The organism is Arachnia propionica (genome assembly GCF_037055325.1).
In the GTDB taxonomy this organism is placed as follows: domain Bacteria; phylum Actinomycetota; class Actinomycetes; order Propionibacteriales; family Propionibacteriaceae; genus Arachnia.
Window position 1 is genome coordinate 803,842 of record NZ_CP146373.1, and the last position, 113,865, is coordinate 917,706.

The window sequence follows — 113,865 nt, forward strand, 5'->3', positions numbered from 1 at the left end:
CGGGACGGGGAGCCGACTGTTTAGGTGCGGTCGCGCCCGTGCGAGACGCCCCGGGTTTGGGGCTCGGACGACCCGGGGAAGGTTTGGGAACCGGACGTACGGACTCTGCCGGACTGGGCGGGGCAGTCGGGGTTGGAGCTCCGGGGGTCGCCACTGGCTTCGACGCGACCGGCTCCGATGGGGTCTTGTCCTTCCCGCCCGCGGGGCGCGGCGTAGGTTTCGTCGGGGAAGGTTTGGGTGCTGCCGGTTTAGCGACTGTGGTTTCGGCTTTCGGTGCGTATGCTTCGCGCACCCTGCGCACCACCGGCGCCTCCAGGGTGGATGAAGCACTGGAAACGTACTCGCCCATTTCGGTGAGCTTCTTCAAAAGCTCCTTGCTTGTGATCCCGATCTCTTTTGCGATCTCGTGGACGCGGGGCTTGGCCACTACTCTCCTTCGTAAGGGCCATGAACGCACGCGCACGCCACTGGCCCACTAGCTGGTTTGCTGGGTCATCTCATGTACTCATCGAGTGGTCATGAGCGTTAACTCACTTTCTGAGGGGACGCGACCTGAGGTCGCGCGTCAGGAACAGCCCCGTGAATGCACGAAGGCCACCGAGGATGTTACCGCGACCGTTGCGTCAGATGCCAACTGACAGGTTCTGCGACAATCGGGCGCGCAAAGATCCTGCCAGCAGAGCACCGGGCCCGAATGCGCGACGCAGCGCCTGACGTTTCTCCGCCACCCCGAGACATCCCACGTGCAGATAGGCACCGCGCCCAGGAAGGCGGGGTTTGGTCGCATCCACGATTTCATCGCCACTGCGCACCAGACGAATCATGCGGGACTGGAGATCACGGTTTCGACAGCCGATGCAAGTACGTTCCGGTTCCACACCCCCAGCTTGTCATACCATCTCCCATGGTACCCGCAGGTTCACCACAGTCTCCTGACAGCCGGCCTCCAGACCATTGATCGATGTGGCCGGAGGAGCCGGCCAAGAAAGGGAACCAACGATGAAGAAGTTTGTCATCGGAGGCGCTGCCGTCCTCACCACCGCGGGGATCGGCTTGGGTCTGACGCAGCTGGCTAACGCGGATCCGAGCTCCCCGAAACCGACCGAGAGCTCCAGTGTCTCCGTGGCATCGGAACAGGCGAGCACCCAACAGGGCGGCCCCACGGATGGGCAACACGGCGGCCCGGGCGGCGGCATGATGAGGCTGCGGGGCGTCGATACCGCGGCACTGGCCCAGAAACTCGGCGTCGAGGAGTCCAAGTTGAGAGAAGCTCTCCAGAGCATCCATCAGTCTCAGGAGTCCAGGGGGATGCCCAGCCAGGGCCAGTCGTCCGGCAACGGCTCCGAGCAGGCGACCGAGGGCGGCCAAGGTCAGCCCACTGTTGCCCCGCCCGGCGAACCGGGCTCGGGGGACAGGGATACGGAGATAGCGAAGGCCTTGGCCCAGGCGCTGGGCCTTGATGAATCGATGGTGACCACCGCCCTTCAGGAGGTCAGGACCGAGGCGAACAAGAAGGTCCTCGACCAAGCCGTCTCCGAGGGGAAGCTCACCCAGGCGGAGGCCGATGCGGTCGCGAAAGCCGCCGCCGTGGGAATCGTCGAGGTCCGCGGCGCGGGCGGTGATGGCCCGCGATGATCCTCGCGATCAGGATCCGGCGGATTCGACGTCGGGCTGGATGTCGATGCGCCAGCCCGTGAGTCGCGCGGCCAGCCGCGCGTTCTGCCCCTCGCGCCCGATTGCCAGCGAGAGCTGGTAGTCGGGCACGACGGCGCGGCACGCGTGGGCAGCTTCGTTGGTCACCGTAACGGACAGCACTTTGGCCGGCGAGAGCGCTGCTGCAACAAAATGCCGGGGATCCTCCGACCAATCAACGATGTCGATCTTCTCGTCGTTGAGTTCATTCGTGACAGCCCTGACCCGCTGCCCCATGGGCCCTATGCAGGCTCCCTTGGCAGAGACGTCGGGATTCTTGCTGGCCACCGCGATCTTGGACCGATGCCCGGCCTCGCGCGCCACCTCCTTGATCTCCACCACGCCTTGTGAGATCTCTGGCACTTCCAGGGCGAAAAGCTTGCGCACCAGGTTCGGGTGCGTACGCGATACGACCACCTGCGGGCCTCGCAGTTCGCGCCTAACAGAGACCACGTAGACCTTGATGCGCTTTCCGTGTAGGTATTCCTCCCCCGGCACCTGCTCCGCCTGCGGCATGATGGCCTCGAGGGAACCGAGATCGACCCGGACAGTACGGGAATCACGATCTGCCTGGATAACACCGGTCAGGATGTCTCCCTCCGTGCCGGAGAAGTGACCATACTTTTGATCATCCTCCGCCTCCCGGATGCGCTGGAAAATCACCTGGCGAGCCGTCGCCGCTGCCACACGTCCGAAATCAGCAGGGGTGTCATCATAGAAACCGATGACGTTGTCATCGTCGTCGAACTCAGGGGCCAGGACCGCTACCCGCCCTGTTTTGCGGTCGATCTCAACCTTCACTCCACGAAGAGGGTTGTCGGTCTTCTGATAGGCGTTCAGCAGCGCATCTTCAAGGGTCTTGATGAGATAGTCCATCGAGATTTCCTTGTCACGCTCGATGGTGCGCAGAGCAGCCAGATCGATATCCATGTCAGGCCTCCTCCTCATTCTCGGCCTCCTCGCCCGGCAGGGCGAATTCCTTCGGGGGGTTGAGTTCCACCTGCACCTGCGCCTTGCGCACCTGTTCGAACGGCACTTCACGTTCTGCGCCGTCAACGTCCAGTTCCACCCCGGTGTCGGTCACGCGCACAATACGTCCTGTGCACTCCCCCTCGACCAGAATGAGGTGAACAAGCCGACCACGATTACGGCGATAGTGCTTGGCCTCGGTCAGAGGTTTCCCCACACCTCGACTGGTGACCTCCAAGGTGTAAGGGGTATTGCCGACGGCGTTCGAGGCATCGAGTGCCGCCGATATTCGTGCCGACGCGGTAGAGATGTCATCCAGCAGCGGGCCACGCCCGTAGGGTCCATCGCCATCGACAGTGATGCGCAGCAGACGCCGCTTTCCGATTGGGATCACTTCGAGGCCGTCCAACTCCAGCCCAGTTTCTTCCAGGATGGGCTCGACGAGCACCACGAGCTGTTGTTCTTGCATGAAGGCTCCGATTCGGTTGTGAGCTCGGTTGTGAAAACAATCCTACGTGGCATGGAGGCTAGAATTCGGGCCATGCCGCTGACCCGCCGTCATCTGTTTGCAGGACTGGGAGCTTTGGCATTCACTGCCTGCGCTCCGGGACCGGTGGTGGATAACCTTCCCACCCTCTCCCCCAAACCGACCCAGAACCCGGGCGTGTCGACACTCTCCTCGGCCGTGACGGAACTGTCCAGGGCGGTCTCCCTGCAGTCCGATCCGTGGCGCGCCGCCGCCCTGACACAGACTTCCGCCTGGCAGGGACGCCTACTGGCAAGCGATCCTCTCGTCGGCGGTGAGCCCGTTTTCCCGGAAGCCTCTCCCTCTCCTTCCGCCTCGCAGAGCAGCGATCCGAGAGCCGATCTCGCAGCCGCTACTCAGCTGGTGATGGATGCCGCCACGAAAGCACTCGGAGAGGCACAGGGCCAGCCCATGAGGTTGTTTCATCTCTCGGTCCTCCTGGCGGCAAAAGGCCTGACGAATCCAGATGCACTTCCCGGCGAGACCACGAGCGAACCGTACCAGTACCAGGACATCCCGGATAAGACTGCGCTCGGTACCGCGCTCACCCATGTATGGGCGCTGTTGCAGGCACTCGAGAAGGGGCTGGGCATCACCTCGTCGAAAGATTCCCAGCATGATGTCCTGCTGGCACGGCACACCGAGCTGAAGGACCTCCGGGACCGGTTGATAGCGGCGCTGGGAACCGATCGCCCCCGCCAGGATGGCCACTACGAACTGCCTGCCATCACCGACGCTGCGTCTCTCCAGAATGCGCAGACGGAATTGGAACTGAAACTGCTGGATGGCCTCGCAGGAGCGGTGTCCGCGACCGGAGAGAAGGACTGGCTGAACGAGGCCCTGGCCCAGGTACCCCGCATCCAAGCATTGGGCGGAAAGCTTCCTGCCTGGCCTGGCTGGGTGAACTCTTGAGCCGGAGCGCGTTCAGCCTCCTACGAGCTCCCGAACCGTGGCGACAACGTCGGCCACCGGCACTTCGCGTTTCTCCCCGGTACGGCGGTTGCGGACCTCAACCAGCCCATTGGCCAGCCCCCTCCCGATCACGACGGCGACAGGCATTCCGAGCAGCTCCGCATCGGTGAATTTCACTCCCGGACTGGCCTTGCGGTCATCGTAGAGAACGTCGATTCCAAGCTCGGAGAGCGCCTCGGCGAGGTCCTCAGCGGCTTGGAACATTTCCTGGCCTTTACCGGTGACCATCACCTGAACCTGATAGGGAGCCAGCTCCACCGGCCACGCGAGGCCTTTGTCGTCGCACGTGGTCTCCGCAACAGCGGCGACAAGACGAGAGACCCCGATCCCATATGAACCCATGGTGACGGTGACGAGTTTGCCATTGCGGTCCAGGACCTTCAGACCCAGCGCCTCGGCGTACTTGCGCCCCAGCTGGAAGATGTGTCCCACCTCCATGCCGCGTTCCACGGTGAGGGGACCGGAGCCGTCGGGAGCAGGATCTCCCTCGCGCACCTCAGCCACGTCAATGACACCGTCGGGAGTGAAATCACGGCCCGCGACCAGGTGCATGACGTGGCGGTCTTGTTGATCGGCGCCCGTCACCCATTCGGTGCCGGTGACCACCCGGGGATCAACGAGGTATCTCACCTTGGAGGGCGACTTCTCCCCCAACGCACCAGGACCGATGTAGCCCTTGATCAGCGACGGGTGGGCGGCGAAGTCGGCCTCTTCGAAGGGGGCTGCCTCAGCGGGGGCCAGCGCCGCGGAGAGCCGTCTGGCATCGACCTCGCGGTTTCCCGGCAATCCGATCACCAAGGGCCAGGTGCTCCCATCAGGCTCGGTGACCTTGAGCACCACGTTCTTCAGAGTGTCGGCAGCTTCCCACTCCCGGTCTCCGCGAGGATGATTCGTGTTGAGCACCTCCACCAAGGATGCGATGGTCGGGGTTCCGGGAGTATCGACGACGACGGCACCGGGCACGTCTTCGAAGGCAACAGCAGGAGGGGGTGTGACCGTCACGGCCTCCACGTTTGCGGCATAACCTCCGGGAGAGCGCACGAAACTGTCCTCCCCGGCGGACAGCACGGCCTGGAACTCTTCGGATTCGGAACCTCCCATGGCCCCGGACGTAGCCTTCACGATCACGTACTCCAGGCCGAGACGGTCGAAGATACGGATGTAGGCGTCCCGGAAGATCTGATAGCTGGCCTTCAGACCCTCGTCGTCGACGTCGAAGGAGTAGGCGTCCTTCATGATGAACTCACGTCCCCGGAGCAGACCGGCGCGGGGACGGGCCTCATCACGGTATTTCGTCTGGATCTGGTACAACCTCAGGGGCAGGTCTTTGTAGGAGCTGTACAGGTCGCCCACTAGGAGGGTGAACATCTCCTCGTGGGTGGGGCCGAGCAGCATGTCGTTGCCCCGGCGGTCCTGCAGCCGAAACAGGTTCTCCCCGTACTCGGTCCAGCGGTTGGTGGCCTCGTAGGGGTCGCGGGGCAGCAGGGCGGGGAATCGCACCTCTTGGGCCCCGGCGGTCTCCATCTCCTCCCGGAAGATGGCCTCGACCTTCTGCATCACTTTCAGGCCGAGCGGCAGCCATGAGTACACCCCCGGTGCGACGCGACGGATGTAGCCCGCCCGGACCAGCCACCGATGGCTGGCGACCTCGGCATCTGCCGGGTCGTCACGCAGGGTCCGAACGAACAACTGACTGAGGCGCGTTATCACAGAGGTTCCTTCCTGTCCGGGACGGAAGAACTCTACCGCCCGGTTGCCCCCGAACCGGTCATGCACCAGGACAACGACCGCGACGTCACGTCAGTAGTGAACCGTCGACAACGACCCGACCTCCTGGAAACCCAATCGCTCGTAGAGCCGGATGGCGGGGGTATTGAAATCATTCACGTAGAGGCTGATGACCGGATGGTGTTCCTGGGCCTGGATGAGCATTCCGGACAGCAGCGCCGCCGACTGTCCTCTGCCCCGCAACGACGGATCCAGCCACACCCCTTGAAGCTGCGCATGATCCCCTACCCTGGGGCCCAGATCCGCCTTGAACACCACCCGGCCATTGTTGTCCACAACTCCCCACGCGTCCCTCGACTTAAGACGTTCCTTGACGTGTCCGTCGTATCCCGGCCCATGTTTGTAGGGAGAAGCCCCTATCTCGTCGGTGTACATCGCCACGGATGCCGCCAGATAGGAGTCGAAGTCCCGAGTGGTCAATTGCCGCACGCGCGGGTCGGGGACCACCAGCGGCGGGCCCGTGAGTGCCATTAAGGGCTGGCGCTGTCGCACGTTGACCACGTTCATCCAATCATCACGGAATCGGGTGGTCAGCCCCAGGTACAGGCCAAGCGCCATCATGCTCGGGCCGAGGATGGACGCACAGTGACGGCGTCTTTCCCCGACTGCGCTGACAAAAGCAGGAATGGCCTCCGGGTCAACACCGGCGGGGAACAACGTGCCGCCGTTCATGCAGACCGCGGTCAGCTGCCCATCCCGCTCGAATCCGTGGAAGAACCCGAGCATGCGTTCATCGACACCATACTGGTGCAATTTGTGCATCAAAAAGAGGTTCTCAACGGGGCGCTGCAGAAGAAATTCCTGAATGGCCCACAGGTCCTGTGGCCCAAGAGTTCGCAGCCTCGTCGCCATATCAGGAAACCGATACCCGGGGCTCGCCCATCTCGTCCATCTCGGCAGCCATCCGGTGAGCCTCGGCGAGGAGGGTTTCTACGATCTGATCCTCCGGGACGGTCTTGATGACCTCACCGCGTACGAAGATCTTGCCCTTCCCGTTGCCGGAAGCCACCCCCAGGTCGGCCTCGCGGGCTTCGCCGGGACCGTTCACCACGCATCCCATAACGGCCACTCGCAGCGGAGCCGTCATGCCCTCCAGGCCCTTCGTCACCTCTTCCGCGAGGGTGTACACGTCCACCTGCGCGCGACCGCACGACGGGCAGGAGACGATGTCCAGTTTCCGAGGCCGCAGGTTGAGGGCTTCCAGGATCTTGGTGCCAACCTTGACCTCCTCGGCCGGCGGAGCGGACAGGGAGACCCGGATGGTGTCACCGATGCCCTCGCTGAGTAGAGCACCGAAGGCCACCGACGACTTGATGGTGCCCTGAAAGGCCGGACCCGCCTCCGTCACACCGAGGTGCAGCGGATACTCGCAGGCCTCTGCCAGCAGTTCGTAAGCGCGCACCATCACAACGGGATCGTGGTGTTTCACGGAGATCTTGAAATCATAAAAACCCACCTGCTCGAACAGTGATGCCTCCCACATCGCTGATTCGACGAGCGCCTCGGGCGTGGGTGCCCCGTACTTGGCGAGCAGTCGCTTGTCGAGGGAGCCAGCGTTGACGCCGATCCGAAGTGAAACCCCGGATTCAGTAGCGGCCCTAGCAATCTCTGCCACCTTGTCGTCAAACTGTTTGATGTTGCCGGGGTTGACGCGCACCGCTGCGCAGCCTGCGTCGATGGCAGCGAAGACGTAGCGGGGTTGGAAATGGATGTCAGCGATCACGGGGATCTGCGACTTCATGGCGATGATCGGAAGCGCCTCCGCATCGTCGGCGCTGGGAACCGCCACCCTGACGATGTCGCAGCCAGCGGCGGTGAGTTCAGCAATCTGTTGCAGCGTACCGTTGATATCGGTGGTCTTGGTAGTGGTCATCGACTGCACGGAGATCGGAGCGTCGCCTCCCACGTGGATTGACCCAACCTTGATTTTGCGGGATTTCCTACGTGGCGCAAGCACCTTCGCGGGTGCTGCGGGCATGCCGAGACTCACAGTCATGGGGCCAGATTACTAACGACTGAACAATAGGGTTGAATGTCGACGTGAAGACCCTCATCCTTGGCGGCACCCGCGAGGGCCGCGACCTGGCCGATCTTCTCGTGACGGGTGGTCACGAGGTCATCACATCACTGGCTGGACGGGTTCGCCGACCGGCACACATAGTGGGCGAGGTACGGGTCGGCGGCTTCGGCGGCGCGGATGGATTGGCTGACTGGTTGCTGGACAACAGAATTGACCGCGTGGTCGATGCCACCCACCCCTTCGCCGAGCAGATCAGCACCAATGCGGCGATGGCCTGCCGAAAGACCGGTACACCGCTGCTACGGATCACCAGACCCAGCTGGGCCTCGCACCCGCTGGCCGCCACCTGGACCTGGGTGGATTCCCATGACGATGCTTCCAAGGAAGCCGCAGGATGCGGGAAGGTACTGCTGACGGTCGGCAAACAGTCGCTGGACCACTACCGGAACCTGCCGAACGTTGCGGCACGCATGGTGGAACTTCCGGAGGAGCCCCTTCCTGTTTCGTGGCAGCCGCTACTGGAACGAGGCCCGTTCACCATCGACTCCGAGAAAGAGCTGCTGCACAACCTGGGAATCGATGTACTGGTCACGAAGGACTCGGGCGGTTCCCTAACCGATGCGAAATTGACCGCCGCCGGTGATCTGGGCGTACGGGTGATCGTGGTGCGCCGCGCTCCGGTCCCGAAGGACGTTGCGCAGGTGGCGACCCCGCAGGAGGCCCTCGCATGGGTCAACAGGACTTCATGATCCCGGTTCGCATGAGGTCGATCAGCACAGGCATGGCGGATGACGGATTGGGCCCCACCCTTCCGACGGCCAAGTCGGGATCTGCTCTGCGAGTCCTCTCCACTGCCTGTGGGTGATTGTGGATCGGGAAACGCCGGTTGAGATGCTTGCCGGACATGATGTCTTCTTTCCTCACGCGCCTATCCAGTTCCCTGGTTCCTTCAACAGATGTCAGGTCGGTCACGTGCCACACCAGCCAGACCTCAAATTTGAGGTTGCTGACAAGAACCTTAATGCCGTCTCGCGACGCTTCTCTGAGACATTCATCGAGGTCAGTGTGCTGGTCCACGTCGAGCAGCAGGCAGCACCAGTCAAATGGTTCTGAGTTTCGCTTTGCCTGTTTCATCTCCTTGCGTGCACGACTGAGAACCCGCATGGGGGACTGCCCGACCCCAACCGTCTTCACACTGACCTGCCCGCCACGAAGAGGTGCCGTTTGAGCATATCGACATACTGGGGTTCCGTACAGGTTCCCTCGGTCACCACCAGTCCTCGCTTACGCAGTGCCCGCTTGGGACGCCGAGCAGCCATCAGCCCGCGTCCTGAACCGCGGATGGTTCCCCATCAAGGTCGAGCACCCGTCCCAAGAAACTGGGTGCCAGCGAGGGAACCCCACCATAGCGGCCGCTCAAGTAACGCTTCGCCACATTGGCTCCCTTGTGACGGGGGAAATCGGCAAGTGAGTACAGCTCGCTGGCCCCGTCGTTCCCCTTCTCCGTCAGCCAGATCTGCTCCGGCTCCAACTTCACGCTGCTCTGCGGGGAGAGCAGATAGGAGTCGTGTGTGGTACAGATCAGCTGAGACCCATGAGGGTTCTTCTGTTCATCCACGAAGAACCCGATCAACATCTCCACCAGATGGGGATGAAGACTTGAATCGATTTCATCGACAACCAGCACGCCTCCCTGCTGAAGGGTCACCATCGCTGGGATTACCAGCGTGAGCCAAGCCACAGTTCCTGCGCTCTGGCGTTCGAGAGACAACCTTCCCGGCCTCGACCCATCCCCCTGATGTTCGAACCATAGGTTTCTCACCACATCGTCCAAAAAACCTGGAAAGCTTTCTTCGCTCTTGACAAGGTCACTGGCACCAAACAGTTTCTGCTGCACCAAGTTCAGATGCCGCTTGACCTCCAATAGCTCGGGCGGAAGCACTTCTTCATCGAGACCGGCATCGACGATACCGATATCCGCCATCTGCAAGAGAGAAACAACATATTCCCTGGAAGATTCCCCGGCACCCTTAGGGCTCAACAGTATTTCTGCCAAGTTCTTGGCCGTGCTACGCCTGTGGTCTTCACCAAGCGGCAGCACCATGATGCCCCCCAAAAGCCCATCGGCGATCTTTTCCAACTCTCCCCACCCCAGTTGCAGAGCCCTGCTGAGTACGAGCTCACGCTTGGCGACCGGCCCAATCGACCCAAGACCCGGGTGCAATTTCACCGTTCCGGTGGAGTCTCGCAGCAACAGACGTCTGCGACGAGCACCAGGGAGATCGAACAGCGACTCACTCACCACTCCTTCGTCGTCAATCTCGAAGCGATACTGGTGGCGCACTCCGTCAAGTACGAAATCGAAAGCAAATTCGCTGCTGGCTGACATGCTGGAATCATCCAGCGCAAAGGCATCTCGCGGCATCGTTTTTTGATTCAGCCACCCCGAAGCTGACATCTTGATGGCAGACCTCGCGTACCACAGGGCATCGACGATCGCCGACTTTCCGGATGCATTCGCTCCCAGGATCGCCGCCACCGGGTAGGTCTGCTTCTGCCAGGTTTCCCCCTCTCTGGGACGGAGGGTGCGGAAGGACGGCCTGGTGAAATCCAGGACGGCTTCGTCGCGCAGGCTGCGATGGTTCCGCGCAGAGAAACTGAGTAGCAGCATAGCGACATCCTACGCCGGAATCAGCTGTTGAGCGTAAAATTTACGTAGAATGCCCCTTTCAGGCCGAGTTCAGATCCCGAGGCCCGCGACCTCCCCGATGATCGTGACGGCCGGGGGACGCATTCCCTCCGCTTTAGCGGCCTCCGAGATCTCACCGACAGTGGAACGCACCACCCGCATCTGGGGCAGGCCGGCGTTCTCCACCATGGCCGCCGGGGTCAGCGGATCCAGTCCGGCCGCGACCAGGCGTTTGGCGATCAGAGGTAGGTAGAGCACCCCCATCATGATCACGATGGTCAGACCGGATCCCGCCAGGCGGTCCCAGTCGATGTCGCAGCGCTCGTCGCCCGGGGGAACGTGCCCGCTAACCACGGTGTAGCCCTGTGTGACACCGCGATGGGTGATCGGGATCCCTGCCAGCCCGGCACCCGCGATGGATGAAGAGATGCCGGGCACGTAGCTGACGGGAACGCCAGCAGCGAGACAGGCCAGCCATTCCTCGTAGCCCCGCCCGAAGATGAACGGGTCGCCGCCTTTGAAACGCACCACGACCCTGCCTGCCAGGGCCTGCTCGATGAGGATTTCGTTGATCTTTTCCTGCGGAGTGAACTCACCGCGAGGGGTTTTCCCGACAGAAATGATCTCGGCAGTTTCCCCGGCCTCGGCCAGAAGGGCCTCCGGAACCAGACGGTCGGTGACGATCACATCGGCTTCGCGTAGGGCTTTCAACCCGGCAACCGTGATCAGGTCCGGATCGCCCGGACCAGCACCAACAAGAACGACACGACCGCTCATTCCATCTCCTTGCCCAGCGCGTCGACCAAACGGGTCCGAAGCCCGGGTTCAGGAACGCGCACCCTGAACCATTCAGAATCCAGCCCCGGGAAGGTATCACCTCGACGCACTCCAAGCCCACACGCCCTCAATTTCTCACGCAACCCAGCCGGTCCCCGGACCAGCAGGAACGGGGCATCGGAATCGACAACACGCAATCCCAGGGATCGCAGATCAGCGGTCAGAACGTCACGGTTGCCCCGGAGCTCCTCCTGCCAGCGTTGCGTCTCGGTACGCGCCCTCTCGGAACAGATCGCCCGGATGGCCGTCAGGGCAGGGGTTGACACCGCCCAGGGCGTTTGGATCCGGCGGAGAGCATCCACAAGGGTGGGATCGCCGAGAACGTAGCCGACCCGCAGCCCCGCCAGCCCCCAGGTCTTGGTGAGCGAGCGCAGCACGAGCACACCGGTCAGGTCGCCACGAAGCAACGATTGCGACTCCCCCGGCACCGCGTCCATGAATGCCTCATCGACCACGATCACTCGGCCTGGCCTGATCAGTCGCCTGATCTCATCGGCAGGATGCAGCACCCCGGTCGGGTTGGTCGGATTTCCGACGAACACCAGATCCGCCGCATCCGGAACCCGCCCCACATCCAACCGGAACCCTTCTTCCGGCCAGAGCAGCACCCGCTGCGGCAGCACACCCGCGGCTCGAAGCGCAGCCTCAGGTTCGGTGAACTGTGGATGGATCACAGTGGGATGCCGGTACCGCAACCCGCGGGCAACGAAGGTGAACGCCTCCGCCGCCCCGGCAACGGGCAGCACACAGTCCGGTTCGATCCCATGCCATGCAGCGAGCACGTCGATGGTCTCCCCCACCTTCGGGTAAGGAGCCAGTTCCACGTCACGAAGCTCTGCCAGCAGCCACTGCGGAGGGGACGTCAGACGGATGTTCACGGCCAGGTCCTCGATGCCATCCGCGAGCTCCGCATCGCCGTGGTGGTCCAGGTCGAAGTCCCCCAGGGAGGCCACGCCGCGCGGCACAATTCCTACACCTGCGACAGGTTCCGGTCGGTGGCCATGAACCGCCTCGGCAAATCTCTGGGCAAGCTGAGGATGCCCGGCCCAGTGAACGTGAAGATAGGAGGCGTGCACGTTGCCTCGTGCCCATCCGTCAGTCTTAGGACCTTCGGGTGTCTCCCATTCCCAACCAGGTTCGCTTCCGGGTGGGAACTGGGTCGTGGTGCGGTGGAATTCGTGTCCGGTGATTTCCTCCCCGACCCGGGCGTAGAAACCTTCCCGGGTCGTCGTGGCTCGCCGGTACCCGAGGGTTAGTCGCGGCCCCATGGCCGCCACCCCGGGAATCGCGCCGACCATGCCGGTGGCGTCGACACTGCCGGACAGGTACAGCATCCCGGCACACTCCGCCACCACTGGACCTCCGGAGGTCACGAAGTCCGCGATTTCCCGCCGCAGATCGGCACGTGAAGCCAGGGCTGCCGCGTGAACCTCGGGAAACCCTCCCCCCAGATAGATGCCCGCTGTGTTCTCCGGCAGATGCTCATCGGCGGCGGGATCGAAGACCTGCACCCGGCAGCCCGCGGCCTCGAGCAGTTCCACGGTCTCCGGGTAGCGGAAGGTAAAGGCTCTGCCGCCCGCGACCGCAACCACGGGCCGGCGTTCGCTCGGGGGCGTGACCTCCGCGGCTGGTTCCCAGGCGGTGACGTCCAGTTCCGGGGCGGATCGCGCCGCCGCGACCAGGGCATCCAGATCGATGTGCGCGCTGACTTGGGAGGCCAGCCGTTCCATGGTCGCGTTTGCATCGGCCCGTTCTTCCACAGGAACCAGACCGAGGTGCCGCGAGGGCGCTTCGATGGCGGCATCGCGTGGCAGCACCCCAAGAATCGGCAGTCCCATTCCCTCCAGGGCGGACAGCACCTCCTCGTGGTGCCTCGGTGAGGCGACCTTGTTGATGATCACCCCGGCGAAATTCAAGGTCGGGTCGTAGTGAGTCAGGCCGAGCGCGACCGCGGCGACGGAACGCGATGCGTGAGAGGCGTCCAGGCACAGCACGATCGGGGCACCGAGGAGGGCGGCAACATGCGCCGTCGATCCGAAACCGTGGGTACCGAGCTGCCCGTCGAACAGGCCCATCACTCCTTCTATCACGGAGAGCTCGGCTCCTCGGGCGCCGTGGGCCAGCAGGGGCGCCACCCGGTGCTCTCCCGCCAGAAAAGGATCCAGATTGCGCCCCACTCGTCCCGACGCGAGCGCGTGATAGCCGGGGTCGATGAAATCGGGGCCTATCTTGAAACCCTGAACCGCCATCCCGCGGGCGGCCAGCGCCGCGATGATGCCGGTCGTGATGGTGGTTTTGCCCTGCCCCGAGGCGGCGGCGGCCACGACGAAGCGGGGAATATTCACCACTCGATGCCCTTCTGGCCCTTCTGACCCTCGTCGAAGGGATGTTTGATCTTGGTCATGTTCGTGACCAGATTCGCCAGTTCCAGCACCGGTTCGGGGCAGCGGCGGCCAGTGATGACGACGTGCTGAAACCCAGGCCGGTTTGCCAAAGTCTCCACCACCTCGTCAACATCGATCCAGCCCCATTCCATCGGATAGGTGAACTCGTCGAGAACGTAGAGCCCATGGGTCTGATCTGCCAGCCGGCGTTTCACCTCGTCCCATCCGTCACGGGCAGCCCGGACAGGATCGTCCTCGGAGGTTTTTCGCGTCCAGGACCATCCGGAACCCATCTTGTGCCACTCAACGGACCCTCCCTGGCCGGTTTCCTCGTGCAACTTCCCCAGGGCCTCAAGGGCGGTCTGTTCACCAATCCGCCACTTCGCAGATTTCACGAACTGGAACACCCCGATGCTCCATCCCTGGTTCCAGCCGCGCAGCGCCAGGCCGAAGGCTGCCGTGGATTTTCCTTTCCCTTCCCCCTGGTTGACGATCACCATGGGGCGGTTTCGGCGCTGTTTCGTGGTCAGCCCGTCGTCGGGCACGGTTGCTGGGGTTCCCTGGGCCATCAGGCCACCTCCTTGGCTTGCAGGCTGCCGCGCACCACGTCGGTGATGGCAGCGGGGTCGAGTTCGGCCATGGGAATCAGCTCGGCGCCGAGGCGCACCGCCAGGTCCCGGGCCAGGCCGAGACGCATCGGCCCGGTCTCACAGTCGATGACCACGCAGTCGAAACCGCGCATGGCCAGCGCATCCGCAGCTGCCTTCGAACGGGCTAGGGCGCCCTTGCCAGCAGTGGCTCGGCCATCGCTGAGCAACACGAGGATCGGACGCCGGGTCGGGTCCTTGACGGCCTCGGTGGCGAGTACCTGGGCAGCGCATTCGAGGCCCTCCGCGAGCGGAGTTCGTCCACCGTGGGGAAGCTCGCTGAGACGCACGGCGGCTGCCTCGATGGAGCCGGTTGGCGGCAGCACCAGCTCGGCTGAGTCGCCGCGGAAGGTGACCATTCCCACCTTGTCGCGGCGCTGGTAGGCATCCAGCAGCAGCGACAGCACCGCTGTCTTGACCGTCTCCATCCTGCGCTTGGCGCCCATCGACCCGGATGCGTCCACGACGAACAACACCAGATTCGACTCGCGACCCTCGCGGCGCGCACGTCGCACATCATCTCCGGCGATCTTCAGCCGCTCACCGGGGGCGTGACCGCGTTCGGCCTGCCGGGGGGCCGCGGCCTTGATCGTCGCGGGAACATGCCAGGCTCCGGTCCGAGCCCTCGGGTCAACCCCGACCACACGACCGTGACTGGTCAGCGCTCGGCTGCGACGCCCCGGCGATCCCTCGCCCAATCCCTTGGCACGCAGCACCCGCGGCTTGTACGGCTCGCTCGCAGCACTCAACCCGACGGGTGCCCGTCCCTGCTCGGGGTTGGGCGGGGGTGCCTGTTCTCGATCCCTCGTGTCTCCGGATTCAGGCTGTTCAGGGGGTGATTCCTGCTGCGAGGGCGAAGGCTCGGGTGCGTTATTCGGGCCGGAGTCGTCCGGCCCCATCGTCTCGTTCTCGGTTTCCCGGTCGGGTTCGGGTTCCGGATCGGGGTCAGGTTCCGGCTCGTCGTCACCGAGGAGCTGATCAAGCAGTTCCTCGTCGAGGCCGGGCGCGTCAAAAGGTTTGCGGCGGCGACGATGCGGCAGAGCGAGCAGAGCAGCCACGCGAATGTCGGCCCGAGTAACACGGGAACGTCCCTCCCATGCGGCATTGGCTCGGGCAGCGCGGGCCGTGACGATGTCTGCGCGCATACCGTCGACGTCGAAACCAGCACACACCTCCGCGATTTTTCGCAGCATTGAGTCCGGCAACACAACGTCTTCGACTGTACGTTGAGCCGCTGCTATCCGGGTGGCCAATTCAGTCTGTTCGGTCTCGTGCCGGGCGCGGAACCCGGCCGGGTCGAAGTCGAAGGCCATGCGGCGTCGCACGATTTCCACGCGCACATCCGGGTCGCGAGGGGCGGTGACCTCGACGGTCAATCCGAAACGGTCCAGGAGTTGCGGACGCAGTTCTCCTTCCTCCGGGTTCATGGTGCCGACCAGCATCAGACGCGCAGCGTGTGCAACGGACACCCCGTCGCGTTCCACCGTGCTGCGTCCCATGGCCGCGGCGTCGAGGAGAAGATCCACCAGGTGGTCGTGGAGCAGGTTGACCTCGTCGACGTAGAGGATTCCCCGGTGCGCCGCGGCCAGCAGGCCGGGTTCGAAGGAAGTCTGTCCCTTGCCAAGAGCCGCCTGCAGGTCCAGCGATCCCGTGACACGATCCTCGGAGGCACCTACCGGTAGTTCGACCAACGGTACCTGCGCACGATGATGTTCCGGGGTCGGATGGGGGCCGTCGAGGCAGTCGGGATCCGGTCGGGCTGGGTCGCAGCGGAAACGACATCCATCGACGACCTCCTGGCGGGGTAGCACCTCGGTGAGGGCCCGGACCATGGTGGACTTCGCCGTGCCCTTCTCGCCCCGCACCAGGACACCACCAATCTCCGGTGAAATGCTGGCCAGGATCAGGGCTCGCGCCATGTCCCCGGCCCCGAGGACCGCGGTGAATGGAAATTTCATGAGATTCGGGTATGCCTTCCTGTGGGTCCGCGCCCACATCGCAGTTGGCTGGGTCGATGGCCTGGCTCACCCTACGGGTACACAGTGGCGGGACCGCTGCGGATTCGCACCGCATTCCGCGCCCAGCTGCTTCATTGTTCCACAATCCGGATAAGCTCTCTCCTCGTGATCGATGTCGTTGGCGTACCCGCGTCCGGGCTCGACGAGCTTCCAGCGCAACTTCGCGAGCTCGTGGACTCGGCACCGGTCGTTGTGGGTGGCGTCAGGCACCTGGGGATGCTTCCCGACCCCTCGCGTGGTGTGCCGTGGCCCACGCCGCTGCGCGCAGGTGTGGCCGGACTGTTCAAGGAACTCGGTGACGACGTGGTGGTGCTCGCCTCCGGCGATCCGCTCCTGTCCGGGGTCGCCACCACCCTCATGGAGGTGCTGGGTGCCGAACGCATCCGGGTGCACCCTGCTTTGTCTTCTGAAACCCTCGCACGCTCCCGGATGCTGTGGCCCGCGGAGACAACCAGCTGGGTTTCGCTGGTCGGGCGTGATCCCGGGCGCGTGTTGGGGCTGGCCGCTCCCGGCGAGAGGATCATAGCTCTGTCCTCGGATCAAACCACCCCGGGAAAGCTGGCCCGGATCCTGGTGACGGCGGGCTGGGAGACCTCGGCCATGACGGTGCTCGGCAACCTCGGCACGCCGCGGGAGACGCGGCAGGATTTCACAGCACAAACCCTTGCCACACACCAGGAAAAGCTGCCGCGCCTGAACGTGATTGCCATTGAATTCGGTGCCGGCAAGTATCCGGTGGGAGCCGGGCCGCTGCTGTCCGATGACTCTTTCACCAATGACGGACAGCTGACGAAGCAACCGATACGGCTATTCGCGTTGGCGGCGTTGGCTCCGGCACGTGGCCAGGTGCTGTGGGACATCGGAACGGGGTCTGGAAGCATAGGAATCTCTTGGTGCCGCAGCGCTCCCGGTACCCGCACCATCGCCTTTGAGAAACGCGGCGATCGTGCTGCCCGGGCCCGGGGCAATGCGGAGCGTTTGGGTGTGGCCGACCGCTTCGAGGTGCGGGTGGGGGACGCCTTGGCCCTGATGTCCGATCCGTCGTTGCCCGCCCCGGACGCCATTTTCTTCGGTGGGGGCGCCAACGCGAGCACCTGCGAGGTCGCGCTGGCCGCACTTCCTGTCGGAGGGCGACTGGTGATCCACTCCGTCACACTTGAGACTGAGGCCTTGCTTGCCGGCCTACAGACCCGGGTGGGCGGCGAGTTGACGAAGGTCTCGTTGGAGACCGCGATGCCTCTCGGGTCGTTCCGTGGGTGGAAACCAGCACGCGCCGTCACCTGCTATTCGTTGATAAAGGAGACCCCATGACCGTTCACTTCATCGGTGCCGGACCGGGTGCCGCCGACCTGCTGACCCTGCGTGGCGCCGAGCTGCTGCGCACGTCCCCGGTCTGTTTGTACGCAGGTACCTACATCGAGCAGGTGCTGACCCACTGCCCTGCAGACGGGGAGCGGATTGACACCCAGCACCTGAACCTGGACGCCATCACTGAGCATCTGGTTCGGGCGCACCGTGAAGGCAAGGATGTTGCCCGGCTGTGTTCCGGGGACCCCTCGATCTATTCGGCCATCGCGGAGCAAACCCGCCGTCTCGACGAGGCCGGTGTGCCGTGGGATGTCACGCCCGGGGTTCCCGCCTATGCAGCTGCCGCTTCGTTGATCGGCAAGGAGTTGACGACCCCAGAAGTGGCGCAGACGGTGATTCTGACGCGCGCCCAAAAGGAGTCGACCGCCATGCCGGAAACCGAACATCTGAAGTATCTGGCGGCTTCGAAAGCGACCTTGGCGATTCACCTGGCCATCCGCCACACCGCCCATCTGCAGGAGCAGCTGCTTCCCCATTACGGCGCCGACTGCCCAGTCGTGATTGTCGCTAAGGCCACTCAGCCGGATCAACAACTCATCCGCACCACTGTCGCGGGTATGCATGATGCCGCGGTCGCCTCGGGACTGCGCCAGGCAACGATCATTCTCGTTGGTGAGGCTCTGCGGGCCAAGGATTTCGCGGAGTCGCACCTCTACAGTTCCCGCTGCATTCCAGCGGACTGAGCCGGTTCTCCACACAATTTTTCCCGGCCCAAGCGCCGAGGCCACGCAGAGCCTAGGATCGTGTCATGAGGAGCGTTCGGAAATACGGCGAGCGCGGTGCCATAACGGTGTGGACAGCGGTCGTACTGATCGGTTTCATCGTGATCATCGGAATCGGAGTGGATTTCTCCGGTCACGCTAGAGCCACACAGGAGGCCCGTGGCATCGCAGCAGAAGCAGCCCGGGCAGGCCAGCAACACCTAAAACTGACGAGCGGAAACCTGAAACCCTCACCTGATATCGCGAAACAAGCAGCCGAGAAATACGTGGCGGCGTCCCGATTCCGCGGCACTGCCCAAATGATCGGCGGCACTGTCATCGAGGTCAAAGTGACGGGAGAATACACCTGTATGTTCCTGAACATCATCGGGATCAGAACCCTTCCGGTCAGGGCAGAAGGAACCTCCAAACTACATTCCTCCTAGAAAACCTGACACAACGGCCTACCGACTCACGCCCGCAACGGTCCGTACATGGCCGCCGTCCACGGATTCCTTCAACCACCTCTCACGTGGCAGGGTCAGCAGCCGTGTTTGTTGTGGTTGGTAGGACAGGGCGCTAGCGCGGTCGGGGTACCAGTCGGGTTCGGAGACGGCGACGGTGACGGCACACTGTGGCGCCTCCCGTTAGGAATGTTGACCGCGAACGCCTCGATCACACTCGTGTGCACCTGAGACGACAAATCCATCTCAATAGTTCCCTGCTGCCCCAAACCACTCCACACAATCACCCAATGCGCGGTCGCAGTGATCGTGTAATCCCCACGCTGATGATAGACATACCCACACGTCGGCGACGGCTTGTCGTCTTTCTGCCAGGCGAGGTGTTCCATTCCCTTGTCACACACCTTGGTATCCCCATTGCCCATCTCCCACGTCACCTTCGTCACCGCCGCAGTGGCCGTGATCGCATACCCTGCTTCGGTCACGGTCTTGGTGACCGGCCCCCACGTCGTGGGACCTGGATCCCTGATCCACATCCAGTTGTGCCACCCCACATAGTTATGCCCTGTAGGCAGCTTTTCCAACGGGTCAGGCCACAACCCAATCTCCGGAGCACGAAGATCCATCCGCTCCACCGCGACCTTCGCCAACACCACAGGCTCCGGCGCACCCGCAGGAACAGCGGGCTCATCGCTAGGAGGAGTGGGTAGACCGGGAAAATATCTGGCGCAGGTCCCGTCAGGCTTGTAGAGCCCGCACTGGTCCGAAGAACGGTGTTGACCGGTCGAACCCCGCCCAGACTTCCCAGGACGACCAGGTTTCCCGGGCTGCCCACCAGACCCCGGAACCCCGACCTCAAGCCGGCAAGATCCACTTTTCACATCTTCTCGGGCGCATCGGATAATGCCGTCGGCATGGGCCAGCTGTGGAGACAGACCGGCTTCTGCCAACAGACACACCACAACAACAGCGATGACCACGAGGCGTCTCATGCCGAACACCCCAACGCCCTATCGTTCGTGGCATCCCCGAACTTCCACCCCTCCTCGGTTTTGACCACAGTCACATTCCACCGCAGATACCGCGACCGCCCCGGCAGCTTCACGCTCTTCCCGGTCGCCGAATCAATCACATCGACCTTCCCGCCATCCGTGCACATCTGCACATCCACCGTCCGCACGCCATCAACCTCGACCGGCTCCGACGCACCCGTGATGTGAACGACCGTGGCCCCTGTTTGCACATGCCCTTGCCTGAGATAGTCGTTCAGATCTTCCATGTCCATTTCTTGACTCTGCCCCGTGGTGATGTCCTTCAAAGGCTGAGAATCACCATCAGGATTACCAAACACCTCGTCAGAGATACGGAAGTACTCGATGACGGTATTGGCTGCCTCCAGCTGCTCCGGGGTGAAGGTCTCCGACGGCTGCGGCCCCGACGGCGTCACCGACTTCGACGGCCGCGAAGACGAAACCTCAGAAGACGGCGATTCGGAAGACGGCGACAACGAGACAGGACTCCCTGACCCCGACACACCACCCCCCGGAGCAGACGACCCCCCGCTACACGACACCAGCACCGAGATCACCGCCGCAACCACACCGACACGACACGCCACCATCTGACTCATCACACAACACCTCCATTGGTGCCACAAATCCCGAACCGGCCCCTCCGCCCCGGGATTCCACCGACACTAGAACCACACACCACCACTTGGAGACAACAAAGGGAAACTCTGACCAAAAGTTAAGGTGGCGTCGCGGAGCGAGTCCCTGACCCGGGAATGAGGCAGCCCCGGAGCAGCAGCCCACCAAGTTTCGAAGGAGCAGCCCGCCGAACCCAATCACGAAGGCCTCCGCACCGCCATGGATTCAACCGCCCGAGAAATCAGGCAGGGGTTCCCGTGACAGGTTTTCTCAGGGCTGAACCGGGGCTGACCCCAATGGCGCTCTCACGGCAGCAGCGTGACACTGGAATACATGACCACGTCGAACATCAGTGACGCCACTCGAGAGAAAGCCATCGAAATCGTTCAGCGCGCCTACGCCGAAGGACGCATCAATGAGCCGGAACTGGAGCATCGGTTGGATCTGATTCTCGAGGCAGATTCACAACAGCAGCTCCGCCTGGCGGTCGCGGACCTGCCCGCCCCGCCACAGACACTGGCCCCGACGCAATCACACGCAGCCGTTTCTCGACCTGCCACGTCCTCCAGTGACATGGCGGCGTTGATTCACTTTTCCGGGCTGTTCTCTGGGCCAATCGGCCCAGGCCTGGCCTGGTTGGTGACCAAGAAGAATTCGACAGTCAATCGCGAAGCAGCGAAAGCGTTGAACTACCAGCTCCTGGCTGTCGCGGGCTTCGTGGCGGCCATGGTTCTGAGCATCATAGGCTTCGGAATTCCGGCTTTCCTGTGGTCAGTGGGGTGTCTGGCACTCACGATCATCAGCGCTGTCAAGGCGAGCCGAGGCGAAGACTGGGAGAATCCTCTGACCCAGATCACTGGTTTCCGACCCATCACGTATTGATCTCTTTCTTGAACACCAATTCGCCCGGACATCCTTTTCGCTCCAGGCGCCACGAACTCGGCGAACTTCCGACGTCAATCAGTACCGCATTCAGTCCCCAGATGCATCGGGAATCCAGAGCTCCGGAGCCCCAGCTCCGTCAAAGAGATGCCCCGGCAGCCACATGGGGTTTGCCAGATGTCCCCCGAGGCACTCATCGATCCGGCCAAGTTCAGGATCCACGTCACTTCGTTCCTCGACTGGGCGCCCTTCTCCTCTCAGGACCTTGAGCCTGGAGGTTTTCCGAGGAATTTCCAAGGACGTTAATTTGAACTCCTTCATTTTTCTCATGAGAACAACCATTTCTTGTGAAATTCTTTTGATTCGCATGTGGGAATCGCGAGCAGGTATCTCAGCGACCCCGTGAACCCGACAATGGGTTCGTTTCAGCCGGTGAACCAGCGCTGCCTGACGTGCTCAAGGCTGGTGGCGGGGATTTCCCACCCCAACGCCGCGGACAGCTGCAGCAGGATTGGTTGACGCAGGCGGGCGGTCGCCAGGAGTTCAGCGTCACTGAGCAGCTCCACGAGTCCGCCCTGCCGCAACCTCCCATCAGTCATCACAGCGGCGTGAGTGGCGAAAGCCAGGGCGTTGTCCACCTCGTGTGTCGAGAACACCAGCGTGGTGCCCCGCGCATTGATCTCCTCCAGCGTCTGCAACAGAGCCTCCACGCCTGCGGGATCCAGTCCCGCTGTCGGCTCGTCGAGCAGCAGCACGTCCACATTCATCGCCAACGCGCCGGCGATGACCACTCGTTTCCGTTCCCCGTAGCTGAGCTGATGGGTGGGACGGTCAGCCAGGTGCTCAATACCCATGGCGGATATCGCCGAATCCGTAGCCGCGGCCGCTTCAGCCTCGGACAGCCCGAGGTTCAGCGGACCGAAACTCACATCCTGCCGCACGTCCGCGGAGAACAATTGATAATCCGGATCCTGCAGCACCAACTGCACTCGACGACGATGTGCCCTGAGCCCTGCACGGTCGAAACGCACCGGCTCCCCGTCGAGAAAAACCTGGCCAGCCGATGGCCGGTGTGCTCCTGCGATGGTGCGCAGCAGAGTGGTCTTGCCCGAGCCGTTGGCGCCGAGCAACGCCATCCTGGCCCCTGCGGGAACCTCCACATCCAGGCCCCGCAGCACCTCGCGCCCATCGAAACCTGCGACAATCCCAGTCGCCGCCACTCTCATCGTGTCCACAGCGCCACTCCCCACACGAGGATCATCCCTGCCAGCACCCAGACCGGAAGATGCCGGTTTCCACGCCGGGATGGCAGGGTGGCCAAGGTTGATTCGTGTCCCCGAATGGCCAGACCATCGGTCAGGCGTGCAGATGCCAACCAGGTCCGTACAGCGACCGCACCAACCAGTTGCCCCGTCTCGGCGAACCGTCGCTTCATGGGCCCGGTACCGCCGAGTCGTTGCTGCTGTGCCTGGCGTACCAGAACCAGCGAGTTCCACGCAGTGAAGATCATCCGGTACATGAGAGAGGCAATCTCGATCAGGGTGGCCGGTACGTGCAGTTTCCTCAACCAGCTGAGCAGATCCACCATGGGGGTGGTCATGGCCAGCACCAGCACTCCCAGCGTCCCGGCCGTCGCCCGCAGCAGCAGACCGATTCCCAAGGCGATGTCGGCCTCCCGGATCCCCAGCCAACCCCAACGCCAGCCCGGTCCCTCAAAAGCGCCAATCGTCAACGTCGCCGAGACCGCTCCCAGAAGAATGAACACCGCGGGGGCGGTCATGGCGGCGACCACCATGCGGGCCGGAATCCTGGCGACGGCAAGGGCCGCGATGGCCAGCGCAGCGACGAGTACCGCGGTTGGCCAGGGATGAGCCAGCAGCGCCGTCAGCACGAGCAGCAGCGACAGTCCCACCTTCTGACCGACCGGAACGGCCCGCCAGGGACTACCCCAGGCGGCGTCGTCCAGGCCACTAATTCTCAACGGAAGCGGACCTCGCTGCTTCTTTCTCGGCCTTGCGCCTGCCGGACATGCGACCGAGGCAGTAGAACATGATCCCGGAGCCGAGAGCGGCCTGCATGGCGAACAGACCCGACTCGACCTCATCGCCCGCAGGTGGGGCGACAGGCTTGAACCAGGGCTCGGCGCCGTTCTCCTCCAGGATGTCGGTCACGGCCGAGTCGGTGCCACCAAACTCGGATTCGGCGGGAGCGGTGTAGAACGGGATGCAGAACAGCAGCACCAGGGCGATGAGGCCCGCGATGATTCCCCACTTGTTCAGTTTCATGACGCCACCTCCACATCTTTGCGGGAGAGCACACCGAGCTTCGACAACTCGGGCGATGCCACCTTGGCCAAGAAGGAGAATAGGAACACGCCGAGAACGCCCTCGGCAAGAGCCAGCGGAATCTGGGTCAGGGCGAAAATAGATATGAATTTCATCAGGGTGGCTCCGAAACTGCCTTCGGTGCCCGGGTACGCGATGGCCAGCTGGAAGCTCGTGACGACATAGGTGCTGAGGTCTGCGACGGCCATGGCGAGGAACACCGCCACCATCGTGTTGATCTTCCTGAACAGTACCCACATCAGATAGCCACACCACGGGCCCGCGATGGCCATGGAGAACACGTTCGCCCCGAGGGTCGTGACTCCTCCGTGCGCCAGCAGGATCGCCTGGAACAGCAGGACGATGGTGCCGAGGAAAGCCAGGACCGGAGGTTTGAACAGCACGGCTCCGGCTCCCGTCCCGGTCGGGTGCGAAGAGGAACCCGTGACCGAGGGCAGCTTCACCGCCGACAGCGCGAAGGTGAAGGCGCCGGCAGCTGCCAACAGGAGTTTGGAATCAGGATCCTTGCGCACCTGTCTCACGACGGCTCTGGCCCCGTGGACCACGAACGGCGCCGAGGCCACGAACCAGGCAGCAGCCTGCAGGGGAGGCAGGAAGCCCTCTGCGATATGCATGACGAAAACATCCCTTCTGCGGAATCTTGCGTTCCGCGACGGGGCGTGGGACGAGTTCCTGACTCACCTGGTTTGGCTCACAGTGGCGCGACCGTCCCGGAATTCCACCGGGTTCCTCGTGACTAACCCACGCTTCGGGCCTCACCCTACCGGAACGAAACGCGGTGTCCACACTCTGCCGGAAGCAGTTACCCGGGTCAGGGAGGACCCGATGATCACGAGAGTTTTCATGTCCACGTAATCCGGATCGAAATCACCCAGGGTGGTGACGGTGCACGACTCCTCCGCCCGCCCGACGTCGCGGGCCAGCACCACCACGGTCTTCGGGGAACGTTCCTCGAGCAGCACGGCCTTGGCGGCGTGGAGCTGGTCGGGACGGGCCACGGAACGTGGGTTGTAGATGGCCACCGCAACATCTGCCCTGCTCAGGTGTCGCAGCCGGTCCGCGACGACCTCCCAGGGCTTCAACCGATCCGACAGCGACAAACACGCGAAGTCACCGCCGAGTGGGGCCCCTGCCAGTGCGGCAGCCGCCTGGGCCGCGGTGATGCCGGGCACTACCCGGATCTCCACCTCGGCGTAGCACGGATCCTCGGCTGCCTCGAATGTGGCAGCGGCCATGGCGAACACACCCGCATCCCCACCCGAGACGATGGCGACGTCCTGACCCGTCAGAGCCAGGTCCAGTGCTTCCCGCGCCCGCTCCACCTCCACGGTGTTTCCCGAGGGGTGCAGGGTGAGCCCGGGCCTGGCGGGAACGCGTCTGACGTAGGGCGCGTAACCAAAGACGTGCTGCACTCCGCCCAGCACTTCACGGGCCTCGGGGCTGAGCCACTTCTCGGGTCCGGGCCCGAGCCCCACCACCGAAACAGTGGCTCGCCGCGGTCCGGTCACGGGCTGGTCCGGGACGTGTCGCCCCGCGTCATCAGCACGGCGATCCCGTCCTGGCACCACGACGATCGCGAAGTAGGGAACCGTCGCAGGATCGACATCGGCAACCGGCAACGCCCGCTGCTCCTCCCACGTGGCCCGCTCCACATAGATTGCTCGCTCCAGCAGTCCCGCGGAGATCAGTGCAGCACGCACCTTTGGAAAGTTACGTCCCAGCTTCATGACCACTGCCGCATCGGTCTGCGCGAGCCGCCAGGCCAGTTCCGGTTCACTCATCGTGCCCGCGAGAATCGTCACCACATCCTCGTGACGGCTGAGCGCAGTGGCCACGGTCGATGTCGCGCCCTGGATGGATGTGACTCCCGGCACGACCCTGCAGTCCATATCCTTCAACCGATCCAGCAGATACATGTTCGTGGAGAAGAACAGCGGATCTCCCTCGGCCAGAAGCACCACGTCACCGTTCTCGAGGAGTTCCCTCAGCCGCACAGCAGAGGCGTCGTAGAAATCGGCCATGGCCCCGTCATAACCCCGAATGTGGTCGGTGGTACCGGTGGTCACGGGGTACTCGAAGATATCCACAGGAGTTGTGTCGGCGATGTGTTCCCGTGCGATGCGTAGGGCAATCGACTCCTTCCCCGGCCCGGAGAAACACGCGACCGCACTGGCCTCTCGGATGAGACGGGCGGCCTTCACGGTGAGCAATTCGGGATCGCCGGGCCCCACGCCGACAGCCCACAGAATTCCGGTCACAGCTCGGACTCACTCGCCAGAGCATTGATCGCCGAAGCGGCCAGCGCCGATCCTCCACGATGTCCGTGAACCACGAGCCACGGCACCCCGACATCGGAATCCGCGAGGGCCTGTTTCGACTCCGCCGATCCGACGAACCCGACAGGTACGCCGATGATCGCCGCGGGACGCGGCCCGCCGTCGGCGATCAGCTCCAGAAGGTGGAACAGCGCAGTCGGGGCGTTTCCGATGGCGACCACCGCGCCCTCCAGGTCATCACCCCACAGCGACACCGCGGCTGCGGAGCGGGTGGTTCCCCACTCATCGGCCAGCACCGCTGCTTGCTGATCACGCAGAAGACAGCGCACCTCGTTGTCGGCGGGAAGGCGCCTACGGGTAATGCCGGAGTTGATCATGTTCGCATCGACGAAAATCGGTGCTCCTCCCCGCAGGGCCCCGCGTGCTGCGGACACCAGATCGGGATGGAAGACAATGTGTCTGGGCAGGTCGAGGTCACCGGCGGCATGGATCATGCGCACCACCACCCGGGCCTCGTCGAGGGTGAAGGCTGTCAGGTCCGTCCCTTCCCTGACGATACGAAATGACTCCGCGTAGATGGCGGGGCCATTGGTCTCATACGAGTAACGTCTCGCAGGTCGTTTCACCATTGTGCTCACCTACCAACCGCGGTCAGAACGGCCTCGACATTCGCTGGCGCAATGAGCCCCACGTGTTCTCCACCGGGCTCACCACAGACCCGATCGCAGCCAGAGATGTGCACGAGGTGATGGAACGGTGCGGGATGCGCGGTGGCCACCTCCTCCGCAATGGCTCGAGTATCGACCTGTGCGTTGTTGCATGGCTTGCCATAGCAGGCGGTGAGCGTCATCCACACAGATTCGGGGCACGTCATCAGGCCCACGGCCGCCAATTCTTCGAGACGATCCGCCGCTCCTGGGATAACGACTCCGCGCCACGGCGTGAACACGATCCGCCCCTTGCTGCAGTCGGCTGCGACGCGTTGCAGCGCCTCGGCCTGAGGCAGGGTCAGCAACCCCAAGGGAACGCCCACCACGGCTGCTCCCGCATGCGCCCCGTACCTGAGGGGGCGTTCTGCCGCGGGGCGCTGGAAGTCGATTTCTTCCCCGATGCCCTCGAGGAGGGCGGCGGGATTGGCCAGTTCACGCACATGCCAGGCAGGTTTGTCCCCGAACTCGGCAGCAGCCAGGAAGCGGTGCGCCAACTCGATCAGCGTCGAAACGGCCTCGGCAGCCGCGATTTCGCGCGCCTCGTCGCAGCCGCCGACGAAGACCACGCCCCGCCCGCCGGGAAGGGCCCGATAGCCCAGATCGAAGGCTTCACCCAGCACATCGTCGGAGCCGTCGTCGAAGACGAACAGGAAGCGCCCCGGCAGGTTCGGCAGTTCGGGATCGGCGATGATGGCGGCGTCGAGTTCACGCACGACCCCGGAGAGGTCGGCATTGACGGGGGCGATGGAGGTCAGGGGTGAGCACACCACGGTGCGGATGCGTTCATGTGCCGGGGACGGCATGAGCCCGGTGGCGAAAGCGTCACGCACGAAGTCAGCCGGGACCGGTTCGGGCAGGGCGCGCACCTGGAGGTTGTTTCGGCTGGTGATCTGGATCTCCGAGTTTGCGTAGCGAGCTGCCAGTTTCGCGACGGCAACGATCTGATCCGCATGGACGAAGCCACCGGGTAGCCGTAGGCGAACCATGTTTCCGTCCACGGTGCGGTAGGGACGGAGGAGGCCGGGGCAACGGTCACGTTCAACGGTTCGGATCATGCCCGCCATTGTGCCCGCCCGGTCCCAGGGTGTCATCTGGGACTACGATGTCCGCGATGTTGACCTTCGAGTACCGCGGCCTGGGGCCCGACCACTTCCGCAGCGACTACCAGGAATCCTGGGACTACCAACGCCGGGTGCACGCCGAGGTCGCGACTGGAAGACGACCTGGGCACGTAATACTGCTGGAACACGAACCGGTCTACACGGCGGGACGGGCCACACGACCCGAGGAACGTCCCTTCGACGGCACCCCTGTGGTGGACGTGGACCGAGGAGGCAAGATCACCTGGCACGGCCCCGGCCAACTCACCGGCTACCCGATCCTGCCCCTGCCCGCTGGCGTCGGGGTGGTGGATCCGATCCGGCGTTTCGAGGACGCAATCATCGACCTTTTAAGCAGCTACGGCCTGGAAGGACAGCGCATCACCGGCAGGACCGGGGTGTGGCTGCCCGCCTCCAGGAGCCGACAGGAACGCAAGATCTGCGCCATAGGAATCAGGGTTGCCAGACGGACCACCCTGCACGGTTTCGCCCTCAACGTGCTCCCGAACCAGGAAGCGTTCGGAAACATTGTTCCTTGCGGCATCAGCGATGCCGGAGTGACCTCACTGGCTGAGGAATTGCCGGGGACATGGAACGTCGCAGCGGTCGCCCACGACCTGGAACCCCATCTCCGCAGGTATTTGAAGACCTTCACTCACGACGCGAATTTCTCAGAGGCTCCTCTGGGGGCGTGACGGACCACACGGCCAGCGTCTCAGCAGGTATCATCCCCTGAGTGACTGCTGTACATCCGGATGGACGTCGCCTGCTCCGCATCGAGGCCAAGAACGCCGAGACCCCGATCGAACGCAAACCCGGCTGGATCCGCACCACCGCCCGCACAGGCCCGAATTATGAGGATCTGCAGCAGATCGTGCAGACAGCGGACCTGCACACCGTCTGCCGCGAGGCGAACTGTCCCAACATCTTCGAGTGTTGGGAGGATCGCGAATCCACCTTCCTGATCGGCGGTGACCAGTGCACCCGACGCTGCGATTTCTGTCAGATCACATCCGCGAAACCTGAGGGCTATGACCCGGCCGAGCCCATGCGTGTCGCCGCCTCGGTGAAGAAGATGGGGCTGCGTTACGCCACCGTCACCGGTGTTTGCCGCGACGACCTGCCCGACCAGGGCGCCTGGCTGTATGCCGAGACCATCCGCCAGATCCACGCAGTCAATCCCGGGGTCGGGGTGGAGATGCTGGCCCCCGACTTCTCCGCGAAACCGGACCTGGTGGGCCAGGTGCTGGAAACCCGGCCCGAGGTGTTCGCCCACAACGTGGAGACCGTGCCGCGGATCTTCAAACGCATCCGCCCGGCCTTCCGCTACGACCGCTCCCTCGACGTGCTGAGGATGAGCCGGGATGCGGGGCTGGTAACGAAATCGAATCTGATTCTGGGGATGGGTGAGACCCGTGAGGAAATCTCCCAAGCCTTGGTGGACCTGCACGAGGCGGGAACCGAGTTGATCACCATCACCCAGTACCTGCGCCCAAACGCAACGCTGCACCCGATCTCCCGCTGGGTGCCCCCCGAGGAATTTGACGAGCTCGCCGAGGAAGCGAAACAAATCGGTTATTCTGGCGTGCTGTCCGGACCCCTCGTACGCTCGTCCTATCGAGCGGGCAGGCTGTACAGAACTGCCATGGAGGAACGCAAGAAGGCCGCGCGGAAGGCGGGTGTCAAATGATGGCACGCAGCGAAAGGGCCCAAGAACTGGCCCAGCGACAGAAGGAACAGGCACGGAAACAGAAGGAGAAAGCGCGCGCAGAGAAATTGCGCCGCCGGAATTCTGACAATCCCGCCGACTGGGGGCAGATCCGTCAGATCACGGAGTCCTACAAACTTACGAAACAACAGGATCCCAAGCTGCCGTGGATCCTGCTCGCCGCTGGCCTCGGGCCGTTCGCTCTCATTCTGATCCTCGGTTTCGTTCTCCACTCCCCCATCATGTGGGGTGTGTTGGGTCTCGCCGTCGGCCTGCTGGTGGCGCTGCTCGTGTTCACGCGGCGTGTCAAGCGCGCAGCCTTCACCCGCTACGAGGGGCAGGCGGGCTCCGCCGAACTGGCGCTGAATATGCTCGGCAAGAAGTGGAAACACACCATAGCGGTAGCGGTCACCCGCAACCGCGACTCCGCGAACGTGGTGCATCGCGCCATCGGTCCCGGTGGTCTCGTGCTGATCGGCGAAGGAAACTCCAAGGGCCTCAAGACCCTGCTCGCCTCTGAGAAGAAGAAACACGAGCAGGTCGCCTACGGCGTGGAGGTAGTCACCTTCGTGGTCGGCAGGGGCGGCGGACAGGTGCCCCTCGACCAGCTGGCCGACGAGATCAAAAAACTCCCGAAGTCCTTGAACACCTCGAAGATCACAGAGGTTGAGGACCGACTCCGGGCACTCGACGCGATGCGTCCGAAGCTTCCCATGCCGAAGGGGCCCATGCCCACCGGCAAGGGAGGCATGAAGGGAGCCCGGCAGGCGATCCGGGGACGTTGACGCGCCCCGGGAGACGGCTCACCGGTCGCCTGCGAAAGCATCCGTTGAGGCGATCCCCCGGTCTTCACTGGTAGCTTTCCGAACGTGGCAAATCTGGTCAATCTGGAATCCGTCTCGCACGCCTTCGGCACTCGTGTGCTGCTGGATGGGGTGAGCCTCGGGATCGGGGCGGGCGAGGTGATCGGCGTCGTCGGTCGCAACGGGGATGGGAAAACCACCCTGCTGCGCATCCTGACAGGTGATCTGGTCCCCGATTCCGGGCGAGTGACGATCTCGAACTCCGCCTCCATCGGGGTGCTGAGCCAGCATCAAGCCGGATCCCCCGGCGAGACGATCCGGCAGGTGGTCCTGGACGGTGCGGCTGACCACACCTATGCGGCCCGGGCGGATCGGCGAGAGATCGTCGAGGCACTGCTGGCCGGTGTGGACCTGGAACGTCCCATCGAGACCCTGTCTGGTGGCGAACGGCGGCGGGTCGGACTGGTCGAGGTGCTGCTCGGCGACCACGACCTGATCGTTCTGGATGAGCCCACCAACCATCTCGACGTGGAGGCGATCGCCTTCCTCGCCGCCCACCTGCGCTCCCGCACCGCAGCGGGGCTAGCAATGCTAGTTGTTAGCCATGACCGCTGGTTCTTGGATGCGGTGTGCACCCGCATCTGGGAGGTTCACGACGGTGTGGTGGATGCCTATGACGGCGGTTACGCGGCGTATGTGCTGGCGCGGGTGGAACGGCAACGACAGGCCGCGGCCACGGAAGCACGCCGCAGGAACCTGGCGCGTAAAGAACTGGCGTGGTTGCGGCGAGGAGCCCCGGCTCGCACCTCGAAGCCGAAGTTCCGCATCGAGGCGGCCGAGGCCCTCATCGGCGACGTGCCCCCACCACGTGACCGGCTGGCCCTGGAGAAGTTCGCCACCTCACGGCTCGGCAAGGATGTCTTCGACCTGATCAACGTCGACTATGCCGTTGAGAACCGCACACTCTTGGACCGACTCACCTGGTCCATCGGGCCGGGCGACCGAATCGGGCTGGTGGGCGTCAATGGCGCGGGCAAGAGCACCCTGCTGGATCTGCTGGCAGGCCTGAGATCCCCTCAGGGCGGAAAGATCAAGCGCGGCATCACGCTCAGGGTCGGTTACCTGTCGCAGGGTGTCGGGGAACTGGACGATGAGGATCGCGTGCTTCAGTCCGTCACCCGCCTGAAACAGGCGACGAAGTTGGCGACCGGTCGGGAGGCATCGGCCAGCAACCTTCTCGAGGAGTTCGGTTTCACCGGTGACAAACTGGTCGCCCGCATCGGCGACCTGTCCGGCGGAGAACGCCGCCGCCTCCAGTTCCTCCGGCTGCTGCTCGAGGAACCGAACGTCCTGCTCCTCGACGAACCGACCAATGACCTCGACATCGACACCCTCACGGTGATCGAGGACTACCTGGACACCTGGCCGGGCACCCTGATAGTCGTCTCCCATGATCGCTACTTTCTGGAGCGCGTCACCGACGCTTCGTGGGCACTGCTGGGTGACGGCTCTTGCGTGTTGCTTCCCGGCGGGGTGGAGGAATACCTGGAGCGTCGTCGTGGGACGAGGAGCTCTTCCCCCGCGCCCGCTCCCCCGACCGGGGACAAGCCCCGATCCGATGCTGCACTCGAACGCGCCCGGAAGAAGGAGTTGGCACGCCTGGAGTCACAGCTTTCCAAGGTGGATTCCGAGATCAAGCGCATTCACGAAGCCATGACCACCGCGGCAACCGATTTCGAAAAGCTTGCTGCGCTGGATGCGGACCTGCGGACCGCCCGGGCTCGCAAGGACGAACTAGAAGAAGCCTGGCTGCTGGCGGCCGAGTGATTCACCTCCTATGAGGGCACCGGTCGATGTCGCATCCGCCCACCGCGCGGAGCAGCAATGATCGGCAACGGTTCGGTTCGCGGAATGGGATCGCTCGCTAGGCGTCCATAGGTCACGACATCGATTCGTTGCCCGTCGATCAGGAATTTCTCCCGTTCGACGCCTTCCTGAACGAATCCCGCAGCGAGCGCCACTCCCCGGGAAGCGGAGTTGTTGACCCGGTGTCCGAGCTCCAGACGATGCAGTCCGCCTGACGCCAGGGCCCAGTTCGCAACGGCAACCGCCGCGCGGCCCGTCCAGCCACGTCCCCGCGCCACGGAATGGGTCCAGTACCAGAACCACGCGTTGCGGTTCCTGGAATCGACGCTCAGGGCAACGAGCCCGAAAAGCAGATCATTGTCTCCCACCATTGCGAACGGCAGATGTTCACCATCGGGAGCGAGCAGCCTTGCGACATAGGTCTCCGCCTCCGACATGTCGCTGACTTGCCCCTGCCGAGCCATGTCGTCGGTTGATGTGAATGCATCCAGGACGCGGGACGTGTCACTGGCCTTTAGCAGACGAAGCCTCATTCCTATCCCTGGCCCTTCAAGTGATTCCGTATCACATCAGCGCAGCGCCCGGGCCATCGAGCCCGTCACACAATTCCGCCATCCGGTCGGCGGCGTCCTACAATCATTCGATCGGCGAGCTGACGCACGACCAGCTTCGCCCAGTCAGTCCTCGATGCTTTCTTACTGCTCACCAGACGAGCGTTGCCGAATGCAACGCAGCGCATGACATCGTAGCGCTGCTCCAGCTGCAGCAGGATCCCTCTAGAGCAGCTGCTCTGAACCGTTCCCTCCCCACCATGCGTTATCGCGACGTCCACCAGATCTCCCAGACGATGGGCCGGAATCCATCCGGTGACGTGCACTTTGCCCGGCAGCGTTTCACGATCCGCATCCGACAGGTACACCGCACTCGGGGAGATGATCTCGACGTCCGTACGTGAGGCACTGTGCGACGCGTCCAGCACGGGACGCCGATTCGCGGAACTACCCATCGCCACCAGGACAGCCAAACGACCACGTTCCCGGATGTTCCGGAGATCCTCCGCAACCGGTACCTGCAGCTGGGCATAGACCGGCCCCATTGCCACGTAATTTCTTCTCGGGCAGAGCGCACCAGGCCGGAATCAACTCGGACGGGGAGGCCAGCAGGTTGACATTGTCCTCGACGACATGGATCAGCGAGCGTGACACCTCACCCCCGCCCAGTCGACCGGAACCCCCTCGGCGTCGGCAACAGCCTCACCACAAGGTTCCGAAAAAACCGGACGGCGCTCTCGTCGATGAGCCGTTGCACCGTCGTTTCTCTGAGCAGGAATCCAGTGCGACGCATCTGGGCCATGTGCGGCATCAAGTAGGCGAAAGGCTTGACGCAGAACAACGACGCCTTCTCGACACGCGCGGATATCAACTGACTCGGCGTGGTGCCGATCACCACTGCATCGACCTTCTGCTTCTGGATCAGGGCCCGCGCGCTGACCACCCGTCGCCGGACCATCGGGACCATGAACGGATAGCGGAAACCACGCCCATGATCGAGATCCATTGCCATGCCAATCTCGGAATCGGTCATTTCAGGAGTCAAAGCCCGGTACTCGAACCCTGCTTTCTCGATCGGGGACGAGAAACGCTGCGAATATCCGCGAAGATGCACCGAACCCCGTGAAGCCAGCGGGCCACATCCATGCAGCGGGTGACCTCAGCAAAATTGAAGGTATCGGGCCCGAACAGCAGGGTCTTACTCAACGCAGCTCACTGTATTCGCCGAAAGGTTGAGGGCACTAGTATCGACACACCATCCCGAGCCGAGCCCACAAATGGCCGATATGCCCTAAAGTGGATCAGGATCAGAAAGGAGGACACACGATGAACCGGTCCACGTTCGGACCCGGTGTTGTCACCGGTTTCCTCCTGACCGTGCGTCTGCACCTGGATCTTCAGCGCACCGCCGCTATGACCTGTCGCTTCTAACGTTGTCTCGCCCTCGGTCGGTCTCGAGGATTTGAGGCCTTTTCCTTGATTCGCCGCCTTTTCAGGCGACCCCAGAACTTTTCCCGATTCAGGAATGAACATGTCTACACTCATCACCCATGGCTCCGGGTTACTCCTGGGAGCACTGCTGGGTTTCATTCTCCAACGCGGCCGTTTTTGCGTCACCGGCGCCTTCCGTGAGGTCTGGACCTCGGGTCGCACTCGCTGGCTCACCGCATATCTGATCGCCATCGCAGTGTCGTCTATCGGTTTCTTCACCCTGTTGCAGTTCAACCTGGTGAAGGACTCCGACACCCCGCTGACTCCCCTGGCAACCACGATCGGCTCCCTGATCTTCGGAGCTGGAATCATCCTCGCCGGTGGTTGCGCCACCGGAACCTACTATCGCGCCGGGGAAGGGTTGATCGGCTCCTGGCTGGCCCTGATCACCTACGCAGTCTCGGCTGCCATGATGAAAAAGGGTGTCCTGCGCCCCGTCAACGATGGGCTGCAGAACGCGAATAACACCGGCTTGACCACCCTGCACGGAGCCCTGGATGTGACTCCGTGGCTCTTCGTATTCGCCTTGACCGGAGGCGTCTCATGGCTCACATGGCGACATCTCCGCGCAGAGCGAAATCTGAAGGTCGCTTCCCTGCCCCCGCTACGAACCGGCCTGGCTCATCTGCTGTTCGAGAAGCCATGGCATCCATTCGTTTCGGCAATACTCATCGGAGTAATCGCAACTTTGGCGTACCCCTTGAGCTACTCGACTGGGCGAGAATCCGGTTTGGGGATCACCACTCCCTCAGCGAACCTTGCCCACGGACTCATCGCTGGAGACCTGTCCGAACTGACCAACTGGGGAACACTGCTGGTGGTGGGCATCATCATCGGTTCCTACATCGCCGCGAAAGCTTCCGGAGAGTTTCGGCTCCGCGTCCCGGATACCGGCACCCTGGTCAAGGCGCTGCTCGGCGGACTGGCTATGGGCATCGGAGCAAGCCTGGCGGGCGGGTGCACCATCGGAGGCTCCCTCGTTGGTTCAGCCGAGCTCAGTCTTAACGGTTTTCTCTCCTTCGCTGGATTCTTCGCCGGGGTCGGGGTAGCCGCGAAGCTGTTCCTCAGGCCACGCCAGAAAAGGCTGGCATCTGATATTTCCTCTCCCGCCGCTGCACCTACAACAATCTGACCACCCACCACAACACAAGGAGAATCATGTCCACCATTCATACGTTGGAGACCGCGGGCGAGGTCTGCCCGTTCCCCTTGGCAGAGGCCAAGATTGCCATCGAGAAAATCCCCAGCGGCGATCAGCTACGGATCAACTTCGACTGCACCCAGGCCACAGAGGCAATTCCGCGTTGGGCTGCCGAAAACGGCTATCCAGTGACGGCCTTCGAACGCGTTGGTGAGGCGGGATGGACCATCACAGTCACCAAACCCTGACCTCACAGGAGCCGGCCCACCTCGCTGTTGGCCGGCTCCTGCATCTCTCAATTCCACATGCGCCTAGCCAGGCTTCCGCATTCCCTGCAGGGAAGTCCGTGATGAGGCTCTCGTCACCAGAAACAGGGGGAATCGCTTGACGCTTCGTGGTGTCGTCCCGAACCGGTGACGCGTCTGCGGTCATGACTCAGTCATCATCTTCGGTCTTCGGGCCCCTTTCAGCATTGACTGATTTCCCGGAATCAAAATATTTGTCACGCAGGTATGTTCCGATTCCAACTGCCAGTGCGATGGGAATCGGGTCAATCATGATCCGCCACCACGGTAGCGCGAAATCCTGTCTCAGTAACGTTGAGCTCCACAGGTAAAGCCCGATGATCAGCGCTGTGAAGACACCAAGACCTGCCGGACTAACGATGAAACGTCTCATTGCGATCACGTGCAGGCGTTGTCGAAGTCCGGCAGATTTCCGATCTCGTGAAACACACCGCTGCACACGACTCCCGTGATAACGCCGCCGGGGCCGGAAACGACTCCAGCAGCACCTGCGGCACCAACACAGAGGAGGTTCGTTCCAGCCCACCAGGCCCAGAAGGCCACACGCGCTTGCCAGCACCTGCAGCAGGACTCCGCGTTGGATTCGCTCCTGGGTGCGCCGTCAACCAGCGCCACCGAGGGTTGTCCGTCATCCTGGGTGCCGATAACCTCGAAGTGCTTGCCGGCGGTGACCTCGACAAACCGCTGCGCCTGGTCGCGGGTCATGACGGATGCGAAGGTCTCAAGCCACTGAGTGGTGACCTCTTCGCTGGGAGCATTCTCGAAGGTCGCCATCAGGGCATCGCTCTTCTGTAGGGTGTTAGCGATCTCCGCGATCTGCGCAGGGTCCTTCACCAGCGTGCTGGATACCGAGACAGGCGTAGGCGTGCTGCTGTCAGAATCCGCATGAGCAGGAAGCACCACCATCACCACTGAGACGAGCCTGAGGAATACGGGGGAATCGACTTCATTTTCGACCTCCGGTCTGCAAGGTTACGAATGGGCTCATCGATTATGAAGCGCCCAGTTCGCACCACACTACGTCGCCGTCTCGACGTCGGTCAAGAGACGCCGACAGGGTCCTCCCCACACATCTTTTATTGAATAATTCAGCACCACTAAGCCAGCTCAGTTTCCCCGAAATACTTAGACAGGAACGACCGGAAGCAATCGCGACCGGGAAACTCATCCACAAGCACGTCATCGGCCAACACAATGCCCCATCAGAGCACAAAGGTAGAGAGCGGCTAAGCCGGGTTACTCACTGCGCAAGCTGGCCGCGTCGAAACCACAGTAACCGCATCCCGGGACTCGTATGACCGAGGTCGGTTGAGCGTCACCGTCACCAACCACCGGCCCCGGCCCCGGCCCACCAATCCTGCACAGGTCGGCGGATCGCTTCTCGCACCCATCGCCCATCCGGACCGACGCATGTATGATTCATCAAATGATGAACTCATCATTTGATGAATCAGCAGTATCCGCGTCCGGCCTCGTCGTCAGGCGCGGCCGCAACGAGATCCTCCACGAGGTCTCCTTCTCCCTGCCCCGCGGCTCCGTCACGGGGTTGCTGGGTCCCTCGGGCTGCGGGAAAACCACCCTGATGCGCACCCTCATGGGAGTACAGCGCATCACCGCGGGCTCGGCAACGTTGCTGGGCCTGCCGGCCGGGCATCCGAGGTTGCGTCACCGGGTGGCATACACCTCACAGGCCGTGAGCATCTACACCGATGCTTCCCTGCTGGCCAACACCACGTATTTCGCACGCCTGCTGGCAGCCGGACGCGACTCGGCGCGCCGAGCTATCGAAAGGGCGCAGCTGGACGGCCTGGAGCACCGCCGCATTGATCAGCTGTCCGGGGGTCAGGCGAGCAGGGCTTCCCTGGCCTGCGCACTAGTGGGCGATCCGGAGGTGTTGATCCTCGACGAACCGACGGTGGGCCTGGATCCCCTGACCAGGCAGGCCTTGTGGGAATTGTTCCGCGACCTTGCCAGCCAGGGAACCACGCTGCTGGTGTCCAGCCACGTCATGGACGAGGCAACTCGCTGTGATTCCGTGTTGTTCATGCGGGACGGATGGTTCCTGGCCCACGAACCTGTGGCAGTTCTCCAGCGTAGAACGAAAACTAGTACTCCCGAGGATGCTTTCGTGGCCCTGATCGAGGAGGCGGCATGATGACCACCCATGCCATCGCACGATCGGTACCGTTCGCCACGGTGGCCCGGATCGCGGCGCAGCTGAAGGGCGACCCGCGTGCCATCGCCTTGATCCTCCTGATTCCGCCCCTGCTGTTGACCCTGCTCTATTACGTCTTCTGCGACCTACCGACGCCACCCGGGCAATCCCGCGTCTTCGACACGACCGGCCCGATCATGCTGGCTGTGTTGCCGATGTTCATGATGTTCATCGTCACCTCGGTGATCATGCTTCGAGAGCGCGTCTCCGGGACCTTGGAGCGGATCTTCACCACTCCCCTGACGCGCTTGAACCTGCTGGTCTCCTACGCCTGCGTGTTCGGCCTGCTCGCGGTGCTGCAGAGCAGCATCCTGGTGGTCCTGCTGCTGGGTCCGCTGGGAATCGAGCTGAGCGGCCCGGCCTGGGCTCTGCTCCTGCTGTCCTTCCTGGGGGCGGTGATCGGGGTGGCCTTCGGCCTACTGGCCTCGGCCTTCGCCCGGACCGAGTTCCAGGCGGTGCAATTCATGCCGGTCTTCATCACCCCGCAGGTTTTTCTCTGTGGCCTGTTCGTCCCGAAGGAACAGCTCCCAGACGTTTTGGAGGCCATCGCGAACTGGTTGCCGATGACGTGGGCGGTCGATGTCGTGCGCGACGTGTTGGCCAATCCGGAGCTAGGCTCGGACAGCTGGTGGCGGTTCGCCGCCCTGGCCGGGGTGATCGTCGCCGCCCTGCTCATCGCCGCGGCCTCCATGCCGAGAAAGACGAGGTGATCGCTTGCCCGGGGGTTCGAAGTCGGAGCGCACCAAGCTACGCATCCAGCAGGCTGCCGCGAGACTGTTCGCGTCCCGATCCTTCGAGACGGTCAGTACTCGCGCCATCGCCAAGGAAGCCGGGGTCGACGCCGCTCTGATCCACCACTACTTCGGTTCGAAGGAGGGTCTGTTCCAGGCGGTACTGAACGCCGCCATCCGCCCGGAGCAGCTGGAGGCACTGGTCGTCTCGGAATCGCCCGAGGACTGGGGACGGCAGCTGGTGCGGGCCGCCGACAAGGTCTGGACCTCACCCGCTGCCCCCGCTCTGAAGGCGGTGGTACGGCGGGTCCTGGTGGGCCACGAGGGGATGCTGCGCGAATTCGTCACACGCTCCCTGCTCAACAGATTCCTCTCCCACATCAAAGGTCCCGAAACGGAACGACGACTCCGGGCCTCCCTGATCGGATCCCAGATGTCAGGACTGGTGATCGCGCGCCACATCGTCGGCATCGAACCGCTGGCGAGCCTTTCCAGCGACGAAGTCGCCGACTTGATCGGACCCGTGCTCCAGCACTACATCACGGGATCACTACACAAGGACTCGCTGTGAATACTGCCGTCACCCCTGTCACCAGGGATGATTCCTGACATGGAGCGGTCATGCCGACTCTGCATGGTGTAACACCACCGTTACGATGACGGAAGATCTGAGCAATCTGGGACCCCTAGGGTAGTCCCAGTTCACAACTCAACTGGAGGGTTCATGTTCACAAGCGCCGAGGAGCTCCTGGCCTTCGTCAAGGAGGAGGGCATCGAGACAATCGACTGCCGCTTCTGCGACCTGCCGGGCGTGATGCAGCACTTCACCGTCCCGGCCGGCTCCTTCGGCCCTGAGGTTTTCACCGAGGGCCTGAGTTTCGACGGTTCCTCGATCGCTGGTTTCCAGAAGATCCACGAATCGGACATGACGCTGCTCCCTGACCCGACCAGCGCTTTCGTCGATCCGTTCCGCAAGTCGAGGACTCTCAACATCAACTTCTTCGTCCACGACCCCCTCACGAAGGAGCCCTACTCCCGCGACCCGCGCAACATCGCCCGCAAGGCCGAGGCCTACCTGATCTCCACGGGCATCGCGGAAACCGCCTTCTTCGCCCCCGAGGCCGAGTTCTATGTCTTCGACGACATCCGCTTCGACTCCACCCCCAACGCCTCCTACTACCACATCGACTCCGAGGCGGGGGCCTGGAACTCCGGTCGCGTGCAGGACGGCGGCAACCGGGGCTACAAGGTCAAGTACAAGGGCGGCTACTTCCCCGTGGCCCCGGTCGACCACTTCGGCGACCTGCGTGACGACATCGTCCGCCACATGGAGAACGCAGGCCTGGTGGTCGAGCGCGCCCACCACGAGTGCGGCACCGCAGGTCAGGCCGAGATCAACTGGCGATTCGACACCATGCTGAAATCCGCCGACGACGTGATGAAGTTCAAGTATCTCGTCAAGAACACCGCCTGGGAAGCAGGCAAGACCGCCACCTTCATGCCGAAGCCGATCTTCGGGGACAACGGCTCCGGGATGCACGTCCACTCCTCGCTGTGGAACGACGGAAAACCCTTGTTCTACGACGAGAACGGCTACGCAGGTCTGTCGGATATGGCCCGCTGGTACATCGGTGGCATCCTCAGGCATGCCCCCGCATTGCTGGCTTTCACCAACCCGAGCGTCAACTCTTTCCACCGGTTGGTTCCCGGCTTCGAGGCCCCCGTCAACTTGGTGTACTCGCAGCGCAACCGTTCCGCCTGCATCCGTATCCCGATCACCGGCGCCAATCCGAAGGCCAAGCGCATCGAATTCCGTTGCCCAGATCCATCGAGCAACCCCTACCTGGCCTTCGCCGCCATCCTGCTGGCAGGACTGGACGGCATCCAGAACCGCATCGAGCCTCCCACCCCCATCGACAAGGACCTCTACGAGTTGCCCCCCGAGGAGCATGCCGAGGTCCCCACCGTGCCAGCCAGCCTGAGCGCAGTACTGGATGCCCTGGAGGCGGATCACGAGTTCCTGTTGGCAGGCGATGTCTTCACACCCGATCTGATCGATACCTGGGTGGGGCTCAAGCGCGCCGAGATCCAGGCCATTGCCGTTCGGCCACATCCACACGAATTCGAGCTCTACTACGCCCTCTGAACTTCCAGGAAACGTAGGCTCACTCCGGTGAAGGCCAGAACAGCTCGTTTCGTCACCCCAATCGTTTTGATCCTGTGCTGGCTGCTGGCAGGTGGGATCGGCGGCCCGTTCTTCGGAAAGGTCAGCGAGGTTGCGCGCAATGACCAGGCGAGCTTCCTTCCAACCAACGCGGAGGCGACCGTCGTCGGGAATAGGTATCGCGATTTCGTGGGCAACGATCAGATCCCTGCCATCGCAGTGTTCACCGGGGAGAGTCCTCTGACGGAGGTTCAGACGCGGGCCATCATGGCCCTCGGGCAGGACCTGGGGACCATGGAGGGGGTGGCTGCTGTCTCGCCACCGATCACATCCGAGGATTCCATGGCAGCCCAGGTATTCATCGGGGTGGACGCGACGGCGAACGTCTCCAGAACCGTCAACTCCATCCGGGATGCGATCGCAGCGCATGACCTCGCAGGAACGGAATTCCACGTGACGGGCCCGGCTGGTTTTACCAGCGATCTCTCGCGGGCCTTCAGCGGGATCGACGGCCTGCTGCTGCTCGTGACCCTCAGCCTGGTGCTGGTGATCCTGGTGCTCGTCTACAGAGCCGTACTCCTCCCCTTCGTGGTGTTGTTGACGAGCGTCTTCGCCCTCGCTGTCGCCCTCCTGGCCAACTGGTGGCTAGCCAAATGGGGGGTACTGACCATCACAGGACAAACCCAGGGGATCCTCTTCATTCTGGTGATAGGCGCGGCCACGGACTACTCCTTGCTGTACACGGCCCGGTACCTGGAGGAGCTACGACGTCACGAATCGAGAACGGAAGCCACCCGGGCCGCTTTGCGCGGTGTCCTGGAGCCGATCCTCGCTTCCGGCGGCACCGTGATCGCCGGCTTGTTGTGCCTGTTGCTCAGCGATCTGGGTTCCAATCGCTCTTTGGGACCGGTGGCTGCCATAGGTGTGGCTTTTGCGGTGCTTGCCTCCCTGACCCTGCTCCCAAGCCTCACCCACCTGCTGGGCCGAGCCTCGTACTGGCCCCGGATGCCACGTTTCGATCCTGACCGCACGGATGAGGAACAGACCCACACCGGTGTGTACGCGAGAACCGGTCGGTTCGTTTCCAAGCGTCCCCGCGCCGTGTGGATTGCCTGCGTCATCTTGTTGGGCATCGGCGCCGCCTTCGTTCCCACCCTCAAAGCCGACGGAGTTCCCATCAGCAGCTTCGTACTGGGATCCTCCGACGCCCGAACAGGCCAGGAAAAGTTGGCGCACCACTTCCCGGGTGGGGCCGGCTCACCCGCCTATGTCTTGACCGCTGAGAACACTCTGCAATCAGTAGCAACCCAGCTGCTGGACAACGACGGGGTGGCCTCTGTCAGCGTCGTCTCGAAGGCCTCGCCCTCGGGTTCCGCGCCCGTCACGAAGGCGGGAATCCAGCCTGTAGGACGGCCAGGGACACCACCCCTGGCTCCCACCGTGGACAACGGCGAGGTCATGCTGCTGGCCACCCTGACCGCCACCGCCGACAGCGACGAGGCCATCGACATCGTCCGCGAGTTGCGGACAGAGCTGTCCGGAACCGCACGCATCGGAGGCGCCACCGCCACCGATCTGGACACCCGGACTACAACGGAGCACGACAGGGCCCTCATCATTCCTCTGGTTCTCACGGTAATCCTGGTCATCCTCGTCCTGCTGCTGCGCAGCCTGCTGACACCTGTACTGCTGGTGGCGACCACGGCCCTCAGCTTCGGGACCGCAATGGGGGTGGCTGCCGTCGTGTTCAATCACATACTGAACCTCCCGGGAGCAGATCCCTCGGTTCCGCTGTACGGGTTCGTCTTCCTGGTGGCCCTGGGAATCGACTACAACATTTTCCTCATGACACGGGTGCGCGAGGAGGCACTGGCGAATGGAACACGCGAGGGCATGTTGCGCGGACTGGCAGTCACGGGCGGGGTCATTACCTCAGCCGGCCTGGTGCTAGCGGCAACTTTCGCCGCACTGGCCGTCCTCCCGATCCTGTTCCTGCTGCAAATCGCCTTCATCGTCTCCTTCGGGGTGCTGCTAGACACCTTCGTCGTACGCACCCTGTTGGTTCCCGCCCTGGTCCAGGACATCGGCCCCACGGTGTGGTGGCCATCCCGATTGCTCAAGAACCGGCCCTGACCGCTCCTTGTACGGAAGCTGTTCTGGGCAAAGAATTACTCACCCTGTGAAACCGACGTGACGATCCTCAAGAACGGGCACCAGAACCTGATGTGCGCATTCAGATTCGTCGACGCGGCGTCACCACCGACCGCAAGCCAAGCATCCTGCAGCACCTCGAGGTCAAGGCGGGTGAGAAACAACCCATCACCCACCCGGTCTTAGCGAAACTAGCCGGACAGAGCACCATCCTGCTGGCGGACGCTGGCAAAGCGAATCTGAACCATTTCCAGCGCTTCACCGGCCTCAAGAAGGTTTCTTTCCTCATCCCGACTCCTGCCTCGAAGATGAAACCACCGAGGCATTCGACAGCGCAGGCTTGGAGGTGGCCCGCACATGATCACTACCCTGACACCGAACCCGAGCATTGACCGCACCATGCTTGTGGAAAACCTGCTGCCGGGCGAAGTAAACCGAGCCGCCAGTAGCCGAACCGACCCAGGCGGCAAAGGGGTGAATGTGGCCCGCGCCCTGATCCGCAACGGCCATCCCGCCCGTGCCATACTCCCCTTGGGCGGCCCGGACGGTGAGCTGCTGGCCTCCCTGCTGCAGAACGCCGGGGTTCCTTTCGACGCCATCCCCATCGCAGGGACCACACGGACCAACATGGCCATCGTCGATCCCACAGGGACCACCACCAAGGTGAACGAACCGGGTCCTGAGTTGTCCCGCAACGAGGTGAACCGACTCGCAAACGCTGTGGGCAGGGCAGCCGGACCCGTGGTGCTGTGCGGAAGCCTGCCACCCGGTACACATGACTCGTTCCTGGCGGAAATAATCGCCGGCCACCCCGGCAGGGTTGCCGTCGATACATCCGGAGCCCCGCTGGCCGCCGCAGTAACGGCCAAACCCTGGCTGATCAAACCCAACCGGGAGGAACTCGCTGAGCTAACCGGTCGAGAACTCCCCACCCTGCGAGCTGTAGTCGACGCCGCCCGCGAACTGTTAGCGAACGGAGTCGGAGTGGTCGTGGTGAGCCTGGGCTCCGACGGTGCCCTGTGGGTGGACCCCAATGTCATCCACCACGCCAAGGCAACCGTCACCGAGCCACGTTCCACTGTGGGTGCCGGTGACTGCCTGCTGGCGGGAGTCCTCAGCGCCCTCACATCAGGGAACGACCCAGCAACCGCGCTGAGCCGGGGAGTCGCCTGGGGGGCTGCCGCGGTTGCTCTACCCGGCAGCGCCGTGCCGGGACCCACGGACGTCACGACCGTGGCAGTCACGAGCACTCATGAACCAGACCTGGAAACCGTACTCGCCGACTGAGCGAAGACGATCAGGGCAATGAGTGACCCAGCATGCGAAACCCACGGCCCTCGCACATGAATCGCCGTAAAACCCAGAGCTTCGGCAAAGTCGTGGTGCCTGGGGTGTGACTAGGTGTGATGGGGGCGTGGAGCCTGCGGATTCTGGGATGATGAGGGTTCCTACATACCTTGTCATCACCGAGAAATCACGCGGCCCCATGCGTGTGCTCATCATCTCTCACCATGCCTGTCTGCGGCCAGTCGCTGCTGGGTGTGTTCGCCACCATCGCTGTCCCTCGGGGACGTCGTGGTCGCCGCCACGACCTGGCCGGGGTTCTTGCCATCGCCACAGCGGCGGTGTGTGCCGGTGCGAGCAGCCTGGTCGCGATTGCCGAGTGGGCCGCTGATGTTGGCCGCGATCTCCTGGCCACGTCAGGGCTGCTGCGCCCGGGGCGTCGAGTACCGTCGGAATCCACGATCCGCCGAATCCTCCAAGCCCTCGACGCCGACGAACTATCCGCGATGGTCGGGGCGTGGCTGCTGGCCCGTGACGCCACCCGATGGAAGGGTCGCATGGTGGTGGCGGTCGACGGTAAAACCTTGCGTGGAGCGAAAACTCGTGACATGGCCGCGCCGCATCTGCTGGCCGCTGTCACCCGCGGCGGGATCGTGGCCGGACAACACCAGCTCCCCGCGAAGACCGGCGAGATCGCCGCCCTGCCGGTTCTGCAGGGATTCCCTGTCAAGCAGCAAGATCGTTGTCACCGCTGATGCGTTGCACACCCAGCGCTCTACTGCCTGCACCCTTACCGGGCAGGGTCATGACTACGTGCTGACGGTGAAAGGCATACAGGCCTGCCTGCGGACCGCGCTCAAGGCCTTGCCCTGGAAGAACATCCCCGCCCACCACAGCACGACCACTGGTCATGGCCGGCGCGTGAGGCGCACGATCAAGGTCTGTCAGGTCCCTGACTGGATCGACTGGCCGGGTGCCCGTCAGGTCGCACAGTTGCGCCGTACTCGCACCATCGACGGCCGCAAGACCACGGAGGTGGTCTACCTGATCACCTCCCTCGATGCCCGCCAGACCAGCCCCGCTGACCTCGCTGACCTCATCCAGAGCCATTGGGGTATCGAGAACCGGCTGCACTGGGTCAGGGATGTGACCTTCGACGAGGACCGTCACCAGCTCCACACCGGGCACGGCCCCGCCGTGATGGCCACGCTACGCAACACCGCGATCAGCCTCCATCGCCTGGCCGGAGCTGTCAGCATCGCCACAGCCCTCAGACACCACCTCTAGAGACCCTCTGCGACCACTCCAACTCATCACCCAACCCCGACAAATCCCCTAGCCAACACGAAGAATGAAAAACTTTGCCGAGGCCCTGCCGTAAAACCTGGTTTCATAGCGATTCATGTGCGGCGCTGGTCCGGCTGATTTCGTCGTTGCTTCGCCTGGGAACTCTTCAGCCCACTTCCAGGACCGTGTTCTCGGGGATGGCCTCAATGATCCCAACTCGGGTAAGGAATTCACCCATCCGAGTGAAGTCATCTCGCTCGACCTTCACCGAGGCCTTTCCGTCCGAGCCCAACCAGAATTTACTGGTGGCCTCGAGGACCGCTTCTGCTTGTTTCCGCTGGGCTTCCTCCGCGAGAGCGGGAACCTGCGCCTCCGTGGCTTTGAGAGCCAGTTCAGGGTTGCTCAGGATCCGGTTCTCCGCCTCGAGAACGGCCTGCGCGATCACTTTGAGCTGCTCAACAGGAAGAGCGCCCTCCCGAGTTGTCAGCCCGGGACCGACCAGGTTCGGTTTCTCCTTGTCGACCACATCAAGCTGATTGAATGGGAAACCTGCGGCTGCCAATTGGACGGCCTCATTGTTACTGAAACCCACGACAGCATCCGTCTTACCTGTGGTCAGTGCTGCTACCTGCGTCCATCCGATTTCGGTGATGCTCACTTGTTCCTCGCTGAGACCTGCACTGTCCAGCGCATCGAGGGTTGTGTACCAGCCTGCTCCGTAACGCCCCTGCACTCCCAGGGTTTTCCCAGCAAGACTAGAAAGATCCGTGATGTCACCGGCACCGAGGATCACCCCTGGGTATTGCCGGTAGCAGGTGGCGAAGGTTCGTAGTTCAGGCATGCCGCCGGCGGCCGACACCATGGCTTCGTCACTGGATGCAAACACCACCTGCTCCTCCCCCGCCGCCAAGGCAGTGAACAGACCTTCCTGGGTTCCGTGGTGCCTGAGCGTCAGATTGATCCCGGAGTCCTTGAAGAGCCCTTCGGATTCAGCGACGTAGAAAGGACTGAACTGGACATTTGGAATGTAGGTGAGTCCCACCGTGATGGCTGCCTCGTTCCTGGTGGCCTGTTGTGCTGCCGGCCCACCGCAGGAGGCAAGGGCCGCTCCGCCCAGAGCGGCGGCACCGAAGAGAAATAAACGGCGATTCGGTTTCATGCGTGTTCTCCTTGTAGGTTTCGGTTGGCGATGCGCTCGGCCAGCCCCATAACGGACACGAGAACGCTCGCGATAATCGCCAGTAGGACCAGTACGGTGAAAACCCCGACCGTGTCCACTGCTTGCTGAGACTGGGTAAGCAGGACTCCGAGTCCCTGTCCGCCCATGACGAATTCACCGACGATCGCGCCGGTCATGGACAACACCACTCCCCCACGCACCCCTGCCAGGACCGCGGGAGCGGCCATTGGAGCCTCGACATGGATGAGACGCCGCCAGGTTCCAGCCCCATCGAGCCAAGCGGTCTCGATCACTCGCATGTCCAAGCCACGCAATCCCACGATGGTGGTGGTGACCATGGGGAAGAACGCGATCACCGAGCAGAGGACGGCGACTGGAATGGTGCCGTACCCGATCCACAGCACCAGCAAAGGTGCGACTGCCACGAGTGGAACCGTCTGGGAAAAGGCTATGAAGGGCTCGGCGACAGCCGCGAGCAGCCGTGAGTGGGCGATCGCATATCCCAGTGGAAGGGCGATGGCGATGGACAGGACGGATCCGAGAAGCGCTGCCACCAGAGTTGGTTCGACGTAGCGCCAAGCGATTCCGGAACCCACCCAGCGGGCGGCGCGAGAGACCACGGCCACCGGATCCGGGAGCAACACCGCAGGGGTGACCTGGGTGAGCAGCCACCAGGTGAGCAGCGCCACCAGCACGGCCACGAGGGGAGGAAGGAGACGCGCTACGAGTGAAACCGGTCGGGTGCGGGCGGGATAGGCGGACCACAGCCCGGCCCGGGCGACGAGCCGGCCCCGTCGTGCTTGCTGCTCGGTCAAAAACCCCGGTCCTTCCTCGGTCCGGGGTGCACGCACAGCATCCGCACCCCACCGGTGCGGACCGTCGACGCGCTCCTCCCATCCAGACTTTCACTGTCGGTCCCGGATTTCCACCGGATCAACCTGTTGGCCCTGTTCGAGAAATGAGGGCCGCGAGGTTCGCGGACTGTCACCGCCGGTTCGGACTCTCACCGACCCCGGATGCGTCGGGAACACCCTATCCCATCCTTTTGGGAGCTGCATGGTCACTCCTTCGGTAGCTCACCCCAGAAAACCTGGTTGACCACCCGCGACGCGCGGCGCATGACCCGGATCGTGTCATCGACAAGCCTGGAACGCTGGCCCGGATCGTATCCTGCAAGTTCGGCAACAGCTGACTGCTCACGGTAGTCGACGGGTAGGGCATCGCCGGGCCGGCCGCGCACCAGCATGATGGCGTTGCGCACCCGGCTGACGTGCACCCATCCTTCCCGCAGGTCGGCGGCCTGTTCAGCGGTCAGCAGCTCGAGCCCTTCCGCCGCGTCAATGGCCTGGAGCGTGGAAGGTGTGCGCAAGGCGGACCGGGCACCAGCATGCTGCAGCTGGAGTAACTGGATGGTCCACTCCACATCCGACAAGCCACCAGAACCAAGTTTGAGGTGACGTTCCTTGTCCGTGCCGCGGGGAATACGTTCGTTTTCCATCCGCGATTTCAACCGGCGAATCTCTGCAACCTGCGCGGCGGTAAGACCTCCATCCGGGTACCGCAATCCCTCCACCCCCTCAAGCACCGCAGAGGCCAGTTCCTGCTCCCCTGCCGCGGGGCGGGCTCGCAGCAGCGCCTGCGCCTCCCAGGCGGAGGACCACCTTGCGTAGTAACTGAGGTAGGAGGACACGGTTCGCACAAGTGGCCCGCCCTTTCCCTCGGGACGCAGATCGGCGTCAACCACCATCGCCGGGTCCGGTCCGGGTTTTCCGACGAGATCGCAGGCCAGCCGAACGAGCCGGGCCGCTGCCGCCTGTTCTTCGACCCCGGAACCGTCGGGGAGGACGAACATCGCGTCAACATCAGATGCGTAGCCGAGCTCGCATCCCCCCCAACGCCCCATGCCGATCACCCCGATGGGAGGCGCCTCAACTTCTCGTCGGGCAAGTTCCAACGCTGCATCCAGCGTGGCACCTGCGAGATCGCTGAGCGCCAGACCCACTGTGGTGACATCAGCCGCACCCAGCACGTCGGCCAAGGCTATGCGGCACAGCTCGGATCGACGTAGCGCCCGGACCGATGCTACTGCTGCAGCCTTGTCCGAGGCCCGCTCGATATCCCGGCTCATGGATCTGGAGAGCAGATCCCGTGGCCGAAGCTCCAAATTCTCGCTGTGGGCGAGCATCTGCACCATCTCGGGTGCCCGCATCAGCAGATTGACCACGTAGCGACTGGAGGATGCGATGTGAGCCAGCCGCTGAGCCATCCATCCCTCGTCGCGAAGCGCCCGTAGGTACCAGGAGCTGGTGCCCAACGCCTCGGAAAGTTGCCTGAAGGCGAGCAGCCCATAATCGGGGTTCGGCCCCTCGGCGAACCAGCCCAGCATGGCTGGCATGAGTTGCCGCTGAATCTCAACCGCTCTCGTGGAACCGTTTGTCAGTGTCTGGATGTGCCCCAGGGCCGAACGGGCGTCCTCGAAACCGAGTATTCGCAGGCGCTCCTGGGCTGCATCCGTGGAAAGTCGTAGCTCTGCCGTAGGGATGGCAGACACGGCGTCAAGCAGGGGGGAGAAAAAGATGCGTTGCTGAAGTTTCTCAACTGCACGGGTGCTGCCACGCCACAAGTCCTTGACCTCATCGGGGGTTTTCCCGATGACACGGGCAAGATAAGTCCACCCCGATTCGTCTTCCGGCACCAGGTGGGTACGATGCATTCTGCGGAGCTGAACCCGATGCTCAAGAACTCTCTGGAACCGGTAGGCCCGGGCCATGTCGGCACCGTCATCGCGCCCGATATAGCCAAAAGCAACCAGGGCACGCAGCGCATCGAAGGTTCCACGTGCACGTACCCGCTCATCACCCCGTCCGTGAACGAGCTGTAGAAGTTGCACGGTGAACTCGGTGTCCCTCAACCCCCCGACACCGAGTTTGATTTCCCTATCGGCTTCCTTGGCAGGGATCAGGGAGATAACCCGGTTCCTCATGGCCCGCACATCCGGCAGAAATCCCGGGCGCTGTGCCGCTTCCCACACAAGCGGAGACACCATGTCGCAGAATGCCTGTCCTAAATCCAGGTCCCCGGCTGCAGGCCGCGCCTTCAGAAGGGCCTGGAACTCCCAGTTCTTCGCCCACTTGCCGTAGTAGATAGCGCAGGAAGCGATGCTGCGCACCAAGGGGCCAGCGTTTCCTTCGGGCCGCAGGGCAGCATCTATCGGCCAGATGGTGCCCTCCGATGTATGTGCCGAACAGATCCGGGCCATTGCGGCGCACACTTTTGCTCCCGCCCTCATAGCCTCATCGTGTTCACCGCCTTCGACGGGTTCCGCGATGTAGATCACATCGACATCCGAGATGTAGTTGAGTTCCTCTGCCCCTGCTTTTCCCATCGCGACCACTGCTATCCGCACCGAGGAGGAGCCAGAGACCTCAGCCCGCGCGCATTCAAGAGCACATTCAAGAACTGCGTCCGCAACGTGACTTAGTTCGGTCACGATGTCATCCACTATGGACAGAGGATCCTCGCTGGCTAGGTCTCTGACTGCGACCTGCACCAAAGCGGCATGATTCGCCCGGCGAAGCAGATCCGCGTCGATCTGACCGGATTCATCCATGGCCCGCGACCGGATGTATTCTCTCCAGCCTTCTCTCCGCGCCCCGGGAGCAGTTGCGAGCGCTTCGAGCTCCCCAGGATTCTTCACGAGAAAACGCGCGAGCACAGAGGATCCTCCGAGCACGAGCAGCACTCGGTCCAACCATTCCGGGGTGACCGCGATTCGCGCGAGCACTGCGGGGGCTCGTTCACCGATACCGACCATGCATTCCAGAGCCTGGTCCCTGTCAGCAGCCCGGGTGAACACGTGAAGAGGTACCGGAGGTTCGGAATCCAGCCGTGCACGCCAGTCCTGCCACGTCCTTGCAGCATTTCCGGGATGCTCGAAGCCACGTCTCGCGAACTCCCCCACCGTGGTACTAACCCTGTTCACATTTCCACCCTAACTGCCCTCACCACGCAGGCTCTGTCTAGGATTGCCGCATGTTCAGCGCCGACGAGAAGACCATCGCAGAGTTGCGGGATCTCCGCGAGTGCCTAGCCGCTGTGGACCCCACCGAAGCCACCGCCCTGGGCCTCGCCCTTGACGGCGAGTTGAATCGACGCGCCCCGGATCTGACAGGGGTTTTGTTGAAGGCGGCAGATTCTGCGGGCAGACACGGCCTGGCCTTGGGACGCATTTTGATGGCGGCCTGCTGTCGCGCTTTCTGCGCGAGGCTGAGCGAACTTCATCCAGGTGCCTCGATCGAGGTTCGGGTTCCTCCCTGGACCGCGGTTCAAGTTGGTTTCGGCGATGGCCCGAAACACACCCGGGGAACGCCTCCGAACGTGGTGGAGATGGAACCTTCAACCCTCCTGGGCCTGGCCACGGGGCGACTCTGCTGGGCAGAGGCCGAGGTGAAAGTCTCCGGCTCCCAAGCAGAGCGAGTGGCCGCAATATTCCCGATCACAGCACCTTGATGTGCCTCTCCACCTCCCACGGGGTGACCTGCCTGCGATAGGCCTCGAACTCGGCGCGTTTGTTCCGCATGAAGTAGTCGAAGACGTGCTCCCCGAGAGTCTCTGCAGCGAGTTCTGAGCCCTCCATCACCCGCAGCGCCTCGTCGAGGCTGCGTGGCAGGGACTTGACTCCCAACGACCGGCGTTCCTTCTCGGTCAACCGCCACACGGCGTCCTCGGTCTCCTCCAGCAACGGGTATTCGTTCTCGATCCCCGCCAACCCGGCGTTCAGCATGAGCGCGAAGGCCAGGTAGGGATTGCAGGCCGGGTCCGGAGCACGGTACTCGATACGGGCCGAACTCGCCTTGCCCGGCGAGAACTGCGGCACCCGGATCAGCGCGGACCGGTTGGCCCGACCCCAGCAGGCGCAGGTGGGCGCCTCCGAACCTCCCATGAGACGTTTGTAGGAGTTGACCCACTGGTTGGTCACGGCGGTGATTTCCGGGGCGTGCCTCAGCAGCCCTGCGACGAACTGCCGGGCCGTCTTGGACAACCGGTACTCGTCGGCGCCGTCGTGGAAGATGTTGGTGTCCCCCTCGAACAGTGACATGTGGGTGTGCATACCGGACCCTGCATGCTCCGAGAATGGTTTCGGCATGAATGTCGCGTGGATACCCTGGGAGACGGCCACCTCCCGGATCACCACTCGGAAGGTCATGATGTTGTCCGCCATGGTCAGGGCATCCGCGTAGCGAAGATCAATCTCGTGCTGCCCCGGCGACCCCTCATGATGGCTGAACTCTACGGAGATGCCCATCTGCTCCAACATTGTGATGGCGTCGCGTCTGAAATCGGTTCCGTCGCCGAGGGTGGTGTGATCGAAGTAGCCACCGTCGTCGAGGGGAACCGGCGGGTTGAGTTGGCCGAGCAGGAAGAACTCGATCTCCGGATGGATGTAGAAGGTGAACCCCAGGTCAGCAGCCTTCTTCAAGGCACGTTTCAACACGTGCCGAGGATCGGCGAAGCTCGGGGATCCATCCGGCAGCTGGATGTCGCACAACATCCGGGCTGTGCCACGATCCGTCTGCCGCCACGGCAGCACCTGGAAAGTTGACGGGTCCGGGCGAACAACCATGTCTGATTCGTAGACTCGAGCGAACCCCTCAATGGCCGAACCATCAAACCCAACTCCCTCTGCTATTGCTCCTTCAACCTCAGCGGGTGCGATGGCCACCGACTTCAGCGATCCCAGCACATCGGTGAACCAGAGGCGTACAAAACGAATGCCCCGTTCCTCCATCGAGCGCAGCACGAACTCTGTCTGCCTGTCCATGGCACTAGTGTGCCGCAGCCTTCCTCGCTTCAGGCGCTGAACCCGGCCGGAAACCCCGAAAGGTCATGTTCAAACGAACCCCCATAATGGGTTTCATGGCAACGCCCGGCTGGTACCCCGATCCCGATGGTTCCGACACCCCCCGCTACTGGAACGGCGAGAACTGGGAAGATTCCTTCAGGGAAAAGACCGACAGCCGTTCCGCTGCCCGGAGCAATGCCTGGATTTTCGGTGTGGGTGCACTCACGCTGCTGATTGTGGTTTCCGTGATCCTCTGGCAACCCTGGAAGAGCAACCCCTGGAGCGCCCCCACGGACAACAACTCGTCCCGCCCAACCGGTCGTCAGTGGGATGAGACCGTACCTTCCGAGTCCCCGACCTCCCCCCAACCCTCCGATGGCCAGGGCCGCCCCACCGCCTGCCCGATAGTCCGGACCTCCTCCTCTCCAACCCCGCAGAACAACTGGTTCTACTCCGGGGGCATCAGGTACCAGGGAGTTCCCGGCTGGAGGGTCAGTCAGGCAAGCTACATCGACTTCGCCTCGGAACGCTCCGGCCAGGACGACCATGTGACAGGTACCTGGGTGGCCGTGACCGCGATCGGACAATTGTCAAAGACGGACTACAGCGCCGACACCAGGACCGCGGCCAAGCAACTGACCAGTTGCCTATCAACCTCCTACTATTACCGCCACCTAGAGCGGGTAGAGATCCTAGAGGACAAGTCCTTCCGCACCACCGACGGAGTGGAGGGATGGATGATCAGAGCAAACTTCTGGAACGAACCCGGCTATTACGAAGTGCTCGGCGACGAGGCGGTGGTGGTCATCCTCGACCAGGGAGCAGCTAACACTGTCACCCTGTTCCACACCCAGGCGCCCATCGGCGACTCTGCCCGAAAGGAGATGGTCAAGAAAAGCCTGGATTCCCTGAGCCGCTCCTGAGAGAGTCTGGCGGCGAAACTTCTTTCATACGTTTACCCAGCAGTCTCCAACGCGCCCTCTACCATGGACCCCATGGCTGCTCCCCCCGGTTGGTATCCAGACCCACAGAATCCGCACCGCAAACGTTACTGGGACGGCGTCCGTTGGACCGTACACGTGCAGAACCCGCCAGCCACGCCAGCAACCTCATCGGCCACACCGCCCGAACCTCAACCGGGTTACCCGACACAACCGCAGACGTACTCTGAAACATCCGGTTACCCGAAGGGCCAACTCCAGCCGACCGCCACATCCTCATCGCCCAGAAACTCCCGGCACATCGTGTTGTGGATGGCTGTGGGCATGGTCATCACCTTGCTTATTGGAGGCAGTTTGCTGCTGCTGTTGAACAGACCACAGCCAGCAAACCAGCCCAACTCTCCCGCCTCACAGAGCACGACCTCGGGGGCCTCCGCCGGCACTCCGACAGCCCCTGAGGCATCGAGAAGTTCTGGCGCGGGAATTAAGGTGGGCGATGTGTTGCGCGGGGAGAACAACTGTCCGACAACTGCCAACGACGCCCAAGGGGAGCTGACCGAGGGGCGCATCACGTCGCCAGGAGGGCTCAGCTATCCAGCAGTACAGGGCTTCTCCCCGTCACCGGTCAACTACGGTTTCATCCACCAATCGAATTCGATGACGAAGAGCTATCCGGGTCGCGACGGACAGGCCGTCGTCACCGTCGGCGTCCTCAAGAAGGAGGATGGCTTCGACAGCGCCACAAGCAGCGCCGTGCGGGTCGTTCAATGCGTGATAGCCAGCCCAACCTTCTACAACAACAAACCCGCTGCCGAGGTGACCCGGATCACGGAAAACCGGGATGACGGCACCGTCGTGCTCCAGGTTCACGTGCCGGTCGAAAATGGCGCGGGCGACACACTTGCTGTGGCGATCTATCCAGAGAAGTCGCGCAAGCAGGTGGTCCTCTCGCTCGTTCCCCAGGACGATTCCGCAACCCTGGCGGCCGTCAACACCGCGCTGGCCGAACTCAGCCTGAACTCGTAAACACACCTCGCCGTCCCGGGATGGTGACTGCCCCAGCTCATAGGATGATGACCATGTCAGAACCAGGTTGGTACCCAGATCCACAGGACGATTCCCAAGAACGTTTCTGGAACGGCACCGAGTGGACAGAGCAAGTAAAGGCAGAGGAGGACGCCGCGGAGCGTCCCGTCTTAGTCCCATCGCCACATAGGAGGCAGAACAACGCGGTGTTATGGGGCGTCTTGGCGTTAGCACTCTGTCTGCTGGTCGGAAGCGGTTGGTGGTTGTCGACGAACGTCAACCAGAGCAGTTCCGCTCCGGAACCAACGTCTCCAGCCACTGGGCAGGCAACTTCATCGGCAGCCGGGAATGCAGCACCGATTGACCCGGCCCCCTCGTCGGTGGCTGACTCAACTTCCCCCGCTCCCTCCGCACCCCCAACAGCGCTGGGAGATGGACGCCCCCGCGGATCGGATGAGATCGAGAAGGATCTGGTCAGCGCCCAGAATCCTTTGGGTCTTCGGGCAGGTGGCTTCATAGCCGTCATCCCCGATTGCCCCGAGACTACGACGGCTGAGGACTCCGCTGGAGATCTCGGATCTGATGGGCGTATCACATCCGGCGCTGGCCTCAGCATTCCAGAGATCACCGGACTCAAAGTCAATCCCCAAAATAACCTGAGCGAGAAGTTTATTCATCAAGCAAATACGGCCGCGAAGAACTACCCTGGAATCGTGTCAAACGGCGACGAGATATTCGCCACAGCAACGGTTGGAACTCTGAGTGAGAGTGACGGATTCCAAGATGTGCTTCCTTCAGCACAGCGTGTCGTTGGTTGCGTAGCAGGAAAGAACCCTGAGTACAACACCTCTCCCGCTGAAATCATCGACATCCAATACAGGCCCGAAATCAATGCAGTATGGCTGACCGCCAAATTTTCCTTACAAGGCACCCCCAACATGAATTTCGAGCAGATCTCAGTGTTCACATGCCTGCGCGACGGAGTCATGCACATGGCATTGATTGATGTGACGGACTACACGCTGGAACAGCATCCAGAAGATTATGACGCGATCTGGACTGCATTCAAGGACATGAGGCTTCCCTCCTGACCGTTCGCTCACGGGTGGCGAGACTCCGCAGATCGCGTCACTATACTGTGGCCGCGTGAGTCGAGTAACCCCCCACCAGATCACCCCCCGCCTGGAAGTTCCGGCAGCGATCGCCCGGCCTCCATACGTCGGAAAACGAGCCCCGAAACGCTACGAGGGTGACGATGTCCAGCCCCCGGAGATCATCGAGGCGATGCGGGAGGCCGGGGCCATCGCCTGCGAGGCAATGCACGAGGCGGGCAAGGCGGTGCGTCCCGGGGTCAGCACCGATGAGCTGGATCGCATAGTCCACACCTACATTCTGGATCACGGCGCCTATCCGTCCACCCTTGGTTATCGGGGTTTTCCGAAATCCTGCTGCACATCGGTAAACGAGGTGATCTGCCACGGCATTCCAGATTTGCGGCCCCTTGAGGACGGCGACATCGTGAAGATCGACGTGACCGCCTACAAGAACGGGGTTCACGGCGACAATTGTCACACCTTCCTCTGCGGCGACGTGGACGAGGAATCACGACTTCTCACACAACGCACCCAAGAAGCCATGAACCGCGCCATCAAAGCGGTCAAACCAGGACGGTCTACTTCGGTGATCGGGCGCGTCATCGAGTCCTACGCGAAACGCTTCGGTTACGGCGTAGTGCGCGAGTACACCGGGCATGGCGTTCACACGGCCTTTCACTCGGGGCTAGTGATTCTTCACTACGACGAGCCCCGCTATTCCACCAGGATCCGTCCTGGGATGACTTTCACCATCGAGCCGATGCTGACCCTGGGTTCCCCTGAATCCGAGGTCTGGAGGGACGACTGGACTGTCGTCACCCTCGACGGCTCCCGCTGCGCCCAGTTCGAGCAGACCCTGGTGGTGACCGAGACTGGCGCCGAGATCATCACGGTTCCCCGCAGCTGACCATCCGGTCGTCTGCCGCATCAGTCGTCTGGGCCTCTCTGGAGGGTGTGTACGAGTTGAAGTACTCCCAGCAGAATCCCGGTCGCGATCAGAAGCACAGATGGGACACCTTTGAGCCAGGAAGATATCCTGGTGCCGTATTCCCTCTCTGCGCTTGCCCGCACTGATTGCCATAACGGTCAGCAGAATCACGCCACAGACCTGAGCGCCCCTAACGCTCGATGCCTCTCCCGACGCCTGCATCATCTGCCGGGATTCCTGCGACACCTTCTGCAATCCCTCGCATCGAATCCAAGCGACTCGAAAGGCTGGGCGAGGGTATGGGGGTGGCAACAAGGTTATGCTCTTTCCAAGGCCAGCGATCAGGGTGACGGGGCGAAGAAGGCGGCTCTGCAAACCTTATGTCCCCATAGCTCTGCAGTTCGAGGACAAGTCGGCCTTGCCCTCCGGGACCAACCCCGGTTTCGCCCTCGTTCCCGAGGCACAGAGGAGCCTGGATTCAGTGAGAACCGCCAAAGCAGCGAGGGGAAACAGCCAGCGGGCCGCCTTCTTCCATGTAGCTGGCCAGTACGGGAACAGATCACGCTCAACATGCACGGCCTCGCTCCCAAACGTACGACTTTCCTCGCTCCCGCGCGGTTCATCAATGCGCAATTCGCCCACGAACATGAAGAACAGCTGCCCTCTACGAAATGCCCGAATTATTTGGTTTTGACGGCTTAGCAGGTCGAGGCATGCCTGCTGCTGGCGGCGGGTGATTCAGCACCATCACAGACCGAAAGAGCAGCCACAGCGGCAAGAAGAACGAACGACACGACGTATACCCCTCCTATAAATTACTTTGCCGTCCAACCGCCACAGCTCTGCGATTGAAAATACTTGTCACTCGCTTTGATCGTGACGATGGTCGGCCCGTTGCCGTTGGCAATGATGCCGTCGAGTTCACCACTGGCATTGCTGAGCCGCGCCCAATAGCAGAGGTTGCCGCTCGCTTGGTAGGTGCCCGGTTGGACATCCTTCCCCACTTCGAACATGCCGTCCTCGAATGCGGTAGCCGGGGCGGGAGGCGCTGCGGTGACAGTGGTCACGACAGTCTCCGTTGCGGTAGGCGCAGGAGCGGTAGCGGACGCCTGCTCAGTAACGGTTGCAGTGACGGTGGATGTTGCAGTTGGTGTCGCAGTTGTCGCTTCACCGCCCTTGCGTCCGGCCTGTCCCATGGCGACTCCCACGACGAGACATGCGGCACCGATGAACCAGCGGCTCTTCCACCATGCGCCGCGGATCTTTGGGGTCGGCGCCATCTGGAAAGAGGCGGGTTGGGGCGCTGCGGGCGCGGTCATGACATCCTCCAAGAAAATATACAAAGATGACTATCATGTCATCCTATTGGTCGACAAAACCCATACTTATGACCGCGCGTCACGACACGCCGATGATTTATGGCAAACAACTTAGATGAGTAATTCCGATTAGATGTCAGGGATCACTTGACCGGAGCTCCAGATTTCCAGCCGTGTCAAGGGCCCTACGTCACGGGACGGTTCGGTGATCAACGCCGAGATCAGGCCACTTTGGCAGCAGAGTTGCTTACTGCATCCCGAAGCGCCGATCAGGTCAAAATACTTCCTGGCTGAGGTATTTGTGGGTGTAGTGGATCCAGCGCCGACCGCTGGCTACGCCGAGGAGCTACAGAGCACTATGAGCACCGCTTCGCCATGCCTACTTCGGCTATGACAAGAAACGTGGGGCGTCTGCTGTGACCGGCCTCGGACCCGGATCCGCCGCCCGGGCCGCGGAAGTGATTGACACACCGCCAAAAACCTCACCGCCCTGTGTCGCGCTGGAGATCTCTAAAGGTACGCCATCAGCCTGACATGGGCTTGGCTCTTCGCCTTGATCGTCACCGCTGAAGCTGTCGCGAGCGCGCATTTCGCACTCCAAACGTTCACGCCCTCGGAATTCGCACGTGAAGAGGATCGGGATGAGAGTTGACACGCAATATCAGCGTTGCTGGGATGGGCTTGCCCAAAGCTCCCACACACACCACCTCGATCGCTTCATGCGGGGCGAGTTCCAAGGTGTGTTCCGGGGCGTCGAAACGGAGCCTTATGAAATCGTCCGCGTTGACGATCTCCTCGATCACGACGCGCTCGTCGCGTTTGTTGGCCAAGTGCCACCTGTTTTCGCCGATGAGGAGCATCTCCAATGGTGGCCCTTGAAAGAGCGTCCGCATCTCTCGAAGTTCTGCGACCTGCTGGGACAGCTCGGCGGCTTGCTCTTTCGCGGCGTCGGCCTGTTCTTCGGCGGCTTCGACCTGTCGTTTTGCCAGCTGCGCCTGCTCCTCGGCCTTCTTGCGGGCTTCCTCGGCTTGCTGTTTCGCCTTTACTGACAGGTTCGACCTGTACCAAGCAATGCCAGCGCCAAGCAGGGAGAGGGCCGCGCAAATCGCCGAAATCCATTCCGCCATGCAGACAGTCTCCCACCCTGCTGCTGGCTGCACCCGCGGAAGTCATGAACGTGTCCGAAGTCGAAACCCGCGAACTGCTGGCCGCCGTCAGAAAGGCGAGCGAGCAGGCTCGTTCCACCCACGAAACCATGACAGCTGCTGCGGCTGCCCGCGCCGATGCCGTCCAGGCGGCAAAGGATGCCGGGCTGCCTCGGGAACAGATCGCGGAGACCTCAAGTACGCACCGGAACAGGCCGTAACAGGATCACCGGACAGACCTCTCACTAGACGCACCGCAATCCACTGACTTGTACCCTTGCAAGTCCTCAGCAAGACCCGACAAGGCTCTTCGCCGAGCCTTTCGGGGACGAGCCGGCCTGTAAGCCGGATTTTGTCTGACGGTGACCATCCATCTGAGGCCCGCCGTTGCCGGCGGGCTCCTGCAACCTACCCGGAAACCTCGCGCGAGCAGCGCTCGGACGGTTTCCGCGGCCAGCGGACTGGCCTTCTTGGTCTTGCTCCGGGTGGGGTTTACCGAGCTGCGCCGGTCACCCGGCGCACTGGTGGTCTCTTACACCACCGTTTCACCCTTACCCGGCCGTTGGGCCGGGCGGTCTGTTCTCTGTGGCACTGTCCCGCGGGTCGCCCCGGGTGGGTGTTACCCACCACCCTGCTCTGCGGAGTCCGGACTTTCCTCAGCCCGGTTTCCCGGGCCGCGATCACCCGGCCGACTCGTCCGGGCAGCAAGTCTAGCTTCCCCAACGGCCTCAAACGGCATGGGAGAACACCGTCCTGCCCTCGCTGAGTTCCACCTCGTCCAGTCGCACTCGAACCGCCCGGCCAGGTTCACGTCCATCCGCGGGCAGTTTCGCCTCCACCGCCGGATCGGCGATCTGGAAGGTTCCCATCCCGGACCTCGGATTGACATCGATGAGGACCGCATCGAAGACCTCACCCACCCGTGTCTGGAGAACCAGTGCCTCTGCCAGGTCCACCACCGCGTGTTCCCAGGCTCGGGCTCGCCGGTTACTGGCAGCCATCAGCTCCGGCAACCCAGTGAGGTGCTCGCGCGCCCACCCGGGAACCGGTTCTCCCTGCCCGATGCTCACGCAGATCTCAGACGCAAAACGATCCACCAGTCGCCGCAAGGGTGCGGTGACATGGGTGTAATGGGCCGCCAGGGCAGCGTGTCCCAGGTCATCTTCGGGCAGTGAACCATCGAAACTTCGGTAACCGGCGCCCCGGAACAGCGAGGCACAGCGGGCGAGCACCGCAAGCTCCGCGGGCTCCCCCGGTTCCAGCCCCCGGACGAAATCCGGGTATGACTGCGCGACGGGCCAGTCGACCCCCAAAGCCTCAGCGCTGAGACGGAGACGATCGACCGCCTCGGGAGCGGCGGCCGGCAGGGTTCTCAGGATCCCGACCGCTGCGCCCACCATGAGTTCGGCCGCAGCCATACCGGTCAGGAGCGAGACCTGGGCGTTGTGTCTTTCCACCGGTAGCGGGGAGCGAAACCTCGTCCGCCATGTTCCGTTCTCCGCGATGATCTCCTGTCCGGGAAGGTTGAGGGAAACGCCCCCGCGTTCAACCTCGAGGCGTTCCCGCAGCGCGCCGACAACGGGCAGCAGTGCGACGCTCGGATGCGCCCGGCCCGCATTCAGGTCTGCCTGAACCTCGTCGTAGGAGAGCTTCGCATACGAGCGAACCAAGGCCCATTCGACTCCCACCCCGATGGGCTCCCCGTCGGCATCCAGGTCGTGGGTCCACAGCACCGCCGGACGAGGCCTGCCATCGGCCAGCAGCGATCCGACTCCCTCCGAAAAGGAATCGGGATACAACGGCACCTTGGCCCCGGGCGCGTACAACGTTTCTCCGCGTCGCCTAGCCTCAGCCTCCAGGGAAGATCCCGGTCTCGCCCATGCCGTGACATCCGCAATGGCATAGTAGACCCGATATCCTGCCCCTCTCCGTTCGATCCGGACGGCCTGATCCAGATCCTTCGAGGATGCGGGATCAACGGTGACGAGCTCCACTACAGTCCGGTCGGAGTGCCTCGGAAAACCAGGAGGGTCTTTCCGGAGATACTCCGCCTCGGCGAGCACGTCACCGGGGAAGCTGGTCGGCACCTCCAGTCTGCTGCGAAGCAACTCGAGTCCTTCAACAACAGCGTGGGGAATCTCCGGGGAGACCTTGAGTTCACGCCGTGGCATCAAAGTCCCGAATCAGCAGTCCGGACAAGGATCCGATCGCACTCGACGCATCTGAGTACCTCGTTCTGAGGGGCCTTGCGATACACGTCGAGATCCGAGATGGTGAGTTCGAGCTGGCACCCGCTGCACCGACCGCGATGCAGTCGAGCTGCCCCAAGACCCCTGTGCGTCCGGATTTTCTCGTAGAGGGCGAGCAGCGGGGCAGGAACCTTTTCGGCCTCAGAGGCCCGACTGGCAGCGGCGGCTTTGGCCTCCGTACTCAATTTGCTGACCTCGGCGTCGCGAACAGCAACCTCGGCACGCAACATCTCCTCGACCTCTTTCTTCCGAGTGGCCAGTTCATCACGTTCCGCTGTGGTCTCCTCGAGCTGCCCCATCAGATCGAGTTCGGCATCCTCCAATTCAATTATCCGCCGCTTGATGCGCTCCACCTCTTCCGTGAGCCCGCGCAACACCTTCGGGTCCGTGACGGATCCGTCCTCAGCCCGTTTGTTTTCCCTGTCCAACCGGGTTCTCACCGGCACCAGATCAGATTCCGCCCGGCGCACAGAGAGCTCCAGATCCCCCACGCGGGTGGTGACGGCCACCAGGTCGTCGGTGACGGCCTGCCGATTCCTCATCAATTCAGCGATGCGGGCGTGTTGTGGCAGCTTCTTGGCGGTGTGCTGCAAACGCCCGATCTCAGAGTCAAGTTCAGCAAGGGTGAGCAGGCGCTGCTGGTCAGCGGGGTCTGCGAGCATGAGTTTCCTCCCAACGTTCTGGAACGCAAATCTACCGGGGATCTAGACTCTTGACCCATGAGCACAGAGCAGGTAGACAGCCACGAGGCGAAAGATCGCACAGACAACCGGAAGTCCCCCTACTCGGAGGCCTTCAAGAAGTTCATCGTCTCGGGTTGGGCTCCCTACTCAGAGACACCGCCCGAGCGGCTGGCAGCCGCCGACTGGACTCCCGCACGCTGGACCTCCCTGCGTGAGGCCTTCCCCGGCGCAACCCTCGTGGTCCCTGCCGGGCCGTACAAGGTGCGCTCCAACGACTGTGACTATCGGTTCCGTCCCCACTCCACCTTCGCCTGGGTGACGGGGCTGGGTGAGGACCGGGAACCCGACGCGGTCGCCGTGGTCTCCCCCGACGATGTCTGTCTGTACTTCCGTCCCCGCTGCCCCAGGACGGATGAAGAGTTCTACGCCTCCAGCCGTTACGGAGAGATGTGGGTAGGTCAGCGCGACTCGTTGGAGGAGATGGCCGCCCGAGTCGGTTTCCCCTGCAGGGATCTGCGCCAGCTGAGGGATGACCTTTCCGGGATCGCCGGGCTGCGTGTGGTGCGCGAGAGCGATCCGGAGATCACCGCCATGATCGACGAGCTGCGTAGCGGCCAAGCCCAGGAAGCAGACACCGAGTTGTTCCGCACACTCTCCGAGCTGCGCCTGGTCAAGGACGATTTCGAGGTCAATGAATTGCGCCGTGCCTGCGATGCCACCCGGGTGGGTTTCGAGGCGGTGGCCCGCGAGCTTCCGGACGCCGTGGCAGGCGGTCGCGGTGAACGTTGGGTGGAGGGAGTCTTCGGTCTGCACGCTCGCCACCTGGGAAACAACGTCGGCTACGACACCATCTCCGCGGGCGGTGATCACGCCAATACTCTCCACTGGATCCGCAACGACGGAGACATCCTGAATGGCGACCTGTTGCTGCTGGACGCCGGGGTCGAGGTCAATTCGCTGTATACGGCAGACGTGACCCGCACGCTGCCGGTCAACGGCCACTACACCGACGCGCAGCGCCGTGTCTACGAGGCGGTCTTGGCCGCCCAGGAGGCCGGTATCGCGGCCTGCAGGGCGGGCAACGGCTTCTTGGATCCGCACCGTGCTGCCATCCGAGTGATCGCCGAGTTCCTGGCGGAGATCGGTGTGCTGCCCTGCTCGGTCGAGGAAACCCTCGCCGACGACGGAGGATATCACCGGCGTTGGATGGTGCACGGCACGTCGCATCATCTGGGTCTGGATGTCCACGACTGTGCCGCCGCCCGCCGGGAGAAGTACCGCGACGCCGAGCTGTTGCCGGGCATGGTGATTACGGTGGAACCAGGTCTCTACTTCAAGTCGGCCGATCTTCTCGTGCCCGAGGAGTACCGGGGCATCGGGGTGCGCATCGAGGATGACATCCTCGTCACTGAGGGAGATCCTGAGAACTTGTCGGCTTCACTGCCCCGCGCGAGCAGGGATGTGGAGGCCTGGCTGGCGCGACTGAGGAAGTGAGTGCCCGCCTCGGTGGGAGTCACCCCGTCGAGGCGAGCTTTTCTCGCATTCGGATCTGAATCTCGTCAGTCATCCGGAAGCTCTTTCTTGGTTTGGCGGGCCACCCGTTCCATGAATGCACGCAGCAGATTCGCCGTGGTGTCCGGAGCGGCCACCGTGACCTGGTGGGACGCCTCGGGGATCACGGAAAGCTGGGCCCCGGGCACAGTTTCTGCGACCAGTTCCTGACCCACGATCGGCGTCGAGCTGTCACGCTCTCCTGCGATGAGGAGGAGCGGGCATCGAATGTCTGCCAGGTCGGCTCGCACATCGTGATGCGCCAGGCAACGGCAGAGCTGAGCATAGGAATGATCGTCAGCCGCAGCCAGGCCCTCCATGATGGTGGTCGTGACACGAGGGTTGGCTGCCTTGAACGTCGGGGTGAACCAACGTTTGGAGGTTTCCTCCAGCAGTTGTTGCGTACCTGCGGCCTCCACCTGTTCAGCCCGTTCGAACCACCTGTCGGGTTCCCCCACGGTGGCCGCCGAGCACAGCACTGCCACACCTGCCAGTTCGTCTGCATGGTCACGAGCCAGGTGCAGGCCGGTCGCCCCACCGATGGAGAGCCCTGCGAAAATCACGGGAAGTTCACCGATTCGTTCTCGAACTTCGTGAATCACGTGCATGATGGCCGAGGCGACGACGTCCAGGGTCGGCTCGTCCGCATCATCCCACACTTCGCTCAACGCGTGTCCGGGATAGTCGACGAACACCACTCGGGCATCATTGGTCAGCAGCTCCGCCACCTTCGCCCACTGATGTGAACAATTCCCGCCGAGGCTGGGGGCAACCACGAGGAGACGGTCGGCGCGGCTGGTGGGGTTGTACAGATCCCAGGTCAATTCCATGCACAGAACCCTACTCAGTCGATCCTGGTGGCCTTGCCACCGGGCCACGTGGCGAGCAACTCACGCGCCTGGCCCGCGACCTTATGTTCACACAGCACCTCATACCCGGTGGCAACTACCTGCCGCATCGAGTCAAAATCACGTCGTCCCCCGCTCAGCCCATACGCCAAGGCCGCGGAGAGCATCCCAAAAGTGACCCCGAGACCGAGCCCGGCGAAGAGCAGGGTCAGGAACGCGCTCTCACTTTGCATGAACAGGTAGAACATCAAACCCACGACGATCCCGGTGCCGAGTCCCGAGACAGCGCCCTGGACCAAGACGGAACCCCACGTGCGTCGTCCCGTCACCCGTTCCACCGATTTCAAGTTGGTTCCCACGATCATCAGGTTGGCCACCGCAAATTTCGAATCCGACAGGAAGTCAACCGCGGCCTGGGCCTCCTCGTAGGTGCGGTAACTCCCAACACGCTGAGGATAATCCAGCTCAAACAACCTGTTGGTGGAGACGATGGGGACGAATCGTCGCGGCGGAACAGCGGGGGTCATCTTGGCTCCTGATCGGTGTCCGGCAAGCGTTCACACGTTGCCCAAGTGTAGATTCTTGTCCATGAGCGCCAAGGAATCAGCGGTTTTCATCTCCCGCCTGATCGGTCTGCCCGTGGTCGATGCAGCGGGTGATCAGGTAGGGCGCGTGAAGGACGTGGTTTTCCACTTGCGCACCGGAAACCTAGCACCCCGGGTACGCGGCCTGGCAGTTGAGTTATTCGCCCGACAACGGATCTTCGTTCCTATGATCCGAGTTCACAACATAACGGTCAACCAGGTGGCGATTCTCGGTCAGGTCGACACCCGTCGCTTCAGCAAACGTGAGACGGAGTGGCTCGTGGCCGCCGATCTGTTCGATCGTCCCGTCCCGCGAGATGTCCCGACCCACATCTACGACGTCTCCATGATTCAGGTGCGCAACCGCGAGTGGGAACTATTCCAGGTTGCCATCACGAGCCGCACCCGGGTGAGTCGCTTCGGATTCGGCGGTCGCCGCGTCACCGACATCATTCAGTGGAACCAGGTTCCAGACCTGGTGTTGACGACCGGACGTTCCCCGGAACACTTGGTGGCGAAGTTCTCCGACATGAAGCCCGCGGACATCGCCCAGGAGCTACACGACCTCGACCCGGATCGCCTGGTCGACGTCATCGATGCACTTGACGACGAAACTTTGGCGGAGGCTCTCGAGGAACTTCCCGGGGACGAACAGATCAAGATGATCTCGAGGTTGGAGACGAATCGTGCCGCCGATGTGCTGGCAGAGATGGACCCGGACGACGCCGCAGACCTCATCAAGGAACTCCCGGAGGCGGTCGCGGAGGACCTGCTCGAGCACATGGAACCGGAGGATGCCTCCGACGTGCGCCGGCTGCTGGTTTATGGCGAGTTCACAGCCGGCGGCATGATGACCCCGGAACCAGTGGTGCTGGGGACGGATGCGACGGTGGCAGAGGCCCTGGCCCACATCCGTGAGGAACAGCTGACCCCGGCCCTGGCCTCCATGGTGTTCGTCACCCGTCCCCCCTTGGAAACCCCGTCGGGCCGCTACGTGGGAGCAGTGCACTTCCAACAGCTGCTGCGGGCCGCCCCCACCTTGATGGTGGCGACGATGCTGGACCACAACCTGGAGCCCCTGAACCCCGACTCACCCCTGGCGCAGGTGTCGCGCTTCTTCGCCACCTACAACCTGGTGGTCGCCCCCGTGGTTGATTCCGACGGAGCACTCGTCGGAGCAGTCACCGTAGATGACGTCCTCGATCACATGCTGCCCGACGACTGGCGCGGCACCCAGATGGACGAGCCTGTGGAGGTGAACCATGGCTGAGCGCAGTCCCCTGTCGGAACCACGGTCGAGGCGGCGCCGACTGCTGCCGAAGGTGACTCTCGACTCGGAGGCTTTCGGCGAGTTCGCGGAGGCCGCCGCCCGTTTCATGGGAACCGGCAAATTCATCGCCTACATGACGGTTTTCGTCGGAGCATGGGTGATCTTCAACGTGGTCGGCATCTACGGTTTTTCCTGGGATCCCTACCCTTTCATCCTGCTGAACCTGTTCTTCTCGACGCAGGCCTCCTACTCGGCCCCCCTGATCCTGCTGGCGCAGAACCGGCAGGAGGTGCGAGACAAACTGAGCCTCGACGAGGACCGCCGTCTGGCAGCCCAGTCGCGGGCCGACATGGACTTCTTGGCCCGCGAGATCGCCGCCATCCGGATGCATCTCGGCGAGCTAACCACCCGCGACTTCGTACGCTCGGAGCTGCGGTTCGAACTGCGTGAACTCACAGAGCGTCTGGAACAGGCACTCAGCGAGAAGAGGGAGGAACCATGAGCGGACCACAGTCGATCAGCTGGTATTCCGTGGTGCTGCTCGCGGGGCACATGGTCATGGCGGTAGTGGCCACATGGTCGCTCTGGGTGCTCGGTTCAGGTTTCTGGGTCGGACTGGGCGCTGCCCTCCTGGCACTGATTGCCTACGGTTTCGTGTGGAGGCTTCGCTTGGCCCCCGCCGCACACAATCGTTTCACCTACCGGCAACGGCTGACCGTACACCTGATTCTCGGGCCCACCATCGTGGTGCTGGCAGTCCTCACATCCATCTGGTTACCAGCCCTGGCAGGTATCAGCATGGTCCTGCTGGGAGACGCCCTGGACTCCCGTACCGATAAGGAAGAGCTGGAAACCAGCTGAACTGTGCGGGAGTATGGAGGGGTGACGAACGAGAACCCCCTTCTTCCCTTGGTCCGAGCTGCTCTGCACACGGTCGAGGATCCCGAAATTCACCGCCCAATCACAGAGCTGGGCATGGTCGATGAAGTGACAGCCACCGACGATGGCCAGATCTTCATTCGAGTCCTACTGACCGTCCCCGGGTGCCCAATGCGTGCCGAGATAACCAGCCGCGTGACCGAGGCCGTGGGAGCCGTCGAAGGTGTCAGAGACGTGCGTGTCGAGCTCGGTGTGATGGATGAGGAGCAACGAGCCGCGATGCGACAAGTGCTGCGCGGTGGCCAACCGGAACGCGAGATCCCGTTCGCCAGGCCGGGAAATCTGACGAAGGTGATCGCAGTAGCTTCCGGCAAAGGCGGTGTTGGTAAGTCCTCAGTCACGGTGAACCTGGCCTTGGCCCTCGCGAAAGCAGGTCGTAGCGTCGCCATCCTCGATGCCGACATCTATGGCCACTCCGTGCCGGATCTCCTGGGTCTGGGTGATACACGTCCAACGGTCGTCGACGACATGATTCTGCCGGTCCCGGCAGCAGAAGGACTGAAGGTGATCTCGGTGGGCATGCTGAAACCCTCCCGGGATCAAGTAGTGGCTTGGCGTGGCCCCATCCTTGACCGAGCTCTCACCCAGCTGCTGGCCGATGTTTTCTGGGGGGATGTGGATTTCCTGCTTCTCGATCTTCCCCCGGGCACGGGAGACGTCGCGATGAGTCTGGGACAGAAAATCCCGAACTCCGAGGTCCTGGTAGTGACCACCCCACAGCTCGCTGCATCTGAGGTCTCGGAGCGGGCTGGAACGATGGCGCACATTCTCAAACAGAGGGTGCTCGGAGTGGTTGAGAACATGAGCTGGCTGGAGTTCACCGCTCCCGACACCGGGAAGTCCTACAGGATCGAACTCTTTGGCTCCGGAGGCGGCATCCTGGTAGCGGAAGCATTGAGCGAGCGCCTCGGATACGAGGTGCCGCTGCTGGCCCAGGTGCCCTTTGATGAAGCTCTCCTGCAAGGGGGCGACAGAGGAGAACCCCTCGTTCTTGGCGCCCCAGAGCATCCAGCCGCGCAAGCCTTGCTGAAGCTGGGTGAAGAGCTGGCAAATCGCAGCCGGAACCTTGTGGGGAAGATGCTTCCCGTGAGTCCAGCCTGATCAGGTCGCCTCTGGGTCATAGGGGGCCGCGAGAAGCGCGAGCGTTGCGGCGTCCGTTTCGATCATCGAATCGTTTGTCACCGCTGTCGAAGCTGTCGCTTCTGCAGCGGCCTTCACGGTGCTGCTCACTGTGGAGATCTCGCGTTTGGCCTCCTCAATGGCCGCGATCTCCTCGCGCATGTGTTTGGCAACGAATTTCTTGGGGTTGAGGTCTTCGAGCTTGAGGTCAGAGTATTCGGGGCCGAGTTCTTCACGCAGCTGTGTCTGGGCATTGTTCGCAATATTCCTGACTGCCACGAACACCCGGGCCGCCTTGCGCGCGAACATGGGGAGCTTCTCGGGGCCGAACATGACGACGCCGAGTATCAGAAGAAGGATCAGCTCGGAGGCGTCAATGTTGAACACACGCTCAGGCTACCCGTGACCAGGCTCTCAGCCAATCCCGACCAACCGCCCCAGGCCACTTCCCATGCGCTCCACAAAGCCGAACTTGTTCTCCTGCATCTGCGGGAGGGTCTTACATGCCTCGGCCATCAGAGTTCGTGGGCCGTTGGTGGCCACGGAGACCACGCCTTCGCCCACCTGCCAGACAGACACCTGAGGAAGTCCCGGAGAATCGTCAGAGATCCGGTTTCCGCCTGCCAGCACACCCAGGGTCCATGACACGCTCAGGGTACGGACGCCATCGGAATAGACCAGCCGCTGGTAGGACTTCTCTCCTTCTCCAGAACTGGCATGGGCCACCAGGGGAAGCCCCCCCAGCTCTAGTGGACACTCTGGCAGGCCCACGCACCATCCGGAAGTGCTGGCGCTGGATACGGATTCCATCGGGTAGGGCTGGGTGGAGGCCGTGGCTAGCTGTGCCGTTCCGATGCTTATCGTGACGAACCCGAAGACCAGTGTGGGGCTTCCAGCCATGTTGTATCGCTCCACCCACAGGGGAAGTCCCGTTTCGTCATCGAGCCACCAGCGGGCCACGAGATACCCGTCGCCATGCGCCTCGACAACGGAAGCGCTGCGCCCTGCAATGTCGTCCGAGCTCTGATAGGTGTAAAACTGCAGCCCGGTGCCGACAAGGGATGAGCAGCACCCCATCGTGGGGACGAACCACGAGAGGAAACGCTCCCCGGTTGCATCGAGAACCGTCAGGCTGGCTCCTTCACCTGCAACAACATCGACTTCCACGTCATTAGCCCGGTGAGAACCGTCTCCGTCCATGAGCCAGACCCGTTGCCGCCCGGAATAGGTAATGCTCTGACCGTTGTTACCGAGACGGGCCATCGCGTTGCTCTCGTCGATAGGCACTGCCGGACCGAGATTGATGGGGCGAGGAGACAGCTGCACGGCCGCCCCGGGACGGGCTCCTCGTTCACGCGCCCACTGGACGGCGCCAACGCCTTGACCGACATTGATCGTGGTGAGGGCCAGCGAGTACTGCTCACGCGCTGCCCTGACTGGGTCCCCTATGATCGTGGGTTCTTTCGCCAAGGCCAGCGAAAGCATCATCAACGTCGCGAGCGCGAGAGTCGCGGCCACGCTTCCTCTGAGTAGTCGCCAGCCGACGCTTCGACAGCGCGTTCCGTCCTCGGCGATCAGGTAGAGAGGCTGATCGCACTCATTTCCTGCGATGTCTTGAAGTCGTTCGGTCAAGGATTCTGGTAGAGGGGCTACCGCTTGGCAGGAACTCAGTCTGGAACGCACTCGCCGCAGTTCCTCGACGACAGATGCGCAGCGCGAGCACCGGATCAGGTGTTCACTGACCTGGTTGACGCGGCGTTCCGGCAACGTCTTATCGACGAACCCTGAAAGGTCGTCCTCGTAGCGGCGGCATTCGTTTCCCCGCACCTCCTATGACACCCCGAGGTATCGGGCATGGTCCTCGTTCGGTGCGCGGTGGGCAAGCGCATCGCGCAATTGTGCGCGTCCACGAGCGATCCGGCTGCGCACGGTGCCGAGCTTGATCCCCAACACCTGCGAGATCTCCTCGTAGCTCATTCCCTCGATATCGCAGAGCACAACGGCAACACGCTGCTCGGGTTTCAGAGCCGCCAGGGCACTCGCCACGTCTGCGTCCAAGGCCCCTTCCGTGTGGAGTTCCTCAGGGCTGCGGTCCTGTCCCCAGACGTGCTCGGGAGCGGAGCTGAGAGCATCCATGCGGATCCGCTGCCTACGCCGCGCAGAATCCAAGAACAGGTTGGTGGTGATGCGATGCAACCAGCCCTCGAGAGTGCCGGGCTGGAAGTTGTGGATTGACTTGAACACCCGAACGAACACGTCCTGGGTGAGGTCCTCGGCGTCGTGACGATTGCCGGTGAGCCGGTAGGCCAGCCTGTAGACCTGCGCCGAGTGATCCCGGACGAGTTCCGCCCACGTGGGCGCAACCCAGTCCGAATCGTTCGGTCTCGTCTTGTTGCGGAACACGCCTCGCCTCTCCATGGGAACAATCTGGCACTTCATCCTGTGAGGAACCTGTGCGTAAAGCCTTCCACACCTCCCCACAGCGCTCAACGGGCAGTGACAAAGTTTTGTTCCCAACGGGTTTTGCCACTGCTGGAATCCTTCGGGCCCCTGCAAAATTCCAGGGAAATGCTCAGAGTTGGGCGTCCAGAATCCTGAGGAAACGTTCCAAGAGTTCCGGAGCGACCTTTCCCATGGGGGGGCGGCACATCCCAACGTCGAAGCCGCAGCGGTTCAACGCTGCTTTGACCATCATCGTTCCCTGGGTGGCAAACACCCCTCGGAACACTGGCAGCAGCTGGGCGTTGAATTGCCGCGCTTGTTCGAGATTCCCCGCAACGAAGGCATCAAGAAGCGCTCGCACCTGAAGACCTGAGAAGTGCGTAGACGTCCCGACCACTCCGGCTCCCCCCACAGCCAACAAAGGAAGCAGGTAGGCGTCATCGCCCGCGTAATAGGTCAGCGTGCTGTTGGCGATCACCACCGAGGACGAGCAGATGTCTCCCTTGGCATCCTTGACCGCAGCGATCCTGGGATGGTCTGCCAAACGTATCAGGGAGGTCTCCGGAATTGGAATCCCGGCACGATGGGGGATGTCGTAGAGCATGATGGGCAGTTCACTGGCATCAGCCACAGCAAGGAAATGCTCCTCGAGAGCGTCGACAGGTGGTCTGGAATAGTAAGGGGTCACCACCAACAACCCATCGGCGCCAGCATCGGCGGCTTGTCTCGAGAGTTCAATCGTGTGGTGTGTGTCGAAGGTTCCGACCCCAGCCACAACTGACGCACGGTCCCCGACCGCTTCGATCACCGTACCGAGCAGCTCCCGTTTCTCCTCGTCGCTGGTGGTGGGCGACTCTCCGGTGGTTCCATTGATCACCAATCCGTCATGTCCTTGGCTGTCAACCAAGTGCTGGGCTAGCCGGGCCGCTTCTGTGAGATTCACTTTCCCGTCAGGCCCAAATGGGGTGATCATGGCGGTCAGCAGCCGCCCAAAAATAGGCTGTTCCGGACTTGCAGACATGGTTCAGGCCTCCTCGAAATTGACAAGGATTTCCTCGTCGTGGACGTTCCTCCGCCCAGTTCTCGTCAGTGTCACTGAGCCAATTCCCGATGATGTGGCTGCTGTGACGAACCTCATGCAGCAACCGGCTGCACCGAGCACCTGCCACGCACTGCTCAGGTCCTCGGCACTCGCCACATGACTCATGCGCTTTAGGATAGAGCTTCCACGGATAAGAGCATCGAACTGGGTAGAGTTGCCGTGTGACTCACATAGCTGATTCTCCCATTCCGGCACCGACGGCGGAGAGCTGGAGCTTCGCCGAGGCTCACTCCCCTCTTGCCGATGGCCTTCAGCAGGCCCGTTCGGAGGCCATTCAGGCCGGGCTCACACCGGTCAGTCCAGGCGTTGCGTCCACTCTCACTGTCCTTGCCAAGGCTGTGAATGCACGAACCGTGGTAGAGATCGGCACAGCCTTGGGTACCTCGGCGCTACCGCTGCTCGCTGGCATGACCTCCGACGGTGTACTGACGAGCATTGATTCCGAGGCGGACAATCAGCTTCCGGCACGAGTTTTCCTGAACGCTGCCGGCTACCCACCGTCGCGTTGTCGACTGATCGCAGGCACCCCGCTGGAGATACTGCCAAAACTACGGGACGGCGCCTACGACATCGTCTTCATCAATGGCGACAAACTGGAATATGTCGAGTACGTGGCCGCTGCCTTGCGTCTCCTGCGCTCGGGTGGGCTTCTCATCCTGCATGACGTGCTCTGGTACAACACCGTCGCCAACCCGGGCCGGGAAGGCGACGAGACGATCATCATCCGTGAGGCCCTTGACGCAGTGCAGGCGGCCGAGAGCTATACGACCACTCTGCTCACCGTGGGGAACGGGTTGCTGGTGGCCGTCAAGAACTGAGCGATCAGGATTCCCGCTCAAGCTGAGTGGCTGCCCGGAAGAATCACTCCGAGCAGCCACTCACGTTTTCTTTGCTCAGTCGCGTGGGACAACCTTGTCCTTGCCGACGACGACCACACCGCTAGGCGAGACGTGGAAACCTCGATCCCGGTCATGGTCGTGGTCGACACCAATCTGCGCCCCGTCCTCGACGAGAACGTGCTTGTCGAGGATGGCACGACGCACCACCGCGTCCCGACCGACACGCGCACCGTCCATTAGCACGGAATCCGAGACCTGGGACCACTTATCGATGCGCACGTTCGGCCCCAGCACGGTACGGTCCACCTCGCCGCCGGAAATGATGCATCCGGGATTGACGATGGAGTCCTCCGCCTTTCCGCGAATGACGAATTTTGCCCCGGGCGCTTGAGACTGGTTCGTCAGCAAAGGCCAGTCGCTGTTGTAGAGGTTGAACTCCGGATCCACGGAGACCAGGTCCATGTGGGCCTCATGGTAGGCATCGATCGTACCGACGTCGCGCCAGTAGTTGAGGTCCTTGTCAGTTGCCCCGGGAACTACGTTGTCCTTGAAGTCGTAGACCTGAGACTGCCCCTGGGCCGTGAACCACGGGACGATGTCACCGCCCATGTCATGCTTGGCCGTTGGGTTCTCCGCATCGGCCCGGAGCGCTTCCACCAGCGCGTGCCGGGAAAAGATGTAGTTGCCCATCGAGGCGAATGACTCATTCGGTGAGTCCGGCAGCCCCGGCGGATCGGCGGGTTTCTCCAAGAAGTTCTTGATGCGTTTGTCCTCGCCTGCATCAATGATGCCAAAAGCACTGGCCTCACTGCGGGGTACACGGATCCCCGCGACCGTACAGCCGAGTCCGGAATCGATGTGAGCATCCACCATCTGCTCGATGTCCATCCGGTAGATGTTGTCCGCGCCGAACACGACGACATAGTCGGGATTGGCATCACGGATCAGGTTGAGCGACTGGTAGATGGCGTCGGCGGATCCCTGATACCAGCGGGGACCCAAACGCTGCTGAGCGGGAACGGGCGTCACATAAGCGCCCATGAGGGTTGAGAACCGCCACGTCATGGAGATGTGCCGGTCTAGGGAGTGGGATTTGTACTGGGTCAGGACCGCGACCTGGGTCAACCCAGAGTTCGCGAGATTGGACAAGACGAAGTCGATCAGCCGATAACTGCCTCCGAACGGCACTGCTGGCTTGGCGCGATCGGAGGTCAGCGGCATCAACCTCTTCCCCTCGCCACCAGCGAGGACGATTGACAGGATCTTCGGGCGTGCCACCATGCTTGAAACCTAGCGCTTCACCGGGTCCCTTACAACAGCTTCGGGAAGATATCATTGCTGAGCATGAAACTGTCGCTGCTGACTCGTGAGTATCCACCATCGATTTACGGCGGTGCGGGGGTCCATGTGGCCCAGCTCGTCCCGCAGCTCAGGAAGTTCATCGACGTCGATGTTCACTGCATGGGAGAACCCCGTGACGGCGCCCTCGCGCATCCGGAATCCTGGCCAACCGGGGCAAACGCGGCCCTACGGGTGCTGGGAGCCGACCTGTCAATGGCCGCCGCCATCGCCGAGGACACCGATGTGCTGCACTCCCATACCTGGTACGCCAACATGGGAGGTCACCTGGCAGGGCTGATGCTGGACCGCGCCCACGTAGTAACCTCGCATTCGCTGGAACCACACCGCCCCTGGAAGGCGGAACAGCTGGGAGGCGGGTATCGGGTGTCCTCATGGGCCGAGAAAACCGCCTTCGAAGCTGCCAACGCCGTCATCTCCGTGTCCGAGGGGATGCGCAAAGACGTCCTTGCCTCCTACCCGAATCTTGACCCCGACAGGGTGTTCGTGGTCAAGAACGGAATCGACACCGACGAGTTCAAACCGGACAACGGCACCGACGTGATGCAGGAGTTGGGCATTGACCTGGACCTTCCGACCGTGGTGTTCGTGGGTCGCATCACCCGCCAGAAAGGACTCATCCACCTGGTGCGGGCAGCCCAGCAGTTCGATCCCGAAACCCAGGTCGTGCTGCTCGCAGGAGCTCCCGACACCCCGGAGATCGCTGCCGAGTTCGATGACGCGTTCTCGAAACTTCAAGCCAAACGCAGCGCGCCCGTGATCTGGATACCGGAAATGCTTCCCCGGGCCTCCGTGAGACAGGTCATGACCCACGCAACAGTCTTCGCCTGCCCAAGCGTCTACGAGCCTCTCGGAATCGTGAACCTGGAGGCCATGGCATGTGAAACAGCAGTCGTCGCCTCCGCGGTGGGTGGGATCCCGGAGGTTGTGGTGGACGGGACCACGGGGCTGCTCGTCCCCTACGACCCTGCTCAGGCAGCCGATCCCGACTTCATCTCCGGCTTCGAGACAGATTTCGCCACCAAGGTGAACCGTCTCACCAGCGACCCCGCGCTTGCCGAGAAGTTCGGGAAAGCTGGAAGGCAGCGTTGCATCGATGAGTTCTCATGGGAGCAGATCGCGAAGGAGACCATCGCGGTCTACGAGAAGGCCATTGCTTTCCACGGAAATCGCTGAAGACTGAAGGTCGCCCGGGAGAAACCTCCCGGGCGACCCTGTCAAGGTGGATTCGGTCGTACTCAGCCAACGACGCCCTTTAGGGCGTTGAGCAGATCGGTTGCCTCCGTGGCATTCATCTCAACCACCAGTCGTCCCCCGCCATCAACCGGAACGCGCATCACAATGCCACGCCCCTCCTTCGCGACCTCCATGGGTCCGTCTCCCGTGCGGGGTTTCATCGCTGCCATGTGCCAAACCTCAATCCTTGGAGTCCAAGTGAACTCCTCCATTATTCCGCATCTGCAAAGTCCCTGATGCATCAACCAGGCTGGGATTGACCGGGGACGGCGCTTCCAAACCAGCGACGAGCCCGGCAGCAGGCTGCCCAGAACGCACACCAAGATTCTCGACAATCCGATTGATCACTACATCAACGGCCTGCATGTCGTAGCCTCCGGCGACGACGTCGAACTGAGGAGGCCCCGGCGGCGGTTGCCGTTCGGCCTCTGCCACGAACTGGTCCACCTGCGCCTGCTCATAGCCAACCGAGACAGTGGGAAGGCGTAGTTGCCTCACGAACTTCTCCCCGAAGGGAAGATCTGGGATGAAGGCCTTGGGCCTGTCATTCACCGGCTCAGGCATCTCCCCGAGCCGCCCGGTCCCTGCCCAGGCCGCCAGGACGAGAACCACCATGAAAACTGCCCCGAAGACCCAGATCATGCGTCAGAGCCTACTGTTCGGATTCGGTCAGGAGATCCCATGGCAGCGATTGCCTCATCAACATCATCAGTAAGAGTGATCAACTCCAGATCACCCGGACTGATGAACCCGCCGGCTTTGACCTGCTGTGTGATCCAATCGAGCAGCGGCCCCCAGAAATGACTTCCGAACAACACCACCGGGAAGTGGGTCACTTTGCCGGTCTGAATCAGCGTCAGCGACTCGAACAACTCATCGAGGGTGCCGAAGCCGCCGGGCATCGTGACGAATCCACGCGAGTACTTCAGGAACATCGTCTTGCGGGCGAAGAAATAGCGGAAGTTGATGCCAAGCCCGACGTAGGGGTTGAGCCCCTGCTCGTGGGGAAGCTCAATCCCCAACCCCACGGATGTGCCACCCCCCTCGACGGCCCCTTTGTTGCCTGCTTCCATGATGCCGGGCCCACCACCAGTGATGATGGCGAACCCTTTTTCCACGAGGCCCCGGGCAATCTGTTCCGCTGCGCGGTACATCGGATCGGTGGGACTGATTCGTGCTGAACCGAAGATGCTGACGGCAGCGGGAAGATCGTGGAGGGTGTCGAATCCTTCCACAAATTCGGCCTGGATACGCAGCACCCGCCACGGGTCCTTACTGGCCCATTCGTCCCCGTCGGAACCAAGAAGGGCCTCGTCAGCGGTCAGTACCTCATTGTGGGCCTGGCCACGCAGCACCACAGCTCCTTGACGGCGTTCGGTCATCAGGCTCCTCCTTCATGCAAGCCAGCGGCGAAGACCGTCGGCGCAAATCCTCAGGTGATCGGCTGGGCAGCGTTCGTCGTCACGGTGAGCCAGCGACGAATCCCCGGGACCATAGTTGACCGCAGGAATCCCGAGTGCGGAAAAACGGGACACATCGGTCCAACCGTACTTGGGGAGCGCCTCCCCACCGACCGCGTTGACGAACTCCTGCGCAAGCGGTCGATCCAGCCCGGGTCTAGCCGCCCGGGACAGGTCGGTCACCTCGAATGTGTACCCGTCGAAGACCTCCCTCAGGTACCCAAGAGCCTCGTCGAGGCTCTTGTCGGGTGCGAACCGGTAGTTGATCTCTACCCATGCCTGAGGCGGAATGACGTTGCCTGCCACTCCCCCACCGATGCGAACGGCGTTGAGACCCTCCCGATACTCCAGACCCTCCACCTCGATCCTCCTCGGTTCGTAGGCAGCAAGCCGTGTGAGCAGGTCCGCTAGGCCATGGACTGCGTTGTTTCCCATCCAGGCGCGGGCGCTGTGGGCGGCCTTGCCTTCGATGGTGATTCTGATGCGGATGGTTCCCTGGCATCCTCCCTCGACCCGGGCTCCTGTCGGCTCCATGAGGACCGCAAAATCTGCCTCGAGCAAGTCCGGGCGGTTGTCCGCAAGCCGCCCGAGACCGTTCAGGGAGGCGTCCACCTCCTCGTGGTCGTAGAACACCCAGGTGACGTCGAAACGGGGTTGATCGAGTTCGCAAGCAAGCTTTAATGCGACTGCCACCCCGCCCTTCATGTCCACAGTGCCCCTGCCGTGGATCACAACCCCTTCCGGAGTTTCCTCCACCGTGCTCGGAAGGTTTCCGGCCACTGGAACGGTGTCAAGATGACCGGCCACCACCACTCGCTGCTCACGACCGAGCCGGGTCCGGGCCACCACACAGTCACCGTCGCGCACCACCTCGAGATGAGACTGAGCGCGAAGCAGTTCCTCTACCAGGTCCGCAAGCTGCTTCTCATTCCCGGAAACGCTCTCGACGTCAACGACGGAACGTAGCAGGGTAACAAGATCGGCGTGGGGGTCAAGATTCATGGCTGCGAGCCTACTGCCACACACACCAGCAATAACCACGAAGTACCCCATGACTGTAGGGTTCGTTTGATGCGGGCAGGTCAGCGACCGGAGATCCCTCGAGGTCATCGCTGCACCTGGGACCTGTCCCGGGATCGTTGTCGCCCGTGTTCACTACACTTGCCCGCATGACTGACGTTCCTCGCCAGGGCTGGGGCTGGGGCCTCGCCACCATTCACGCCTCCGGTTCCGTTCTCGACGTGTTCTACCCAGAACCACGAATCGGCGGTGAGGTCACCAGGGAGGCCCCCGAGTCGTTGCTGGCAGCCCAGTTCACGGACGACCTGCGCCACGTCACCACGAAGGTGGTGTGCGTGGTCATTGACCTCGACACCGCCCCCAAGAACACTGAGGACGCCTACCTGCGGCTGCACCTGCTCAGCCATCGCCTGGTCCAGCCACACGGGCTCAACCTCGACGGCATCTTCAGTAAGCTGCCGAACAACGCCTGGACCAGTCATGGCCCGGTCCGTGTAGAGGATGTGGCTCGTCTCCGCACATCGCTTCGCGGCCAAGGCGAGACTCTACTGGTCTTCGGCGTGGACAAATTCCCACGCATGACCGACTACGTCGTCCCCGCGGGAGTTCGTATCGGGGACGCGGACCGGGTGCGATTGGGGGCTCATCTGGCCTCCGGCACCACCGTGATGCACGAGGGGTTCGTGAACTTCAACGCCGGCACACTGGGAACCTCTATGGTCGAAGGACGCATCTCCGCCGGGGTGGTCGTCGGCGATGGTTCCGACATCGGCGGCGGTGCCTCCATCATGGGCACCCTCTCCGGAGGCGGCAAGGAAGTCATCCGCATCGGTGAGCGCTGTTTGCTCGGAGCGGAATCCGGAGTCGGGATCTCGCTGGGTGACGATTGCATCGTGGAGGCCGGGCTCTACGTGACTGCAGGCACGAAGGTGGAGTTGCCCGACGGTCGCGTGGTCAAGGCCCGGGAACTCTCCGGCGTCCCCGGCCTTTTGTTCCTGAGGGATTCACAATCAGGAAAAGTCGTGGTCAAACCACGTCAAGGCAGCACTGTTGAACTGAACGACGAACTGCACGCCAACTGACATGCGCAAGAAGACAGCAATACTCCTGGTTACAGCACTCGTGATAGTGGGCCTCCTCGGCTTCGGCGCCTGGAAGGGATACGAGTGGTTCATCACCCGCACGACTCCGAACGCCTGCTATCTACAGGTCGCGGGTGTGGAGGAACCGCTCCGGCTCACCAACGAGCAGGCGAGAAACGCCTCCATCATCGTCGCAGAGTCGTACAACCGTGGCCTGTCCGAGCAAGCGGCGGTGATTGCCCTCGCCACGGCGTGGCAAGAATCGGGACTACGGAACCTCAACTACGGCGATCGAGACTCCCTCGGACTGTTCCAGCAACGTCCTTCCTACGACTGGGGCACTGAGGAGCAGATCATGGATCCGTGGTACAGCTCCGGTCGGTTCTACGAGGAGCTGATCAAATTCGAAAACTGGGAGAGCACCGATGTCAACGACATCGCCCAGAAGGTGCAGCGTTCCGGGCACCCCGAGGCCTACAGGAAGCACGAAACCAATGCGCGCGCCCTGGCCGGAGCTTTCCGGGGCTCCAGGGAGGGCGTCTTCGCCTGCATCAACCGAGACGCCAGCGGCACAGACCGCAGTGTTTTGGACAAAGTGGTGGCAGCCGTCCCCGGTGTCAGCCTCCAGAACAACGGCTCCGACCTGACCATGACGGCGAACGATGCTGATTCCGCCTGGTCGGTCACTCATCTGGCCATCGCCAATGCCACGGACCTCGGCATCGAAAAAGTGAGCGTCGGTGGAAACGAATGGAAACAGGGGGAACGAACCTGGAAGGACCTCCAGCCGGTTTCTGGTAACTCGGTGACGGTGACCATGAAACTCAGGTCGTGACCCACGCCGGGGTGAGATTGGAGTGAGATCACACAGCCCCGGAGGAAGCCCATGTTGCTGAACCGACGAACTCTGATCCTCGCAGGTCTGGCGGTCGCTGCGGTGAGCGGTTGCTCGGTCGAATCCAAGGTGGAATTCCTGACGGGAACCGCCACATACGTGGCGCAGAATCCAGGCAATCCCCTGGCCAGGGTTGCCGCTACAGCCTCGCAACAGATCGGCTGGCGTCTGCTCGTGCAGGGCGATCGCACGAAAAACCAGCTGCTTTCCCCGGCCTCGTTGTGTGCAGCCCTGGCCTTGGCCGGTCTCGGGGCCTCGGGAGCCTCCGCGACCGCCCTGGACGAGCTGTTCGGGATGAACTCCGAGGACCGGGCGGTCGGTATTAGCGCATTGCGGGCCGGTCTGGCAGACTACGCTTCCTTGCCGGAGAGCATCGATGCGAAGAACCCGCCCGAGAAACCGATCATCAATTTGGCGTCCCGTCTCTTGATCTGCAGTGACGTCCAGCCCACGTCTCCTTTCCTGGATGCCATCCGGAAACATTTCGACGCCTCGGTGGAGAAGGTGAAGAACTCCGATGCCCAGGCCAGTCTGGATGCCTGGGCCAAGAAGAACACCGCTGGGCTGATCGAGCAGTCAGGAATAGCGGTGGATCATAATACGGCGCTAGTGGTGCAGGATGCCCTGCTGTTCGCCTCCCGCTGGGAAACGCAGTTCACATCCGACGACGCCCCGCTCACTTTCACTACTGGGAGCGGGGAGACCGTGGAGAGTAAGGCCCTGTCGGACAGCTTCTTCGTCCGGGTCGCCTCCGGGCAGGGTTGGCAGGCCGTTCGGCTGCCCTATGACGAAAACCTCGCCATGGATGTCATTCTCCCGGACCGGGGAATCCACCCGTTGACGTGGGACGCTCATGTGTTGCAGGAGACCCACGAGAAGCTGAGTGCGGCCCCCGAGGGCAGAGTCAATGTCACCATGCCCCCCGCCGACCTGGCCGCGAAACGCAACCTCAAGGAGGAATTCACCCAGTTGGGGGTGGACCTCGAGCATCTCGACGGCATCTTCGACGGTGCTGGAGCAAACCAGGCCGTCCAGCAGGTGCGCCTCCAGGTGAATGCGAAGGGCACCGTCGGCGCAGCCCTGACGGAAGTCGAAATCCCTGTGAGCGCCCCCGTGGACCCGCCGACCGCGCTCGTGATGGACCATCCCTACGTGATGCGGGTGCTGGACGTCCGCACGGGATGGCCGCTGTTCCTGGCCGTGGTGTCGGATCCCGGGGCGAAATGATCCGGTACCGGAACCGTCTGAACCACCCGGCGCTCCGAACCCCAGCCGGAACCCGTCCCTGCCGTGATCAGTTGCCCTGAGGCTGCTCCCCCAGCCGGGCGGCGGCGGAGGCGATTCGCTCATCCGTGGCAGTGAGGGCGACGCGGACGTGAGAGCCGCTGAGGGTTCCGTAGAAGTCCCCCGGGGCGGCGAGAATCCCGCGCTGCGCGAGCCACGCGATGGTGTCCCGGCACGGTTCATCACGGGTAACCCACAGGTACAGCGACCCCTCGGAGTCATCCACCCGGAAGCCTGCGGCCTCCAGGGCAGGGCGAAGCACGGCGCGCCTGGCCAGGTAACGCCGCCGTTGCTCCTCCACGTGCTCCTGATCTGCTAGCAGGGCTTTCAGGGCGGCCTGGATCGGGCCGGGAACCATCATGCCGAGGTGTTTACGGGCCTGCACCAGGTCCTGCACCACCACCGGATCACCTGCGACGAACCCGGCACGGTATCCGGCGGCATTCGAGCGCTTCGAGACAGAGTGCACCGCCAGCAGTCCGGAGAGGTTGCCGTCGTTGACACGCGGATCGAGGACGCTGAGAGTCTCTTTGTCCCAGGCGAACTCTCCGTAACATTCGTCGCTGGCCAGCACGGCCCCCTCGCGGCGAGCAGACACCACCCAGGCGCGCAGCTGCTCCGGGGAGAGGATGCGACCCGAAGGGTTGGCGGGCGAGTTGATCCAGATCAGCTTGGTTCCTGCCGGGATGGCATCGGGATCGTCGCAGGCCACAGGGCTGGTACCTGCCGCCCGGGCACCCACCTCATAGGTCGGATAGGCGATCCCGGGATGGATCACGACATCGCCTGCCCCCAGGCCGAGGAAGGTGGGCAGCCAACCGACCACTTCCTTCGTGCCGATCACGGGCAGCACGGACTCGTGCCGCAGGCCACGCGCTTTCCATCGGCGTTGCAGGTAACCGACGATGCCGTCACGAAGCTCCGGGGTACCCCAGACCGTCGGGTACCCGTGGGCATCCGACGCGGCTGCCAGCGCATCCTTAGCGATTTCCGGGGTGGGGTCCACCGGCGTTCCAACGGACAGATCAACGATCCCGCCAGGATGCTCTCTGGCCACACGCCTGGCCTCCGTCAAGGAGTCCCAGGGGAAATCAGGCAATTGTTTTGCCAGGGACATCATTCGCCCTGCGGGGGAAGCTGCTCCACTGTCGGATGATCCTGGTCAACGGGGCCAAGTCGCGCAGCCCCGCCGGGTGAACCGAGGTTTTCAAAGAACTGGGCGTTGATGTCGAAGTATTCTTCCTGCTCCTCAGGCAGGTCGTCCTCGTAGTAAATGGCCTCCACTGGACACACAGGTTCACACGCCCCGCAGTCCACGCACTCCTCGGGATGAATGTAGAGCATCCGGTTGCCCTCGTAGATGCAATCGACGGGACATTCTTCCACGCAGGCCCTGTCCTTCACGTCAACGCACGGCAAGGCAATGATGTAGGTCACTTCACTCCTTCTGGTTCTTCCGCGAGAAGCTTAGCGCGCGGCACCGGATTCAGCTGCGTCCCACGGCCTCAGGAACCACAGGTGACCTTGTCCCCAGCGGAGTAGGTCCACGAGTAGTCCTCGGTTTTTGCCACCTCTCCGTTCTTGTAGAACAACCGCTTCCAGGTGGCCGTGAAGCCCTGAATAGATTCCTGGGGCTCGCAGCCCGGGGTGTTCACGACGCGCTCTCCACCCGAGTAGTAATTGGATTTCACCGGCTCTGTCGACTCCACTTTGTCCCATGTCGGGCGGGACCAGATCCGGAAGGTGAGGCTTCCCTTGCCACCCGATGTGGATGGGATGTTCACCCCTTGAATGTAGGCCGGGTAATCGGTGTTGTTCTTGAACTTCATGTCGAAGCTGCCGTAGTAGATGGTGGCTTCACGGCCCGCCGGATAGCGGGGAAAATACAAGCTGTGGGGTCGGTGCTCGACATCTTCGTAGCCAGCGAAGAAACCGGCGTTGTACATGGTGGTCGCGGCCTGGGAGATGCCACCACCGGATTCCTTGACCAGTAGGCCACCATTGATGACGTAGCCATCGGTGAAACCGTTTTCCGGGGTACGGGGTCCTAGGGTGTCGTTGAGGCTGAACGTCTCGCCGGGAAGAAGCACCTTGCCGTTGATGAGCTCTGCTGCTCGTCCCAAATTCTTGTTCCGGTAGTCAGCATGGGGGTACTCGGTGGTGAATTCCCCGATCACCTGGGTAGGTTTGAGGGCTTCCGCCTGCTCGGTGGAGAACTCCGCAGACCCTTCAAGCACTTCAACTGTGGTGGTCCGGGCCTCACCGCTCTGGACCGCGGCCTTGGTGACGCCTTCTGCCAAGCCTTTCATGTCGACCTGCTGGCCACCCTCGGCAGGAACCACCTCGATGGTTTCGCCCTTGAGTGTGTAACTGGCATTCTTACCTGTCACCAAGCCAAGACCGGCACGGGCCTCGGCGGTCACCTTCAACAGCTGCTCCGGGCTGAGGTGCGGGACCAGCTTGCCGTCCTCGACCAGGAAGGTAGTGACCGCTGCGATCTGTTCTGGACTCACCTGGAAACTCTTGTCACGAACCTGCACCGTGACGGGACCAGAAAGCGCTGGAGTCGCGAAACTCGCAACTGCCTCGTCCACCATTGCTGACGTGACGGCCGGAGGTTGTGCCTTCGTAACGACCGCAACCTCACGGGCACCAGATTTCATGGCGTCGGCGACCACCGTGCTGGTGGCATCCACGTCCAGGACCACCGCATCGGTGGATTCGGTCCGGCTGATCGCGCCGTCCGCAAAGGCGAGCGTGGCGTCAGTGCCCTCAATCGTGAAGACCGGGGCATGGGTGGTCAGCGTCTCTTTGAGTTTCTCGGAATCGACACTCTTCGGCAGTTCCGTCGGGCCACCGCCCACCAAGGTCTTGAACACGTCAACCGGATTCAGGCTCGCTCCCCCAGCCGCTTTCACGGCACCCGCATAGTCAACGCTCAAGCCGCTGTCCATAGGCGTGAGTTCAACAGTGTGCTCTTTGTCGTCAGTTATGGTCACAGCCGCCTCGTACCGAGACCCCAACTCGGTGCGCAGCCGCTGCTCTGCTTCGGCAGGATGCAGCCCACCGATCGCCACTCCTTCAACTGTGGTGTTGGCCGGCACCTTGTCACCAGCCATGAGATAGGCCGCCGCATAGGCGCCTCCCAGCAGCACGACGAGTCCGATGCCACTTCCTATCAACCATTTCCTGAGCCGCAATGGGGGTTTCTTGCTGGTCAACTCCGGTCCTTCTCTTGTCACTGCTCATGGGGAATGAGCCCGCCCCATGGTACGCGAGTAGGCTGTCACGTTGGCCGGGGGTCACAGGAGGGAGACGACGTGGGACTCAGGACACGGCTGAAAGCAACCGGATTGCCCCGTACTGCATGGGTATTGGCAACCACAACCTTCCTCATCGCCGTCGGCTTCGGGGTCGTGATCCCGGTACTGAGCCCCTTCGCACGCACCTTCGGGGCCGACAACTTCCAGCTCGGGCTGGTGGTATCCATGTTCGCCCTGATGAGGCTGGTTAGCAGCCCGTTCGTCACCCGAATCGGGCAGGCCATTGGGGAACGTAACGCACTCACCCTGGGAATGATCATCGTGGCCATCACCACTTTCGGGGTGGCGTTGTCCCCCAACCTGTGGTGGATGATAACGGTGCGGGCCCTCGGCGGAATCGGCTCCGCGATGTTCACCATTGCGGCCATGAACCTGCTGATCTCCACCACACCACAACACGTGAGGGGACGCGCATCAGGCCTGAACCAGGGCGGTTTCCTGCTCGGCAACATGGCCGGCCCCGCCATCGGGGGTCTGCTGGGTTCGATCTCCCTACATGCGCCTTTTTATTTCTATTCCGGGATGTTGGTGGTAGCCGGGTTGTTCGCTCTGCTGCTGCTCCCGGCAAGATGCGACCCTCTGCCGACTGCATCGAAGAAACCTCGGACACTCCGGGAGACGTCACGGGACATCCGCTACCGGGCCGCCTGTCTTCTCGGATTTGCCCAAGGCTGGCAGTCGATCGGAGTGCGCGCCACCCTGATCCCGGTGATCATCACCGAGACATACGCCTTGGAAACCGGGTGGACTGGTATGGCCTTCGCAATCGCGGCGGTGTTCCAGGCCGCGGCGCTGACACCTGCGGGATTGGCAACTGACCGGATCGGTCGCAAACCCGTCATGGTGACGAGCGGATTGGTGTGTGGCTTGTCGGCCATCGCCATGCCCTTCGCCCCCGGGATCTGGGTGCTCATCCCGCTGCTGTGCATCTACGGGATCGGCGCGGCCATGCAGGGCACCGCGCCCGCCGCCGCGGTGGGCGACGCCTCAGGTGGACGTGGCGGCACCCCAGTCGCGGCCTACTCCATGATCGTCGACCTAGGGGCGATCATCGGGCCCGTCGCCGTCGGTGGTCTGGTGGATGTCACCAATTACCAGGTGGGTTTCGCCGTCGGTGGTGCGCTCCTGTTGCTGGGCAGTTTCACCGCTTCCTTCATCCCGCAGAAACTGGACCGATCCTTCCTGAAACCACCAGTTCCCGAAGATGGTAGCGACTGAGAGGTCAGTGCTCGAATTCGATCCCCAGGGCCTTCAGGAGAGGCCAGGATTCGGACGGGCTCAATTTCAGTCCCTTCGTCCGGTTCTCCCGGGGATCGAACACGTAGCCGAAGGAGCCAACGAGGCTGGCCCCTTCGAGATCGGTCTGGTTAAATCTAGTCCCCTGCAGATCGCAGTTGTTCATCCCAGCATTCGTGAGCCGAGTCTCGGAAAAATCCGCCTCACGGATCGAACAATCGCTAAAACTACACCGCGCCAGCTCCGCACCCACGAACCAACAGAAGTCCATGTTGCAGTGCACGAACTCCAACGGACACGCAGCGAACCTGTTGACATGTGCCAGTGCCCAGTTGATCCCGGAGAGCTTCGCGCCGGTGAACCTGCACTCCCCCAGGTTGGCATCCGTCAGGTCTGCACCGGAGAAGCTGCAGTCCTCGAAACTGCACTGGTTGAAGGACGCACCGATCAAAACCGCCTTTTCCAGGTTCACACCCCTGAAAACGCAGTTCTCGAACTCGATACCCCGCAGCCCTCCGCCGGGCAGGCTTCCCTCGATTGTGGCCTCGATCACCGACCCCGGAGAGGTGCCTGCCAGTTCCGCTAGGGACAGCGCGGGAGCCATATCAGCGCACTTTGATGCTCAAGGGCAGGCTCAGTACGCCATGGATCGGGAGCCCGATCAAGTCGGCAGCACGCATCAACAGATCGTCAACCGTCGGAATGGCAACCCGAGCAGACTCAGTGCGATGTTCGCTAGAGCGCGCGGGGATGATCCTCTCCAGCACGGAGCCGACACCGATCCTGACCGGCGTGGCCTCCTCGGGGTCGATATCCGCCAATGCGCAGGCGCGCCGCCAGGCCAAGCTCCAGTCCCCGACATGATCTACCAAACCCCGTTCGCAGGCGTCGGCTCCACTCCACACCCTGCCCTTGGCCAGCGATTCCAGGTGTTCGTAATCCATGGCACGGTCTTGCGCCGCCAGGGTCGTGAACTGCTGATAGATGCGATCGAGTTCGACATTGAGGCGATCCCAGTCCTCGGAGGAGAACTCCGTGGCTGAGCTGAGCATCCCTGACGCCGCCCCAATCCGGATCGGTTCTCGCTTCAGTCCCAGTTTCTCGTAGAGCTCACGGGTCACGAACTTGCCGGCCAGAACGCCGATGGAACCCGTCAGCGTGGTCGCGTAGGCGACTATTTCGTTGCAGGGCATCGAGACGTAGTAGCCGCCCGAGGCAGCCAGAGCACCCATCCGAGCCACCACGGGACGACCGGACTCGCGTAGCCGCAGGATGCTACGACGGATGAAGTCGGAGGCGACAGCCGACCCACCGGGACTGTCGACCTCGAACAGCACCGCTTTGATCTGATCGTCACGCAGGACAGCCCGGAAGTGTTCGTCCACCACATCGGCGCCGACGCTAGGGCCTGTGAAGTTTCCGGGACGCCCCCGACCGGTCTCGATGGGACCACGCAGGCTGACGACCGCAACCTTCGGTCGGTCCCTCCGGAACGCTCTCGCAAGATTGGGGCGTGGCTGGTAGCGAGATACGTAGAGCAGATCGTCAGGTTTTGCTGCCCAATCGGCGAGCGCCCTGGCGTAGGCCTCGTCGCGGTAGCCGATCTCGTCGATGAGACCCATTTCCTTGGCACGTTCCGGCACCACCGGGGAGTCATTGACGGCCTCCCACACGGTTTCTAGCGCCACTCCTCGGCGCCTGGCGATGACCGCCACGGTGTCGTCCACAGCGGACTGGGCCAGGCGTTGGGTCATCTCCCGGTTGGCTTCGGTGATCTCAGGCGCCGCGAACTGGTCCGCTGCGGTCTTGTACTCGTGACGCTGTCCGAACTGCGGGGTGACCCCGGCCTTCTCCAGCAACCCACGGAAGAGGGTGATGTCGACCTCGACGCCGCCGATGCCAAGCCCACCGGTGGGCTGGAGCCAGATGGTGCGGCATGCTGTGGCGAGCTTGTAGGCGGCCAAGGAGTTGCCGAGTTCCCCGAACGACTCGGCCCACGCCATGGTCGGTCGTCCCGCCCCGAAGGTCTCGATCAGCTGGGCGATCTCGTCCATCACCGTCATCGGCTGGCCGCAGTCCACGGCGTGAACGATCAGCCCGGCGACACGCTCATCTTTCCCCGCAGCCTCGAGGTGTTCGCGAAGGTTGCTGACCGCAGTCGCACCCACCACCTGAAGCATCTGCAAGGGGTTCCGCGGAAAGGTCTCCAGCACCCCCCGGGCAAGGTCAAGTTCGAGCACAATACGCCGGGTGGAGCGTGGCAACTTGTCGAAGAAGGACTTGAGCACCATGTGGCAAGCCTACCGACAGCCACCAACACTCCACCCGGGAAACAGCTCCGGGACAGAGCTCTCAGAGCACCGAACGGGCCGTCTTGATCACGTTCTCGACGGTGAAACCGAACTCTTCGAAGCACTTCACCCCAGCAGCAGAAGCCCCGAAATGCTCGATGCTGATGCTGGCCCCGGCATCACCGATGTACTTACCCCATCCCATGGCGATACCGGCCTCGATGGAGACCCGGGCCTTCACATCTTTGGGCAGCACCGAATTGCGGTATTCGGGGTCCTGCTCATCGAACCATTCCATGCAAGGCATGGACACCACACGGGTCGGGATGTTGTCCTCCTCCAGCTTCGCGGCAGCCTCAAGTGCCAAGGAAACCTCAGAACCGGATGCGATCAGGATCAGCCTTGGCTTGTCGGAGGCTTCCTTCACCACATAGCCGCCACGGGCGACCCCCTCCGCGGAGGAGTATTCATCACCACGGGCAACGATGCGCAGATCCTGACGGGACAGGATGATCCCTGCAGGGCGATCAGTACGGCGCAGGATCTCGCCCCAGGCGACAGAGGTCTCATTGGCATCCGCGGGACGAACCACATCCAGGTTGGGGATGGCGCGCAGTGATGCGAGGTGCTCCACAGGCTGATGGGTGGGACCGTCCTCACCGACCCCGATGGAATCGTGACTCCACACGAAGATGGAGGGTAGCTTCATCAACGCTGCCAGCCGAACCGCGGGACGCATGTAGTCCGCGAACACCATGAACGTACCGCCGTAGGCACGGGTCAGGCCTGACAGGACAATACCGTTGATGATGCCGCCCATCGCATGCTCACGGATTCCGAAGTGGATGGTGCGCCCGTAGGGATTTCCGGGCCAGTCCTCTGCCTGCCGAGCATCGGGCAGGAAGCTTGGCTCATCCTTCATGGTGGTGTTGTTGGAGCCCGCGAGGTCAGCGGAACCACCCCACAGCTCTGGCAACTGAGACGCCAGCGCGGACAGCACCTCCCCGGAAGCCTTGCGGGTTGACATCATGCCCTCTTCGAAGACCGGAAGTTTCAGGTCAGCCGGGAGCTTACGGGAGCGGACCCGCTCCAGCAGGACAGCGCGCTTCGGATTGTCGGCCTTCCACGCCTCGAACCTCTCGTCCCATTCGGCACGATCCGCCTTGCCTCGAGATGCGGCGTTGGCGCGGGCGTGGGCAACGGCCTCCTCGTCGACCGCGAACGGCTCGGCGGGAAAACCGAGTTTTTCCTTGAGGGCCGCGATCTCCTCGGCCCCGATCTTGGAACCGTGGATGGCGTGATGCCCGGCCTTGTTCGGCAGCGGCCAGCCAATGATGGTGTCGAGTTTGATGATCGAGGGTTTGTCCCTGACGGCCTTGGCCGCCCGGATGGCCGAGAGCAGCGCGTCGAGGTCCTCCTTGTAGCCGGTTCCACCGTTGGTCCAGTCGACCTCCTGGGTATGCCAGCCAAGCGCGTCGTAACGCCCCAGGACATCCTCGGTGAAGGCGATGTTGGTGTCACCTTCGATGGTGATCCGGTTGGCGTCATAGATCACGATGAGATTGCCCAGATCCTGGGTAGCGGCCAGTGACGATGCCTCCGCGGCCACGCCCTCCTGGAGACAACCATCCCCGACGAGACAGTAGACGAAGTGGTCGAAAACCGACTTACCCTCGGGCGCGTCCGGATCGAACAGGCCGCGTTCCCTGCGCGCGGCCATCGCCATGCCGACAGCGTTGCTGATGCCTGCCCCAAGGGGCCCGGTGGTGCACTCGACGAACCGTGTGTGGCCATACTCGGGATGCCCTGCGCACTTGGCTCCCCAGGTTCGCAGCGACTTCAGGTCATCGAGCTCGAGATCAGCACCGGCCAGGTAGAGCTGACAGTACTGGGCCAAGGACGCGTGGCCGATCGACAGGACGAAACGATCGCGACCGAGCCAGGTGTCGTCGGTCGGATCCAATTTCATGATCTTCTGGTAGAGCAGGTACGCAACGGGGGCCAGCGAGATCGGGGTACCAGGGTGGCCGTTGCCGACCTTTTCCACGGCATCGGCGGAGAGAATCCTCGCCGTGTCAACGGCTCGGGTGTCCAGTTCTGTCCAGTCAAGGGTCATGTTCTGTCCTTTGAGCTCCTGAGGAACGGGGCAGCTGCGCCCGCGGTCCCACACTATCGGGTTGTTAACGTGAACACCTGTGGTGGATCAGGTGTCGGCGACGTTGATGGAGAGCCCTGTCCACTGAGGCAGCGAGGTCAACGAGGCCCCCTGCTCTACATCGGTTTCATCCTCCGGGGAAACCGTCCCAGGAACCGATCCGGGCATTACGGGGCGGATGGTTTCCCCCAGCGCCTCACGGACGAGGCGTCCGAGGTCAGAACCACCTTCGGAATCGTGGGTGCGGATCTCAGCCATGGCTCGGATTTTACTGGGGGTCTCCGACAATCATTTCAGGGGTGGCTCAGCGGACCACGGGAACACGATCCAACGGTCGGTGCGCCTCCAGCAGAAATCCGGATTCACGATCGTGGTCGGTTTGGCATAGAACACTGCGCTTCGAACATCGGCCCCGAAACCACGCAGTAGCTTCACCACCAGCGAGAGGGTGCGCCCCGAGTCCGCGACGTCGTCCACCACGAGAAGCTGTCTGTCCGTGATTGATTCGGTGTCCAGCATGGGGGCCAGTAGAACCGGATCGGGGAGGGTTTGTTCAACGTCGGTGTAGAACTCGACGTTGATGGCGTCGGTGAGTTTCACCCCGAGCCGATAGGTAAGCGCGCCGGCTGGAATCATGCCTCCCCTGGCGATGGCGATGATCACCGAAGGGCGGAAACCAGATTCGTGCACCTGAAGCGCGAGGTCGTCGGCGGCCTCCCCGACCCCTTCCCAGGTGAGCACCTCTCTACCCGCATGGTCGCTGGCGTCGCCGTGATAAACCATGGCGGAATGCTATCGGCTCAATCGAAGCGGCGGGTGACGAACACGACGTCCAGCCAGCGTCCAAATTTCCTGCCTACCTCCGGCAGCACGACCGACTCGATGAATCCCAGACTCTTGTGAAAGGCCCGGGAGGCCATATTGTCCGCATCCAGGACACCGAGCATGACGTGGACCCCGCGACCCCGAGCATGGTCAAGAAGAGCACACAGAAGCATCCGACCGACCCCGTTGGAACGGCTTCCCTCGGCCACATACACGGAGTGCTCAACGGTGTGGCGATAGGCCGCCTTGTCGCGAAACGGGCCGTAACTGGCGAAGCCGACCACCCGACCATTCTCCTCGAGGACCAGGACAGGATGTCCCTGGTTTCGCAGCCTCTCGAACCAGGCGGTGCGCTCCTCAAGAGTGACCGGCTCGACGTCATAGGAGGCGGTGGTGGCCACCCCACCCTCGTTGTAGATCTCCACGATGGCCGGGAGATCCTCATGATTGGCGGAGCGGATCACGGGAGGCATGGATTCATACTAGAGCTCACCACAGACCCCACAACGACATCTCGAAGCCAGAAACCGAAAAACAATCGAACGCCCCTCACCCGCGGCCAGGAAATTCCCATTCCCACTGCCCAGGCGACATTGAAATGGAACCAAGCAGGAACGAAAGTCATCATCGCGCAGGTTAACCTTTGACATTGTTTCCGTGCTCGTACGCACGTCTGGCCGAACCACGAACCCGACCGCCGACCCAATCTGACAGCAACACCTTCTCAAGCACAAGATCCCTCAACATCCGATTCGCGAGAGAAAAGTATGGAAGCTCGAGAGGATCACCTCAGCCCGACATACGATGGCCTCGCCCGAGAAATTCACCACGAATCCCAATATCCTTCCCATCGATTAGACATCGAGCATGAAACAAAACCTCACAGGCTCCTCGGCATCCGCCAGCACCTCGAGCTCTTCGCCTCCACCATGGCAGTCGAGCAGGCAGAACAATCCACCGAGACCACGGATGACACCCTCGGATCAGCCGCCATGAGGACCCTGCCCAATTTCGACGATTCGTGCACGTAGAGCAGCTGACCGACGAAACTTTCCGGAGAAACAATGGGGTGACATCTGGGCTGTTGCGATAGCAATCGTTGGCTCCTGGATTGCGATCGGCATCGTCGCATGGTTCGTTCCTGGTTTCTACCAGCCATTGTGGTTCATGGTTTTCGCACCGATCCCAGGCACGCTGGGAATGCTCCTCGGAATACGTTGGCGTCGACAACACTCCCACGACACAGATAACTCCAGCAAGGCCGAAATTCCTGACAGCACGAACGAGAAGCAATGATCTGCGATGCTACGTCTCCTGGACTCCAGTTGTCCTCCAAGAAGACCCGCATCATTTCCCTGGAGAAGATGTGATCCACCACTTCGGTCTTCCGTGGCCCTGGGATGACCGGGGCCACGGAAGACCGGTTTTCTCCGGGCCGGGAACAGCGCTCCCGCACGGGGTTATTCGGGCCGCAGCGTCAGGGCGTTCCGTGTTGCCGCGGCGATGGCCTCACGGCTGAAGGGCCAGTCGAAGAACTCACCCGTGGCCCAGGCCTCGAACTGGTCCGCAACGTGTGACGACCACGGGTGGCCGGAGCTTCCCGAGGAGATCACCCACCGGGCCCGGTCGACGTCGCTCAGGTCCACCGCCATGCGCATGGAGGGCCCCGCGATCACCTCGTAGTCCACCTGTCCATTGTCCTTGACGCGCTCGTCGTAGCTGTTTGCATTGGGGATATCGGGTCCACCGCCGACTGCCCGTGGTTTCTGACTGAAGTGGTCCCTGATGAACCAGGGCAGACCCTCACCTCCTAGGATCTGGCGCCTCGGAGTCTGGACGTGGAGGTCACCCCATCGCCACGTGGTGTGGTCCCGGCCCAATCGGGCGGTCAGCTCGGCGTCGGTCTCGGCGTAGGCTCGGCGCATGATCTGAGCTGCATCCTCCACCTCTGAGGTTTTCTTGTCATCCCACAATGGGTTCTGGGGTTCCGAGATCAGTTTTCCCATCAACCGGATTTCCGGATACTCAACCCCGTCGTCCGCCAGGGCCGCATTGCTGAGGTGCGAGAAAAGCGATGCCATGATCATCGCCCCGGGCTCGTCAACGGCGTAATGGCCGCCCCGTTCGTACCAGCGGGCCAGTTCCGATTGCAGTTCCTTGTGGCGTTCATCGTTCAGCTCCACTGTGGTCAGGGCGGCAGCGACCTCCTGGGCCTGCGGCGAGCCGTCGAGAAGCATGATCTTCGACGCCTCCTCCAACGTGACAGGACCCTGCGCGGTGAGGTGCGCGATGGCGTCGTACATCTGCTGGGAGCGATAGCCCTGGACGTAAACGGTACCGAGGTAGGGTCCGCTGGCCTCGGGCGTGACCGGCTGGTTCGCCGGGACGATGATCCCATCAGCCGGGTTGAGCACAGCAGGCATGTCTGAGGGTGCATAGAATCCCTGCCAGTCGTAGCTGGAATCCCAACCGGGGCGCGGCCAGCGGCCATCGGCCCCCAAGTTGTCCGCCTGGTGGGCGACGCCGTCCCGCCCGTCGGCCGGAGCCTTGACGGGCCGCACCGGGTACCTGCCCGGGGCCTGGTAGCCGATGTCGCCGGAGGCGGTGGCGAACAGGATGTTCTCCGCCGGATTCTCCATCAGGGCCGCCGCGGTCGAGACCTCCTCGGCATTCGTGGCACGGTCGAGCGCAAAGAACGATTCACCGGTCCTGCCGGGCATCAGCGCAGTCCACTGCAGGGCCACCGAGAGGTTCTCCGGTGCGCCGGGAACCGGCCTGAACTGTTCGTCCGGCGCGAACAACCCGGAAACGACGGGGCCGTGCACCGAGGTGCGCACCCGGATCTCGACGTCCTCGCCACCAGCGACCCGGATCGTCTCGGTACGAGTCTGATATGCCAGACACCTGCCGTCACGCTGATAGGAATTCTCGCCAACGTTCTTCTCAACCACCAAGTCGCTGACGTCACCGCCAAGATTGGTCAGTCCCCAGGCCAGGTCAGCATTGCGCCCGATCATGACTCCCGGCATGCCGGCCATGGAGAACCCGGAAACGTCGAAGGTGCATTCCCCATTCACCTGCTCGCAGTGCAGACCGACCTGAAACCAGACCGAGGGATAGGCGATCTGAAGGTGGGGGTCGTTGCCGATGATGGGTTTCCCAGACGCGGTGTGCTGCCCCGCGATCACGAAGGAGTTCGACCCGATCCCCGGGCCGTCGCCCAGCAGATGCGGCACGGCCTCCATCGCCTGCCGGACGCTCTGGAGCGCCCCGATGGCGTCGCCGGAACTCAGTGAGGGTGTTTCGCCGCCGGTCCCGGGTGACTGTGAAAGGAGCTGATCGGGCTCGGGGCAGTCCTCGGGATTCGTTTCCTGGATTTCCAGCGGCAGCGGCTCGGCCACCGGATACTCGGCACGTGTCCGCAGGTTGCTTCCCGTCGTCTCCTGTCCGATGATCGGCCTGCGTTTCTCCTCCTCGAACCGCGGGAACAGTTCCTCCACCGCCGACGGACTACCCAGTTTCTGCAGGTACCCCATGCGGTCGATCTCCCTCGTATGGGTGCTGCTCAGGCCCAGGTTCAGCTGCTTGAGCGAGACCAGCGAATCAACACCGGTCCACGGCTCGATGCCAGCGACGGGCAGGCTCAAGCCCAGCGCTGCGTACTCATTGGCCAGCTGCCACGGCTGCTTTCCCGATATGTAGGCGTTGATGCCCTCGGCGTAGGCCTCGTAAAACCCGCGGGCCTCATCCGACAGCAGGTCCCACTCTTTTTCCGCCACCCGGCGCCATCCCATGGTGCGCACCGTGATGTCCGATTCCTTCCCGGACTCTCCCACGAGTTCCGCCAGGCGCCCGGAGGCCATGTGGCGCGACAGGTCCATCTGGAAGAAACGTTCCTGGGCATGCACGTATCCCTGTGCGAAGAACAGGTCGTGGTCGGTGGTGGCATAGATGTGGGGTACGGCACGGTCGTCGCGCAACACTCTGATCTCGGCGCGTGGTCCGCTCAGAGTGACCTCACCGGAGTGTTTCGGCAGAGGTCCTCTCAGCACCACGACCACAGCAAGGGCCGCCACCAGGATCAGGGCAACGGCAACTCCGAGCACGGTGAAAAGCACTCGGCGGACAGTTCTCTTTTTCTTTGACATGTCTCGTCTCCCAGAGAGGTATCTTCGATCCCCTCCCCCGTTCCCCACACATGTGGCCGGAACCCACGAGAACGTTATTGTCTTCCGTTGTGGCCAGACATCTGTCCGTGGTCAACTACCTCGTCAGGGCCTTCCCCTACGCGACCCGTACGGGTTTTTCACGTGCCGCGGCGAGTATTCGACAGTAGAAAGAAAAGCCCATCAGCGCTGCTGGTCCTCCAGCTGCGCTCCGCCCGTTCGGTGGTCTGTGTCTTGTCGCCATCACCATCAGTTACGCCTTCGCAGCTTTTTCCAGTTACGCCTTCGCAGCTTTTTCCGCGGAGACCCAGCCCGCCAGATCACCCTTGTTGATCGCGAGGGCGATCATCTCGGGGAAGGCGTCGGGGGTGCAGGCGAATGACGGGATTCCCATAGCGGCCAGGCTGCCTGCCACGTCGTGGTTGTAGCCAGGAGTGCCATCGTCATCGAGGGCCAGCAGGGTCACCATCGTGACGCCCTGCTGCTGAAACTGACCCATCCGCCGCAGCATCTGTTCGGGGCTGAAGTCGTAGAGGTCGCTGATGAGGACCATCACCGTCTCGCGGGGGCGCTGCACCAGGTGTTCGCAGTACGCAAGTGCCTTGCTGGTGTCCGTGCCGCCACCGAGCTGGGTGCCAAAGATGACGTCGACGGGGTCGCTGAGCTGATCGGTGAGGTCCACGACCGATGTGTCATAGACCACGAGGTAGGTTTTCACCGCCTTGATAGAGGCCAGCACGGCTGCGAAGATGCTGGCATAGACCACCGACGTCGCCATGGAGCCCGACTGGTCAACCACTAGCACAATCTCCCGCTGGAAACCGGTCTGTTTGCGGCCATATCCGATGAGCCGCTCAGGCACGACGGTGTTCAATTCGGGAAGGTAATTGCCCAGGTTCGCCGCGATCGTTCGTGACCAGTTGATGTCATTCAGGTGGGGCCGGTTGGTGCGAGCAGCCCGGTTCAACGCACCCCGAACCGCCTGCTGCACCTTGTCGGCGAGTTTCTCCTCCACCCGCTTGACCACCCGGGACACAACCTCGCGGGCGCTGGCCCTGGCCTTCTGCGGCATGACCCGTCCCAAACCGGCCAAGGTGGCCACCAGGTGCACATCGGCCTCAACGGTCTCCAGCATCTCCGGTTCCAGCAGCAGCTGCTTGAGACCAAGCCGATCGATGGCATCGGCCTGCATCACCTGCACCACCCGCGACGGAAAATAGGTACGGATGTCACCGAGCCATCGCGCCACCCTCGGCGCCGAGGCACCGAGCCCGGCACCTCGTTTCTGCCCATCGCCGCTCTGGTTGTCGTAGAGGGCAGCCAGGGCGGCGTCCATGGCGGCATCCTGCCGGGACAGGGTCCCCTCAGTACCCTCCGGGGCGGTTCCCAGCAGCAGCCGCCAACGCCGGTCACGTTCGTCGTTCATCGTGCGCTCTCCAAGATCTCGTCAACGGTTGCGAGCACCACCGCGAACTCGGTCAAGTCCACTTCTTCCTCGACCATCGGGTCGACTCCGTCGAGGTTCGCGACCTTCTCCGCCAGAGCCCGCCGTTCGGGTCGTTCCCAACCGCCGAAAGCCCGCCGAACCACCGGGAGCACGTCGGTGAATGATTCCTCCGACAGTCCCATCACCCAGGTGTCACACACTTTCAGCAGAGCCGGAGAGTGGAGCAGCAGCAATGAGCTTCCCGACAGCACCCCCTCGGCCCAGGCCGCCTGCTCACCTGGTGCATGGCCTCCCGACAGGGCCAGCGACAATCGCTGCTGCACCTCTTCGACTCCCAGGTCGCCGCTGTCGAACAGCAGTCTGATGAGGCGTCCGGCCAACAGACCGGGAAGGTCGTTGCGATCGGCCGCGGCCAGCAGTGTGTTCCGCCACAGCTGTTGGGCTTGTTCCCCGAGCAGCCCGACTGCGGCGTTCACCGTGTCGATCAGCTTCCGGTACCGGTCGGCTGCTTCCGGCGCCAACCCGCCCAGGGCAACGGGAAAACCTGCGCAGGCGCGCCCCAGGAGGGCCGCGACCACATCCCCCAGGCGCCCGGTGTCGGTGCCGCGCACGTCGCCGTAGCGATACGCCTGCACGAGATCAGGAAGCGCCTCCAGCAGCCGCGCGACATCCGTTTCAGCCGCCGCCCGGACATCCAGAAGCCGCAGCAGCTCAGGCATGGCCGCGGGCAGGTCGGCGGCCAGCGCCCCGTTCACGCCTCGAGTCACCCCGGCCAGGTCACCGGTGTCGTCCAACAGCCGAGCCACCGCGGCGGCCTCAACGGTGTTACCCCAGCGCGACGCGTCCACGACAGCGATGGAGAGTTCTGGTTCCCACAGCAGACGCCAGGTTTCTTTGAAGGTGCCGGTGCCGGAACTTCCGATGGGCCGGCCCCAGTCGATGCCGAGGATCCTCAGGCGCCTGAGGAAACAGGATCTGGCAAGGCCGTTTTCCTTGCGCAGGTCGAGGTCGAGCTCTTTCTCGGTGGCCTCCTGCGTGAGCCTGAGTCGTCGCGCGGTCGCCGTGAGGTCCGCATCGAACGGTGTGCGGGGCACATCATCGGGCACCTCCCCAAGCAGTTCACCGACGATCGCCTCCCGGGTAACCAGGTCGAGGGCCAGATCGCTTCCCTCGCACAGCACCGCCAGGGTGGCCTCCTGCGCCTCGGGCAGCCCGGGCATGGGGCGACCGCGCAGTACTGCGAGAGCATCAGCCAGCCGGACGCCCTCGATGACGTGTGCGGACGAGGTGGGCAGGTCGTGTTCCCGCAGCACGGCACCGACGTGGGTCAACCAGCGTTCAACGGGACGGTCGGGGGCAGCGAACAGGTGGTGGTACCAGCCGGGGGAACGAACACCGGCCCCGTATCCGGAGGAGGCGGCTAGCCTGCCGTGGGACCACGGCACCCAGGTGAGCTGGGTTTTCACCTTCGGTAGCTGCTTCAGCAGGGCGTTGTCGTCGGCCACCTTCACCTTCGCGGCCAGCGCCGGAACGTGATAGGCCCCGCACACCACCGCGATTTTCTCGTGGGCACGTTTCGCCGCTCGCAATGCCTTGCGCATGTGTGCCTCACGCAGCAGGGTTTCCTCATCGTCGTCGCCGTTCTCACGGACTGCGGCCATGGCCTCGGCGATCACTTCGAAGACGTCCTCGTCACGCTGCTCGACGAGGTCCTCCCACCACCGTTCCGGATCATCGTGTCCGGCGGCCTCGGCCAGCAGGCTCAGCGGATCTGTTTCCACCGTGCGTTCCTCCCGGGAGCGGGCGAGGCTAAGCGAGCTGGGAAGGTCGATGAATGACACGTGCCGGGAGTTGCGGGTAGCCCAGTCGAGGGCCTGCCATTCGGGTGAGAAAGTGGCGAACGGCCAGAACGCAGCCCGAGCTGGCTCGCCGACCACCCACGCCAGCAGCGCAACCGGGGGTTTCAGGCCGGCCACGTGAGAGACCATCGCGTCGGCGTCCGCGGGTCCTTCGATGAGGATCGCATCGGGGGTGAAGTCGTCGAGGGCCCGCAGCAGAGACCGGGCCGATCCCGGTCCGTGGTGACGGATCCCGTAGATCCGAATCTCGCTCATGGGCGGGCCTCGATCACCGCGCCACCTGACGGCAGGCACGGTAGAAGTCCTTCCACTCGGCGCGCTCCCGAACCACCGTCTGGAGGTATTCCTGCCAGATCACCTGGTCGGCCACCGGGTCCTTCACAACCGCTCCGACGATGCCGGCCGCGACATCCTCGGCCCGCAGCACACCGTCGCCGAAGTGCGCGGCCAACGCCAACCCGTTGGTCACCACCGAGATCGCCTCGGCGGCGCTGAGAGTGGCGGACGGGGTTTTCAGGGAGGTCTTGTTGTCCTCGGTGTGCCCCTGCCGCAGTTCCCGGAAAACCGTCACGACGCGGCGGATCTCGGCAATCGCATCGGTGGCCTCGGGCAATTCCAGGGAACGCCCCAGCTCCGCTACCCGCTTGGTGACGATCTTGAGCTCCTCCTCGGCGCTCGAGGGCAGCGGCAGCACGACGGTGTTGAAACGGCGCCGCAGCGCGCTAGAAAGATCGTTGACGCCGCGGTCCCGGTCGTTGGCGGTGGCGATCAGGTTGAATCCGGCGCGGGCCTGCACCTCCATGCCCAGCTCCGGCACGGGCAGTGTCTTCTCACTGAGGGTGGTGATCATGCCGTCCTGGACGTCGGATGGCATCCGGGTGAGTTCCTCGACCCGGGCAATGGCGCCACGCTCCATCGCTGTCATGATCGGTGAGGCCACCAGCGCCGCCTCCGAAGGACCCTCCGCGAGCAGACGGGCATAGTTCCAGCCGTAGCGCACAGCCTCCTCGGCGGTACCCGCGGTGCCCTGCACCAGCAGCGTCGAATCACCGGAAACCGCGGCTGCCAGGTGCTCAGAGACCCATGACTTGGCGGTGCCCGGCACCCCCAGCAGCAGCAGCGCCCGGTCGGTGGCGAGCGTGGCCACGGCGACCTCGATCAGCCGTTGGTTTCCCACGTATTTCGGGGTGATCTGTGTCCCGTCTGGCAGGGTCGCACCCATCAGGTACTGCACCACCGCCCAGGGTGAGAGCCGCCAGTTCGCCGGGCGCGGCTTGTCGTCGACCTTCGCCAGGGCATCAAGCTCATGGGCGAAGGCCTGTTCGGCGTGTGGGCGAAGCACGGTTTCAGTCATCTGGGCTCCTTGGTGTGGGCGATGGATTCGTGGATGCTGTGGCGCAGAGTCAGGGCGGCGACGGCATCGCGTACGGCGTTCTGACCGGAGTGAGAGAGGTCGGGATCTTCCTTCAGCATTGTGAGACGGTCCAGTAGCTCGGGAATCTCCTGGGGATCAGTCGAGAACGCCAGGAGTTGAGTAGCAGCCTGGTGGACACCGACTTTGGCGTTCACACAGGCCCGGATACCGTCCAGGACGGCACCGGTCGTCCCGGAGCCGAGACGCAGCCCGTCCTGCTGCTGCAACCGGTGGCACATGTCGGGGAATTGTTTGAGAGCGGTGGAACGGATCGCATCCGCCAGGAAGGCGTCGCGGGTCGCGGAAGGCAGGAGCAGCGCGAGAGCCGGTACGGAATGCTCGTCGAGCAGCTCACGGGCAGCATCGACGTCACACCAGCGGAGCACGGCACTGGTCAGGGCCGGCGCGAGTGGGACCGGTTCGTCATCGAGCAGCGCACCGGCTGCGAGTTCGCGGACGCTGAACCCCAGCTCCGCCCAGCAGGTCGGTGGTATCACCGCGACAAGCCGTTGCACCCGCCCCGCTGGCCCTTCGGCGACACGGATCGATGCGACATCGGCGTGGAAATCGGCTGCCAGTTCCTTCTCGGGTGGTGCTACAGCGACGATGGACCGTTTCGGGGCACGCAGTTTTCCGAGCAGCCCTGTGGGCGGCTCCTCCACCCACGAGAAGCTGGTGCGGGCCAGTTCAACGGCACGAGCCAGGTAGGCCGAACCCTCAAGTCGGGCGAGGAGCCCGGCAGCGGTGCGTCCCACCTCTTTGGAACGATCGCGTAGGAATCCCTCAAGTAGTTTTTCGTCTTCCGGCCCCAAACCCACCTCCAGGGTAGCGACGAACCTGGCTCGATCGGGGGCCTTTTCCTTCCGAGCTTGTTCCACCAGTTCTCGTCCCGCGGTGGCATCGGTGGCGCGCAGGTGTCGCAGCCATGCGACGCGCTCGGGGAGGCTGCCCTCGTCCCAGTCCACCACTTCCGGTTCAGTCACGGCTCGGCCCTTCAACCAGCTATCGCCGAGCCCCACCAGCCAGCGACCCCGGGATCCCAGCACCGCGGGAAGCCGGGCCGCGATCTGCCGGTTGCCCTCGGCAAGCTCCAGCAGGGGGACGATGAGCCGGGTGGGCAGCACCAATCCCGTCTCGGCGAGCAGCGTCAATGCCTCGAGCAGGATCGGGTCGCGCATGGCTGGGGGCCGGGCGCGAACCGCGTTCATCGTGGTGACGAATGCTCTCGGGGGCTGGTTGGGTTCCTGCGCCGGTGCGGGCGAGGGCATCGGTAGATCGCGGGTGCGCACATGGGCTCGATGCACACAGGCCTGCCGGGCTGCGTGGTCGAGAAGATCCGGTTCGGGGCTGCCTACCAGGGAAGCAGCAATGAGCTGGGAGGGTTTCACAATGGGTACACCGTCGCTTCCTGCAGATGAGCGATGGGTCGTAGGCCATCGGCATCGAGCTCGCCAAACACGGTGGTGGGAGTGGTGCCCAGCTCGGCGAGCAGGCGCCAATGGTCGGTGGTGTTACCGGTCAGGGGCACGGCCCGATCCGCGACCAGCCACACGCCATCGTCCCAGGTCAGCGATCCGTGGATGGCCACCGGCCAGGCCTCACACCACGGGTCAGCCGCGACTGCCTCGCGAAGCTGGGCCACCGCTGTTGCGACATCATCGCCCACGAGGTCCCAGCCGCCGACCCGCCGGGATTCGACACGCTTGGTTCCGACGACGGCCCGCAACCGGGGCCTTCCCGGATAGAAGTGGAGGTCGGCATCAACCTCGGAGCCCGGGTACAGGCCGGTGTCAAAACCGTCTCCGGCCCGGGCGAAAAACAGCACGAGAGCACGGGTTCCGGTGGCACGGCCCCACAGCCACACGCGCCGCACACTGACCTGCTCCTCGTCGGTATCACGCATACCCAACACCACCCAGCGGTCCCTGACACCGGGAGTCGCAAGCACGTCCTCGGTGCGGGCGCTCCAACCAATGCGGGATCGCACGCTCGCCGCGAGATCACTGGGTAGTTTCTCGCGTCCGGCCCACGCCCGAGCCACAAGGTGCAAAGAACCGTATTCGTCGATGACACGGGTGGGCCAGTCGCCCGATGACGGCTGGGCAGCAAGTTCCCGGAGTCGGGATGCGACACCCGGGGCCTGCGCATCAACCATGCGCGCCGCCATGTGCTCCAGGCGCCGCGTTCGATCCCCGGCATGGGTTGCCAGTCCTTCCCGGAGCTGATCCGCCAGGAAACGGTCGAGCTCGGCCAGGCCGTCAGTGATCCTCCCCTCGCGTTGCACAACCCTTTTGGCGGCGGCGGCTTTCTGCTCCTCGGTTCGTTCTCTCGGTTCTGTTTTCCTTGCCGCGCGGGCCTCACGCGCATCCGCCCACTGAGAGGCGAAATCAGCCACCTCACCGGATTCGGAAACTTTTCCCTGGGCCCACAGGAACAGAAGGGCAAGGGCATGTTTGCAAGGAAATTTGCGGCTGGGGCAGGAGCACTTGTAGGCGGGAGATCCCGCGTCAATGCTCACCCGATACGGCGTCTTTCCCGATCCTTGACAGGCCCCCCACAGCAGATCCCCCTGAAATCCGATCTCAGACCACGGGCCCGGTGTAGCGAGTTTGCGGCCCGCCTTGATCGACGAGGCGTCGGGGGCGGCTGCCTCAACCCGATCCACTGTCCACGGTTCACCCATGGGCCCAGAGGGTAGCGGGCATCACTGACACGACACATCCCAGGAATTGACCGGAATCAACCTTCCCACGGCGGGAGGAGCAGCAGGAGAACGTTTCTGCGGTTCACTCGTCGTGCACCCTCGAGGCCCGGAATCACCAAATCCGCTGCCCATCCGGCGTTCACAGAAGCACCACCGATCGCAGGACCTCACCCTGTTTCATGCGTTCAAAGGCCCGCTCCACCTCGTCAAGGGCGATTTCCTCGCTAACGAAGGCGTCGAGATCCAACCGTCCTTGGCGGTAGAGATCGACGAGCATCGGGAAGTCGCGGCTGGGTAGGCAGTCCCCATACCAGCTCGATTTCAGGGAACCGCCCCGGCTGAAGAAGTCGAGCAGCGGGATCCGGGGCACCTTCCCGTCCGGGGCGGGCACCCCGACCAGCACGGCGGTTCCCGCCAGGTCGCGGGCGTAAAAGGCTTGCTCCCACGTTTCCGGCAGGCCGACGGCGTCGATCACCACATCGGCTCCGAAGCCATCGGTGAGGTCACGGATCGCCGTCACAGGATCCTGTTTCCTGCCGTCCACGACGTCGGTGGCCCCCAGATCACGGGCCCAGCGAAGTTTCCTCTCGTCCCGGTCGACCGCGATGATCCGTCCCGCACCGGCCAGCACCGCGCCGGCGACAGCAGCACATCCGACTCCTCCGCAGCCGATCACCGCGACGCTCTTGCCATACTTCACCTCCCCGGTGTTGATGGCGGCCCCGAGACCCGCCATCACGCCGCAGCCCAGCAGCCCCACTGCGGCCGGGCGCGCCTCGGGATCGACCTTGGTGCACTGCCCGGAGTTGACGAGGGTTTTCTCGGCGAAGGCACCGATCCCGAGCGCAGGGGTGAGTTCTGTGCCGTCGGTGAGGGTCATCGGCCGGGAGGCGTTGAAGGTGGCGAAGCAATACTGGGGTTCGCCACGTCCGCACGCCCGGCAGGTGCCGCACACGGCCCGCCAGTTCAGCACCACGAAATCCCCCGGGGACACATTGGTCACCCCGTCGCCGATACGTTCCACGATCCCCGCTGCCTCGTGTCCCAGCAGGAACGGGAAGTTGTCGTTGATGCCGCCGTCCCGGTAGTGCAGGTCGGTGTGGCAGACCCCACAGGTGAGGATCCGCACGACCGCATCTCCCGGCCCCGGGTTGGGTATGACGATCTCCTTGAGCGTCACCGGGACACCCTGTGACATTGCGACCAGGCCACGCACTGTTTCAGTTTCCATGTTGTCGAGGCTATGCAGGGATCCGGCGCCGCAAACCCCTGCAGCCGGGTTCACAGGAAACCCACAGCCCAGGGATACCAGGCTCAGAAGGCGCGACCTCGGTGCAGGACCCTCCATGGTCCGGTTCCCCCGCGGACTTCGTGGAAGAATCGGGAACGCCATGACGAACCTCAGCGACCTCCGGCCCCGGGACGCCTCCCCCGATGCCCTCCTCGACGCCTTCACTGGCTGGGTGGAGGCATCAGGCATCTCGCTGTACCCACACCAGGAAGAATCACTGCTGGCAATCCTCGCGGGCGACAACGCCATCGTCACCACGCCCACAGGTTCCGGGAAATCATTGATCGCGCTCGGCGCCCACTTCGCGGCATTGGCGGAAGGGCGTCGTACCTGGTACACGGCGCCCATCAAGGCCCTCGTGAACGAGAAATTCTTCGCCCTGTGCGAGGCCTTCGGCGCCAAGCAGGTCGGAATGGTCACGGGAGACGCCTCAGTCAACGCCGACGCCCCCATCATCTGCTGCACCGCCGAGATCCTGGCGAACCTGGCATTGCGGGAAGGGCACAGAGCCGATGTCGGGCAGGTGGTGATGGACGAGTTCCACTTCCTCGCCGAACCGGAACGTGGCTGGGCGTGGCAGGTTCCGCTGGTGGAACTCCCCCAGACGCAGTTCGTGATCATGTCGGCGACCCTCGGGGACGTGACAGAACTGTCCGATGACCTGACCCGGCGCACCGGACGCGAGACGGCCGTGATCGGCGGGGCGACCCGCCCCGTGCCGCTCACCTACCGTTGGTCGATGGTGCCCCTGCACGAGACGATCACGGAGATCGTCGAAACCCATCAGGCACCTGTCTACATCGTTCACCCCACCCAAGGAGCGGCCGTCGAGCAGGCGACGGCCCTGCTCAGCCAAGGAGTGGTGCGCAAGGCCGGTGCCGCGGTCCCGGAGGAGTTGAAACAGGCCATCTCAGGGTTTCCGTTCGCCGGTGGTTTCGGGACGACGCTGTCCAAGTTGCTCCGTGGCGGGATCGGGGTCCACCACGCCGGGATGCTGCCGCGTTACCGACGGTTGGTGGAGCAACTGGCCCAGCGCGGGTTGCTGGCGGTGATCTGTGGCACCGACACCCTGGGGGTCGGCATCAACGTTCCCATCCGCACCGTGTTGTTCAGTTCCCTGACGAAGTTCGACGGTCGGCGCCAGCGGGTGTTGCGCAGCCGCGAGTTCCACCAGATCGCGGGCCGTGCGGGCCGCGCTGGCTTCGATTCCATCGGCAACGTGGTGGCCCAGGCCCCCGAACACGAAGTGGAGAACGCCCGGATCCTGGCCAAACATCAAGGCGATGAGAAGAAACTGCGCTCGGTGCGGCGCAAGAAACCACCGGAGGGTTTCGTCAACTACACGCAAGCCACCTTCACCAAGCTGATCGATTCGTCCCCGGAGCAGCTGCACGCCCGGATGAGGATCAGCCACGCCCTGCTGCTGAACCTTTTGCAACGGGACGAGGAGACCGCCGTCGCGGTTGCTCGCTTGATCGACTCCACCAACCCGGAACCGAAGGCACGCCGCGCAATGCTGCGCCGCGCCGCCGGGCTCGGTCGGTCGTTGCTGCGGGCCGAGGTGATCACCCGCCTGCCCGAACCGACCCCTGGCGGTCGCCACTACCGGTTGAACGTCGATCTACAACGCGACTTTGCGCTGAACCAGCCCCTGTCGGCCTTCGCCCTGGCGGTGGTCGAGACCCTCGACCCCGACTCCCCCGACTATGCCCTCGACGTGCTTTCCGTGATCGAGGCAACCCTGGAGGATCCCCGGGTGGTACTGCTCGCCCAACAGTTCAGGGCACGTGGACAGGCGGTTGCCGAGATGAAGGCCGACGGCTGGGACTACGAGGAACGCATGGAGGCCCTGGAGGAAATCACCTGGCCCCAGCCCCTTGCCGAGCTGCTGGAACGGGCCCACATCGAATACTCGGTGGCACATCCATGGCTGTCGGAGACCCCGGTCAGCCCGAAGTCAGTGGTACGCGACATGTACACCCAGGGCATGACCTTCGGCGAATACGTAGCTCACTACAAACTACAGCGCACCGAGGGGTTGTTGCTGCGCTACCTCGCCGACGCCTACCGGGCGCTGCGACAGAATATTCCCGAAGGACTACGCACCGAGGAGCTGGAGGACCTGATCGCCTGGCTGGGTGAGATCACTAGGCTGGTGGACTCGTCGCTGCTGGACGAGTGGACCGAACTCGCCGCCCTGGCCGGGGTTCCTGTCGAGCAAAGGGCCGAGGCGGCTCCCCCGGCACGACCCGTCACTGGCAACGAACGCGCCTTCAGGGTGATGGTGCGAAACGCCATGTGGCGGCGTGTAGAGCTGTGCGCCGACGACGACGTGGACGGTTTGGCCGCCCTGACCAGTGGGGATCCCATGACCCGGCAGCGCTGGGACGATGCCCTAGGTGACTACTGGGATGAACACGAGCACATCGGCGTCAGCGCGGATGCGCGCGGACCTGCGTTCTTCATCGTTGAACCGAGACGGGGCGGCAGGCTCTGGGAGGTGCGTCAGATCATCGACGATCCCGCGGGTAACCGCGACTGGTCCATCTTCGCCACAGTCGATCTCGACGCCTGCGACGAAGCGGGGGAGCTCGTGCTGCGCACCGTGGACTTCAGCCGGCTGGATGGTTGAGCAGGGGCAGGATCCGTTCGGTAAAAAGAGGCGCCCATCCGGGTTCCGGAGAGGCCGGATCCACGAACCGGGCCTCCTCAATCTCTGACCGCGGTTCCGGGAGCCGATCAAGGGGTTCGGGAACACGGAAAACATCGGCGAGAACAACGGTGTCGGCCTCGTTGGCGGCCGGGGCGCGAAACCTTCCCAGTGACAGCAGACCCTCCGGGTCGAGTTCCAGCCCCAGTTCCTCACGCAGCTCTCGGACGGCGCACATCTCCGGGGTTTCCCCCGGCTCGGGTTTCCCGCCCGGGTTGAGGAAGGAATCCGTGCCACGCTTGCGGACCATCAGCACCCGGCCTGCCGTGTCGGTGAGAAGCACGGCACTGACCCGGATCTCCCCCGGTCTGCGCATCCTCAAGTGCGGGATGCCCGCCTCCAGGTATTCCGGGCCCACCGACTCGAACCCGAATCCGCGGTAGAGAGGGGCCACGTGGCTCTGGGAGTGGATCACGATCGGCCGCCCACCGAGCCGTCCCAGCACAGCCGATACGAGTGCACGCGCCAGCCCCTCGCCGCGCCTGTCGGCTCTGACGGCCACCCTCCCGAAGGACCGGGTTGCCCCCAGCTCGGGTTCGCCGAACACCACCGTGCGCAGGTACCCCGCACAACCGGCATCGTCAGGGATCCACCAGTGGAGGGTCCGGGGGTGCCGGTCGAGGTCATCGAGATCAGGGATGTCGACGCGCTGCTCCACGAAGAAAACCCGGGACCTCAGGGACACGATCTCGTAGAACTCATCCTTGGTCAGTTTTTCCCAGCTTCTGATCCGAATCGAAGCTTCCACGCAGATCTCCATTCCCCTTGGCCCCATCACGAGAACCACGCGGTTCCGCTTTGGTGGTGTGGCGTAACCTGAGAGTACAGGGCGCTATCTAGGAGTGATGTGTTGTGATGAGCCTTGGTGGCTTGATGCTCATGATGATCGTGGGCGGGTTGGTCCTTCTCGCGTTGCGGGGCTCGCGCGCATTGAACGGAAGGCAGCAACCGCAACAGGTCGTTGCAGGACCACTTCGTTACGGTGAAACCCCCTTGGGGGATGCGGCTCGCGCATCCTTGGACGCCGACATCACGCGGTTCGGCGACGAGTTGCGTGATCTCGACCTGGACGTGGTGGGCATCGAACTGAGCGAAGAGGCCCAGACGAACTACTCGGAGGCCCTCGACTCTTACGAGAACGCCAAGCAGGCCATGAACCAGGCGCGCTACGAATCTGACGCAACAGCCATCGCCCACATCCTCGAGGAAGGGCGTTACGCGATGGCCTGCGTGAAGTCCCACGCCCAAGACAAACCGATGCCGGAACGCCGTCCACCGTGCTTCTTCGACCCAGCCCATGGGCCCTCTGCCAAGAACGTCACCTGGGCTCCCCCCGGCGGCGCACCGCGTGAGGTCCCGGCCTGTGCACTCGATGCGGCCCGGGTCACCTCCGGCTCGGATCCCCGCATCCGCATGGTTCAGCAGGGCTACCAGGCGGTGCCCTACTGGCAGGATCAGGGGCATGCCGCCTACGCCCGCGGCTACTACGAACCCTACGGGCTAGATCCGGTGGTCCAGGGGCTGACAAAGGGCGCGTTGATGTTTGGGGGGTTCTCCCTCTTGATGGGGCTTCTCGACGACTGACCCATTCGGCCCCAGTTTCCTCCGGGGCCGATTCCATGGCCAGGGCCCGCTGATCCTGCTTTCCAGGGTTGTGTCGGCCCGCCCGGCGCCGGGAGGCCTAGTCGTGCGGAAAAATAAGACACTCATCCGATATGGGTAGGCGGTGCACGTGTTCAGGGAACTTCGAGAGGGGATCGGTGGCTTTCTGCGATCCACCGGCCTCATGTTCCGGTATCTGATCGTCACGAGCATTCTCCGAGCCACGATTCTCTTTCCCCTGTTCTGGTGGGCCGCGAAGTACCTGTTCGCGATGCGAGGCCTGGTGTCCCTGAACAACGCCAACGCAGGCCGTTTCCTGCTGTCCGTCCCAGGGGCATTGTTCATCCTGCTCGCCCTGACATTGGTGTTGTTGACGACCTTGCTGGAGGTCGGCGGGTTCGTGAAACTGAGCGCCATCGCAATCTGGAGCGACTCCAAACCCTCTTATTTCGCCATCCTCGGCAGCATTCTCCGTTCCTTGCTTAAGATTGCCGGACCAGGTCTGGTTCTTCTTCTACCGTTAACGCTGGTGGTGCTGCCGTTGACCGGTTCGGCATTGAACCCGAGTTTCCTCCTCACATTCCGCATTCCGAATTTCATCACTGCCACCATCCTTGCCACCCCTCAGTACGCCGTCGCCTACTGGTGTCTCGTGGTCCTGATGCACGTCGTGGTCCTGATGATTGTCTTCGTCTTCCATTTCATGCTGCTCGGCGATCTCAAGGCCCTCGCCGCAATCAGGGCAAGCATTCGCCTGATAAAACCGAACGTGCTGCGTTTCGTGACCTTCATGTTTCTCTCAGCACTGTTTTTCGCTCTCGTCGCTGCGCTCATCATCGGGGCATTCGCAGGCCTTTACTTCTTGATCATGATGGCTGTCCCGGCAGATGCCACAGCCCTCGCGACCTTCGTAGGCTCTGTTTTCGTGATACTGCTGGCCCTGGTGATCGGCCTGATGGCCAGTTTCGTGGTACCGCTGGAACTGTATCTGCTCACCAACCGCTACTACGCCTTCCTGCGGAAGCTGCCCGATTCCGATCCACTCAGACCACTGGCCGACGTCACACCCGCCCTGCCCTCCAAGAAACATCCGAGCCTCCTCGACCGCATCCTGGGGCATCGGATCGCACTCGGTTGTCTCGTCACGGTGCTCGTGGTCAGCATCGCCGGCATCTTCACCATCACCGCCGATGAGTTGACAGCCGCTCCCGACATCACAGTGGTGGGACACCGCGGCGGACCGGAGGACACCACAGTGGAGAACAGCATGGAGGCGGTCGAACAATCGATCGCCGCCGGAGCCAATTACGTCGAGATGGACATCCAACGCACCCGGGATGGCCACTACGTGGTTTTCCACGATGAGAATTTCTCACGGTTTACTCATGAAAGCCGTGCGGTTCAGGACATGACGCTGTCCGAGATCCGCGAGCTGGATCTCGGCGAGAAATCAAAGGGCAGATTCAGTAACGTGAGGGTGCCCACCTTGGAGGAGCTCCTGGAGAAAAGCCGCGGGCGCATCGGGATCTTCCTCGAGCTCAAGGGCAAAAGCGCCGACCAACAAATGGTCGACGACGCCGTGGCGGCCCTGAAACGCCATGACATGCTGAGTCAGGTGGTGGTGATATCGCTCAAATACGAGCTGATCACCGGCCTCGAGGAACGCTACCCCGAGGTGACGAGCGGTTTCATCTATTTCCTGTCCTTCGGGGACACCGCACACCTGGTCGGCGACTACCTGATCCTTGAGGAGGACGCCGCCACCAGCGACACGATCACGCAGATCCACGAGGCCGGTAAACGCGCCGCGGTCTGGACCATCAACACCGAGGAATCGATGCAGAAATTCGTCAACTGGCCGGTGGATGCCGTGATCACCGACCGGGTCCGGCAGTGGCAGGCTGTCGCGGAGGAACGCCGACGGGCCGCCCCACTGGATGTGCTGATGCGTGAGCTCATCGAGTAGGAGGCTCCGTCGCCGTGGCGCCGAAGAATGTCACAGACCTGGGGTACGCTTCGGGGCCGTATGACTTCCTCCGCGTTCGAACACCTCTCCCCCGCATTCCCGCAGCGCGCCGCCTGGGGCACTGCACAGAGTCTTCGAGCCTGGCAGGTGGCTGCCCTCGAGCTGTACGCGACCACCCAGCCCCGCGATTTCCTGTGCGTGGCCACCCCCGGGGCGGGCAAAACGACCTTCGCGCTGCGTGTCGCCCATCAATTGCTGCACACCCGGACCGTGAAACGCGTCGTGGTGGTGACCCCCACCGAGCACCTCAAAACGCAGTGGGCCGATGCCGCGGCCCGGGTCGGTATTCACCTGGATCCGGGCACCGGAGGGGTGAAGCGGGGACGCTCCAAACAGTTCGACGGATCGGTGGTGACCTACGCGGGGGTTTCCCTGCGCGCCTACGCCTACGAGGCGCTGTGCAACCAGGTTTCCACCCTGGTGATCTTCGACGAGATCCACCACGCGGGCGATACCCGGAGCTGGGGGGACGGCATCCTGCAGGGTTTTTCCGAGGCCACCCGCCGCCTGGCGCTCACCGGCACCCCATTCCGCTCCGATGACAGCCCGATCCCCTTCGTGACCTACGAGGAATCCGAATCGGGGGTGAAGACCTCGCGGGCCGACTACACCTACGGCTACCGGGAGGCCCTGGCGGACCACGTGGTGCGGCCCGTGATCTTCATGAACTACGGCGGGCAGATGCGTTGGCGGATGCGTTCCGGGGAGGTGCTCGACGCCGACCTGGGAACGATGCTCACCAAGGATCTGACCGCCCACGCCTGGCGCACCGCCCTGTCTCCAACAGGCGAGTGGATTCCCGCCGTGCTGCGGGCCGCCGACCAGCGCCTGACACAGGTGCGTCGGGCCATTCCCGATGCGGGTGGCCTGGTAATAGCCACCAATCAGACCGTGGCGCGCGCCTACGCGAAGATCCTGGCAGAGATCACGGGGAAACGCCCTGCTGTGATCCTCTCCGACGACGCTAAGGCCGGCGGAAGAATCGAGGAGTTCGCCGCGGGCCAGGACCGCTGGATGGTGGCGGTTCGGATGGTCTCGGAGGGAGTGGATGTACCGCGGCTGGCAGTCGGGGTATATGCGACGTCCACCTCGACGCCGTTGTTCTTCGCCCAAGCAGTGGGCAGATTCGTGCGTTCGAGGCGACGCGGTGAGGTGGCGACAGTGTTCCTACCCACTGTCCCGATCCTGCTGGCCCACGCCGCGACGTTGGAGCGGCAACGCGACCACGTGCTAGGACGTCCCCGCTCCGAGGAAACCGACATCTGGGCGGAGACAGAGGCCCTCATCGATACAGCTAATCGCGACGAAAAAGCCTCCGATGACCTCCTCGGCGAGTTCGAGGCCCTCGACTCCCAGGCCACGTTCGACCACGTGCTGTTCGAGTCCCAGGCCTTCGGGATGCACGCCGAACCCACCTCACAGGACGAACTCGACTACCTGGGTCTGCCCGGTCTCCTGGAACCCGAGCAGGTGAGCACCCTCTTGGCCGAGCGGCAACGCCGCCAGCTCAGACGGCACGAACGCAAGGACCCGAAGTCGCAGCCGGAGGTGCCGCTGCACCGGGCGCTCGCGAACCAGCGCAAGGAGCTCAACTCCCTGGTGGCCCAGTTGGCCCGTTTGGAACAACGCCCCCACAGCCACGTCCACGCCGACCTGCGCCGCGAGTGCGGCGGCCCACCGCTTGCCCAGGCAACGACCGAACAGGTTGCTGAACGCATCTCCAGGGCCAGGGCTTGGCTCAGACGCTGATCGCCTGCGCTGACCGACCGACAGCCCCTGTCTGACACAGCCGGGCATCGCGCCTTTCGGTTCACCCGCCACTACGCTTGGGGCATGAGCGATGACCCCAAGAAGTTGGCGCACGAGGCCGTCGAGTTTCTCTCCTCTCGTTTCGGCGTGGATCGCATCGACCTGGCATTGGTGCTGGGTTCTGGCTGGTCTGCCGGAGCCGATCAGCTGGGGGAAGAGCTCGGCGAGATCACGCTCGGCGCGGTGCCGGGTTTCAAAGCCCCCGTCGTGAAAGGTCACGGTGGTTTTCTGAAACTGATCAGGACCTCTGGCGGCAGGATCACTGCTGTCTTGACGGGCCGTACCCACTACTACGAGGGCCGGGGGGTCGACCCGGTGGTCCACGGGGTGCGCACCGTCGCTGCCTGGGGCGCCACGACCCTGGTCCTCACCAACGGTTGCGGTGGGCTGAACCCGGCGTGGGCGCCGGGCAGCGTCGTGCTGATCCGCGACCACATCAACCTGACTGGCGCCACTCCGTTGCGGGGAGCCACTTTCATTGACATGACCGATGCCTACTCGGATCGGCTGCGTGACCTGGCACGCAGTGTTGCCCCGGATCTACCCGAGGGCGTCTATGTGCAGTTCCACGGCCCTCAGTACGAAACCCCTGCCGAGGTGCGGATGGCGGGACTGCTGGGGGGAGACCTGGTCGGGATGTCGACCGCGCTCGAGACCATTGCCGCCCGCGAGGCCGGGTTGGAGGTGCTGGGGCTCTCCCTGGTGACCAACGCCGCCGCGGGTCTGGCGGATTCGGGGCTCGATCACACCGAGGTGCTGCAGGCCGGGCGCGACGCCGGTCCACGGCTGGCCTCGTTGCTGGCGGGAATAGTGGGTGTGTTGTGACCGCCCGGAATGCTGCCCGCTCCTGGCTGGCGGTCGACTCCGACCCGGACACCCGCGCCGAGCTCGAGGAACTGCTGAGGTCAGCCGATTCCGGGGATCCGAAAGCTTCAGAAGCAATCGAGGATGCATTCAGCGGTCCCCTCACCTTCGGCACAGCCGGACTCAGAGGCAGGATGGGAGCTGGCCCGAACCGCATGAACCGCCTGGTGGTCACCCAGGCCGCGATTGGCTTGGCCGACTGGCTGAAGGAACATGGCCACGCAGGTGGACAGGTGCTGGTCGGCCACGACGCCCGCCACAAGTCCGAGGAATTCGCCCGCGACACCGCGGAGATCCTGGCCGGGGCGGGGTTCGCGGTGCTGCTCACAGGAAAACCTGTCCCGACTCCCCTGGTTTCCTTCGGCATCCGCCGATACGGCTGCGTTGCGGGGATCGTCGTGACGGCCTCCCACAACCCGGCAGCTGACAACGGATACAAGGTCTACCTCGGTGACGGATCGCAGATCATCCCACCAACGGACACGCAGATCGCCGCCCGCATCGCCGCCCACCCCGTCGATTCCCTCGCCCAGCTTCCACGCAGCTCCTCATACAAGGTGATGTGCGATCAGATCACCCGCGACTACGTGACCCACGGCGCCGACCTCATCCCGGAGGGGGCTGCCCGCGAGATCACCTGGGTACACACCGCGATGCATGGCGTGGGGGCCCGCACCATCCGGGAGCTGACCAGAGCGGCGGGGTTCCCTCCCGCCCACGAGGTTCCAGAACAAGCCGAACCGGATCCGAACTTCCCCACCGTCGCCTTCCCGAACCCGGAGGAACCAGGTGCGATCGACATGGCCCTGGCGCTGGCTGGAAGTACCAGGGCTGATCTGGTGGTGGCGAACGACCCCGACGCCGACAGATGCGCAGTCGCCGCTGTCATCGACGACCGGTGGCGGATGCTGACGGGCGACGAACTGGGCTTGCTGCTCGCCGACCACATGATCCGTCGAGGCGCGAAGGGGG

The 113,865-nt window shown here is 63.1% G+C and carries 111 protein-coding genes, 1 other RNA gene, 1 pseudogene and 3 riboswitches (2 of these 116 cut by a window edge); of the genes and pseudogenes, 48 read left to right on the plus strand and 65 right to left on the minus strand.

The genetic code is table 11. The features are described from left to right. Both infB and V7R84_RS03760 read right to left on the minus strand, forming a co-directional pair. Positions 1-427, minus strand: partial view of a translation initiation factor IF-2 gene (gene infB / locus V7R84_RS03755; RefSeq protein WP_338572190.1) — the beginning only. 2,399 nt of this gene lie to the left of the window's left edge; the window shows 427 of its 2,826 coding nt (coding positions 1-427); the start codon lies at positions 425-427; its stop codon lies off the left edge, out of view. A 196-nt stretch (positions 428-623) separates the two neighbouring features. Continuing rightward, complete coding sequence (locus V7R84_RS03760; protein WP_338572191.1) at positions 624-878, minus strand: YlxR family protein; 255 nt, start codon at positions 876-878, stop codon at positions 624-626. A 121-nt stretch (positions 879-999) separates the two neighbouring features. Here V7R84_RS03760 and V7R84_RS03765 point away from each other — a divergent pair, with 121 nt between their 5' ends. Further along, positions 1,000-1,635 carry a hypothetical protein gene (locus tag V7R84_RS03765; RefSeq protein WP_338572193.1) on the plus strand — a complete coding sequence of 212 codons (636 nt, stop codon included), beginning with the start codon at positions 1,000-1,002 and terminating at the stop codon, positions 1,633-1,635. Positions 1,636-1,644: 9 nt separating this feature from the next. Here the strand turns inward: V7R84_RS03765 and nusA are convergent, their stop codons facing one another. Both nusA and rimP read right to left on the minus strand, forming a co-directional pair. Continuing rightward, positions 1,645-2,622 (minus strand): transcription termination factor NusA, encoded by a 978-nt coding sequence (nusA, locus tag V7R84_RS03770; protein ID WP_338572195.1) that lies wholly within the window; start codon positions 2,620-2,622, stop codon positions 1,645-1,647. 1 nt (position 2,623) lies between these two features. Then, complete coding sequence (gene rimP / locus V7R84_RS03775; RefSeq protein WP_338572198.1) at positions 2,624-3,130, minus strand: ribosome maturation factor RimP; 507 nt, start codon at positions 3,128-3,130, stop codon at positions 2,624-2,626. Between the two features lie 51 nt (positions 3,131-3,181). Here rimP and V7R84_RS03780 point away from each other — a divergent pair, with 51 nt between their 5' ends. Continuing rightward, positions 3,182-4,099: a hypothetical protein gene (locus V7R84_RS03780; protein ID WP_338572200.1), complete on the plus strand. Its 918-nt coding sequence runs from the start codon at positions 3,182-3,184 to the stop codon at positions 4,097-4,099. Positions 4,100-4,111: 12 nt separating this feature from the next. Here V7R84_RS03780 and V7R84_RS03785 read toward each other — a convergent pair whose 3' ends face one another. The 3 genes from V7R84_RS03785 to ispG form a co-directional block, all read right to left on the minus strand. Next, positions 4,112-5,869, minus strand: a complete 1,758-nt coding sequence (locus V7R84_RS03785; RefSeq protein ID WP_338572202.1) for a proline--tRNA ligase — start codon at positions 5,867-5,869, stop codon at positions 4,112-4,114. Positions 5,870-5,959: 90 nt separating this feature from the next. Beyond that, positions 5,960-6,709 (minus strand): GNAT family N-acetyltransferase, encoded by a 750-nt coding sequence (locus V7R84_RS03790; RefSeq protein WP_338572205.1) that lies wholly within the window; start codon positions 6,707-6,709, stop codon positions 5,960-5,962. Positions 6,710-6,800: 91 nt separating this feature from the next. Further along, a complete protein-coding gene (ispG, locus tag V7R84_RS03795; RefSeq protein WP_338572206.1) occupies positions 6,801-7,943 on the minus strand; it encodes a flavodoxin-dependent (E)-4-hydroxy-3-methylbut-2-enyl-diphosphate synthase in 1,143 nt (380 codons plus the stop codon). A 44-nt stretch (positions 7,944-7,987) separates the two neighbouring features. Here ispG and V7R84_RS03800 point away from each other — a divergent pair, with 44 nt between their 5' ends. Next, the gene (locus tag V7R84_RS03800) at positions 7,988-8,716 is read left to right on the plus strand and encodes a cobalt-precorrin-6A reductase (RefSeq protein ID WP_338572207.1); all 729 of its coding nucleotides are present in this window, start codon (positions 7,988-7,990) and stop codon (positions 8,714-8,716) included. Here the strand turns inward: V7R84_RS03800 and V7R84_RS03805 are convergent. From V7R84_RS03805 to V7R84_RS03830, 6 genes are all read right to left on the minus strand, one after another. Continuing rightward, positions 8,700-9,161 (minus strand): RloB family protein, encoded by a 462-nt coding sequence (locus V7R84_RS03805; RefSeq protein WP_338572209.1) that lies wholly within the window; start codon positions 9,159-9,161, stop codon positions 8,700-8,702. The two genes, V7R84_RS03800 and V7R84_RS03805, sit on opposite strands and share 17 nt — an antisense overlap. Positions 9,162-9,285: 124 nt before the next feature. Next, positions 9,286-10,638: an ATP-binding protein gene (locus V7R84_RS03810; RefSeq protein ID WP_338572211.1), complete on the minus strand. Its 1,353-nt coding sequence runs from the start codon at positions 10,636-10,638 to the stop codon at positions 9,286-9,288. Positions 10,639-10,707: 69 nt separating this feature from the next. Then, positions 10,708-11,433: a uroporphyrinogen-III C-methyltransferase gene (gene cobA / locus V7R84_RS03815; protein WP_338572213.1), complete on the minus strand. Its 726-nt coding sequence runs from the start codon at positions 11,431-11,433 to the stop codon at positions 10,708-10,710. Further along, complete coding sequence (locus tag V7R84_RS03820; protein WP_338572214.1) at positions 11,430-13,838, minus strand: cobyrinate a,c-diamide synthase; 2,409 nt, start codon at positions 13,836-13,838, stop codon at positions 11,430-11,432. Before V7R84_RS03820 ends, cobA begins: the two co-directional genes overlap by 4 nt. Continuing rightward, complete coding sequence (cobO, locus tag V7R84_RS03825; protein ID WP_338572216.1) at positions 13,835-14,446, minus strand: cob(I)yrinic acid a,c-diamide adenosyltransferase; 612 nt, start codon at positions 14,444-14,446, stop codon at positions 13,835-13,837. Before cobO ends, V7R84_RS03820 begins: the two co-directional genes overlap by 4 nt. Beyond that, positions 14,446-16,482, minus strand: coding sequence for a putative cobaltochelatase (locus tag V7R84_RS03830; protein WP_338572218.1), 2,037 nt, complete (start codon positions 16,480-16,482; stop codon positions 14,446-14,448). The genes cobO and V7R84_RS03830 overlap by 1 nt, the downstream gene beginning before the upstream one ends. 57 nt (positions 16,483-16,539) lie before the next feature. Then, positions 16,540-16,599, minus strand: a riboswitch (cobalamin riboswitch). 48 nt (positions 16,600-16,647) lie between these two features. Between V7R84_RS03830 and cbiE the strand changes: the two genes are divergently transcribed. The 3 genes from cbiE to V7R84_RS03845 all read left to right on the plus strand — a co-directional run bounded on the left by cbiE (position 16,648) and on the right by V7R84_RS03845 (position 19,057). Further along, on the plus strand, positions 16,648-17,853 hold the full coding sequence (cbiE, locus tag V7R84_RS03835; RefSeq protein ID WP_338572219.1) for a precorrin-6y C5,15-methyltransferase (decarboxylating) subunit CbiE: 1,206 nt from the start codon (positions 16,648-16,650) through the stop codon (positions 17,851-17,853). After that, positions 17,850-18,593 (plus strand): precorrin-4 C(11)-methyltransferase, encoded by a 744-nt coding sequence (cobM, locus tag V7R84_RS03840; protein ID WP_338572221.1) that lies wholly within the window; start codon positions 17,850-17,852, stop codon positions 18,591-18,593. Before cbiE ends, cobM begins: the two co-directional genes overlap by 4 nt. Before the next feature lie 65 nt (positions 18,594-18,658). After that, complete coding sequence (locus V7R84_RS03845; protein ID WP_338572224.1) at positions 18,659-19,057, plus strand: pilus assembly protein TadG-related protein; 399 nt, start codon at positions 18,659-18,661, stop codon at positions 19,055-19,057. A 95-nt stretch (positions 19,058-19,152) separates the two neighbouring features. Here V7R84_RS03845 and V7R84_RS03850 read toward each other — a convergent pair whose 3' ends face one another. Both V7R84_RS03850 and V7R84_RS03855 read right to left on the minus strand, forming a co-directional pair. Beyond that, complete coding sequence (locus V7R84_RS03850; RefSeq protein ID WP_338572226.1) at positions 19,153-19,725, minus strand: hypothetical protein; 573 nt, start codon at positions 19,723-19,725, stop codon at positions 19,153-19,155. Positions 19,726-20,063: 338 nt separating this feature from the next. After that, a complete protein-coding gene (locus V7R84_RS03855) occupies positions 20,064-20,354 on the minus strand; it encodes a hypothetical protein (RefSeq protein ID WP_338572228.1) in 291 nt (96 codons plus the stop codon). 97 nt (positions 20,355-20,451) lie between these two features. On the opposite strand from V7R84_RS03855, the gene V7R84_RS03860 reads away from it, so the two are divergent. Beyond that, positions 20,452-20,700, plus strand: a complete 249-nt coding sequence (locus V7R84_RS03860; protein WP_338572229.1) for a hypothetical protein — start codon at positions 20,452-20,454, stop codon at positions 20,698-20,700. A 357-nt stretch (positions 20,701-21,057) separates the two neighbouring features. After that, positions 21,058-21,606: a DUF1707 and DUF4870 domain-containing protein gene (locus tag V7R84_RS03865; protein ID WP_338572231.1), complete on the plus strand. Its 549-nt coding sequence runs from the start codon at positions 21,058-21,060 to the stop codon at positions 21,604-21,606. A gap of 425 nt (positions 21,607-22,031) precedes the next feature. Here the strand turns inward: V7R84_RS03865 and V7R84_RS03870 are convergent, their stop codons facing one another. The 7 genes from V7R84_RS03870 to V7R84_RS03900 all read right to left on the minus strand — a co-directional run bounded on the left by V7R84_RS03870 (position 22,032) and on the right by V7R84_RS03900 (position 27,992). Beyond that, complete coding sequence (locus tag V7R84_RS03870) at positions 22,032-22,832, minus strand: energy-coupling factor ABC transporter ATP-binding protein (RefSeq protein ID WP_338573815.1); 801 nt, start codon at positions 22,830-22,832, stop codon at positions 22,032-22,034. Continuing rightward, positions 22,829-23,587: a cobalt ECF transporter T component CbiQ gene (cbiQ, locus tag V7R84_RS03875; protein ID WP_338572234.1), complete on the minus strand. Its 759-nt coding sequence runs from the start codon at positions 23,585-23,587 to the stop codon at positions 22,829-22,831. Before cbiQ ends, V7R84_RS03870 begins: the two co-directional genes overlap by 4 nt. After that, positions 23,577-23,891, minus strand: coding sequence for an energy-coupling factor ABC transporter substrate-binding protein (locus V7R84_RS03880; RefSeq protein WP_338572235.1), 315 nt, complete (start codon positions 23,889-23,891; stop codon positions 23,577-23,579). The genes cbiQ and V7R84_RS03880 overlap by 11 nt, the downstream gene beginning before the upstream one ends. Then, the gene (locus V7R84_RS03885; protein WP_338572236.1) at positions 23,888-24,565 is read right to left on the minus strand and encodes an energy-coupling factor ABC transporter permease; all 678 of its coding nucleotides are present in this window, start codon (positions 24,563-24,565) and stop codon (positions 23,888-23,890) included. Before V7R84_RS03885 ends, V7R84_RS03880 begins: the two co-directional genes overlap by 4 nt. Before the next feature lie 31 nt (positions 24,566-24,596). Next, positions 24,597-24,729, minus strand: a riboswitch (cobalamin riboswitch). After that, positions 24,707-26,209 carry a precorrin-3B C(17)-methyltransferase gene (cobJ, locus tag V7R84_RS03890; RefSeq protein ID WP_338572238.1) on the minus strand — a complete coding sequence of 501 codons (1,503 nt, stop codon included), beginning with the start codon at positions 26,207-26,209 and terminating at the stop codon, positions 24,707-24,709. Its footprint overlaps the riboswitch before it by 23 nt. Next, the gene (locus V7R84_RS03895) at positions 26,206-26,856 is read right to left on the minus strand and encodes a precorrin-8X methylmutase (protein WP_338572240.1); all 651 of its coding nucleotides are present in this window, start codon (positions 26,854-26,856) and stop codon (positions 26,206-26,208) included. Before V7R84_RS03895 ends, cobJ begins: the two co-directional genes overlap by 4 nt. A 5-nt stretch (positions 26,857-26,861) precedes the next feature. Further along, positions 26,862-27,992 (minus strand): nitrite reductase, encoded by a 1,131-nt coding sequence (locus V7R84_RS03900; RefSeq protein ID WP_338572242.1) that lies wholly within the window; start codon positions 27,990-27,992, stop codon positions 26,862-26,864. Between the two features lie 56 nt (positions 27,993-28,048). Between V7R84_RS03900 and lipB the strand changes: the two genes are divergently transcribed. The 4 genes from lipB (at position 28,049) to V7R84_RS03920 (ending at position 32,375) form a co-directional block, all read left to right on the plus strand. Next, positions 28,049-28,732 (plus strand): lipoyl(octanoyl) transferase LipB, encoded by a 684-nt coding sequence (gene lipB / locus V7R84_RS03905; RefSeq protein ID WP_412728083.1) that lies wholly within the window; start codon positions 28,049-28,051, stop codon positions 28,730-28,732. Between the two features lie 41 nt (positions 28,733-28,773). Next, on the plus strand, positions 28,774-29,727 hold the full coding sequence (locus tag V7R84_RS03910) for a lipoyl synthase (protein WP_338572246.1): 954 nt from the start codon (positions 28,774-28,776) through the stop codon (positions 29,725-29,727). Beyond that, on the plus strand, positions 29,724-30,530 hold the full coding sequence (locus V7R84_RS03915) for a DUF4191 domain-containing protein (RefSeq protein WP_338572249.1): 807 nt from the start codon (positions 29,724-29,726) through the stop codon (positions 30,528-30,530). Before V7R84_RS03910 ends, V7R84_RS03915 begins: the two co-directional genes overlap by 4 nt. Before the next feature lie 84 nt (positions 30,531-30,614). Further along, entirely contained in the window at positions 30,615-32,375 is a 1,761-nt protein-coding gene (locus tag V7R84_RS03920; protein WP_338572252.1) for an ABC-F family ATP-binding cassette domain-containing protein, read from the plus strand. 8 nt (positions 32,376-32,383) lie between these two features. On the opposite strand, the gene V7R84_RS03925 is transcribed toward V7R84_RS03920, so the two are convergent. The 3 genes from V7R84_RS03925 to V7R84_RS03935 form a co-directional block, all read right to left on the minus strand. After that, complete coding sequence (locus V7R84_RS03925) at positions 32,384-32,947, minus strand: GNAT family N-acetyltransferase (protein ID WP_338572254.1); 564 nt, start codon at positions 32,945-32,947, stop codon at positions 32,384-32,386. 65 nt (positions 32,948-33,012) lie between these two features. Then, positions 33,013-33,516, minus strand: a complete 504-nt coding sequence (locus V7R84_RS03930; RefSeq protein WP_338572256.1) for a hypothetical protein — start codon at positions 33,514-33,516, stop codon at positions 33,013-33,015. Between the two features lie 104 nt (positions 33,517-33,620). Next, positions 33,621-33,998 (minus strand): hypothetical protein, encoded by a 378-nt coding sequence (locus tag V7R84_RS03935; protein ID WP_338572258.1) that lies wholly within the window; start codon positions 33,996-33,998, stop codon positions 33,621-33,623. Between the two features lie 498 nt (positions 33,999-34,496). Here V7R84_RS03935 and V7R84_RS03940 point away from each other — a divergent pair, with 498 nt between their 5' ends. Together V7R84_RS03940 and V7R84_RS03945 are read left to right on the plus strand one after the other, a co-directional pair. Continuing rightward, positions 34,497-35,588, plus strand: a complete 1,092-nt coding sequence (locus tag V7R84_RS03940; protein WP_338572260.1) for a YeeE/YedE family protein — start codon at positions 34,497-34,499, stop codon at positions 35,586-35,588. 26 nt (positions 35,589-35,614) lie between these two features. Next, complete coding sequence (locus V7R84_RS03945) at positions 35,615-35,845, plus strand: sulfurtransferase TusA family protein (protein ID WP_338572261.1); 231 nt, start codon at positions 35,615-35,617, stop codon at positions 35,843-35,845. 187 nt (positions 35,846-36,032) lie between these two features. Here the strand turns inward: V7R84_RS03945 and V7R84_RS03950 are convergent, their stop codons facing one another. After that, entirely contained in the window at positions 36,033-36,275 is a 243-nt protein-coding gene (locus tag V7R84_RS03950) for a hypothetical protein (protein ID WP_338572262.1), read from the minus strand. Between the two features lie 5 nt (positions 36,276-36,280). Further along, positions 36,281-36,736, minus strand: coding sequence for a hypothetical protein (locus V7R84_RS03955; protein ID WP_338572264.1), 456 nt, complete (start codon positions 36,734-36,736; stop codon positions 36,281-36,283). 592 nt (positions 36,737-37,328) lie between these two features. On the opposite strand from V7R84_RS03955, the gene V7R84_RS03960 reads away from it, so the two are divergent. The 9 genes from V7R84_RS03960 to V7R84_RS04000 all read left to right on the plus strand — a co-directional run bounded on the left by V7R84_RS03960 (position 37,329) and on the right by V7R84_RS04000 (position 45,734). Beyond that, on the plus strand, positions 37,329-38,057 hold the full coding sequence (locus V7R84_RS03960) for an ABC transporter ATP-binding protein (protein ID WP_338572265.1): 729 nt from the start codon (positions 37,329-37,331) through the stop codon (positions 38,055-38,057). After that, the gene (locus tag V7R84_RS03965; RefSeq protein ID WP_338572267.1) at positions 38,054-38,827 is read left to right on the plus strand and encodes an ABC transporter permease; all 774 of its coding nucleotides are present in this window, start codon (positions 38,054-38,056) and stop codon (positions 38,825-38,827) included. The genes V7R84_RS03960 and V7R84_RS03965 overlap by 4 nt, the downstream gene beginning before the upstream one ends. Positions 38,828-38,831: 4 nt before the next feature. After that, positions 38,832-39,419 (plus strand): TetR family transcriptional regulator, encoded by a 588-nt coding sequence (locus V7R84_RS03970; RefSeq protein ID WP_338572268.1) that lies wholly within the window; start codon positions 38,832-38,834, stop codon positions 39,417-39,419. 153 nt (positions 39,420-39,572) lie between these two features. Next, entirely contained in the window at positions 39,573-40,994 is a 1,422-nt protein-coding gene (gene glnA, locus V7R84_RS03975) for a type I glutamate--ammonia ligase (RefSeq protein WP_338572269.1), read from the plus strand. A gap of 27 nt (positions 40,995-41,021) precedes the next feature. Continuing rightward, on the plus strand, positions 41,022-43,145 hold the full coding sequence (locus V7R84_RS03980; RefSeq protein ID WP_338572272.1) for an MMPL family transporter: 2,124 nt from the start codon (positions 41,022-41,024) through the stop codon (positions 43,143-43,145). 92 nt (positions 43,146-43,237) lie between these two features. Next, complete coding sequence (locus tag V7R84_RS03985; protein ID WP_338572274.1) at positions 43,238-43,555, plus strand: hypothetical protein; 318 nt, start codon at positions 43,238-43,240, stop codon at positions 43,553-43,555. Then, positions 43,521-44,450 (plus strand): 1-phosphofructokinase, encoded by a 930-nt coding sequence (gene pfkB / locus V7R84_RS03990; protein WP_338572276.1) that lies wholly within the window; start codon positions 43,521-43,523, stop codon positions 44,448-44,450. Before V7R84_RS03985 ends, pfkB begins: the two co-directional genes overlap by 35 nt. Positions 44,451-44,674: 224 nt before the next feature. Continuing rightward, entirely contained in the window at positions 44,675-45,202 is a 528-nt protein-coding gene (locus V7R84_RS03995) for a transposase family protein (protein WP_338572277.1), read from the plus strand. A 4-nt stretch (positions 45,203-45,206) separates the two neighbouring features. Further along, positions 45,207-45,734, plus strand: coding sequence for an ISAs1 family transposase (locus tag V7R84_RS04000; protein ID WP_338572279.1), 528 nt, complete (start codon positions 45,207-45,209; stop codon positions 45,732-45,734). 166 nt (positions 45,735-45,900) lie between these two features. Here the strand turns inward: V7R84_RS04000 and V7R84_RS04005 are convergent, their stop codons facing one another. From V7R84_RS04005 to V7R84_RS04015, 3 genes are all read right to left on the minus strand, one after another. Then, a complete protein-coding gene (locus V7R84_RS04005; RefSeq protein ID WP_338572282.1) occupies positions 45,901-46,893 on the minus strand; it encodes an ABC transporter substrate-binding protein in 993 nt (330 codons plus the stop codon). Next, entirely contained in the window at positions 46,890-47,729 is an 840-nt protein-coding gene (locus V7R84_RS04010) for an ABC transporter permease (protein WP_338572283.1), read from the minus strand. The genes V7R84_RS04005 and V7R84_RS04010 overlap by 4 nt, the downstream gene beginning before the upstream one ends. Positions 47,730-47,795: 66 nt before the next feature. After that, a riboswitch (FMN riboswitch) is annotated at positions 47,796-47,939 on the minus strand. A 35-nt stretch (positions 47,940-47,974) separates the two neighbouring features. Further along, the gene (locus V7R84_RS04015; RefSeq protein ID WP_338572285.1) at positions 47,975-50,896 is read right to left on the minus strand and encodes a bifunctional [glutamine synthetase] adenylyltransferase/[glutamine synthetase]-adenylyl-L-tyrosine phosphorylase; all 2,922 of its coding nucleotides are present in this window, start codon (positions 50,894-50,896) and stop codon (positions 47,975-47,977) included. A 50-nt stretch (positions 50,897-50,946) separates the two neighbouring features. Here V7R84_RS04015 and V7R84_RS04020 point away from each other — a divergent pair, with 50 nt between their 5' ends. After that, complete coding sequence (locus V7R84_RS04020; protein WP_338572286.1) at positions 50,947-51,423, plus strand: sterol carrier family protein; 477 nt, start codon at positions 50,947-50,949, stop codon at positions 51,421-51,423. Here the strand turns inward: V7R84_RS04020 and V7R84_RS04025 are convergent. Next, positions 51,410-52,702, minus strand: a complete 1,293-nt coding sequence (locus tag V7R84_RS04025) for a glutamine synthetase family protein (RefSeq protein WP_338573817.1) — start codon at positions 52,700-52,702, stop codon at positions 51,410-51,412. The two genes, V7R84_RS04020 and V7R84_RS04025, sit on opposite strands and share 14 nt — an antisense overlap. A gap of 128 nt (positions 52,703-52,830) precedes the next feature. Between V7R84_RS04025 and V7R84_RS04030 the strand changes: the two genes are divergently transcribed. Next, a complete protein-coding gene (locus V7R84_RS04030; RefSeq protein WP_338572287.1) occupies positions 52,831-53,679 on the plus strand; it encodes a DUF2510 domain-containing protein in 849 nt (282 codons plus the stop codon). 72 nt (positions 53,680-53,751) lie between these two features. Next, a pseudogene (locus V7R84_RS04035) lies at positions 53,752-53,850 on the plus strand (DUF2510 domain-containing protein); the annotation flags it as partial. An 86-nt stretch (positions 53,851-53,936) separates the two neighbouring features. On the opposite strand, the gene V7R84_RS04040 reads toward V7R84_RS04035, so the two are convergent. Next, positions 53,937-54,140 (minus strand): hypothetical protein, encoded by a 204-nt coding sequence (locus tag V7R84_RS04040; protein WP_338573937.1) that lies wholly within the window; start codon positions 54,138-54,140, stop codon positions 53,937-53,939. Positions 54,141-54,186: 46 nt separating this feature from the next. Here V7R84_RS04040 and V7R84_RS04045 point away from each other — a divergent pair, with 46 nt between their 5' ends. From V7R84_RS04045 to map, 3 genes are read left to right on the plus strand one after another with little or no spacing between them, the layout of a single operon-like run. Then, positions 54,187-54,723 (plus strand): hypothetical protein, encoded by a 537-nt coding sequence (locus tag V7R84_RS04045; RefSeq protein WP_338573939.1) that lies wholly within the window; start codon positions 54,187-54,189, stop codon positions 54,721-54,723. 53 nt (positions 54,724-54,776) lie between these two features. Then, complete coding sequence (locus tag V7R84_RS04050; protein WP_338572289.1) at positions 54,777-55,814, plus strand: DUF2510 domain-containing protein; 1,038 nt, start codon at positions 54,777-54,779, stop codon at positions 55,812-55,814. A 55-nt stretch (positions 55,815-55,869) separates the two neighbouring features. Further along, positions 55,870-56,724, plus strand: a complete 855-nt coding sequence (map, locus tag V7R84_RS04055) for a type I methionyl aminopeptidase (protein WP_338572291.1) — start codon at positions 55,870-55,872, stop codon at positions 56,722-56,724. Positions 56,725-57,560: 836 nt separating this feature from the next. Here the strand turns inward: map and V7R84_RS04060 are convergent. After that, entirely contained in the window at positions 57,561-58,064 is a 504-nt protein-coding gene (locus tag V7R84_RS04060) for a hypothetical protein (protein ID WP_338572294.1), read from the minus strand. Positions 58,065-58,705: 641 nt separating this feature from the next. On the opposite strand from V7R84_RS04060, the gene V7R84_RS04065 reads away from it, so the two are divergent. Both V7R84_RS04065 and V7R84_RS04070 read left to right on the plus strand, forming a co-directional pair. After that, a complete protein-coding gene (locus V7R84_RS04065; RefSeq protein WP_338572296.1) occupies positions 58,706-59,113 on the plus strand; it encodes a hypothetical protein in 408 nt (135 codons plus the stop codon). 128 nt (positions 59,114-59,241) lie between these two features. Then, positions 59,242-59,430, plus strand: coding sequence for a hypothetical protein (locus V7R84_RS04070; RefSeq protein WP_338572297.1), 189 nt, complete (start codon positions 59,242-59,244; stop codon positions 59,428-59,430). A gap of 104 nt (positions 59,431-59,534) precedes the next feature. Here V7R84_RS04070 and rnpB read toward each other — a convergent pair. The 3 genes from rnpB to V7R84_RS04085 form a co-directional block, all read right to left on the minus strand. Continuing rightward, an RNA gene (rnpB, locus tag V7R84_RS04075) (RNase P RNA component class A) lies at positions 59,535-59,905 on the minus strand. A 32-nt stretch (positions 59,906-59,937) separates the two neighbouring features. Continuing rightward, the gene (locus V7R84_RS04080; protein WP_338572299.1) at positions 59,938-61,380 is read right to left on the minus strand and encodes an RNB domain-containing ribonuclease; all 1,443 of its coding nucleotides are present in this window, start codon (positions 61,378-61,380) and stop codon (positions 59,938-59,940) included. Then, a complete protein-coding gene (locus tag V7R84_RS04085) occupies positions 61,380-62,120 on the minus strand; it encodes a C4-type zinc ribbon domain-containing protein (RefSeq protein ID WP_338572301.1) in 741 nt (246 codons plus the stop codon). Before V7R84_RS04085 ends, V7R84_RS04080 begins: the two co-directional genes overlap by 1 nt. 57 nt (positions 62,121-62,177) lie before the next feature. Here V7R84_RS04085 and V7R84_RS04090 point away from each other — a divergent pair, with 57 nt between their 5' ends. Beyond that, entirely contained in the window at positions 62,178-63,635 is a 1,458-nt protein-coding gene (locus V7R84_RS04090) for an aminopeptidase P family protein (protein ID WP_338572304.1), read from the plus strand. Positions 63,636-63,700: 65 nt separating this feature from the next. Here the strand turns inward: V7R84_RS04090 and V7R84_RS04095 are convergent, their stop codons facing one another. Both V7R84_RS04095 and V7R84_RS04100 read right to left on the minus strand, forming a co-directional pair. Further along, positions 63,701-64,522, minus strand: coding sequence for an alpha/beta fold hydrolase (locus V7R84_RS04095; protein WP_338572306.1), 822 nt, complete (start codon positions 64,520-64,522; stop codon positions 63,701-63,703). Between the two features lie 14 nt (positions 64,523-64,536). Beyond that, a complete protein-coding gene (locus tag V7R84_RS04100; protein WP_338572308.1) occupies positions 64,537-65,067 on the minus strand; it encodes a general stress protein in 531 nt (176 codons plus the stop codon). 61 nt (positions 65,068-65,128) lie between these two features. On the opposite strand from V7R84_RS04100, the gene V7R84_RS04105 reads away from it, so the two are divergent. The 4 genes from V7R84_RS04105 to V7R84_RS04120 are packed head-to-tail and all read left to right on the plus strand — an operon-like array spanning position 65,129 to position 68,434. Further along, positions 65,129-66,394, plus strand: a complete 1,266-nt coding sequence (locus tag V7R84_RS04105; RefSeq protein WP_338572309.1) for a magnesium transporter MgtE N-terminal domain-containing protein — start codon at positions 65,129-65,131, stop codon at positions 66,392-66,394. Next, positions 66,387-66,896, plus strand: coding sequence for a DUF1003 domain-containing protein (locus tag V7R84_RS04110; RefSeq protein WP_338572313.1), 510 nt, complete (start codon positions 66,387-66,389; stop codon positions 66,894-66,896). Before V7R84_RS04105 ends, V7R84_RS04110 begins: the two co-directional genes overlap by 8 nt. After that, positions 66,893-67,255, plus strand: a complete 363-nt coding sequence (locus tag V7R84_RS04115) for a hypothetical protein (RefSeq protein WP_338572315.1) — start codon at positions 66,893-66,895, stop codon at positions 67,253-67,255. The genes V7R84_RS04110 and V7R84_RS04115 overlap by 4 nt, the downstream gene beginning before the upstream one ends. Before the next feature lie 21 nt (positions 67,256-67,276). Then, positions 67,277-68,434, plus strand: coding sequence for an Mrp/NBP35 family ATP-binding protein (locus tag V7R84_RS04120; protein WP_338572316.1), 1,158 nt, complete (start codon positions 67,277-67,279; stop codon positions 68,432-68,434). Here V7R84_RS04120 and V7R84_RS04125 read toward each other — a convergent pair whose 3' ends face one another. The 5 genes from V7R84_RS04125 to V7R84_RS04145 form a co-directional block, all read right to left on the minus strand. Further along, positions 68,435-68,839: a sec-independent translocase gene (locus V7R84_RS04125; RefSeq protein ID WP_338572319.1), complete on the minus strand. Its 405-nt coding sequence runs from the start codon at positions 68,837-68,839 to the stop codon at positions 68,435-68,437. Positions 68,840-68,866: 27 nt separating this feature from the next. After that, positions 68,867-70,279, minus strand: a complete 1,413-nt coding sequence (locus V7R84_RS04130; protein ID WP_338572321.1) for a zf-HC2 domain-containing protein — start codon at positions 70,277-70,279, stop codon at positions 68,867-68,869. A 3-nt stretch (positions 70,280-70,282) separates the two neighbouring features. Continuing rightward, the gene (gene sigE, locus V7R84_RS04135) at positions 70,283-70,870 is read right to left on the minus strand and encodes an RNA polymerase sigma factor SigE (protein WP_338572324.1); all 588 of its coding nucleotides are present in this window, start codon (positions 70,868-70,870) and stop codon (positions 70,283-70,285) included. Between the two features lie 154 nt (positions 70,871-71,024). Beyond that, positions 71,025-71,915, minus strand: a complete 891-nt coding sequence (dapA, locus tag V7R84_RS04140) for a 4-hydroxy-tetrahydrodipicolinate synthase (protein ID WP_338572326.1) — start codon at positions 71,913-71,915, stop codon at positions 71,025-71,027. 3 nt (positions 71,916-71,918) lie between these two features. Beyond that, a complete protein-coding gene (locus V7R84_RS04145) occupies positions 71,919-72,101 on the minus strand; it encodes a hypothetical protein (RefSeq protein WP_338572329.1) in 183 nt (60 codons plus the stop codon). A 56-nt stretch (positions 72,102-72,157) separates the two neighbouring features. Between V7R84_RS04145 and V7R84_RS04150 the strand changes: the two genes are divergently transcribed. Continuing rightward, positions 72,158-72,814 carry an O-methyltransferase gene (locus V7R84_RS04150; protein WP_338572331.1) on the plus strand — a complete coding sequence of 219 codons (657 nt, stop codon included), beginning with the start codon at positions 72,158-72,160 and terminating at the stop codon, positions 72,812-72,814. A gap of 75 nt (positions 72,815-72,889) precedes the next feature. Here the strand turns inward: V7R84_RS04150 and glgC are convergent, their stop codons facing one another. Next, the gene (gene glgC / locus V7R84_RS04155) at positions 72,890-74,116 is read right to left on the minus strand and encodes a glucose-1-phosphate adenylyltransferase (RefSeq protein ID WP_338572334.1); all 1,227 of its coding nucleotides are present in this window, start codon (positions 74,114-74,116) and stop codon (positions 72,890-72,892) included. Between the two features lie 63 nt (positions 74,117-74,179). Here glgC and glgA point away from each other — a divergent pair, with 63 nt between their 5' ends. After that, positions 74,180-75,370 (plus strand): glycogen synthase, encoded by a 1,191-nt coding sequence (gene glgA, locus V7R84_RS04160; protein WP_338572336.1) that lies wholly within the window; start codon positions 74,180-74,182, stop codon positions 75,368-75,370. 62 nt (positions 75,371-75,432) lie between these two features. Here the strand turns inward: glgA and V7R84_RS04165 are convergent, their stop codons facing one another. Genes V7R84_RS04165 through dapE form a run of 4 tightly spaced genes read right to left on the minus strand, consistent with a single transcriptional unit; the run spans position 75,433 to position 77,892 of the window. After that, entirely contained in the window at positions 75,433-75,600 is a 168-nt protein-coding gene (locus V7R84_RS04165; protein WP_338572338.1) for a DUF3117 domain-containing protein, read from the minus strand. Positions 75,601-75,610: 10 nt separating this feature from the next. Next, complete coding sequence (locus V7R84_RS04170) at positions 75,611-76,072, minus strand: hypothetical protein (RefSeq protein ID WP_338572340.1); 462 nt, start codon at positions 76,070-76,072, stop codon at positions 75,611-75,613. Then, a complete protein-coding gene (locus V7R84_RS04175) occupies positions 76,069-76,812 on the minus strand; it encodes a TIGR00730 family Rossman fold protein (RefSeq protein WP_338572343.1) in 744 nt (247 codons plus the stop codon). The genes V7R84_RS04170 and V7R84_RS04175 overlap by 4 nt, the downstream gene beginning before the upstream one ends. Positions 76,813-76,824: 12 nt before the next feature. Continuing rightward, positions 76,825-77,892: a succinyl-diaminopimelate desuccinylase gene (gene dapE / locus V7R84_RS04180; RefSeq protein WP_338572345.1), complete on the minus strand. Its 1,068-nt coding sequence runs from the start codon at positions 77,890-77,892 to the stop codon at positions 76,825-76,827. A gap of 167 nt (positions 77,893-78,059) precedes the next feature. Here dapE and dapD point away from each other — a divergent pair, with 167 nt between their 5' ends. From dapD to V7R84_RS04195, 3 genes are read left to right on the plus strand one after another with little or no spacing between them, the layout of a single operon-like run. Further along, positions 78,060-78,992, plus strand: coding sequence for a 2,3,4,5-tetrahydropyridine-2,6-dicarboxylate N-succinyltransferase (dapD, locus tag V7R84_RS04185; protein WP_338572348.1), 933 nt, complete (start codon positions 78,060-78,062; stop codon positions 78,990-78,992). A 1-nt stretch (position 78,993) separates the two neighbouring features. Next, a complete protein-coding gene (locus tag V7R84_RS04190) occupies positions 78,994-79,827 on the plus strand; it encodes a hypothetical protein (RefSeq protein ID WP_338572350.1) in 834 nt (277 codons plus the stop codon). A 51-nt stretch (positions 79,828-79,878) separates the two neighbouring features. Further along, positions 79,879-81,114 carry a serpin family protein gene (locus V7R84_RS04195; protein WP_338572352.1) on the plus strand — a complete coding sequence of 412 codons (1,236 nt, stop codon included), beginning with the start codon at positions 79,879-79,881 and terminating at the stop codon, positions 81,112-81,114. A 67-nt stretch (positions 81,115-81,181) separates the two neighbouring features. Here the strand turns inward: V7R84_RS04195 and dapC are convergent, their stop codons facing one another. From dapC to V7R84_RS04210, 3 genes are all read right to left on the minus strand, one after another. Next, the gene (gene dapC, locus V7R84_RS04200) at positions 81,182-82,291 is read right to left on the minus strand and encodes a succinyldiaminopimelate transaminase (RefSeq protein WP_412728084.1); all 1,110 of its coding nucleotides are present in this window, start codon (positions 82,289-82,291) and stop codon (positions 81,182-81,184) included. Beyond that, the gene (gene fdxA, locus V7R84_RS04205) at positions 82,288-82,608 is read right to left on the minus strand and encodes a ferredoxin (RefSeq protein ID WP_338572354.1); all 321 of its coding nucleotides are present in this window, start codon (positions 82,606-82,608) and stop codon (positions 82,288-82,290) included. Before fdxA ends, dapC begins: the two co-directional genes overlap by 4 nt. Before the next feature lie 68 nt (positions 82,609-82,676). Continuing rightward, positions 82,677-84,392 carry a VanW family protein gene (locus V7R84_RS04210; RefSeq protein ID WP_338572356.1) on the minus strand — a complete coding sequence of 572 codons (1,716 nt, stop codon included), beginning with the start codon at positions 84,390-84,392 and terminating at the stop codon, positions 82,677-82,679. 99 nt (positions 84,393-84,491) lie between these two features. On the opposite strand from V7R84_RS04210, the gene V7R84_RS04215 reads away from it, so the two are divergent. Beyond that, complete coding sequence (locus tag V7R84_RS04215) at positions 84,492-85,712, plus strand: MFS transporter (RefSeq protein WP_338572359.1); 1,221 nt, start codon at positions 84,492-84,494, stop codon at positions 85,710-85,712. Between the two features lie 4 nt (positions 85,713-85,716). On the opposite strand, the gene V7R84_RS04220 is transcribed toward V7R84_RS04215, so the two are convergent. The 13 genes from V7R84_RS04220 to V7R84_RS04280 all read right to left on the minus strand — a co-directional run bounded on the left by V7R84_RS04220 (position 85,717) and on the right by V7R84_RS04280 (position 103,822). Then, positions 85,717-86,334 (minus strand): pentapeptide repeat-containing protein, encoded by a 618-nt coding sequence (locus V7R84_RS04220; RefSeq protein ID WP_338572361.1) that lies wholly within the window; start codon positions 86,332-86,334, stop codon positions 85,717-85,719. A gap of 1 nt (position 86,335) precedes the next feature. Then, positions 86,336-88,021, minus strand: coding sequence for a S49 family peptidase (locus V7R84_RS04225; RefSeq protein WP_338572364.1), 1,686 nt, complete (start codon positions 88,019-88,021; stop codon positions 86,336-86,338). A 61-nt stretch (positions 88,022-88,082) separates the two neighbouring features. Next, a complete protein-coding gene (gene tkt, locus V7R84_RS04230) occupies positions 88,083-90,137 on the minus strand; it encodes a transketolase (protein WP_338572366.1) in 2,055 nt (684 codons plus the stop codon). Positions 90,138-90,224: 87 nt separating this feature from the next. After that, positions 90,225-90,434 (minus strand): hypothetical protein, encoded by a 210-nt coding sequence (locus tag V7R84_RS04235; protein ID WP_338572369.1) that lies wholly within the window; start codon positions 90,432-90,434, stop codon positions 90,225-90,227. Between the two features lie 30 nt (positions 90,435-90,464). Continuing rightward, complete coding sequence (locus tag V7R84_RS04240; RefSeq protein ID WP_338572371.1) at positions 90,465-90,959, minus strand: phosphoribosyltransferase; 495 nt, start codon at positions 90,957-90,959, stop codon at positions 90,465-90,467. Positions 90,960-90,976: 17 nt separating this feature from the next. Then, positions 90,977-91,474, minus strand: coding sequence for an N-acetyltransferase family protein (locus V7R84_RS04245; RefSeq protein ID WP_338572373.1), 498 nt, complete (start codon positions 91,472-91,474; stop codon positions 90,977-90,979). Between the two features lie 987 nt (positions 91,475-92,461). Then, positions 92,462-95,149: a penicillin acylase family protein gene (locus V7R84_RS04250; protein WP_338572376.1), complete on the minus strand. Its 2,688-nt coding sequence runs from the start codon at positions 95,147-95,149 to the stop codon at positions 92,462-92,464. Between the two features lie 295 nt (positions 95,150-95,444). Next, positions 95,445-96,593, minus strand: a complete 1,149-nt coding sequence (locus tag V7R84_RS04255) for a VWA domain-containing protein (protein WP_338572378.1) — start codon at positions 96,591-96,593, stop codon at positions 95,445-95,447. Continuing rightward, positions 96,590-98,728 (minus strand): DUF5682 family protein, encoded by a 2,139-nt coding sequence (locus V7R84_RS04260; protein ID WP_338572380.1) that lies wholly within the window; start codon positions 98,726-98,728, stop codon positions 96,590-96,592. The genes V7R84_RS04255 and V7R84_RS04260 overlap by 4 nt, the downstream gene beginning before the upstream one ends. 13 nt (positions 98,729-98,741) lie before the next feature. Continuing rightward, positions 98,742-99,827 carry an AAA family ATPase gene (locus tag V7R84_RS04265; protein ID WP_338572382.1) on the minus strand — a complete coding sequence of 362 codons (1,086 nt, stop codon included), beginning with the start codon at positions 99,825-99,827 and terminating at the stop codon, positions 98,742-98,744. Next, positions 99,824-101,275: a DUF5691 domain-containing protein gene (locus tag V7R84_RS04270; RefSeq protein ID WP_338572384.1), complete on the minus strand. Its 1,452-nt coding sequence runs from the start codon at positions 101,273-101,275 to the stop codon at positions 99,824-99,826. Before V7R84_RS04270 ends, V7R84_RS04265 begins: the two co-directional genes overlap by 4 nt. Continuing rightward, entirely contained in the window at positions 101,272-102,570 is a 1,299-nt protein-coding gene (locus V7R84_RS04275) for an SWIM zinc finger family protein (RefSeq protein ID WP_338572387.1), read from the minus strand. The genes V7R84_RS04270 and V7R84_RS04275 overlap by 4 nt, the downstream gene beginning before the upstream one ends. 160 nt (positions 102,571-102,730) lie before the next feature. Continuing rightward, the gene (locus V7R84_RS04280) at positions 102,731-103,822 is read right to left on the minus strand and encodes an S-(hydroxymethyl)mycothiol dehydrogenase (RefSeq protein WP_338572389.1); all 1,092 of its coding nucleotides are present in this window, start codon (positions 103,820-103,822) and stop codon (positions 102,731-102,733) included. 160 nt (positions 103,823-103,982) lie between these two features. On the opposite strand from V7R84_RS04280, the gene V7R84_RS04285 reads away from it, so the two are divergent. Next, the gene (locus tag V7R84_RS04285) at positions 103,983-106,514 is read left to right on the plus strand and encodes a DEAD/DEAH box helicase (RefSeq protein ID WP_338573823.1); all 2,532 of its coding nucleotides are present in this window, start codon (positions 103,983-103,985) and stop codon (positions 106,512-106,514) included. Here the strand turns inward: V7R84_RS04285 and V7R84_RS04290 are convergent. Continuing rightward, positions 106,495-107,340, minus strand: coding sequence for a GNAT family N-acetyltransferase (locus tag V7R84_RS04290; RefSeq protein ID WP_338572391.1), 846 nt, complete (start codon positions 107,338-107,340; stop codon positions 106,495-106,497). The genes V7R84_RS04285 and V7R84_RS04290 overlap by 20 nt on opposite strands. Positions 107,341-107,447: 107 nt before the next feature. Between V7R84_RS04290 and V7R84_RS04295 the strand changes: the two genes are divergently transcribed. The 5 genes from V7R84_RS04295 to V7R84_RS04315 form a co-directional block, all read left to right on the plus strand. Beyond that, the gene (locus V7R84_RS04295) at positions 107,448-108,176 is read left to right on the plus strand and encodes a hypothetical protein (protein WP_338572392.1); all 729 of its coding nucleotides are present in this window, start codon (positions 107,448-107,450) and stop codon (positions 108,174-108,176) included. A 148-nt stretch (positions 108,177-108,324) separates the two neighbouring features. Next, positions 108,325-110,160: a glycerophosphodiester phosphodiesterase family protein gene (locus V7R84_RS04300; protein ID WP_338572393.1), complete on the plus strand. Its 1,836-nt coding sequence runs from the start codon at positions 108,325-108,327 to the stop codon at positions 110,158-110,160. A 60-nt stretch (positions 110,161-110,220) separates the two neighbouring features. After that, positions 110,221-111,969 carry a DEAD/DEAH box helicase gene (locus V7R84_RS04305; RefSeq protein ID WP_338572395.1) on the plus strand — a complete coding sequence of 583 codons (1,749 nt, stop codon included), beginning with the start codon at positions 110,221-110,223 and terminating at the stop codon, positions 111,967-111,969. Positions 111,970-112,053: 84 nt separating this feature from the next. Further along, positions 112,054-112,854 carry a purine-nucleoside phosphorylase gene (locus V7R84_RS04310; protein WP_338572397.1) on the plus strand — a complete coding sequence of 267 codons (801 nt, stop codon included), beginning with the start codon at positions 112,054-112,056 and terminating at the stop codon, positions 112,852-112,854. Beyond that, a protein-coding gene (locus tag V7R84_RS04315) for a phospho-sugar mutase (RefSeq protein WP_338572398.1) crosses the window boundary here: on the plus strand, positions 112,851-113,865 show its 5' portion. The gene runs 632 nt beyond the window's last position; only the first 1,015 of its 1,647 coding nucleotides appear in the window; its start codon is at positions 112,851-112,853; the stop codon falls past the right edge of the window. The genes V7R84_RS04310 and V7R84_RS04315 overlap by 4 nt, the downstream gene beginning before the upstream one ends.

What these genes read in the sequence shown, in the direction of transcription:
- V7R84_RS03870 (WP_338573815.1), bottom strand. Translation starts at nt 22,832, where the DNA reads ATGAGAGTGGCGGCGACTGGGATTGTCGCAGGTTTCGATGGGCGCGAG.
- nusA (WP_338572195.1), bottom strand. Translation starts at nt 2,622, where the DNA reads ATGGATATCGATCTGGCTGCTCTGCGCACCATCGAGCGTGACAAGGAA.
- V7R84_RS04090 (WP_338572304.1), top strand. Translation starts at nt 62,178, where the DNA reads ATGAGCACAGAGCAGGTAGACAGCCACGAGGCGAAAGATCGCACAGAC.
- V7R84_RS04165 (WP_338572338.1), bottom strand. Translation starts at nt 75,600, where the DNA reads ATGGCAGCGATGAAACCCCGCACGGGAGACGGACCCATGGAGGTCGCG.
- V7R84_RS04080 (WP_338572299.1), bottom strand. Translation starts at nt 61,380, where the DNA reads ATGCCACGGCGTGAACTCAAGGTCTCCCCGGAGATTCCCCACGCTGTT.
- V7R84_RS04095 (WP_338572306.1), bottom strand. Translation starts at nt 64,522, where the DNA reads ATGGAATTGACCTGGGATCTGTACAACCCCACCAGCCGCGCCGACCGT.
- V7R84_RS04145 (WP_338572329.1), bottom strand. Translation starts at nt 72,101, where the DNA reads ATGAGTCATGTGGCGAGTGCCGAGGACCTGAGCAGTGCGTGGCAGGTG.
- V7R84_RS04220 (WP_338572361.1), bottom strand. Translation starts at nt 86,334, where the DNA reads ATGGCTCCCGCGCTGTCCCTAGCGGAACTGGCAGGCACCTCTCCGGGG.
- V7R84_RS03895 (WP_338572240.1), bottom strand. Translation starts at nt 26,856, where the DNA reads ATGGTGAAACGACCTGCGAGACGTTACTCGTATGAGACCAATGGCCCC.
- V7R84_RS03940 (WP_338572260.1), top strand. Translation starts at nt 34,497, where the DNA reads ATGTCTACACTCATCACCCATGGCTCCGGGTTACTCCTGGGAGCACTG.
- cobO (WP_338572216.1), bottom strand. Translation starts at nt 14,446, where the DNA reads ATGGCCCAGGGAACCCCAGCAACCGTGCCCGACGACGGGCTGACCACG.
- glnA (WP_338572269.1), top strand. Translation starts at nt 39,573, where the DNA reads ATGTTCACAAGCGCCGAGGAGCTCCTGGCCTTCGTCAAGGAGGAGGGC.
- V7R84_RS03965 (WP_338572267.1), top strand. Translation starts at nt 38,054, where the DNA reads ATGATGACCACCCATGCCATCGCACGATCGGTACCGTTCGCCACGGTG.
- glgC (WP_338572334.1), bottom strand. Translation starts at nt 74,116, where the DNA reads ATGGTGGCACGCCCGAAGATCCTGTCAATCGTCCTCGCTGGTGGCGAG.
- V7R84_RS04255 (WP_338572378.1), bottom strand. Translation starts at nt 96,593, where the DNA reads ATGAACGACGAACGTGACCGGCGTTGGCGGCTGCTGCTGGGAACCGCC.
- V7R84_RS04260 (WP_338572380.1), bottom strand. Translation starts at nt 98,728, where the DNA reads ATGAGCGAGATTCGGATCTACGGGATCCGTCACCACGGACCGGGATCG.
- V7R84_RS04085 (WP_338572301.1), bottom strand. Translation starts at nt 62,120, where the DNA reads ATGCTCGCAGACCCCGCTGACCAGCAGCGCCTGCTCACCCTTGCTGAA.
- cobM (WP_338572221.1), top strand. Translation starts at nt 17,850, where the DNA reads ATGACCGTTCACTTCATCGGTGCCGGACCGGGTGCCGCCGACCTGCTG.
- V7R84_RS03855 (WP_338572228.1), bottom strand. Translation starts at nt 20,354, where the DNA reads ATGGAAGATCTGAACGACTATCTCAGGCAAGGGCATGTGCAAACAGGG.
- V7R84_RS04240 (WP_338572371.1), bottom strand. Translation starts at nt 90,959, where the DNA reads ATGGTTTATCACGGCGACGCCAGCGACCATGCGGGTAGAGAGGTGCTC.
- V7R84_RS04285 (WP_338573823.1), top strand. Translation starts at nt 103,983, where the DNA reads ATGACGAACCTCAGCGACCTCCGGCCCCGGGACGCCTCCCCCGATGCC.
- V7R84_RS04005 (WP_338572282.1), bottom strand. Translation starts at nt 46,893, where the DNA reads ATGAAACCGAATCGCCGTTTATTTCTCTTCGGTGCCGCCGCTCTGGGC.
- dapE (WP_338572345.1), bottom strand. Translation starts at nt 77,892, where the DNA reads ATGAATCTTGACCCCCACGCCGATCTTGTTACCCTGCTACGTTCCGTC.
- V7R84_RS04305 (WP_338572395.1), top strand. Translation starts at nt 110,221, where the DNA reads ATGACTTCCTCCGCGTTCGAACACCTCTCCCCCGCATTCCCGCAGCGC.
- V7R84_RS04190 (WP_338572350.1), top strand. Translation starts at nt 78,994, where the DNA reads ATGCGCAAGAAGACAGCAATACTCCTGGTTACAGCACTCGTGATAGTG.
- V7R84_RS03830 (WP_338572218.1), bottom strand. Translation starts at nt 16,482, where the DNA reads ATGAAATTTCCATTCACCGCGGTCCTCGGGGCCGGGGACATGGCGCGA.
- V7R84_RS04115 (WP_338572315.1), top strand. Translation starts at nt 66,893, where the DNA reads ATGAGCGGACCACAGTCGATCAGCTGGTATTCCGTGGTGCTGCTCGCG.
- V7R84_RS04250 (WP_338572376.1), bottom strand. Translation starts at nt 95,149, where the DNA reads ATGTCAAAGAAAAAGAGAACTGTCCGCCGAGTGCTTTTCACCGTGCTC.
- V7R84_RS03790 (WP_338572205.1), bottom strand. Translation starts at nt 6,709, where the DNA reads ATGCACAAATTGCACCAGTATGGTGTCGATGAACGCATGCTCGGGTTC.
- tkt (WP_338572366.1), bottom strand. Translation starts at nt 90,137, where the DNA reads ATGACCCTTGACTGGACAGAACTGGACACCCGAGCCGTTGACACGGCG.
- V7R84_RS04020 (WP_338572286.1), top strand. Translation starts at nt 50,947, where the DNA reads ATGTTCAGCGCCGACGAGAAGACCATCGCAGAGTTGCGGGATCTCCGC.
- V7R84_RS03885 (WP_338572236.1), bottom strand. Translation starts at nt 24,565, where the DNA reads ATGCATATCGCAGAGGGCTTCCTGCCTCCCCTGCAGGCTGCTGCCTGG.
- V7R84_RS04235 (WP_338572369.1), bottom strand. Translation starts at nt 90,434, where the DNA reads ATGGCTGAGATCCGCACCCACGATTCCGAAGGTGGTTCTGACCTCGGA.
- V7R84_RS04110 (WP_338572313.1), top strand. Translation starts at nt 66,387, where the DNA reads ATGGCTGAGCGCAGTCCCCTGTCGGAACCACGGTCGAGGCGGCGCCGA.
- V7R84_RS03860 (WP_338572229.1), top strand. Translation starts at nt 20,452, where the DNA reads ATGACGGTATTGGCTGCCTCCAGCTGCTCCGGGGTGAAGGTCTCCGAC.
- V7R84_RS04295 (WP_338572392.1), top strand. Translation starts at nt 107,448, where the DNA reads ATGAGCCTTGGTGGCTTGATGCTCATGATGATCGTGGGCGGGTTGGTC.
- ispG (WP_338572206.1), bottom strand. Translation starts at nt 7,943, where the DNA reads ATGACTGTGAGTCTCGGCATGCCCGCAGCACCCGCGAAGGTGCTTGCG.
- V7R84_RS04050 (WP_338572289.1), top strand. Translation starts at nt 54,777, where the DNA reads ATGTCAGAACCAGGTTGGTACCCAGATCCACAGGACGATTCCCAAGAA.
- V7R84_RS03780 (WP_338572200.1), top strand. Translation starts at nt 3,182, where the DNA reads ATGGAGGCTAGAATTCGGGCCATGCCGCTGACCCGCCGTCATCTGTTT.
- V7R84_RS04280 (WP_338572389.1), bottom strand. Translation starts at nt 103,822, where the DNA reads ATGGAAACTGAAACAGTGCGTGGCCTGGTCGCAATGTCACAGGGTGTC.
- cobA (WP_338572213.1), bottom strand. Translation starts at nt 11,433, where the DNA reads ATGAGCGGTCGTGTCGTTCTTGTTGGTGCTGGTCCGGGCGATCCGGAC.
- V7R84_RS04025 (WP_338573817.1), bottom strand. Translation starts at nt 52,702, where the DNA reads ATGGAGGAACGGGGCATTCGTTTTGTACGCCTCTGGTTCACCGATGTG.
- pfkB (WP_338572276.1), top strand. Translation starts at nt 43,521, where the DNA reads ATGATCACTACCCTGACACCGAACCCGAGCATTGACCGCACCATGCTT.
- rimP (WP_338572198.1), bottom strand. Translation starts at nt 3,130, where the DNA reads ATGCAAGAACAACAGCTCGTGGTGCTCGTCGAGCCCATCCTGGAAGAA.
- V7R84_RS03935 (WP_338572258.1), bottom strand. Translation starts at nt 33,998, where the DNA reads ATGACCGATTCCGAGATTGGCATGGCAATGGATCTCGATCATGGGCGT.
- V7R84_RS04225 (WP_338572364.1), bottom strand. Translation starts at nt 88,021, where the DNA reads ATGGTGCTCAAGTCCTTCTTCGACAAGTTGCCACGCTCCACCCGGCGT.
- V7R84_RS03900 (WP_338572242.1), bottom strand. Translation starts at nt 27,992, where the DNA reads ATGATCCGAACCGTTGAACGTGACCGTTGCCCCGGCCTCCTCCGTCCC.
- V7R84_RS03865 (WP_338572231.1), top strand. Translation starts at nt 21,058, where the DNA reads ATGACCACGTCGAACATCAGTGACGCCACTCGAGAGAAAGCCATCGAA.
- V7R84_RS04275 (WP_338572387.1), bottom strand. Translation starts at nt 102,570, where the DNA reads ATGGGTGAACCGTGGACAGTGGATCGGGTTGAGGCAGCCGCCCCCGAC.
- V7R84_RS04100 (WP_338572308.1), bottom strand. Translation starts at nt 65,067, where the DNA reads ATGACCCCCGCTGTTCCGCCGCGACGATTCGTCCCCATCGTCTCCACC.
- V7R84_RS04105 (WP_338572309.1), top strand. Translation starts at nt 65,129, where the DNA reads ATGAGCGCCAAGGAATCAGCGGTTTTCATCTCCCGCCTGATCGGTCTG.
- V7R84_RS03925 (WP_338572254.1), bottom strand. Translation starts at nt 32,947, where the DNA reads ATGAGGCTTCGTCTGCTAAAGGCCAGTGACACGTCCCGCGTCCTGGAT.
- V7R84_RS04245 (WP_338572373.1), bottom strand. Translation starts at nt 91,474, where the DNA reads ATGCCTCCCGTGATCCGCTCCGCCAATCATGAGGATCTCCCGGCCATC.
- V7R84_RS04030 (WP_338572287.1), top strand. Translation starts at nt 52,831, where the DNA reads ATGGCAACGCCCGGCTGGTACCCCGATCCCGATGGTTCCGACACCCCC.
- dapD (WP_338572348.1), top strand. Translation starts at nt 78,060, where the DNA reads ATGACTGACGTTCCTCGCCAGGGCTGGGGCTGGGGCCTCGCCACCATT.
- V7R84_RS03915 (WP_338572249.1), top strand. Translation starts at nt 29,724, where the DNA reads ATGATGGCACGCAGCGAAAGGGCCCAAGAACTGGCCCAGCGACAGAAG.
- lipB (WP_412728083.1), top strand. Translation starts at nt 28,049, where the DNA reads ATGTTGACCTTCGAGTACCGCGGCCTGGGGCCCGACCACTTCCGCAGC.
- glgA (WP_338572336.1), top strand. Translation starts at nt 74,180, where the DNA reads ATGAAACTGTCGCTGCTGACTCGTGAGTATCCACCATCGATTTACGGC.
- V7R84_RS04265 (WP_338572382.1), bottom strand. Translation starts at nt 99,827, where the DNA reads ATGACTGAAACCGTGCTTCGCCCACACGCCGAACAGGCCTTCGCCCAT.
- V7R84_RS03880 (WP_338572235.1), bottom strand. Translation starts at nt 23,891, where the DNA reads ATGAAACTGAACAAGTGGGGAATCATCGCGGGCCTCATCGCCCTGGTG.
- V7R84_RS04065 (WP_338572296.1), top strand. Translation starts at nt 58,706, where the DNA reads ATGAGAGTTGACACGCAATATCAGCGTTGCTGGGATGGGCTTGCCCAA.
- V7R84_RS03995 (WP_338572277.1), top strand. Translation starts at nt 44,675, where the DNA reads ATGCCTGTCTGCGGCCAGTCGCTGCTGGGTGTGTTCGCCACCATCGCT.
- V7R84_RS03960 (WP_338572265.1), top strand. Translation starts at nt 37,329, where the DNA reads ATGATGAACTCATCATTTGATGAATCAGCAGTATCCGCGTCCGGCCTC.
- dapA (WP_338572326.1), bottom strand. Translation starts at nt 71,915, where the DNA reads ATGTCTGCAAGTCCGGAACAGCCTATTTTTGGGCGGCTGCTGACCGCC.
- V7R84_RS04175 (WP_338572343.1), bottom strand. Translation starts at nt 76,812, where the DNA reads ATGACCGAACGCCGTCAAGGAGCTGTGGTGCTGCGTGGCCAGGCCCAC.
- V7R84_RS04170 (WP_338572340.1), bottom strand. Translation starts at nt 76,072, where the DNA reads ATGATCTGGGTCTTCGGGGCAGTTTTCATGGTGGTTCTCGTCCTGGCG.
- V7R84_RS03945 (WP_338572261.1), top strand. Translation starts at nt 35,615, where the DNA reads ATGTCCACCATTCATACGTTGGAGACCGCGGGCGAGGTCTGCCCGTTC.
- V7R84_RS03810 (WP_338572211.1), bottom strand. Translation starts at nt 10,638, where the DNA reads ATGCTGCTACTCAGTTTCTCTGCGCGGAACCATCGCAGCCTGCGCGAC.
- V7R84_RS04310 (WP_338572397.1), top strand. Translation starts at nt 112,054, where the DNA reads ATGAGCGATGACCCCAAGAAGTTGGCGCACGAGGCCGTCGAGTTTCTC.
- V7R84_RS03765 (WP_338572193.1), top strand. Translation starts at nt 1,000, where the DNA reads ATGAAGAAGTTTGTCATCGGAGGCGCTGCCGTCCTCACCACCGCGGGG.
- V7R84_RS03845 (WP_338572224.1), top strand. Translation starts at nt 18,659, where the DNA reads ATGAGGAGCGTTCGGAAATACGGCGAGCGCGGTGCCATAACGGTGTGG.
- V7R84_RS03950 (WP_338572262.1), bottom strand. Translation starts at nt 36,275, where the DNA reads ATGAGACGTTTCATCGTTAGTCCGGCAGGTCTTGGTGTCTTCACAGCG.
- V7R84_RS04195 (WP_338572352.1), top strand. Translation starts at nt 79,879, where the DNA reads ATGTTGCTGAACCGACGAACTCTGATCCTCGCAGGTCTGGCGGTCGCT.
- sigE (WP_338572324.1), bottom strand. Translation starts at nt 70,870, where the DNA reads ATGGAGAGGCGAGGCGTGTTCCGCAACAAGACGAGACCGAACGATTCG.
- V7R84_RS04060 (WP_338572294.1), bottom strand. Translation starts at nt 58,064, where the DNA reads ATGACCGCGCCCGCAGCGCCCCAACCCGCCTCTTTCCAGATGGCGCCG.
- dapC (WP_412728084.1), bottom strand. Translation starts at nt 82,291, where the DNA reads ATGATGTCCCTGGCAAAACAATTGCCTGATTTCCCCTGGGACTCCTTG.